Annotated in this window: 103 protein-coding genes and 2 riboswitches (2 of these 105 only partly in view); of the genes, 63 read left to right on the top strand and 40 right to left on the bottom strand. The window is 72.9% G+C overall.

The annotated features are described in order from the left end of the window. Nucleotides 1-1,381, bottom strand: the 5' portion of a protein-coding gene (locus ACZ56L_RS18685) for a leucyl aminopeptidase (protein WP_345223595.1). Its footprint begins 167 nt before the window's first position; the window shows 1,381 of its 1,548 coding nt (coding positions 1-1,381); it begins with the start codon at nt 1,379-1,381; its stop codon lies beyond the left edge, outside the window. A 291-nt stretch (nt 1,382-1,672) separates the two neighbouring features. Here ACZ56L_RS18685 and ACZ56L_RS18680 point away from each other — a divergent pair, with 291 nt between their 5' ends. The 5 genes from ACZ56L_RS18680 (at nt 1,673) to ACZ56L_RS18660 (ending at nt 9,051) form a co-directional block, all read left to right on the top strand. Beyond that, complete coding sequence (locus tag ACZ56L_RS18680; protein WP_471065050.1) at nt 1,673-3,904, top strand: hypothetical protein; 2,232 nt, start codon at nt 1,673-1,675, stop codon at nt 3,902-3,904. A 143-nt stretch (nt 3,905-4,047) separates the two neighbouring features. Further along, on the top strand, nt 4,048-5,586 hold the full coding sequence (pelF, locus tag ACZ56L_RS18675; RefSeq protein ID WP_471065048.1) for a GT4 family glycosyltransferase PelF: 1,539 nt from the start codon (nt 4,048-4,050) through the stop codon (nt 5,584-5,586). A 31-nt stretch (nt 5,587-5,617) separates the two neighbouring features. Continuing rightward, the gene (locus ACZ56L_RS18670; RefSeq protein WP_471065046.1) at nt 5,618-7,012 is read left to right on the top strand and encodes a hypothetical protein; all 1,395 of its coding nucleotides are present in this window, start codon (nt 5,618-5,620) and stop codon (nt 7,010-7,012) included. Between the two features lie 597 nt (nt 7,013-7,609). Further along, the gene (locus ACZ56L_RS18665; RefSeq protein ID WP_471065044.1) at nt 7,610-8,263 is read left to right on the top strand and encodes a spherulation-specific family 4 protein; all 654 of its coding nucleotides are present in this window, start codon (nt 7,610-7,612) and stop codon (nt 8,261-8,263) included. Beyond that, entirely contained in the window at nt 8,260-9,051 is a 792-nt protein-coding gene (locus ACZ56L_RS18660; RefSeq protein ID WP_401757475.1) for an endo alpha-1,4 polygalactosaminidase, read from the top strand. The genes ACZ56L_RS18665 and ACZ56L_RS18660 overlap by 4 nt, the downstream gene beginning before the upstream one ends. A 13-nt stretch (nt 9,052-9,064) precedes the next feature. Here ACZ56L_RS18660 and ACZ56L_RS18655 read toward each other — a convergent pair whose 3' ends face one another. Then, nucleotides 9,065-9,883: an adenosylcobinamide-GDP ribazoletransferase gene (locus ACZ56L_RS18655; protein ID WP_471065042.1), complete on the bottom strand. Its 819-nt coding sequence runs from the start codon at nt 9,881-9,883 to the stop codon at nt 9,065-9,067. A 76-nt stretch (nt 9,884-9,959) separates the two neighbouring features. Between ACZ56L_RS18655 and ACZ56L_RS18650 the strand changes: the two genes are divergently transcribed. Then, a complete protein-coding gene (locus ACZ56L_RS18650; protein WP_471065040.1) occupies nt 9,960-10,703 on the top strand; it encodes a hypothetical protein in 744 nt (247 codons plus the stop codon). Here the strand turns inward: ACZ56L_RS18650 and ACZ56L_RS18645 are convergent. From ACZ56L_RS18645 to ACZ56L_RS18630, 4 genes are all read right to left on the bottom strand, one after another. After that, nucleotides 10,664-11,458: a hypothetical protein gene (locus ACZ56L_RS18645; RefSeq protein ID WP_471065038.1), complete on the bottom strand. Its 795-nt coding sequence runs from the start codon at nt 11,456-11,458 to the stop codon at nt 10,664-10,666. The genes ACZ56L_RS18650 and ACZ56L_RS18645 overlap by 40 nt on opposite strands. Nucleotides 11,459-11,469: 11 nt before the next feature. Further along, nucleotides 11,470-13,281: a phosphatidylglycerol lysyltransferase domain-containing protein gene (locus tag ACZ56L_RS18640; protein WP_471065036.1), complete on the bottom strand. Its 1,812-nt coding sequence runs from the start codon at nt 13,279-13,281 to the stop codon at nt 11,470-11,472. Nucleotides 13,282-13,425: 144 nt separating this feature from the next. Beyond that, nucleotides 13,426-14,535, bottom strand: a complete 1,110-nt coding sequence (gene cobT, locus ACZ56L_RS18635) for a nicotinate-nucleotide--dimethylbenzimidazole phosphoribosyltransferase (protein ID WP_471065034.1) — start codon at nt 14,533-14,535, stop codon at nt 13,426-13,428. A gap of 55 nt (nt 14,536-14,590) precedes the next feature. Beyond that, nucleotides 14,591-15,784 (bottom strand): bifunctional adenosylcobinamide kinase/adenosylcobinamide-phosphate guanylyltransferase, encoded by a 1,194-nt coding sequence (locus ACZ56L_RS18630; protein WP_468683760.1) that lies wholly within the window; start codon nt 15,782-15,784, stop codon nt 14,591-14,593. A gap of 81 nt (nt 15,785-15,865) precedes the next feature. On the opposite strand from ACZ56L_RS18630, the gene ACZ56L_RS18625 reads away from it, so the two are divergent. Further along, entirely contained in the window at nt 15,866-16,072 is a 207-nt protein-coding gene (locus tag ACZ56L_RS18625; protein ID WP_345223623.1) for a hypothetical protein, read from the top strand. Nucleotides 16,073-16,241: 169 nt separating this feature from the next. Here ACZ56L_RS18625 and ACZ56L_RS18620 read toward each other — a convergent pair whose 3' ends face one another. The 4 genes from ACZ56L_RS18620 to ACZ56L_RS18605 form a co-directional block, all read right to left on the bottom strand. Beyond that, nucleotides 16,242-17,375: a S1C family serine protease gene (locus ACZ56L_RS18620; RefSeq protein ID WP_471065031.1), complete on the bottom strand. Its 1,134-nt coding sequence runs from the start codon at nt 17,373-17,375 to the stop codon at nt 16,242-16,244. Nucleotides 17,376-17,425: 50 nt separating this feature from the next. Then, a complete protein-coding gene (locus ACZ56L_RS18615; RefSeq protein WP_471065228.1) occupies nt 17,426-19,225 on the bottom strand; it encodes an ABC transporter ATP-binding protein in 1,800 nt (599 codons plus the stop codon). 112 nt (nt 19,226-19,337) lie between these two features. Beyond that, nucleotides 19,338-20,060, bottom strand: a complete 723-nt coding sequence (locus tag ACZ56L_RS18610; RefSeq protein ID WP_471065029.1) for a class I SAM-dependent methyltransferase — start codon at nt 20,058-20,060, stop codon at nt 19,338-19,340. A gap of 107 nt (nt 20,061-20,167) precedes the next feature. Continuing rightward, nucleotides 20,168-20,773 carry a DUF3043 domain-containing protein gene (locus ACZ56L_RS18605; protein ID WP_471065027.1) on the bottom strand — a complete coding sequence of 202 codons (606 nt, stop codon included), beginning with the start codon at nt 20,771-20,773 and terminating at the stop codon, nt 20,168-20,170. Nucleotides 20,774-21,047: 274 nt separating this feature from the next. Between ACZ56L_RS18605 and ACZ56L_RS18600 the strand changes: the two genes are divergently transcribed. The 5 genes from ACZ56L_RS18600 (at nt 21,048) to ACZ56L_RS18580 (ending at nt 28,031) form a co-directional block, all read left to right on the top strand. Then, a complete protein-coding gene (locus tag ACZ56L_RS18600) occupies nt 21,048-21,851 on the top strand; it encodes a PspA/IM30 family protein (RefSeq protein ID WP_345223629.1) in 804 nt (267 codons plus the stop codon). Nucleotides 21,852-21,885: 34 nt separating this feature from the next. After that, nucleotides 21,886-22,164: a PspA-associated protein PspAA gene (gene pspAA, locus ACZ56L_RS18595; protein WP_345223631.1), complete on the top strand. Its 279-nt coding sequence runs from the start codon at nt 21,886-21,888 to the stop codon at nt 22,162-22,164. A gap of 337 nt (nt 22,165-22,501) precedes the next feature. Next, nucleotides 22,502-23,815: a sensor histidine kinase gene (locus tag ACZ56L_RS18590; protein WP_471065024.1), complete on the top strand. Its 1,314-nt coding sequence runs from the start codon at nt 22,502-22,504 to the stop codon at nt 23,813-23,815. Further along, nucleotides 23,812-24,528: a response regulator transcription factor gene (locus ACZ56L_RS18585; protein ID WP_345223637.1), complete on the top strand. Its 717-nt coding sequence runs from the start codon at nt 23,812-23,814 to the stop codon at nt 24,526-24,528. The genes ACZ56L_RS18590 and ACZ56L_RS18585 overlap by 4 nt, the downstream gene beginning before the upstream one ends. Nucleotides 24,529-24,857: 329 nt before the next feature. Continuing rightward, nucleotides 24,858-28,031 carry an efflux RND transporter permease subunit gene (locus ACZ56L_RS18580; RefSeq protein WP_471065022.1) on the top strand — a complete coding sequence of 1,058 codons (3,174 nt, stop codon included), beginning with the start codon at nt 24,858-24,860 and terminating at the stop codon, nt 28,029-28,031. Nucleotides 28,032-28,106: 75 nt separating this feature from the next. Here ACZ56L_RS18580 and ACZ56L_RS18575 read toward each other — a convergent pair whose 3' ends face one another. Next, the gene (locus ACZ56L_RS18575; RefSeq protein WP_345223641.1) at nt 28,107-28,502 is read right to left on the bottom strand and encodes a YciI family protein; all 396 of its coding nucleotides are present in this window, start codon (nt 28,500-28,502) and stop codon (nt 28,107-28,109) included. A 138-nt stretch (nt 28,503-28,640) separates the two neighbouring features. Further along, a complete protein-coding gene (gene nadA / locus ACZ56L_RS18570) occupies nt 28,641-29,837 on the bottom strand; it encodes a quinolinate synthase NadA (RefSeq protein WP_471065019.1) in 1,197 nt (398 codons plus the stop codon). A gap of 310 nt (nt 29,838-30,147) precedes the next feature. Here nadA and ACZ56L_RS18565 point away from each other — a divergent pair, with 310 nt between their 5' ends. Continuing rightward, on the top strand, nt 30,148-30,504 hold the full coding sequence (locus tag ACZ56L_RS18565; protein ID WP_345223644.1) for a HesB/IscA family protein: 357 nt from the start codon (nt 30,148-30,150) through the stop codon (nt 30,502-30,504). 99 nt (nt 30,505-30,603) lie between these two features. Here ACZ56L_RS18565 and ACZ56L_RS18560 read toward each other — a convergent pair whose 3' ends face one another. Next, a complete protein-coding gene (locus ACZ56L_RS18560; RefSeq protein WP_471065017.1) occupies nt 30,604-32,064 on the bottom strand; it encodes a hypothetical protein in 1,461 nt (486 codons plus the stop codon). A gap of 98 nt (nt 32,065-32,162) precedes the next feature. Continuing rightward, complete coding sequence (locus ACZ56L_RS18555) at nt 32,163-32,381, bottom strand: hypothetical protein (RefSeq protein ID WP_345223648.1); 219 nt, start codon at nt 32,379-32,381, stop codon at nt 32,163-32,165. A 192-nt stretch (nt 32,382-32,573) separates the two neighbouring features. Between ACZ56L_RS18555 and ACZ56L_RS18550 the strand changes: the two genes are divergently transcribed. Next, nucleotides 32,574-33,548: a carbohydrate kinase family protein gene (locus tag ACZ56L_RS18550; protein ID WP_345223650.1), complete on the top strand. Its 975-nt coding sequence runs from the start codon at nt 32,574-32,576 to the stop codon at nt 33,546-33,548. A gap of 78 nt (nt 33,549-33,626) precedes the next feature. Here the strand turns inward: ACZ56L_RS18550 and ACZ56L_RS18545 are convergent, their stop codons facing one another. Next, the gene (locus tag ACZ56L_RS18545) at nt 33,627-35,006 is read right to left on the bottom strand and encodes an aminotransferase class V-fold PLP-dependent enzyme (protein ID WP_468683784.1); all 1,380 of its coding nucleotides are present in this window, start codon (nt 35,004-35,006) and stop codon (nt 33,627-33,629) included. Between the two features lie 287 nt (nt 35,007-35,293). Here ACZ56L_RS18545 and ctaC point away from each other — a divergent pair, with 287 nt between their 5' ends. The 4 genes from ctaC to ACZ56L_RS18525 all read left to right on the top strand — a co-directional run bounded on the left by ctaC (nt 35,294) and on the right by ACZ56L_RS18525 (nt 39,813). Continuing rightward, nucleotides 35,294-36,292, top strand: a complete 999-nt coding sequence (ctaC, locus tag ACZ56L_RS18540; protein ID WP_345223651.1) for an aa3-type cytochrome oxidase subunit II — start codon at nt 35,294-35,296, stop codon at nt 36,290-36,292. Continuing rightward, on the top strand, nt 36,289-38,031 hold the full coding sequence (ctaD, locus tag ACZ56L_RS18535) for an aa3-type cytochrome oxidase subunit I (RefSeq protein ID WP_345223654.1): 1,743 nt from the start codon (nt 36,289-36,291) through the stop codon (nt 38,029-38,031). Before ctaC ends, ctaD begins: the two co-directional genes overlap by 4 nt. Next, on the top strand, nt 38,028-38,426 hold the full coding sequence (locus ACZ56L_RS18530) for a cytochrome c oxidase subunit 4 (protein ID WP_345223656.1): 399 nt from the start codon (nt 38,028-38,030) through the stop codon (nt 38,424-38,426). Before ctaD ends, ACZ56L_RS18530 begins: the two co-directional genes overlap by 4 nt. 133 nt (nt 38,427-38,559) lie before the next feature. Further along, nucleotides 38,560-39,813 carry a L,D-transpeptidase gene (locus tag ACZ56L_RS18525; RefSeq protein WP_345223658.1) on the top strand — a complete coding sequence of 418 codons (1,254 nt, stop codon included), beginning with the start codon at nt 38,560-38,562 and terminating at the stop codon, nt 39,811-39,813. 52 nt (nt 39,814-39,865) lie between these two features. Here ACZ56L_RS18525 and ACZ56L_RS18520 read toward each other — a convergent pair whose 3' ends face one another. Further along, the gene (locus tag ACZ56L_RS18520; RefSeq protein ID WP_345223660.1) at nt 39,866-40,288 is read right to left on the bottom strand and encodes a DNA-binding transcriptional response regulator; all 423 of its coding nucleotides are present in this window, start codon (nt 40,286-40,288) and stop codon (nt 39,866-39,868) included. Between the two features lie 217 nt (nt 40,289-40,505). On the opposite strand from ACZ56L_RS18520, the gene ctaE reads away from it, so the two are divergent. The 6 genes from ctaE to ACZ56L_RS18490 all read left to right on the top strand — a co-directional run bounded on the left by ctaE (nt 40,506) and on the right by ACZ56L_RS18490 (nt 47,777). Beyond that, nucleotides 40,506-41,126, top strand: coding sequence for an aa3-type cytochrome oxidase subunit III (gene ctaE / locus ACZ56L_RS18515; RefSeq protein ID WP_189821776.1), 621 nt, complete (start codon nt 40,506-40,508; stop codon nt 41,124-41,126). Nucleotides 41,127-41,191: 65 nt separating this feature from the next. Further along, the gene (qcrC, locus tag ACZ56L_RS18510; protein WP_345223664.1) at nt 41,192-42,001 is read left to right on the top strand and encodes a cytochrome bc1 complex diheme cytochrome c subunit; all 810 of its coding nucleotides are present in this window, start codon (nt 41,192-41,194) and stop codon (nt 41,999-42,001) included. Continuing rightward, the gene (qcrA, locus tag ACZ56L_RS18505) at nt 41,998-43,050 is read left to right on the top strand and encodes a cytochrome bc1 complex Rieske iron-sulfur subunit (RefSeq protein ID WP_345223666.1); all 1,053 of its coding nucleotides are present in this window, start codon (nt 41,998-42,000) and stop codon (nt 43,048-43,050) included. The genes qcrC and qcrA overlap by 4 nt, the downstream gene beginning before the upstream one ends. Beyond that, on the top strand, nt 43,047-44,684 hold the full coding sequence (qcrB, locus tag ACZ56L_RS18500) for a cytochrome bc1 complex cytochrome b subunit (RefSeq protein ID WP_345223668.1): 1,638 nt from the start codon (nt 43,047-43,049) through the stop codon (nt 44,682-44,684). The genes qcrA and qcrB overlap by 4 nt, the downstream gene beginning before the upstream one ends. Before the next feature lie 160 nt (nt 44,685-44,844). Continuing rightward, nucleotides 44,845-45,909, top strand: a complete 1,065-nt coding sequence (gene trpD / locus ACZ56L_RS18495; RefSeq protein WP_345223670.1) for an anthranilate phosphoribosyltransferase — start codon at nt 44,845-44,847, stop codon at nt 45,907-45,909. A 96-nt stretch (nt 45,910-46,005) separates the two neighbouring features. Beyond that, a riboswitch (SAM riboswitch) is annotated at nt 46,006-46,123 on the top strand. A 241-nt stretch (nt 46,124-46,364) separates the two neighbouring features. Then, entirely contained in the window at nt 46,365-47,777 is a 1,413-nt protein-coding gene (locus tag ACZ56L_RS18490) for an aminotransferase class V-fold PLP-dependent enzyme (protein WP_468683797.1), read from the top strand. Between the two features lie 78 nt (nt 47,778-47,855). Here ACZ56L_RS18490 and ACZ56L_RS18485 read toward each other — a convergent pair whose 3' ends face one another. Both ACZ56L_RS18485 and ACZ56L_RS18480 read right to left on the bottom strand, forming a co-directional pair. After that, nucleotides 47,856-48,137: an Lrp/AsnC family transcriptional regulator gene (locus ACZ56L_RS18485; protein ID WP_189821770.1), complete on the bottom strand. Its 282-nt coding sequence runs from the start codon at nt 48,135-48,137 to the stop codon at nt 47,856-47,858. Further along, complete coding sequence (locus tag ACZ56L_RS18480) at nt 48,134-48,874, bottom strand: rhomboid family intramembrane serine protease (RefSeq protein WP_345223675.1); 741 nt, start codon at nt 48,872-48,874, stop codon at nt 48,134-48,136. Before ACZ56L_RS18480 ends, ACZ56L_RS18485 begins: the two co-directional genes overlap by 4 nt. A 245-nt stretch (nt 48,875-49,119) precedes the next feature. On the opposite strand from ACZ56L_RS18480, the gene ACZ56L_RS18475 reads away from it, so the two are divergent. The 5 genes from ACZ56L_RS18475 to ACZ56L_RS18455 all read left to right on the top strand — a co-directional run bounded on the left by ACZ56L_RS18475 (nt 49,120) and on the right by ACZ56L_RS18455 (nt 54,734). Beyond that, on the top strand, nt 49,120-49,374 hold the full coding sequence (locus ACZ56L_RS18475) for a hypothetical protein (RefSeq protein ID WP_345223677.1): 255 nt from the start codon (nt 49,120-49,122) through the stop codon (nt 49,372-49,374). Nucleotides 49,375-49,440: 66 nt separating this feature from the next. Beyond that, on the top strand, nt 49,441-50,802 hold the full coding sequence (locus tag ACZ56L_RS18470; protein ID WP_468683802.1) for an NYN domain-containing protein: 1,362 nt from the start codon (nt 49,441-49,443) through the stop codon (nt 50,800-50,802). A 306-nt stretch (nt 50,803-51,108) separates the two neighbouring features. Next, nucleotides 51,109-52,143, top strand: coding sequence for a C40 family peptidase (locus ACZ56L_RS18465; protein ID WP_468683804.1), 1,035 nt, complete (start codon nt 51,109-51,111; stop codon nt 52,141-52,143). A gap of 287 nt (nt 52,144-52,430) precedes the next feature. Next, a complete protein-coding gene (locus ACZ56L_RS18460) occupies nt 52,431-53,459 on the top strand; it encodes a C40 family peptidase (protein WP_345223684.1) in 1,029 nt (342 codons plus the stop codon). A 48-nt stretch (nt 53,460-53,507) separates the two neighbouring features. Continuing rightward, nucleotides 53,508-54,734, top strand: a complete 1,227-nt coding sequence (locus ACZ56L_RS18455) for a hypothetical protein (RefSeq protein WP_468683808.1) — start codon at nt 53,508-53,510, stop codon at nt 54,732-54,734. A 37-nt stretch (nt 54,735-54,771) separates the two neighbouring features. Here the strand turns inward: ACZ56L_RS18455 and ACZ56L_RS18450 are convergent, their stop codons facing one another. Beyond that, nucleotides 54,772-56,076: a glycosyltransferase 87 family protein gene (locus tag ACZ56L_RS18450; RefSeq protein ID WP_345223688.1), complete on the bottom strand. Its 1,305-nt coding sequence runs from the start codon at nt 56,074-56,076 to the stop codon at nt 54,772-54,774. Nucleotides 56,077-56,203: 127 nt separating this feature from the next. On the opposite strand from ACZ56L_RS18450, the gene ACZ56L_RS18445 reads away from it, so the two are divergent. Beyond that, nucleotides 56,204-57,346 carry a glycosyltransferase family 4 protein gene (locus ACZ56L_RS18445; protein ID WP_471065008.1) on the top strand — a complete coding sequence of 381 codons (1,143 nt, stop codon included), beginning with the start codon at nt 56,204-56,206 and terminating at the stop codon, nt 57,344-57,346. Nucleotides 57,347-57,404: 58 nt separating this feature from the next. On the opposite strand, the gene ACZ56L_RS18440 is transcribed toward ACZ56L_RS18445, so the two are convergent. After that, nucleotides 57,405-59,252, bottom strand: a complete 1,848-nt coding sequence (locus ACZ56L_RS18440; RefSeq protein WP_468683814.1) for an AMP-dependent synthetase/ligase — start codon at nt 59,250-59,252, stop codon at nt 57,405-57,407. 299 nt (nt 59,253-59,551) lie between these two features. Here ACZ56L_RS18440 and ACZ56L_RS18435 point away from each other — a divergent pair, with 299 nt between their 5' ends. The 6 genes from ACZ56L_RS18435 to ACZ56L_RS18410 all read left to right on the top strand — a co-directional run bounded on the left by ACZ56L_RS18435 (nt 59,552) and on the right by ACZ56L_RS18410 (nt 64,675). After that, nucleotides 59,552-60,328 carry a metallophosphoesterase family protein gene (locus ACZ56L_RS18435; protein ID WP_468683817.1) on the top strand — a complete coding sequence of 259 codons (777 nt, stop codon included), beginning with the start codon at nt 59,552-59,554 and terminating at the stop codon, nt 60,326-60,328. A gap of 77 nt (nt 60,329-60,405) precedes the next feature. Further along, on the top strand, nt 60,406-60,852 hold the full coding sequence (locus tag ACZ56L_RS18430; protein WP_345223696.1) for an SRPBCC family protein: 447 nt from the start codon (nt 60,406-60,408) through the stop codon (nt 60,850-60,852). Between the two features lie 172 nt (nt 60,853-61,024). Further along, nucleotides 61,025-62,221 (top strand): ArsA family ATPase, encoded by a 1,197-nt coding sequence (locus tag ACZ56L_RS18425; RefSeq protein ID WP_468684321.1) that lies wholly within the window; start codon nt 61,025-61,027, stop codon nt 62,219-62,221. Nucleotides 62,222-62,327: 106 nt separating this feature from the next. Beyond that, nucleotides 62,328-62,837: a DUF5304 domain-containing protein gene (locus tag ACZ56L_RS18420; RefSeq protein ID WP_345223697.1), complete on the top strand. Its 510-nt coding sequence runs from the start codon at nt 62,328-62,330 to the stop codon at nt 62,835-62,837. A 77-nt stretch (nt 62,838-62,914) separates the two neighbouring features. After that, entirely contained in the window at nt 62,915-63,856 is a 942-nt protein-coding gene (locus ACZ56L_RS18415) for an ROK family glucokinase (RefSeq protein ID WP_345223698.1), read from the top strand. A gap of 75 nt (nt 63,857-63,931) precedes the next feature. Continuing rightward, nucleotides 63,932-64,675 (top strand): endonuclease/exonuclease/phosphatase family protein, encoded by a 744-nt coding sequence (locus ACZ56L_RS18410; protein WP_401757517.1) that lies wholly within the window; start codon nt 63,932-63,934, stop codon nt 64,673-64,675. A 144-nt stretch (nt 64,676-64,819) separates the two neighbouring features. On the opposite strand, the gene ACZ56L_RS18405 is transcribed toward ACZ56L_RS18410, so the two are convergent. Both ACZ56L_RS18405 and ACZ56L_RS18400 read right to left on the bottom strand, forming a co-directional pair. Further along, nucleotides 64,820-65,440 (bottom strand): hypothetical protein, encoded by a 621-nt coding sequence (locus ACZ56L_RS18405; protein ID WP_380836955.1) that lies wholly within the window; start codon nt 65,438-65,440, stop codon nt 64,820-64,822. After that, nucleotides 65,433-66,212 carry an alpha/beta hydrolase gene (locus ACZ56L_RS18400; RefSeq protein WP_345223699.1) on the bottom strand — a complete coding sequence of 260 codons (780 nt, stop codon included), beginning with the start codon at nt 66,210-66,212 and terminating at the stop codon, nt 65,433-65,435. The genes ACZ56L_RS18405 and ACZ56L_RS18400 overlap by 8 nt, the downstream gene beginning before the upstream one ends. A 256-nt stretch (nt 66,213-66,468) precedes the next feature. Here ACZ56L_RS18400 and ACZ56L_RS18395 point away from each other — a divergent pair, with 256 nt between their 5' ends. From ACZ56L_RS18395 to ACZ56L_RS18375, 5 genes are all read left to right on the top strand, one after another. Beyond that, on the top strand, nt 66,469-67,254 hold the full coding sequence (locus tag ACZ56L_RS18395; RefSeq protein ID WP_345223701.1) for a lysophospholipid acyltransferase family protein: 786 nt from the start codon (nt 66,469-66,471) through the stop codon (nt 67,252-67,254). Nucleotides 67,255-67,335: 81 nt separating this feature from the next. Further along, nucleotides 67,336-68,559, top strand: coding sequence for a MacS family sensor histidine kinase (macS, locus tag ACZ56L_RS18390; RefSeq protein ID WP_471065003.1), 1,224 nt, complete (start codon nt 67,336-67,338; stop codon nt 68,557-68,559). A 17-nt stretch (nt 68,560-68,576) separates the two neighbouring features. After that, the gene (locus tag ACZ56L_RS18385; RefSeq protein WP_471065226.1) at nt 68,577-69,269 is read left to right on the top strand and encodes a response regulator; all 693 of its coding nucleotides are present in this window, start codon (nt 68,577-68,579) and stop codon (nt 69,267-69,269) included. A 97-nt stretch (nt 69,270-69,366) separates the two neighbouring features. Next, nucleotides 69,367-70,401 (top strand): 6-phosphofructokinase, encoded by a 1,035-nt coding sequence (locus ACZ56L_RS18380; RefSeq protein ID WP_468683823.1) that lies wholly within the window; start codon nt 69,367-69,369, stop codon nt 70,399-70,401. Nucleotides 70,402-70,484: 83 nt separating this feature from the next. Then, nucleotides 70,485-71,480: a 2-hydroxyacid dehydrogenase gene (locus ACZ56L_RS18375; protein WP_345223708.1), complete on the top strand. Its 996-nt coding sequence runs from the start codon at nt 70,485-70,487 to the stop codon at nt 71,478-71,480. Nucleotides 71,481-71,487: 7 nt separating this feature from the next. Here the strand turns inward: ACZ56L_RS18375 and ACZ56L_RS18370 are convergent, their stop codons facing one another. Then, nucleotides 71,488-73,380 carry an anthranilate synthase family protein gene (locus tag ACZ56L_RS18370; RefSeq protein WP_471065001.1) on the bottom strand — a complete coding sequence of 631 codons (1,893 nt, stop codon included), beginning with the start codon at nt 73,378-73,380 and terminating at the stop codon, nt 71,488-71,490. A 100-nt stretch (nt 73,381-73,480) separates the two neighbouring features. Then, nucleotides 73,481-73,543 (bottom strand): trp operon leader peptide, encoded by a 63-nt coding sequence (locus tag ACZ56L_RS18365; protein ID WP_380837077.1) that lies wholly within the window; start codon nt 73,541-73,543, stop codon nt 73,481-73,483. Nucleotides 73,544-73,635: 92 nt separating this feature from the next. Between ACZ56L_RS18365 and ACZ56L_RS18360 the strand changes: the two genes are divergently transcribed. Then, on the top strand, nt 73,636-74,988 hold the full coding sequence (locus ACZ56L_RS18360) for a class II 3-deoxy-7-phosphoheptulonate synthase (protein ID WP_468683827.1): 1,353 nt from the start codon (nt 73,636-73,638) through the stop codon (nt 74,986-74,988). A gap of 151 nt (nt 74,989-75,139) precedes the next feature. Further along, entirely contained in the window at nt 75,140-75,385 is a 246-nt protein-coding gene (locus ACZ56L_RS18355; RefSeq protein WP_345223714.1) for a (2Fe-2S)-binding protein, read from the top strand. A gap of 17 nt (nt 75,386-75,402) precedes the next feature. Here ACZ56L_RS18355 and bfr read toward each other — a convergent pair whose 3' ends face one another. After that, nucleotides 75,403-75,885 carry a bacterioferritin gene (gene bfr / locus ACZ56L_RS18350; protein ID WP_345223716.1) on the bottom strand — a complete coding sequence of 161 codons (483 nt, stop codon included), beginning with the start codon at nt 75,883-75,885 and terminating at the stop codon, nt 75,403-75,405. A gap of 155 nt (nt 75,886-76,040) precedes the next feature. On the opposite strand from bfr, the gene ACZ56L_RS18345 reads away from it, so the two are divergent. Then, the gene (locus ACZ56L_RS18345) at nt 76,041-76,673 is read left to right on the top strand and encodes a sulfite oxidase-like oxidoreductase (protein ID WP_401757530.1); all 633 of its coding nucleotides are present in this window, start codon (nt 76,041-76,043) and stop codon (nt 76,671-76,673) included. A 29-nt stretch (nt 76,674-76,702) separates the two neighbouring features. Here the strand turns inward: ACZ56L_RS18345 and ACZ56L_RS18340 are convergent, their stop codons facing one another. From ACZ56L_RS18340 to thiO, 6 genes are all read right to left on the bottom strand, one after another. Beyond that, a complete protein-coding gene (locus tag ACZ56L_RS18340; protein ID WP_471064998.1) occupies nt 76,703-77,236 on the bottom strand; it encodes a DUF4396 domain-containing protein in 534 nt (177 codons plus the stop codon). Nucleotides 77,237-77,324: 88 nt separating this feature from the next. Beyond that, nucleotides 77,325-78,227 (bottom strand): deoxyribonuclease IV, encoded by a 903-nt coding sequence (locus ACZ56L_RS18335; protein ID WP_401757534.1) that lies wholly within the window; start codon nt 78,225-78,227, stop codon nt 77,325-77,327. Nucleotides 78,228-78,295: 68 nt separating this feature from the next. Then, a complete protein-coding gene (pknB, locus tag ACZ56L_RS18330; protein ID WP_471064996.1) occupies nt 78,296-80,251 on the bottom strand; it encodes a Stk1 family PASTA domain-containing Ser/Thr kinase in 1,956 nt (651 codons plus the stop codon). 157 nt (nt 80,252-80,408) lie between these two features. After that, nucleotides 80,409-81,203 (bottom strand): thiazole synthase, encoded by a 795-nt coding sequence (locus tag ACZ56L_RS18325; protein ID WP_471064994.1) that lies wholly within the window; start codon nt 81,201-81,203, stop codon nt 80,409-80,411. 5 nt (nt 81,204-81,208) lie between these two features. Then, nucleotides 81,209-81,409: a sulfur carrier protein ThiS gene (gene thiS / locus ACZ56L_RS18320; RefSeq protein ID WP_401757944.1), complete on the bottom strand. Its 201-nt coding sequence runs from the start codon at nt 81,407-81,409 to the stop codon at nt 81,209-81,211. Nucleotides 81,410-81,417: 8 nt separating this feature from the next. Further along, nucleotides 81,418-82,602: a glycine oxidase ThiO gene (gene thiO / locus ACZ56L_RS18315; RefSeq protein ID WP_345223726.1), complete on the bottom strand. Its 1,185-nt coding sequence runs from the start codon at nt 82,600-82,602 to the stop codon at nt 81,418-81,420. Beyond that, nucleotides 82,600-82,712: riboswitch (TPP riboswitch) on the bottom strand. (Overlaps the previous gene by 3 nt.) A 48-nt stretch (nt 82,713-82,760) precedes the next feature. Here thiO and ACZ56L_RS18310 point away from each other — a divergent pair. From ACZ56L_RS18310 to ACZ56L_RS18285, 6 genes are all read left to right on the top strand, one after another. Next, nucleotides 82,761-83,153 (top strand): avidin-fold protein, encoded by a 393-nt coding sequence (locus ACZ56L_RS18310; protein WP_471064992.1) that lies wholly within the window; start codon nt 82,761-82,763, stop codon nt 83,151-83,153. A gap of 48 nt (nt 83,154-83,201) precedes the next feature. Next, nucleotides 83,202-84,371, top strand: a complete 1,170-nt coding sequence (locus ACZ56L_RS18305) for an NAD(P)/FAD-dependent oxidoreductase (protein ID WP_471065223.1) — start codon at nt 83,202-83,204, stop codon at nt 84,369-84,371. Between the two features lie 117 nt (nt 84,372-84,488). After that, on the top strand, nt 84,489-84,854 hold the full coding sequence (locus ACZ56L_RS18300; RefSeq protein WP_345223730.1) for an Rv2175c family DNA-binding protein: 366 nt from the start codon (nt 84,489-84,491) through the stop codon (nt 84,852-84,854). 151 nt (nt 84,855-85,005) lie between these two features. Then, on the top strand, nt 85,006-85,665 hold the full coding sequence (gene thiE / locus ACZ56L_RS18295) for a thiamine phosphate synthase (protein ID WP_345223732.1): 660 nt from the start codon (nt 85,006-85,008) through the stop codon (nt 85,663-85,665). 112 nt (nt 85,666-85,777) lie between these two features. Then, complete coding sequence (metF, locus tag ACZ56L_RS18290) at nt 85,778-86,713, top strand: methylenetetrahydrofolate reductase [NAD(P)H] (RefSeq protein WP_345223734.1); 936 nt, start codon at nt 85,778-85,780, stop codon at nt 86,711-86,713. 71 nt (nt 86,714-86,784) lie between these two features. Beyond that, on the top strand, nt 86,785-87,768 hold the full coding sequence (locus tag ACZ56L_RS18285) for a hypothetical protein (RefSeq protein ID WP_471064989.1): 984 nt from the start codon (nt 86,785-86,787) through the stop codon (nt 87,766-87,768). A gap of 87 nt (nt 87,769-87,855) precedes the next feature. Here the strand turns inward: ACZ56L_RS18285 and ACZ56L_RS18280 are convergent, their stop codons facing one another. The 5 genes from ACZ56L_RS18280 to ACZ56L_RS18260 all read right to left on the bottom strand — a co-directional run bounded on the left by ACZ56L_RS18280 (nt 87,856) and on the right by ACZ56L_RS18260 (nt 93,971). Next, the gene (locus ACZ56L_RS18280) at nt 87,856-89,388 is read right to left on the bottom strand and encodes a phytoene desaturase family protein (RefSeq protein WP_471064987.1); all 1,533 of its coding nucleotides are present in this window, start codon (nt 89,386-89,388) and stop codon (nt 87,856-87,858) included. A gap of 52 nt (nt 89,389-89,440) precedes the next feature. Continuing rightward, complete coding sequence (locus ACZ56L_RS18275) at nt 89,441-90,055, bottom strand: DUF4126 domain-containing protein (RefSeq protein WP_471064985.1); 615 nt, start codon at nt 90,053-90,055, stop codon at nt 89,441-89,443. 319 nt (nt 90,056-90,374) lie between these two features. Continuing rightward, entirely contained in the window at nt 90,375-90,989 is a 615-nt protein-coding gene (locus ACZ56L_RS18270; protein ID WP_401757544.1) for a TetR/AcrR family transcriptional regulator, read from the bottom strand. Between the two features lie 44 nt (nt 90,990-91,033). Beyond that, entirely contained in the window at nt 91,034-93,148 is a 2,115-nt protein-coding gene (locus tag ACZ56L_RS18265) for a YhgE/Pip family protein (protein ID WP_471064983.1), read from the bottom strand. Further along, complete coding sequence (locus ACZ56L_RS18260; protein ID WP_401757548.1) at nt 93,120-93,971, bottom strand: ATP-binding cassette domain-containing protein; 852 nt, start codon at nt 93,969-93,971, stop codon at nt 93,120-93,122. Before ACZ56L_RS18260 ends, ACZ56L_RS18265 begins: the two co-directional genes overlap by 29 nt. A 152-nt stretch (nt 93,972-94,123) precedes the next feature. Between ACZ56L_RS18260 and ACZ56L_RS18255 the strand changes: the two genes are divergently transcribed. The 3 genes from ACZ56L_RS18255 to ACZ56L_RS18245 all read left to right on the top strand — a co-directional run bounded on the left by ACZ56L_RS18255 (nt 94,124) and on the right by ACZ56L_RS18245 (nt 96,226). After that, nucleotides 94,124-94,594, top strand: coding sequence for an SAV_6107 family HEPN domain-containing protein (locus ACZ56L_RS18255; RefSeq protein ID WP_471064981.1), 471 nt, complete (start codon nt 94,124-94,126; stop codon nt 94,592-94,594). A 103-nt stretch (nt 94,595-94,697) separates the two neighbouring features. Beyond that, nucleotides 94,698-95,468 (top strand): class I SAM-dependent methyltransferase, encoded by a 771-nt coding sequence (locus tag ACZ56L_RS18250; RefSeq protein ID WP_401757552.1) that lies wholly within the window; start codon nt 94,698-94,700, stop codon nt 95,466-95,468. Nucleotides 95,469-95,830: 362 nt separating this feature from the next. Beyond that, the gene (locus ACZ56L_RS18245) at nt 95,831-96,226 is read left to right on the top strand and encodes a DUF3040 domain-containing protein (RefSeq protein ID WP_345223753.1); all 396 of its coding nucleotides are present in this window, start codon (nt 95,831-95,833) and stop codon (nt 96,224-96,226) included. Between the two features lie 303 nt (nt 96,227-96,529). Here the strand turns inward: ACZ56L_RS18245 and ACZ56L_RS18240 are convergent, their stop codons facing one another. The 4 genes from ACZ56L_RS18240 to ACZ56L_RS18225 all read right to left on the bottom strand — a co-directional run bounded on the left by ACZ56L_RS18240 (nt 96,530) and on the right by ACZ56L_RS18225 (nt 102,176). Next, the gene (locus tag ACZ56L_RS18240; RefSeq protein ID WP_471064979.1) at nt 96,530-98,953 is read right to left on the bottom strand and encodes a transglutaminase TgpA family protein; all 2,424 of its coding nucleotides are present in this window, start codon (nt 98,951-98,953) and stop codon (nt 96,530-96,532) included. A 34-nt stretch (nt 98,954-98,987) separates the two neighbouring features. Further along, nucleotides 98,988-100,400 (bottom strand): DUF58 domain-containing protein, encoded by a 1,413-nt coding sequence (locus ACZ56L_RS18235; RefSeq protein ID WP_471064977.1) that lies wholly within the window; start codon nt 100,398-100,400, stop codon nt 98,988-98,990. Then, nucleotides 100,400-101,413, bottom strand: a complete 1,014-nt coding sequence (locus ACZ56L_RS18230) for an AAA family ATPase (RefSeq protein ID WP_345223760.1) — start codon at nt 101,411-101,413, stop codon at nt 100,400-100,402. The genes ACZ56L_RS18235 and ACZ56L_RS18230 overlap by 1 nt, the downstream gene beginning before the upstream one ends. A 208-nt stretch (nt 101,414-101,621) precedes the next feature. Continuing rightward, the gene (locus ACZ56L_RS18225) at nt 101,622-102,176 is read right to left on the bottom strand and encodes a beta-class carbonic anhydrase (protein WP_345223762.1); all 555 of its coding nucleotides are present in this window, start codon (nt 102,174-102,176) and stop codon (nt 101,622-101,624) included. A 385-nt stretch (nt 102,177-102,561) separates the two neighbouring features. Between ACZ56L_RS18225 and rsmH the strand changes: the two genes are divergently transcribed. From rsmH to ACZ56L_RS18175, 10 genes are all read left to right on the top strand, one after another. Then, complete coding sequence (rsmH, locus tag ACZ56L_RS18220; RefSeq protein ID WP_345223764.1) at nt 102,562-103,521, top strand: 16S rRNA (cytosine(1402)-N(4))-methyltransferase RsmH; 960 nt, start codon at nt 102,562-102,564, stop codon at nt 103,519-103,521. Beyond that, nucleotides 103,518-104,024: a cell division protein FtsL gene (gene ftsL, locus ACZ56L_RS18215; protein WP_471064974.1), complete on the top strand. Its 507-nt coding sequence runs from the start codon at nt 103,518-103,520 to the stop codon at nt 104,022-104,024. Before rsmH ends, ftsL begins: the two co-directional genes overlap by 4 nt. A gap of 19 nt (nt 104,025-104,043) precedes the next feature. Further along, entirely contained in the window at nt 104,044-105,981 is a 1,938-nt protein-coding gene (locus tag ACZ56L_RS18210) for a peptidoglycan D,D-transpeptidase FtsI family protein (protein WP_345226542.1), read from the top strand. Between the two features lie 53 nt (nt 105,982-106,034). Further along, a complete protein-coding gene (locus ACZ56L_RS18205; protein WP_471064972.1) occupies nt 106,035-107,726 on the top strand; it encodes a UDP-N-acetylmuramoyl-L-alanyl-D-glutamate--2,6-diaminopimelate ligase in 1,692 nt (563 codons plus the stop codon). Nucleotides 107,727-107,732: 6 nt separating this feature from the next. Beyond that, nucleotides 107,733-109,154: a UDP-N-acetylmuramoyl-tripeptide--D-alanyl-D-alanine ligase gene (locus ACZ56L_RS18200; RefSeq protein WP_345223768.1), complete on the top strand. Its 1,422-nt coding sequence runs from the start codon at nt 107,733-107,735 to the stop codon at nt 109,152-109,154. Next, nucleotides 109,151-110,221 (top strand): phospho-N-acetylmuramoyl-pentapeptide-transferase, encoded by a 1,071-nt coding sequence (mraY, locus tag ACZ56L_RS18195; protein ID WP_345223770.1) that lies wholly within the window; start codon nt 109,151-109,153, stop codon nt 110,219-110,221. Before ACZ56L_RS18200 ends, mraY begins: the two co-directional genes overlap by 4 nt. Next, nucleotides 110,203-111,630 (top strand): UDP-N-acetylmuramoyl-L-alanine--D-glutamate ligase, encoded by a 1,428-nt coding sequence (gene murD, locus ACZ56L_RS18190; protein WP_471064970.1) that lies wholly within the window; start codon nt 110,203-110,205, stop codon nt 111,628-111,630. The genes mraY and murD overlap by 19 nt, the downstream gene beginning before the upstream one ends. Nucleotides 111,631-111,695: 65 nt before the next feature. Continuing rightward, the gene (gene ftsW, locus ACZ56L_RS18185; protein WP_345223777.1) at nt 111,696-113,012 is read left to right on the top strand and encodes a putative lipid II flippase FtsW; all 1,317 of its coding nucleotides are present in this window, start codon (nt 111,696-111,698) and stop codon (nt 113,010-113,012) included. A 6-nt stretch (nt 113,013-113,018) separates the two neighbouring features. Next, nucleotides 113,019-114,113: an undecaprenyldiphospho-muramoylpentapeptide beta-N-acetylglucosaminyltransferase gene (murG, locus tag ACZ56L_RS18180; protein ID WP_345223779.1), complete on the top strand. Its 1,095-nt coding sequence runs from the start codon at nt 113,019-113,021 to the stop codon at nt 114,111-114,113. Nucleotides 114,114-114,144: 31 nt separating this feature from the next. Beyond that, nucleotides 114,145-114,359, top strand: the 5' portion of a protein-coding gene (locus tag ACZ56L_RS18175; RefSeq protein ID WP_401757566.1) for a cell division protein FtsQ/DivIB. It continues 619 nt past the right edge of the window; 215 of the gene's 834 nt are visible here — the first part of the coding sequence; the start codon lies at nt 114,145-114,147; its stop codon lies off the right edge, out of view.

Genomic DNA, 114,359 nt, shown 5'->3' with positions numbered 1-114,359 from the left:
GGAACAGGCCGGCGACCAGGCCGCCGCCCATCCGCTCGCCCATGTTGGCGATGTCGGCGGTGTCGGAGTTCATGCCCTTGCGCAGCTCGGCGGGGAGCGGCATCGGCCAGGACTGCTCGCCGACCTCCTCGGCGATCTCGTGGATCGCGGTGCGGAAGGACTCGTCGTTGCCCATGATGCCGAAGGTGCGGCTGCCCAGCGCCATCATCATCGCGCCGGTCAGGGTGGCGACGTCGACGATCGCGTCCGGGTGCTCCTCCGAGGCGCGGGTCAGCGCGTCGGCCAGGACCAGTCGGCCCTCGGCGTCCGTGTTGAGGACCTCGACGGTCTTGCCGGAGTACATGCGCAGCACGTCGCCGGGGCGGGTGGCGGTGCCCGAGGGCATGTTCTCGGCGAGCGCCAGCCAGCCGGTGACGTTGACCTTCAGGCCCAGCCGGGCGACGGCGACGACGGCGGCGAACACGGCGGCGGCGCCGGCCATGTCGCACTTCATCGTCTCGTTGTGGCCGGCCGGCTTCAGCGAGATGCCGCCCGAGTCGTAGGTGATGCCCTTGCCGACGTACGCCAGGGACTTCTCGGCCTTGGCGTGGGTGTAGGAGATCCTCACCAGGCGGGGGCCGTGCGCGGAGCCCGCGCCGACGCCCAGGATGCCGCCGTAGTTGCCCTTGACCAGGGCCTTCTCGTCCAGGATCTGGATCTTGAGGCCGTGCTCCTTGGCCGCGGCCTGGGCGACGGCCGCGAAGGACTCGGGGTAGAGGTCGTTCGGCGGGGTGTTGACCAGGTCGCGGGCGCGGTTGATCTCCTCGGCCAGCGCGACCGCCCGCTCGGCCGCCGCCTTGAAGGCCTTGTCGCGCGGCTTGGCGCCGAGCAGGACCACCTCGGCGAGCGGCAGCTTGGCGTCCTTGCCGCCGGTCTTCTTCGCGTCCTTGCCGTCGGCCTGGTTCTGGTCCTGGTACGCCGTGAAGTTGTACGCGCCGAGCAGCGCGCCCTCGGCGACCGCCTCCGCGTCCTCGACCGACTCGACCGGCAGCGCGAAGCCGGCCTTCTTGACGCCGGTCAGCGCGCGGGCGGCGGTGCCCGCGGCGCGGCGCAGGGCCTCGGCCGCGAACGTCTCGTCCTTCTCCGGCACCGGGCCGAGGCCGACGGCCACGACCAGCGGGGTCTTCAGACCGGAGGGGGCGGGCAGCTTCGTCAGGTCACCCTCGCCGCCGGAAGCGCCCAGGGTCTCCAGGACGGAGGCCAGCTTTCCGTCGAACGCCTTGTCCACGGCCTCCGCGCCGGCGGCGACGACCGGGCCCCCGGGGCCCTTGGCGATGCCGACGACGAGCGCGTCGGCGCGCAGCGTCGCGGCGCCGGAGGTGCTGAGAGTGAGAGCAGTCACGGTGGTGAAATCTCGCTTCCTGGGTTCCTGGGGGCGGCGGGAATGTGCGCCTGTCGGACGAGCCTACGCGCGGTCGGGTCCTTCGATCACGGGGGCGACCCGTTCACTCGTCCGTGGTGTCTCTCCGAGGTTCCGGGAGCGCGGAGCGTAAACCGTGCGTCACACTCTTCGCAGGACTTGCAAAGGATCAGGGAATTGCTTTGCAGGTCGTTCACATGTCTCCCGTACGGCGTCCACTTTCGGCTTTCGGCGCTGTATACGGAGAGCCTTCTAGGGGGAGGGGAGTACGCCATGGCGTACGCGAAGAACACATGGGGCGCGACGCGCGCGGGCAGAGCGGGAGCGGCGATAGCCTCCGCGGGCCTGCTCGTCGCGGTGATGACCGCAGCGCCCACCGGAGCGGTCGCCGCAGAGGCGGCACCGGCTCCGCGCATCGATCTGAAGGTGCTCGTCGTGGACGACGGCGGCGAGGCCGTCGCGGCCGTCACCGACGAACTGCGCAGCACCGGAGTGCCGTTCACCACCGTGAAGCTCGGCCAGGCCGGGCGCCCCGTGATCAACGCGGCGTTCCTCAGTGACACCGTCAGCGGCCGGGCCCGCGCCAGGTTCCAGGGCGTGGTGCTGCCCAACGAGGCCCCGTTCGGGGCGGGTTCCGCCGAGTCGGCGGCCCTGACGGCGTACGAGAAGACCTTCGGGATCCGGCAGGTCGACGCCTACACCTGGTCCCACCCGGGCGTCGGCCTCGACTACACCGACCAGCAGGGGTACGCCGGACCGCTGGACGGCGTCGACGCGGCGGTCACCGCCGCGGGCCGGGCGGGCCCGTTCAAGTACCTGGACGGGCCGCTGAAGTTCGAGGACAACTCGCCGTCGGTGGTGGAGAGCTACGGCTACGCGGGCCGCCCGCGCGCCGGATACACCAGTTACCTGGACATCCCGGTCGCCGACGGGGCGAGCCGGGCCAGTCTGGTCGGCGAGTACACCGCCGACGGACGCAGCGAACTGGTCGTCACCTTCGCGTACAACAAGTACCAGAAGCAGTTCCGGGTGCTGGCGCGCGGTGTCGTGGACTGGCTGACCCAGGGCGTGCACCTGGGGCAGAGCCGCAACTACTTCTCCGTGCACGTCGACGACGTGTTCGCGCCGGACGCCCGCTGGAACAGCCGGCTGAACTGCACGCCCGGCGACTTCGACTGCGCAGGCGGTGAGAACGAGAGCGAGAACCCGATCCGGATGACCGCCGCCGACGCGCAGTACGCGGCGCAGTGGCAGAAGCGTTCCGGCTTCCTGCTGGACCTGGTCCACAACGCCGGCGCGGGCGAGGAGTGGAAGGCCGGGCACGGCGGCACGGACGCCCTGACCGGTCAACTGGTGGCCGACCGCGCCCAGTACCGCTGGATCAACCACACGTACACGCACCCCTTCCTCGGCTGCACGCAGGACAACACCGTCGTCCCGTGGAAGTGCGCGACGGACGCGGCCGGCACGACGCTCTGGATGAGCCGGGCGGAGATCTCCAAGCAGATCTCCGACAACCACAAGTGGGCCGTCGCCAAGGGCATCCCGGTCGACAGGTCCGAGCTGGTCACCGGTGAGCACTCCGGGCTCAGGACCCTGCCGCAGCAGCCGGCCGACAACCCGAACCTGGCGGGCGCGCTCGCCGACAACGGGGTGAAGTGGATCGCGAGCGACGCCTCGCGCGAACCGCAGCAGCGCGGCGCGGGCGCGGCCCTGACCGTGCCCCGGCACCCGATGAACGTGTACTACAACGTCGGGACCGCCGCCGAGATGGCCGACGAGTACAACTGGCTCTACACCTCCCGGGCCGACGGCGGCAGCGGCGCCTGCGAGGACAACCCGCTCTCCACCTGCCTGGACGAGCCGCTGGACGTGGAGACCGGCTACGCCGCGTACATCGTCCCGCAGGAGGCCCGCACGGCGCTGAACCACGTGGTCGCCAACGACCCGCGACCGCACTACGTGCACCAGTCCAACCTGGCGGAGGAGAAGCTGCTCTACCCGGTCCTCGACAAGACCCTCGCCGACTACCGGGCCCTGTTCGCCGACAACACCCCCGTGGTCAACCCGCGCCAGAAGGACGTGGGCGTCGAGTTCACCCGGCGCGCCGCCTGGGACAAGGCGCTCGCCGGCAACAAGGTGACCGCCCACCGCATCGGCGACACCGTCACCGTGCAGGCGCCGTCCGGGGTGGTCGCGCCGATCACCGCGCCGGCCGGCACCAGGAAGCAACTGCTGCTCGGCACGGGCGCCTTCGGCACCGCCTACGCGGGGGCGCTCTCCGGCTGGGACGCCCCGGCCGCCCTCCAGTCCGCCGTCACGCTGAAGCTCCCGGCGGCCCCGGCCCCGGCTCCCGCCGCCCCGGCCCCGGTTACGAAGACCCCGGCCACGAAGGCCCCGGCCACGCGGGTTCCGGCGCTGCGCGCGCCGGTCGCCAAGGTCACCCCGGCGGCCCCGCCCGCCCCGGTCCAGCCGCTCGTCCCGCAGGAGAGGGCCGGCCACTAGCGGCCTGCCGGGGCCGCTTCGGCCTCGGCCCGGAGGCCGCTTCGGCCCCGGCAGCACAGCACCGTCGCACCATCCGGCGGTCGCGCCGTGCCCTCACCGGCACGGCGCGACCGCCCGCACAACTGTTCTGGGGGAACACCACCATGAGCCGTGGGCGCCATGTCAGCATGCTCACCGAAGGCACTTATCCACACGTCCAGGGGGGTGTCAGTACCTGGTGCGACCAACTGGTGCGCGGCATGCCCGACGTCGACTTCCACCTCGTCTCCCTCACCGGCAGCGGCCGTGAACCCGTCACCTGGGAACTTCCGCGCAACATCCACGACCACACCGTCGTCCCGCTCTGGGGCGCACCGGACGGCGCCCGCACCCCGCGCCTGTCCCGCCACGAGAAGCGCGACTTCCTGGCGACGTACGAACGTTTCCTGCTCTCCTTCCTCGACCCCGCCCCGGGCTGCGACTTCGGCCAGGAGCTGTTCGCGCTCGCCGCGCTGGCCCGGCGCGGGCGACTGACCGCCGCCCTCTCCGGGGAGGCCGCGCTGCGCACCCTGCTGGCGGTGTGGACCCGCCCCCACCTGGACACCGCGCGCGCCCGCCCCACCCTGCACGACGCCCTCATAGCCACCGACCTCCTGGACCACCTGCTGCGCCCGCTGGCCGCCCGCCTGCCGGACGGCAGCATCGCGCACGCGGTCAGCAGCGGTCTGGCCACCCTCCCGGCGCTCGCCGCCCAGCACTTCGACGGCGCGCCCTTCCTGCTCACCGAGCACGGCATCTACCTGCGGGAGCGTTACCTCGGCTACCGCTCGGCCGCCCAGCGCTGGCCGGTGAAGGCCCTCCTGCTGGGCTTCTACCGGGAGCTCAACTCGCTCGGCTACCGCCAGGCCGACCTGATCACCCCGTGCAACCAGTACAACCGGCGCTGGGAGGAACGCGGCGGCGCCGACCCCGAGCGCATCCGCACCGTCTACAACGGCGTCGACCCCCAGCTCTTCCCGCACGCGGGCCCCGAACCCGAGGTCCCCACGCTCAGCTGGGCGGGCCGCATCGACCCGATCAAGGACCTGGAGACCCTGATCCGGGCGTACGCGATCTGCCGGGCGGAGCTGCCCGCCCTGCGCCTGCGCCTGTTCGGCGGAGTGCCCGAAGGCGGCGAGCCGTACCGTACGACCCTGGAGAAGCTCGCCGCCGAGCTGGGCGTCACCGACGGCATCAGCTACGAGGGCCGCATATCCGACGTCGCCCGGGCCTACGGCGCGGGCAGCGTCGTCATGCTCTCCAGCATCAGCGAGGGCTTCCCCTTCAGCATCATCGAGGCCATGTCCTGCGGCCGCACCACCGTCTCGACGGACGTCGGCGGGGTGCGCGAGGCCGTCGGCGACACGGGCCTCGTCGTCCCCCCGCGCGAACCGGAGGCCATGGCGAGGGCCACCCTCCAGCTCCTGCGCGACGACCGACGCCGTGCGGAACTCGGCGAGTCGGCACGGCAACGGGTCATCGACCAGTTCACCCTGCGCCGCTCCGTCGAGGGGTTCCGCCGCATATACGAGGAGCTGGACGGCGTTCCCGAGCAGGTCGGCCGGACGCTGCACGACGTGGCGGCACTGGCCGAGGACTGGACGATGCAACTGCGGCTGCCGGACCCGTGGCGGGCGATGGCGGCGGACGGGACGACGTGGTGAACACCCTGACGGGGCCGGAGGAGGAGACCTCATGAGCGGGCCGTTGTGGCTCACGCCGGACGACCGGCAGGACACCCTGCCGGTGATTCCCCGGCCGCGCCCCCGCTGGGCGGCAGCCGACGACCCGGTGGACGAACTCGCCGAGCGCCTGCGCGACATGATCGAGGCGGCGGTGCACCCGGACGAGATCGCCGCGATCCTGGAGTCCGACGGCATGACGGACGACCACATCCGTCTCACCTACGGCCGCCGGAACTCCTTCGAACTCGCCGAGGACCTGTACGACCGCGTGCCGCGCACCTATCCGGAGCCGGTCCACGCCCCCGGCGACCCGTGGCACGTCGCGCTGCTGCCGTGCCTGCTGCGCGGGCTCGTCTTCGCGCTGCCCGGCCTGGCGTACGTCCTGGGGGCGCCGTTCGCGACGGGCGCGGCCCCGGTCGCGGTGCTGCTCGCCGGGGCGCTCACCGGCTGGGCGTGGAACCAGGCGCTGGCCCACCGGGCGTACACCTGGCTCGGGCTCGGCGACCGCCCGGCGGCGTCCCGCGCCCTGCTGGTGGGGGCCCCGCTGGGCGCGCTCGCCGGCACGGGCGTGGCCTGCGCGGCGGCCGGCGCGGGGGAGGGGCCCGCCGTCGCGTTCGCCTCGGTGCAGGCGCTCTACCAGGCGGCGGCCACCGTGCTGCTGGTCCTGGGGCGGGAGCGGCTGCTGCTGGCGGCGCTCGCGCCGATGTCGGCGGGCGCGGTCGTGGCGCTCGCGTACGACGTCCCGGACGCGGCGCGGCTGGTGCTGCTCGCGGTGTCGCCGCTGGCGGTGCTGGTGCTCGCGGCGGGGGAGCTGCTGCGCGGGGCGGCCGGGTCGCGCCGCCCACGTCCGGGCGGTCCCCGGCTCCTCGCCTCGCTCCCGTACGGGGTCTTCGGCCTCGCCACCGGTGTCCTGGTGCTGTACGCGGCCCTGGACGGGGCGCCCTCCGGTGCGGCGGCGGCCCCGGGCGCGGTGGCGCTCACGCTGAGCATGGGGCCGGCGGAGTGGCTCCTGCACCGGTTCCGCAGCGGGAGCCTGGCGGGGCTGCGGGGGGCGGCGACCCCGGGGGAGTTCCGGTGGGCGACGCTGGGAACGCTGGCCCGGTGCCTGGGCCAGTACCTCGCGGTCCTGGTGGTGCTGGCGGCGCTCGGGACACTGGTGTGGCCCCGGGCGGGCGGCTTCGACGGGACGCGCTTCCTGGGCCTGCTGCTGATCGGCACCCTGATGTGGACCGGCCTGCTCCTCCAGGCCTTCGGGGCGGTGCTGGTGGCGGCGGGGGTGTGCGGGGTCGCGGCGCTGGCGGTGCTCTGCGGGGCGGGCTCCCTGCTGGCGCCGGGGGGTGCGGCGCTGCTGCTGGCCGCGCTGGCCTTCGCCCGGCTGGGCAGGGCGACGGCTCACCGGGGATGAGGGACGCTGTGGCACCGCTGTGCATCGGATACCCCTCCGCTTCCGGTTCCGCCGGGCGCGGCGCCCTCTGGTGCACCGGTGCCGCCCGCGTCGGGCTTCGCAATTCCCCTCCGCCCCCTGGTGCACTGGTGCTGCCCGGGTCCCCGAACCCCCTTGGCGCGACGGACCCTTCCCTTTACGCGTCGCAGCCCTCGCTCTGCCCCCGCCTCCTTGGGCGACGGGGCCGCCCCAAGGGGGCGGAACGGGCGGGCAAGGGGGCGGCCCCTCCCGCTCCCGGCCCACCCGGGTGCCGCCCCCTGCGTCAGCGCCTGCGCCGGACGCGCGAACCCGCCAAGGCCGAGAGCTCAGCCCCCGTACCGGATGCGTCAGCCCGTGCGGCTCGGGCAGGAGAGGCCCCGGACCCGCCCCTCCACCTAAAGCGCTCGCCGCGCAGCCGTGCACGGTTCCGTGCAGATCCGTCGTGGCCGGTCGCGCAGTTCCCCGCGCCCCTGACGGGGCGGTCCTGCGTGGCGGAGCCGCAGGTGCAGGACGGGGCCGCGTCCCGGGAGTACACCCAGGTATGTGCCCAGCAAGATCCCACCCCCCCCAAGGACCCCCGTGCGTCAGCTCCTCGTGCCGTACTACGAGCACCCCACCGCCCGCCCCACCGCCTGGCAGACCCTCCTCGCGTCGCCCCGCCTCTACGGCGTGATCCTCAATCCGGCCAGCGGCCCCGGCACCGCGGCCGACCCGGCCTTCGGTGACGTCGCCGACCGGCTCCGCGCCGCCGGCACCCGGGTCCTCGGGTACGTCGACACCGACTACGGACGCCGCCCCCACGCCGAGGTCGTGCGCGACCTCCTGCGCCACCGCGACTGGTACGGCGTCACCGGCGCCTTCCTCGACCAGGTCTCCGCCGGCCCCGAGGCCCTCGCCCACTACCGCCGTCTCGCCGTCGCCGCCCGGGCGGCCGGCGCGGGCTCCCTGGTGCTGAACCACGGCACGCACCCCGACCCCGGCTACCTCCGCCTCGCCGACGTCCTCGTCACGTTCGAGGGGACGTGGGAGACGTACCGCACCGCCGAGCAGCCCCCCGCCTGGACGCGGACCTGCCCGGCGGACCGCTTCTGCCACCTGGTGTACGCGGCCGACACCGACCTCACCGCCCTTGCCGCCGAACGCGGCGCCGCCCTGCACTGCGCCGTTCCCGGCGACGGCGCCCACCCCTGGGGCACCCTCCCGCACGGACTCGGGGCGGTGCGGCCCCGATGAGACGCCTCCTGGCCGTGGTCCTGCTGCTGGCCGCGGCCGTCGCCTGCACCGCGCCGCCCGGCCCCGCCCCCGGCCCCGCCCCGAGCGGATCCCGCTGGCAGCCCCGCCCCGGCACGCCCTGGCAGTGGCAGCTCAGCGGCGAGCTCGACCTGACCGTCGACGTCCCCGTCTACGACGTCGACGGCCACACCACCTCCGCCGACCAGGTCGCCGCCCTGCACGAGGAGGGGCGCAAGGTCATCTGCTACCTCTCCACCGGCGCCTGGGAGGACTTCCGGCCCGACGCCGCCCGCTTCCCCGCCGAGGTCCTCGGCGAGGGCAACGGCTGGGAGGGCGAACGCTGGCTGGACATCCGCCGCACCGACGTCCTGGAGCCCCTGATGGCGGCCCGCGTCGACATGTGCCGTGCCAAGGGCTTCGACGCCGTCGAGCCGGACAACATGGACGGCTACGACAACCGGACGGGCTTCCCGCTCACCGCCGACGACCAGCTCCGCTACAACCGGCTCATCGCCCGCCTCGCCCACGAGCGGGGCCTCTCGGTCGGCCTGAAGAACGACCTCGACCAGATCCCCGAGCTGCTGGGGGACTTCGACTTCGCCGTCAACGAGCAGTGCGCCGAGTTCGAGGAGTGCGCGCTGCTCACGCCGTTCATCGAGGCGGGGAAGGCCGTCTTCCACGTGGAGTACGAGCTGCCCACGGCTCGTTTCTGCCCCGAGGCCCGGAAGCTGGGCCTCAGCTCGATGCTGAAGGAGTACGAACTCGGGGCGTGGCGCCGCCCGTGCTGACCGCCGCCGGGCCTCACCCCAGCGCCAGCACCACCAGCGCCGCCGTGGCAGCCGCCTCCGCCAGCGCCCCGAACACATCCCCCGTCACCCCGCCGAACCTCCGCACACAGTGCCGCAGCAGCACCTCGGCGGCACCGAGAGCCACCGCCATCGCCACCGCGCAGTGCACCGCCCCGACGACCCCGCCCGGCACCAGCCCGGCGGCCGCGCACACCACCGTGACGGCGAGCCCCGCCCCCGCGGCCGCCCGCACCGGCACCACCCCGGCGACCGCCGCCCCCAGCCCCTCGGGCCGGGCGGCGGGCACCCCCGCGCGCGAGGCGAGCGTGAGCGCCAGCCGGGCGGCGACGGCCGCCACCAGCGCCGCCGCCATGCCGGCCGCCACCCCTCGCGCGTACAACTGAGCCAGTACCGCCACCTGGGCGAACAGCGTGAACAGCAGGACGACGACGCCGAACGGGCCGATGTCGGACCGCTTCATGATGTCGAGCGCGACCGGCGCGGGCTTGGCGCTGCCCAGCCCGTCGGCGGTGTCCGCGAGCCCGTCCAGGTGCAGCCCCCGGGTGAGCGCGGCCGGCACGGCGGCCGACGCCACGGCGGCGAGCAGCGGCCCGGCCCCCAGGAGCAGCAGCACACCGCCCAGCGCCGCCGCGCACAGCCCCACCACGGCCCCCGCGACCGGCGCGCACAGCATGCCCGTACGGGCGGCCTCCCGGTCCCAGCGCGCGACGCGCACGGGCAGGACGGTGAGGGTGCCGAAGGCGAACCGGAGGCCGTCCACGAGGGAGGACGTGGCGGAGGGCGCGGGGGTGGAGGGAGGAGGAGTGGTCACCGGCCGCAGGTTATCCCGCACCTCCGGCCGGTAAGTTGCCCGTAGCGCGTAAATCAGACAAAGCGGAGTGGGTTGCATGGGTCACTGGCTGTACCGGAACATCGTCGAGCCGGGCAAACTCCCGCTTTTCCTCGCGCTGGCCTCCTTCGTGCTGTCCTTCGTGGTCACCCGCACCATCACCCGGCTCATCCGGGCCGGCAAGGGGCCCTTCCGCAACGTCACGCCCGGCGGCATGCACATCCACCACGTCGTGCCCGGCGTCGTCCTCTCCACCGTCGGCGGCTTCGGCGCGGTCGCCAGCGGGCGGCATGGGGTGGGGTCCGCGATCTGCGCGGTGATCTTCGGCGTCGGCGCCGGTCTGGTGCTGGACGAGTTCGCGCTGATCCTGCACCTGGACGACGTGTACTGGTCGGAGCAGGGGCGCACCAGCGTGGAGATCGTCGTCCTGACGGCGGCGCTGGTGCTCCTGGTGCTCACCGGTTCGCTGCCGTTCGGGGTGAACGACCTGACGGAGGAGGAGGCGCAGAGCCGGGGGCTGCTGTTCCTGAACGTGGCCGTCAACGCCCTGTGGTCGGTGGTGGCCCTGCTCAAGGGCAAGGTGCGCACCGCCCTGTTCGGCATCGTCGTGCCGCTGGTCGGCCTCGTCGGCGCGGTCCGTCTCGCCCGCCCCAACTCGCTGTGGGCGCGCCGCTTCTACCGCAGGCGGCCCAAGGCGCGTGCCCGCGCCCTGCGTCGGGTCTACCGGCACGACCGCCGCTGGACCCGGCGCGTGCGCGCCGTTCAGGACTGGATCGGCGGAGCCCCCTCGCCCCGGTCGTGAGGCGGAGCCCCCTCGCCCCGGTCGCGAAGCGCAGCCCCTTCGACCCGACCGTCATGTGCAGCCCCTTCGCCCCGGTCCCGGAGCTGCCCCCGGTGCTTCCTCCGGCGTCGTACGGCCGCCTCGATCAGCATCAGCACGGCCACCCCCAGCAGCGCCGCGATGTGCTCCTTGCCCGCCAGGTTCGTCTTGACGATCACCTCGACGACCATCGCGACGACGACCGCCCCGCCCGTCCAGTACGCCCCGACCCGCCGGCACACGTACAGCGCCAGCCCCACCACCGCCGCCGAAGGGCCGGTGTCCATGACGTGCTTGTCGGCCTCCGGCAGGCCGATCGGGCTGCCGGGCCCCAGGGCGACGCCCAAGCGGGCGTACATCGTGCCGGACAGGGTGGCCACGTACGCCAGGAAGAGCGTCTTCCAGCGGCCGAGGCAGATCTCCGCGATGCCGAACACCAGCAGGATCTGGGCGAGGGCGCCCCACACCGGCAGGTCCAGCGCCGGTACGAACAGCGACAGCGGGGTGCGCACCAGCGACAGCAGCAGCGGGTCGCCGGAGCGCACCGAGCCGATGTCCTGCACGAACTGGTAGCCCCAGGACTGGTTCTGGACGGCCTGGAACGTCGCGCACAGGGCGACGGCCGCGAGGGTGAGCGGGATCGCCCGCCACCGGCGGGTGACGAGCGCCCCGCGCACGCGCGCGGCGAGCCCGCCCCACTCGCGACGGGCGAACCGGCGCAGGGGAGAGGCCGGCACGGCCGTGACGCTCACCCTCTCCGCCCCGTCCCCAGGTGCCGGCGGTGCATCCACTTGGGCAGGCCCGGGGCTTCCAGGAAGCCCTCGGCGCGGCCGGCGGCGACGCCGATGCGCAACAGGTCGGAACTCTTCTCGAAGAGCATGAAGCGGGGCTCCCAGATCGGTCGGTACTTGGCGTTGGCCCGGTACAACGACTCGATCTGCCACCAGCGCGAGAAGAAGCTCAGCAGCGACCGCCACAGCCTCAGCACCGGTCCGGCGCCGAGGCGTGAACCACGTTCGAAGACCGACCGGAACATCGCGAAGTTGAGCGAGACCTGAGTGATCCTGATCTCCGGGGCGTGCTGGAGGAGTTCGATGACCATGAACTCCACCAGTCCGTTCTCGGAGTCCCGGTCACGGCGCATCAGGTCCAGCGACAGTCCCCTGGGCCCCCACGGCACGAAGCTCAGCACGGCCCGCAGGGCGCCGTCGCCGTCGAAGCACTCCAGCATCACGCAGCGTCCGTCCGCCGGGTCGCCGAGGCGTCCCAGCGCCATCGAGAAGCCGCGCTCGGTGGCCCCGTCGCGCCAGTCGTCAGCCTTCTTCAGCAGTTCGGCCATCTCCGCCCCGGGGATCTCCTCGTGGCGGCGGATGCGGACGGTGTACCCGGCGCGCTTCACCCGGTTGTAGGCCTGGCGCACCGTGCGCATGGCGCGGCCCTCCAGGGTGAACTCGGCCGTGTCCACGATCGCCTCGTCGCCGAGTTCCAGGGCGTCCAGGCCGTGCCGGGCGTAGATCGTGCCCGCCTCCTCGCTCGCGCCCATCACCGCGGGCACCCAGCCGTGCTCGCGGGCCTCCGTCAGCCACGGCTCGATCGCGCCCGGCCAGGCCTCCGGGTCGCCGATCGGGTCGCCCGAGGCGAGCGAGACGCCGCCCACCACGCGGTAGGTGACGGCGGCCTTCCCGGTCGGCGACCAGATGGCGCTCTTCTCCCGGCGCAGCGAGAAGTACCCGAGGGAGTCGCGGTCGCCGTGCTTGTCCAGCAGCGCCCGCAGCTTCTCCTCGTCCTCCTCCGACAGCGGGTCCACGGCCCGCCGGGAGCGGAACGCGGCCAGCAGCACGCCGATCAGCAGGGCCGTGCTCATGATGTTGATGAGGACGTTCACCCAGCCCGGCGTCATGATCCCGGCGAACTGGTCCTCCGGCGCGGCGATCGAGATCAGCCGGGCCGCGCCGTAGCCCCAGCGCTCCAGGAAGGTCGAGGACCGCGCGCCGTGCGAGGCGGTGTTCGTGACCGTCACCAGCAGCGCCGCGAGCAGCGAGGTGACCAGCAGCCCGCCGACGGCGACGGCCGTCGCCAGCTTCGGATTGGACCGGTCGCCCTTGGCGTAGAACTCGCGGCGGCCCAGCAGCAGCGCCACGAAGAACGCCCCGGTCAGCCCCAGCGACACCCAGTTGCGCGCGTACTGCCGCACCTCGGGGAAGAACATCACCAGCGCGAACAGCAGGAACAGCAGCCCGCTGAGCACCGTGTTGAGGAGCCACGCCGCCCGCTTGCGCCGCCGCAGGGTCACCGCCATGACGAACGCGAAGAGCCCGGACGCGAAGCCCGCGGTGAGCAGGTACGGGGTGAAGTTGTCGCCGTCGTTGTGCCGGCGCAGGTCGTTGCCGAGGGAGACCCACACCGCGCTCAGGAAGCAGATGAAGGTGACGATCCGCAGGTACCAGACGGCGAACCCGGCACTGCGCCGCGACAGCGGAGTGCTCCGCCGCCCCAGGGGCGTCCTGGCGGTTCCGGACGCCGTGGATGCTTCTTCGGTGGCCAAGCGGACATCTCCCATGAAACGCGATGATATGGGTCATTGCGTGGTACGAGAGGACCGCCCGGCCGGTGCGGACGGGGGGTGTCGACGGGTGGGTCGACGCAGGCGCCGACAGGTGTGACGGCGGGGGTCCGGGCGGACCCTCCCGCCCGGACCGCCCGCTCAGTCGGCGGCGACCCCGTCGCCGGGGCCGTCGCTGTCGGCAGCCATGTCCTTCTCGTCGGCCTTCTCCCGCACCGGCAGCTCCGCGGCGAGCGCGGCGGCGGCCTGAACGAGGGGGAGTGCCAGCAATGCCCCGGTTCCTTCCCCCACAGTGACGCCCTGGTCGAGGAGAGGGTTGAGCGCCATCCGGTCCAGTGCCTTCGCCTGCGCCGGCTCACCGCTGACGTGCCCCGCCAGCCACCAGTCCGGGGCCCGGAACGCGGCCCGCTGCGCCACCAGCGCGCACGCCGCCGACACCACGCCGTCCAGGATCACCGGGGTGCGCCGCACCGCGCACTGCAACAGGAACCCGGTCGCCGCCGCGAGGTCCGCCCCGCCCACGGCGGCCAGCAGCTCCAACTGGTCGCCGAGCACCGGCCGGGCGCGCCGCAGCGCGTCGCGCACCGCCGCGCACTTGCGCATCCACGCCAGGTCGTCGATGTGCGCCCCGCCGCGCCCGGTGACCACGGAGGCGTCCGTGCCGCACAGCGCCGCCACCAGCACGGCGGCGGCGGTGGTGCCGCCCACGCTGAGGTCGCCGAGCACCACCAGGTCGGTGCCGGCGTCGGCCTCCTCGTCGGCGATCGCCATGCCCAGCCGCACGGCCCGCTCCGCCTCCTCGACGGTCAGGGCGTCCTCGACGTCGATGCGTCCCGAGCCGCGCCGCACCCGGTGCCGTACGACCTCGTCGGGCAGCAGCTCCGGGTCGCAGTCCAGCCCGGCGTCGACGACGCGCACCGGCACGCCGAGGCGCCGTGCCAGCACCGCCACCGGGCTCTCCCCGTCCAGGGCCGCCCGCACCAGCCGGTGCGCGGATGACGCCTCGCGCGCCGACACGTTCAGGGCCGCGACGCCGTGGTCGCCGGCGAACAGCACCACCTTGGCCCGCTCGACGGGCCGCACGGGCACGGCCCCCTGCGCGGCGGCCAGCCACTCGCCCAGTTCGTCCAGGCGGCCCAGGCTGCCGGGCGCCACGGCGAGGTGCTCACGGCGGTCTTCGGCGTCACGCCGTACGCCGCTGTCGGGGCGTTCGATCAGGTCGGAGAAGTCGTCGAGATTCAGCGCGCTCATTCGCCGAACAGTACCGGCCGAACGGCGTGGACCCCCGGGCCCCGTGCCCCCCGCCTCAGCGCAGCACCAGGGCCTGCCCCGCCACCACCAGCAGGACGTGCTCGCACTCGCCCGCGAACGCGGCGTTCAGCCGCCCCAGTTCGTCCCGGAAGCGCCGCCCCGCCGCCGTCGCGGGCACCACCCCCGAGCCCACCTCGTTGCTCACCGCGACGACCGTGCGCCGTGTGGAGCGCACCGCGCCCACCAGCTCCGCCACCCGCTCCCGCAGTGCCCGCCGCCCGTCCGCCGCCCATCTGGCGTCGTCCCAGGCCCCCGCCCGGTCCATGGCGTCGGTCAGCCACAGCGACAGACAGTCGATCAGCAGCGGCGGCCCGTCCCCGCCCAGCAGTTCCGCCACCTCGCAGGTCTCCTCGGTACGCCAGGACGACGGCCGCCGGTCCCGGTGCAGGGAGATCCGCTCGGCCCACTCCCGGTCGCCGGCCCGGCGTCCGCCGGTCGCGACGTACACGACGTCCGGGAAGCCCTCCAGCCGCCGCTCGGCCTCCACCGACTTGCCCGACCTGGCCCCGCCCAGCACCAGCGTCCGGCGCGGCACGTCCGGCACCTCCTGGTACTCGCCCAGGGTGAGCGTCGTTCCGTCCGGCACCGTCCGCGCCCCGAGCGCGGCCAGCCGGCGGGCGGTCTCGCCGCCCGCCGGAACGTCATGGTCCAGATGCACGGCGACGACGTCGGTCGCCCCGGTGACCGCCCCCCAGGCCCGCAGCCGGGCGAGCGCGTCGGGCCGCCCCAGCACGTCCATCACCACCAGGTCGTACGGCCGCACCCCGCCCTCCCCGGCGGGCGACCCGCCCCGGGGCAGGTACAGCAGCCGGTCCCCCTCCTGGGAGGTGACCTCGTACCCCGTGCCGGGGGAGTCCATCGGGACCGCCCGCACCCGGTGCCCGCTGATCAGCGTCAACTCCTGTCCGTCCGGCACCCGTCCGGCCCGGGGGAGCCCCGGGGGCAGCTCCACGGGCGGCCCGTCGTGCGGATGCGTCAGCAGCACCTGCCGCACACCCCCCAGCGACTGCCCGGCGCGGGCCGCGGCGAGCGCCGCCCCCGGCGTCAGGTCCAGCAGCAGCGCACCGTCCACCAGCAGGGCGGTGGCGGCCCGCACCCGGTCACCCCGGGCGGCGGCGCAGGTGGCGCAGGGGCAGTCGGGCCGGGGGAGACCGGCGGGGGCGGCAGTGCCGAGCAGAGTCGTTTCCACGCCCCGATCCTCCCGTGTCCTTGTGCGGGCTGCGCGCCCGGCTACGCTGCGAGCAGCATCGAGACGACCCGGGAGGCGTACATGGCGTGGACGTGGCGGTTCGAGACGGCCGACGGAACGGAAGTGCAACCGGCGGTCGAGCCGGAGGAGTTCACCACGCAGGGCGACGCGGAGTCCTGGCTCGGCGAGGTCTGGAAGGACCTCCTGGAGGGCGGCGCGGCCCAGGTGGTCCTCTCGGAGGACGGCAAGAAGATCTACGGCCCGATGAGCCTGAACGCGGAGGGCTGAGGCCCTCCAGGGGCGGGGCCGGGGCGGAAACCGGGGCCCGGGGGCGGAGCCCCGGCGGTGGCCCGGGTCCGCCCCGCCCCCTCACCCGGCGGTGACCCCGCCCCGCTCCCGCGCCCGCCCCCTCACCCGGCGGTGACCCCGGCCCGCCCCGCTCCCGCACCCGCACCCCTCACATCTCCCCGAGCGTCACCTCCGCCGTCTTCTCCGCCCCGTCCCGCTCGAAGGCGACCTTCACCTTCGCCCCCGGCCGCAACGAAGCCAGCGCCTCGCTCAGCGACGTCATCGTCGTGACCGGCTTCCCGGCCACCCCCACCAGCACGTCCCCCGCCTCGATCCCGGCCTTCGCGGCCGCCCCGTCCCGCTGGACGGCCACCACGGCCACCCCCGCGGGTCGGAGGTCCCCGCCCAGCACGGTCCGCGCGGAGATCCCCAGTGCGGCCCGCCCCGAGTCGGTGACCCGCCCGGACGTGATGATCTGGTCCGCCACCGTCCTCACCATCGACGCCGGGATCGCGAACCCGATGCCGGGCGCCGCCGATCCGCCCAGCCCCGGGTCGGTCGCCGCCAGCGTCGGAATGCCGATCACCCGGCCGTCCAGGTCGACCAGAGCGCCCCCGCTGTTGCCGGGGTTGATGGCGGCGGAGGTCTGCACCATGTTCCCGATGGTCGCGCCGGGGCCGCCGCCCCGGCCCGGCTCGGTGACCGTGCGCCCCACCGCCGAGACGATGCCCTGCGTGACGCTGCTGGACAGCCCCAGCGGACTGCCCATGGCCAGCACGATCTGCCCGACCCCCACCTTCGCGGAGTCCCCGAGCCGGGCCGCCCTGAGCCCGGCCGGGACCTTGTCCAGCTTGACGACGGCCAGGTCCTGCTCGGGGTAGGCGGCCACCAGCTTCGCGGGCATCGGGTCGCCGCCCTTCGTCGCGACGGTGACCTCGAACGTCTTCTCCTCGCCCACCACATGGGCGTTGGTGACGATGTGCCCCTTGTCGTCGTACACGACCCCGGACCCGAGGCCGCTGCGCGCGTTGATCTGCACGACCGACGGCAGGACGTCCTCGATCACCCGCCGGTAGTCCGCCTCCAGCTGCCGGACCCCGGAGGTCGGGGCGGCCCCGGTGGCGGCGTCGGACGCGGTGGGCGCGGCGGGTGCGGCGGGCGCGGCCGCCCTCGGCGCCGGGTCCGAGCACCCGGCGGCGCCGGTCAGCAGTGCGGCGCAGGCGGCGAGGGGCAGCAGGGCCCGCCGGCGCGCGGCGGTCCGGCGCGGGGCGGCGGGGGCTCGGTTGCGGAAGCTGTCGTCCATGACGGGAGTCTCCCTTCGGTACGGGGACACGGCCCGCCGGAAGGGTCCGATCAGGGGGCCGCGGAAGCCGCCGGCCCGGCGTCGGCAACGGTCAGGAACTGCGTCGCGGCCAGCTCTCCGTAGAGCGCGTCCCCCGCCACCAGCTCGCCATGCGTGCCCACCGCCCGTACCTTCCCGGCGTCCATCACCACGATCCGGTCCGCCATCGTCACCGTCGACAGCCGGTGCGCCACCACCAGCACCGTCGTCTCCCGCGCCGCCACCGCCACCGCGTCCCGCAGCGCCAGCTCGTTCACCGCGTCCAGTTGCGACGTCGCCTCGTCGAGCAGCAGCAGCCGGGGCCTGCGCAGCAGGGCCCGCGCGATCGCCACCCGCTGCCGCTCGCCGCCCGACAGCTTCGACCCCCGGTGCCCGACCACCGTCTCCAGGCCGTCCGGCAGCCGCTCCACCAGCCCGTCCAGCCGCGCCTTGACCAGGACCTCCTGGATGTCTGCCGCCGTCGCGTCCGGCGCGGCGAACACCAGGTTCTCGCGCAGCGTCCCCGCCAGCACCGGCGCGTCCTGCTCGACGTACCCGATGGACGCCCGCAGCTCGCCGAGCGGCCAGTCGCGCACGTCCCGGCCGTCGACCAGCACCCGGCCGCCGGTCACTTCGTAGAACCGCTCGATCAGCCCGAACACGGTGGTCTTGCCCGCCCCCGAAGGCCCGACGAAGGCCGTCATGCCGCCGCCCGGCACCTCGAAGTCCACCCCGTGGTGGACGTACGGCAGCTCCTCCCGGTACCGGAAGACGACGCCCTCGAAGGCCACCCGCGCGGGCCCGCCCGGCACCGCGGCCGAGCCGGTCCCCGTCTCCTCCGTCGCCAGGCGTTCCGCCTCCACGATCCGCGCGACCGCCGCCGAGCCCACCTGGTACTGGGTGGCGGCGTCCACCAGCTCGGAGATCGGGTCGATCAGGTAGAAGAGGAACAGCAGGAAGGCGATCAGCGAGGCCACCGAGATGTCGCCCGACGCGACGCGCGCCCCGCCGATCCCCAGCACCGCCAGGAACGACACCTGGACCGCGAGCCCGATCGAACTCTGCGCCAGCGACTGCCACTTGGCCGAGCGCACCCCGTGCCGCCAGGCCTCCTGCGCGGCGGCCTCCACGACTGCGGCCTCGCGTGCCTCGGCGCCCGAGGCCTTGACCGTGCGGAAGGCGCCGAAGGCCCGCTCCAGGACCGTCGAGATCGCCCCGACGGCCTCCTGCGAGCGCTTGGTGGCCTTCGAGATCTTCGGCATGACGAACCCGACGGACCCGCCGATCAGCACGATCACCCCGAGCGTGACCCCGAGCAGCACCGGGTCCATCAGGCCCATCATCGCGATCGTCGCCAGGAAGGTGAGGCTGCCGTTGGCCGCCGAGACGATGGAACGGGTGGTGACCGTGCGCAGCAGCGTGGTGTCGGAGGTGATCCGCGACATCAGGTCGCCCGGCTGGGTGCGCTCCACCTCCGGCACCCGCAGCCGCAGCAGCCGGCCGATCAGGCTGCGCCGGGCGGCCAGCACCACGGACTCGGCGGTGCGCTCCAGCACGTACGAGCCCACCGCGTGCACGGCGGTGCCGAGCACCACCAGCACCGTCAGCAGGAGCAGGATGCCGGTGATCGACTGGTCCCCGCCGAGCCGTTCGACGAGCGCCTTGGTGGCGAGCGGCTGGCTGAGCGCGGTCGCGGAGCCGACCAGGGTGAGCAGCGCGCCGAGCAGGACCGTCCAGCGGTGCGGCCGGAAGTGCCGGTACAGCTCCCGCCAGGTCTCCCGGGCGGGCAGCTTGGGCGTACCGGGCGTGCCGGACGCACCGTGGGCGTTCACCTGCTCGCCGGACGCCGGGACGGGCTGCTGCGGGTTCTGGGTCACGCTGAAGCGGACGCGGTGCGGGCCGTTCCACCTGACGGGGACGGCGAGGTTCTTCCGCCGCCCGGCCTCAGCCCCGTACGCCGCACAGGTGCAGCAGCGCCGCGACCCGCCGGTACGGGTCGGTGCGCCCGGCCCGGTCCTCCAGCTCCAGCACCCGCGCCAGCTCCTCCGCCGCGAGCGGCCCAGCACCGTCCGGCTCGTTGTCGGTGAAGACCCGCACCCCGTACCAGGCGTGCAGCGGGGCCGCGATCCCGGCGAGCGTCGCGGTCAGCGCGTCCAGCCGGTCGGCCCGCACGCGCAGCCCGAGCCGGTTCGTGTACGCCGGCGTGTCCAGCGCGCCGAGGGCCCCCGCCCAGTCCCCGGCGAGCCCGGGGCGCATCGCGAGGGCGTCCGCGTTGCGTACGAGCAGGGACAGCAGCCCGCCGGGGGCCAGCATCCGGGCCAGCCCCGCCACGAAGGCGTCCGGCTCGGCGACGTGCATCAGGACCCCGTGGCAGAGCACGACGTCGAAGCTGCCGGGCAGGAAGTGCACTCCGGTGTCGCGGCCGTCGCCGTGCATCAGCCGTACGCGCTCGCGGATTCCGGCGGGTTCGTCGGCGAGCGCCCGGCGGGCCGCGGCCAGCAGGTCGCCGTCGGACTCCAGGCCCGTCACCTGATGGCCCGCGCGGGCCAGGCGCAGGGCCTGGGTGCCCGGGCCCGTGCCGACGTCGAGCACCCGCAGCCGCCGGCCGACCGGGAAGCGCGCCGATATCTGCTCGTCGAGCTGCCGGGCGACCAGCTCCTGCCGCACCGTGGTGCGCAGGCCCCCCGGCCCCGCGACGGATGCGGAGGAAGCCCCGCCGAAATCCGCCGGAGCGGCGGTCGACGGGGCTCCCGAAACCTGGGGGGTGTCCGTGCTCAGGGCCGTTCCCCGCGCTTGACCTGCGGCTTCGGCAGGCGCAGCCGGCGCATCTGGAGCGAGCGCATCAGGCCGTACGCGATGACGCCGGGCTTGGGCTCGTCCGGGAAGCGGGCGTTGACCTGCTTCTTCAGCCGGATCGCCAGCCCGATCGAGTCGATCACGATGAGGACGATGACGACCATCCACAGCAGCAGCGAGACCGTTTGGAGGTTGCCGACCTGGATCATGCTCAGCACCAGGATGATCACCGCCATCGGCAGGAAGAACTCCGCGACGAAGAAGCGCGAGTCGACGAAGTCGCGGGTGAACCTGCGCACCGGGCCCTTGTCACGGACGGGCAGGTACCGCTCGTCACCGCTGGCGAGGGCCTCGCGCTGCTTGGCGAGGTCGGCGCGGCGGGCCTCCCGCTGGCGCTTCATCGCTTCCTTGCGGTTCGCCGGGGGCGTCGCAGCGGTACGCCGCTGCGACTGCGCCACGGCGCGCTTCGGGGTGGGACGCCCCTTGGGCGCCTGCGGGTCACGGGGCTGCTTGGAGAGGTCGGCCGTCACCTTGTCGGTGACGGCGGTCTTCTCAGCGCTGGAGTTGGCACGGCTACGGAACACAAAACCCAAGGGTACGGGTTGCGGCGCATGCACCCCAGCGTCAGGGGGAACGATCCGGCAACACCTGCGTCCATCCGGCCCTCCCCGCCGCCCCGACGGCGGCCTTGCCAGGGTCGCCTCTACTCCCTACGCCTGAGCCCGGCCGGCCACAGTCGTCCCTAAGGACGAGCGCATCGGCGCCGGAACAGTGCGGTAATGGAGACAGGGCCCGTAGTGTTGGGTCCGTTGGAGTGGCCAGGAGCCGGAGTCCGTCAGAAGGGGGCGCGCGAAGCCCATGAGCGGTGTCATGAAGCGTATGGGGATGATCTTCCGCGCGAAGGCGAACAAGGCCCTTGACCGGGCCGAAGACCCGCGGGAGACGCTGGACTACTCGTACCAGAAGCAGCTCGAACTGCTGCAGAAGGTACGACGCGGGGTCGCCGACGTAGCCACGTCGCGCAAGCGGCTCGAACTGCAGCTCAACGGGTTGCAGAGCCAGTCCTCCAAGCTGGAGGACCAGGGGCGCAAGGCGCTCGCGCTCGGCCGGGAGGACCTCGCCCGCGAGGCGCTGTCCCGCCGTGCCGCGCTGCAGCAGCAGGTGTCCGACCTGGAGGTGCAGCACCAGACCCTCCAGGGCGAGGAGGAGAAGCTGACGCTGGCGGCCCAGCGCCTCCAGGCCAAGGTGGACGCCTTCCGCACGAAGAAGGAGACCATCAAGGCCACCTACACCGCCGCCCAGGCGCAGACCCGGATCGCGGAGTCCTTCTCCGGCATCTCCGAGGAGATGAGCGACGTCGGCGTCGCGATCCAGCGCGCCGAGGACAAGACCGCGCAGCTCCAGGCCCGGGCGGGCGCGATCGACGAACTGCTCGCCTCGGGCGCGCTGGACGACTCCTCCGGGCTCGCCAAGGACGACATCCAGGCCGAGCTGGACCGCCTCTCCGGCGGTACGGACGTCGAGCTGGAGCTCCAGCGGATGAAGCAGGAGCTGGCCGGCGGGCCGTCGCAGCAGGCGATCGAGGGCGGGCAGGGACAGAGCACCGGCCAGCAGGGCCACCAGGTCCAGGACCAGTCCCGCCCCCGCTTCGACAAGCAGTAGCAGTCCGTCCCCGAGTCCCGACAGGAGGAGCGCCGTGATCGTACGGATCATGGGCGAGGGCCAGCTCGACCTGGCCGACAGCCACTTCGCCGAGCTGAACGCGCTCGACGACGAACTGCTGGCGGAGATGGAGGTCGGGGACGGTCCCGGCTTCCGGCGCACGCTGGGCGCCCTCCTGGACGCGGTCCGGGCCCTGGGGACGCCCCTGCCGGACGACTCGCTGGCGCCCTCGGAGCTGATCCTGCCGGCGCCGGACTCGACGCTGGAGGAAGTCCGCTCCCTCCTCTCCGACGACGGCCTCATCCCGGGCTGACCCCGCCCCTCCCTCCCACTCCTCACTGAGCCCCGGCGCCCCCCCGGCCCCGGGGCTCAGCCCTTCTCACCGAGAACGGTTCCCGTGCGGGCGCGCCGTGGCTGGTCGCGCAGTTCCCCGCGCCCCTGTCGGGGCGCATCCCGGGTCGGAGTCGTGCGGGTGCGTCATGGTTGCTCGCGCGGTTCCTCGCGCCCCTGAAGGGGCGTCGCCCCGGGTGGGGAGTGTGCGGGTGCGTCATGGTTGCTCGGGCGGTTCCCCGTGCCCTTGAAGGGGCCCGGCCGTGCGGGGGAGCCGGGGGTCGGCGCGGAGGCGTGCTCCGGGCCCGTACCGTGAAGGCATGAGCCGCAGTCGCCGCCCCGAGAGCGGTCTCGCCCGCCCCCGCGGCTGGCTGCGCAGCCACCCCCTCGCCTTCGACGCCGGTCTCGCCGCCCTCGTCCTCGTCTGCATGATCGGCGCCTCGTTCGCCGACCCGCACGACGGCGTGCACGGCCCCTCCTTCGGCGCCCGCACCCCCGACCCCCGCGGCGTCGTCCTCATGGTGTGCGCGGCCGTCGCCCTCGTGTACCGCCGCCGCAGCCCCCTGCCCGTCCTGGCCGTCACCGGCTCCCTCGCCGTCGCCGCGCTCGCCTTCACGTCCAGCGACCCGCCCGCCCCCGTCGCCATGAGTGCGGTCGTCGCCCTGTACACCGTCGCGGCCCGCACCGACCGCCCCACCACCTGGCGCATCGGGCTGCTCACGATGGTCGTCCTGACCGGCGCGGCCATGCTCTTCAGCGAGGGCCCCTGGTACGCCCAGGACAACGTGGGGCTGTTCGCCTGGACCGGGATCGGGGCGAGCGCCGGGGACGCGGTCCGTTCCCGCCGCGCCTTCGTCGACGCCATGCGCGAGCGCGCCGAACGCGCCGAGCGCACCCGCGAGGAGGAGGCCCGCCGGCGCGTCGCCGAGGAGCGGCTGCGCATCGCCCGCGAGCTGCACGACGTCGTCGCCCACCACATCGCGCTCGTCAACGTGCAGGCGGGGGTGGCGGCCCACGTCATGGACAGGCGGCCCGACCAGGCCAAGGAGGCCCTCGCCCACGTCCGTGCGGCCAGCCGCTCCGCACTGGGCGAACTCCGCGCCACCGTCGGCCTGCTCCGCCAGTCCGGCGACCCCTCCGCCCCCACCGAACCCGCCCCCGGCCTCGCCGTCCTGGACGCCCTCCTGGACACCTTCCGCAACGCCGGGCTGCCCGTCGCCCTCACCCGTACCGACGACGACCGGGCCCTCCCCGCCTCCGTCGACCTGACCGCGTACCGGATCGTCCAGGAAGCCCTCACCAACGTCCGCAAGCACGCGGGACCCGGCGCCGAGGCCGAGGTCGGCGTCGTGCGCGGCGGGGACGTGCTGGAGGTGACCGTCCTCGACGACGGCACCGAGACCCCGCCCCCGGCCACCGAGGGCGGCCACGGTCTCCTCGGCATGCGCGAACGCGTCAGCGCCCTCGGCGGCGCCCTCACCGCGGGACCCCGCTCCGGCGGCGGCTTCCGCGTGCATGCGATCCTGCCCGTCACAGCCGGTACCCGGGCGTCCGCCGCCCGGCCCGCCGGCGCCGGGGACACCGCAGCCGCGCCCCGCCCACAGCAGCCCGGCCCGGGGGAGAAGCACGCATGAGTACGACGCCCGAGGCAGCCCTGCCGCCCATCAAGGTGCTCCTCGCCGACGACCAGGCCCTCCTGCGCAGCGCCTTCCGGGTACTCGTCGACTCCGAGCCCGACATGGAGGTCGTGGCGGAGGCCGCCGACGGCGCGCAGGCCCTGGAGCTGACCCGCCGCCACCGGCCCGACGTCGTCCTGATGGACATCCGGATGCCCGGCACCGACGGCCTCGCCGCCACCCGCGAGATCGGCGCGGACCCCGGGCTGGCGGCCGTGCACGTCGTGATGCTCACGACCTTCGAGGTCGACGAGTACGTCGTCGAGTCGATCCGCGCGGGAGCCTCCGGCTTCCTCGGCAAGGGCGCCGAGCCCGACGAACTCCTCAACGCCATCCGGATCGCCGCCGGCGGGGAGGCCCTCCTGTCGCCGGCGGCCACCAAGGGGCTGATCGCCACCTTCCTCGCCCAGGGCGAGGGACACGCCCCGCGGCCCGCCCCCGACGGCATGCACGCCGCCCGCCTGGCCGCCCTCACCGTCCGGGAGCGCGAGGTCCTCGTCCACGTCGGCGGCGGCAACTCCAACGACGAGATCGCCGAACTCCTCGCCGTCAGCCCCCTCACCGTGAAGACCCACGTCAACCGGGCCATGGCCAAGCTCGGCGCCCGCGACCGCGCGCAACTCGTCGTCTTCGCCTACGAGTCCGGCCTGGTCCGCCCCCGCACGGACTGACCTCCCGGGCCCGCCCGGGTCCGGTGCGGGCCGGCGGCGGTCCCGGTCCCGCGCGGACGCGCCCCGGCCGTCGCGCGGCCCGGCGCCCCGGACGGCTCCCGAAGAGGTCCGCCCCGCCCCGTACGCCCAAGGGTGGAGCGCCACCGCGCCCCCGCGTACTCCACCTGCGGTACACCCCCGCCCAGAAAGGCACCTGGGGCCGACAAGGACCGGCCCGCCGATGCCGGATCGTATGGAACGGACCACCCGTGCCCCCGCCCCGCACCCCGCGGAGGGGCCCGTCCGCCTGCATCCTCGCCGCCGAGCGCCACGGAAGAGAGACCCCACCCATGTCCTGGCTGTCCAGGTTCAGCCTCGCCCAACGGGCCTTGATAGGGCTGATGTCGATCGTCGCGATCGTGTTCGGTGCGATCGCGATTCCGCAGCTCAAGCAGCAACTGCTGCCGACCATCGAACTCCCGATGGTGTCCGTGGTCGCCCCCTACCAGGGCGCCGCCCCCGACGTGGTCGAGAAGCAGGTCGTCGAGCCCCTCGAGAACTCCCTCAAGGCCGTCGACGGCATCGAGTCCATCACCTCCACGGCGAGCGAGGGCTCCGCCGTGATCATGGCCCAGTTCGACTACGGGGACGAGGGCTCCAAGCAGCTCGTCGCCGACGTCCAGCAGGCCGTCAACCGCTCCCGCGCGCTGCTCCCCAAGGACGTCGACCCGCAGGTCGTGGCCGGTTCCACCGACGACCTGCCGACCGTCACCCTGGCCGTGACCTCCGACCTGGACCAGCAGGCGCTCGCCGCCCGGCTGGACCGCACGGTCGTCCCGGTGCTGAAGAACATCGAGGGCGTCAGCCAGGTCACCGTCGCCGGCGTCCAGGAGCTCCGGGTCACCGTCACCCCCGACGACGCGAAGCTGGCCGCCGCCGGACTCAACGCGATGACGCTCGGCCAGGCGCTCCAGCAGGCGGGGGCCGCCGTCCCGGCCGGCGCGTTCACCGAGGACGGCAGGAGCCGCACCGTCCAGGTCGGCGGCGCCCTCACCTCGCTCCGGCAGATCCAGGACCTGCGGATCAGCGGTCAGGCCAAGCCCGGTGACACCACGCCCCCCGCTCCCGTGCGCCTCGGCGACGTGGCCGCGGTCCAGGAGAAGCCCGCCCCGGCCACCTCCCTGACCCGCACCAACGGCAGGCCCAGCCTGTCCGTCTCGATCACCATGGACCAGGACGGCAGCGCCGTCGCCATCTCGAAGGCCGTCAAGGACAAGCTGCCCGAGCTGCGCGACGGCCTCGGCTCCGGCGCCACCCTGACCACCGTCTTCGACCAGGGCCCCTCCGTCTCCAAGTCGATCTCCGGCCTGACCACCGAGGGCGCGCTCGGTCTCGCCTTCGCGGTCGTCGTCATCCTGGTCTTCCTGGCGTCGATCCGTTCGACGCTGGTCACCGCGATCTCGATCCCGCTGTCGGTCGTCCTCGCGCTGATCGTGCTGTGGACGCGGGACCTGTCCCTCAACGTCCTGACCCTCGGCGCGCTGACCATCGCCATCGGCCGCGTCGTCGACGACTCGATCGTCGTCCTGGAGAACATCAAGCGCCACCTCTCCTACGGCGAGGAGCGCCACCAGGCCATCACCACCGCCGTGAAGGAGGTCGCGGGCGCGGTCACCGCCTCCACCCTCACCACGGTCGCCGTCTTCCTGCCCATCGGCCTGGTCGGCGGCATGGTCGGCCAGCTCTTCGGCTCGTTCTCGATCACCGTCACCGCCGCCCTGCTGGCCTCGCTGCTGGTCTCCCTCACCGTCGTACCGGTCTTCTCGTACTGGTTCCTGCGCGCCCCCGAGGGCTCCGGAGGCGACGCCGCCCCGGCGACGGCAGCCGAACTGCGCCGGGCCGCCGAGGAGAAGGAGAACAAGAGCCGCCTCCAGCGGATGTACGTCCCCGTGCTGCGCTTCGCCACCAAGCGCCGCCTGGTCAGCGTGGGAATCGCGGTCGTCGTGCTCGCGGTCACCGTGCCGATGGCCGGGATGCTCAAGACCAACTTCTTCGACGAGGGCGAGCAGGACACCCTCTCGCTCACCCAGAAGCTGGCGCCCGGCACCGGCCTGGAGGCCTCCGACGAGGCCGCGCGCAAGGTCGAGAAGGTCATCGAGTCCGTCGACCGGGTGAAGGACTACCAGGTCACCGTGGGCTCGTCCGGCATGATGGCGGCCTTCGGCGGCGGCTCAGGCGCCAACCAGGCCTCGTACCAGCTGACCCTGAAGAGCGCCGAGGACACCGAGGCGGTCACCGAGGAGCTGGAGGACAAGCTGGCCGGCCTCAAGGGCGCCGGGCAGACCAAGGTCGGCGGGGGCGGCGGCTTCGGCGGCCAGGACCTGAGCGTCGTCGTCAAGGCGTCCGACGCCGACACCCTGGCCAGGGCCTCCGAGCAGGTCCGCAAGGCCGTGGCCGGGCTGGATGACGTCACCGACGTGCAGAGCGACCTGGCCCAGTCGGTGCCGCGCATCTCGGTCAAGGGCACCGAGAGGTCCGCCCGGGCGGGCCTCAGCGACGCGGCGCTCGGCGCGGTCGTCGCCCAGGCCGTCCGGGGCACCCCGGCGGGCAAGGCCGTGCTGGACAGCACCGAGCGCGACATCGTCGTCACCTCGGCGAAGCCCGCGACGACGCTGGACGAGCTGAAGAACCTGCCGCTCGGCCCGGGCGCGACCCTCGGCCGGCTCGCCGACGTCAAGCTGGTCGACGGCCCGGTCTCCATGACCCGCATCGACGGCGCCCGCTCGGCGACCGTCACCGCCAAGCCGGTCGGCGACAACACGGGCGCCGTCTCCGCCGCCCTCACCAAGAAGATCGACGAGGTGGAGAAGGAACTGCCGCAGGGCGCTTCCGTCTCCGTCGGCGGTGTCTCCTCCGACATGGACGACACCTTCGGCAAGCTCTTCCTGGCCATGCTGGCGGCCGTCGCGATCGTCTTCATGCTGCTGGTGGCGACCTTCAAGTCGCTGATCCAGCCGCTGATCCTGCTGGTGTCCATCCCGTTCGCCGCCACCGGCGCGATCGGCCTGCTGCTCGCCACCGGCACCCCGATGGGCGTCCCGGCGATGATCGGCATGCTGATGCTCATCGGCATCGTGGTCACCAACGCGATCGTGCTGATCGACCTGATCAACCAGTACCGGGCCGAGGGCCTGGGCGTCGTCGAAGCGGTCGTCGAGGGCGGCCGGCACCGACTGCGCCCGATCCTCATGACGGCCCTCGCGACCATCTTCGCGCTGCTGCCGATGGCGCTGGGCATCACCGGTGAGGGCGGCTTCATCTCCAAGCCGCTGGCCATCGTGGTGATCGGCGGTCTGATCACCTCGACGCTGCTCACCCTCCTCCTGGTGCCGACGCTGTACGCCGTGGTGGAGCTCCGCAAGGAGCGCCGGGCGGCGAAGAAGGCGGCCAGGAAGGGCGGACCGGACGGTCCCGACGCGGCCGCCGGGGCGAAGGACGGCGACCGGGAGCCGGTGACCGTCTGACCCCCGCCGGCACGGCATGAGTAAGGGGCGCCCTCCCTGGAGGGCGCCCCTTACTCATGTGCTCATGCCGTGGCCTCAGGCCGTCGTGGGCTCGTACTCCGGAAGCGGGTGCACCTCGACCGGGTCGTTGCCCGGCGCGCCGCCGGGGCCGGGACAGGCGGAGGCGCGCGCCGCGATCTCGTACGCACGCTCCTCGCTCTTCACGTCCACCACCCAGTACCCGGCCAGGATCGGGCCCTTGACCGCCTGGCCGTCGGTGACGCGGGGCTTTCCGTCGGAGTCCGCCCGTACGGTCTTCGCCAGCGAGGGCCCGCCGAGCCCCCGCGCCTCGACCATCTCGCCCGCCGAGGTCAGCTCGTTGTTCAGGTCTTCCATGTGGGCGAACATCGCCTGCATGTCGTCCTGCGAGTAGCTCGACATGACGCTGTCCCACTCGGCGGCGTCGACGTTCATCTGGATCATGTACAGCATGGCGTGCGCTCCTCGGACCGATGTGTTTCTTCCGGCGTGCTGCCGTTCTGGAGGGTTGACCGCTCCTTCCAGCGAAACTCATCGGTCCCCGGGCCGCCATCACAGCGGCGGGACCCGTTGCGGGAGCGCCGCGGCCGGCTACGGCAGCGCCAGCATCCGCTCCAGCGCCAGCTTGGCGAAGCTCTCCGTCTCCCGGTCCACCTCGATCCGGTTGACCAGCGTGCCCTCCGCCAGCGACTCCAGCGTCCACACCAGGTGCGGCAGGTCGATGCGGTTCATGGTCGAGCAGAAGCAGACCGTCTTGTCGAGGAAGACGACCTCCTTGTCCGGGTGCGCGTTGGCCAGCCGGCGCACCAGGTTCAGCTCGGTGCCGATCGCCCACTTCGAACCGGCCTCGGCCGCCTCCAGGGCCTTGATGATGTACTCCGTCGAGCCGACCTCGTCCGCCGCCGCGACGACCTCGTGCCTGCACTCGGGGTGCACCATGACCCGTACCCCCGGAATCCGGGCCCGTACGTCCTCCACGGACTCCAGCGAGAAGCGCCCGTGCACCGAGCAGTGCCCGCGCCACAGGATCATCTTCGCGTCGCGGAGCTGCTCGGCGGTCAGCCCGCCGTTGGGCTTGTGCGGGTTGTACAGGACGCAGTCGTCCAGCAACATCCCCATGTCCCGCACGGCGGTGTTGCGCCCCAGGTGCTGGTCCGGCAGGAAGAGCACCTTCTCGCCCTGCTCGAAGGCCCAGTCCAGGGCCCGCTTCGCGTTGGAGGAGGTGCAGATGGTGCCGCCGTGCTTGCCGGTGAAGGCCTTGATGTCGGCGGAGGAGTTCATGTACGACACGGGCACCACGGCATCGGCGACGCCGGCGTCCGTGAGCACGTCCCAGCACTCCGCGACCTGCTCGGCGGTGGCCATGTCGGCCATCGAGCAGCCCGCCGCCAGGTCCGGCAGCACGACCTTCTGGTCGTCGGAGGTGAGGATGTCCGCGGACTCGGCCATGAAGTGCACGCCGCAGAAGACGATGTACTCGGCCTCCGGCCTGGCGGCCGCGTCCCTGGCCAGCTTGAAGGAGTCGCCGGTCACGTCGGCGAACTGGATGACCTCGTCGCGCTGGTAGTGGTGGCCGAGCACGAAGACCTTGTCCCCGAGCTTCTCCTTGGCCGCGCGGGCGCGCTCCACCAGGTCCGGGTCGGACGGGGACGGCAGGTCGCCGGGGCACTCGACGCCGCGCTCGCTGCGCGGGTCGGCCTCGCGGCCGAGCAGCAGCAGGGCGAGGGGGGAGGGCTGGACGTCGAGCTCGACGGCCTGGCGGGGCTGGGCGGTGGTCACGACACGCACCCTTTCTGTTCTGCGAGATGCGAGAGCGGCCCCGGAGGATGGAACGAAGGGCCTTTTCGTCAAAACGACGTTATCTATGATAAACGCTTCACGTCAGTTTGACGATGCCGCTCTCGTCGATGTGACGAATTCCCGGCGGGCGGCAAGGGGCCCTCCCGGGGCGGGTTTCCGCCCCACTGCCCCCGTTCCGGACGGATGCGGGTGTGCGAGCATGAAAGGAGCACCATCCACGCTCAGGCCCGGAATGAATCCGCGGCCCCGTCGGTTGCAACCGTCGGCAAGCAGTCCGTACAACCCGGGAGAGATGTAGATGTCCGTTCAGGACGACAAGACCACCGTGAGCGACGGCATTCTCCTGTCCGACGCCGCCGCGGCCAAGGTGAAGGCCCTGCTCGACCAGGAGGGCCGCGACGACCTGGCGCTCCGCGTCGCCGTGCAGCCCGGCGGCTGCTCGGGTCTGCGGTACCAGCTCTTCTTCGACGAGCGCTCGCTCGACGGCGACGTCGTCAAGGACTTCGACGGTGTGAAGGTCGTCACCGACCGGATGAGCGCCCCCTACCTGGGCGGCGCCTCCATCGACTTCGTCGACACCATCGAGAAGCAGGGCTTCACGATCGACAACCCCAACGCCACGGGCTCCTGCGCCTGCGGCGACTCGTTCAACTGACGAACGGGACCTCGGCGCGAGCGAAGGCGGTGGGCACGGACCCGAGGGTCCGTGCCCACCGCCTTCGTCGTTCTCCGCGTTCTCCGCCCCCGGCCCGCCTCACCCCCGGGGGACGGGCTTCCCGTCCTCGCCGACCACCCGCCGCCCGTCGAGCGGCCCGCTCAGCTCCACCGAAGCCGTCAGCTTCTTCGCGATCGCGACGCACATCCGCTCGGGATCGGGGTCCGTCTCCACGACCCGCACCCGCACCACGCCGCCGTCCTCGACCGCCTTCGCGGCGTACGTGCTGCACGCCCCGCCCCAGAAGCCGAGCGTGAGCCTCCTGCCGTCCGTCGCGTACGACTCGGCCTTCCGGTCCGGAACCGTCCCCGGCGTGGGCGTCGCCGGGTCCTCCGCCGGGGGCGCGGGCGCCTTCAGGAACGCCGGGTCCACCGCCGGGTAGGTCACCGTCTCCCGCGCCGCGCCGCCCCCCGGCGCCACCCGCAGCAGCCAGGACGGCACGAGCATCTGCTGCCCGTCCGCGTACTGGACCGCGAGACCGAAGGCCGCGGACGCGATGTCCACGGTGCGCGGCGCGGTCGTGCGCGGCGCGCACGGCGGGAGCCCGCCCACCGGAGGCCCCACCTCCACCGTCTCCCGCGGCGTCTCCTTCTCCCGCACGGGCACCGGGTCGGCGCAGCCCGCGATGTCGGGCCGCACCCCGCGCGCCGCCCGGTTCAGCAGCTCGATCGCCTTCTGCGCCCCGATCGTCGGGTACGCGGCGCCCCGGGTCAGCGGCGTCAACTGCCCGCTGCCGCCCACCACGTCGCCCCCCGGCCCGACCGGCAGGCCGGTCGTCCAGCCGTACGTGGGCAGCCCGCCGACCACCGGGTCCGCGTTCACCACCCGCGACCCGCCCAGCACCTGCGACGCGTCCAGCTTCGCGCCCGCGAGCCCCAGGGCCCTGAGCACCGGGGCGGCGGCCCTCTTCGCGGTCTCCTCGTCCACCGGCGTCCCCGAGGCGCACTGCTTGCCCCGCACACAGTCGACGCTGCCGCCGCCGTCCGCCCGGGAGTACCGGGTGAAGGTCCACGTGCCGGGAGCCCGCTGCGTCACCCGCAGCCGCGCCCCCGTGCCGTCCGGCCCGGCTCCGACCTGCCAGGAGTCGCCGCTGAGCCTCGGGGCGCCCTCGACGCCCAGCGCCTTCGCGAGCCGGGCCACCTCGGCCGCGCCGACCGTGCCCTGCGCCCGGTGCACCGGGGCCGTCGCGGGCGCCTTCGGCAGCGCGCCGTCGGCCCGGTAGACCACCGGGCCGTGCCCGTACGGGTCCGGCTCGCCCGGCGCGATGCCGGCCGGGCCCGTGCCCGTACCGCCGGAGGTGGCGTCCGTGCCGCTGCCGAGGGAGAGCGGGGGAGGGGCGCCGCCGGGGGCGCGCGGGCTGCTCGGCGCGCCGCCGCCGCCCGCGGTGGACGCCCAGTACGCGCCGCCGCCGCCCACCAGCAGCACGGCGGCCGCCACCGAGGCCGCGACCAGCGGAATCCGTCGCCGGGGGCCTTCTTGCGCCTGCTGCTCGCTGCTCACCGGATCGCTCCCTCGCCCGCACCACCGCCGGATGCCTCCCGTACAGGAGACACCGGTGTGACGGAGCGCGCCCGCGCGCGGTTCCCCGTGGGCGCGGGTCAGGCCCCGTACTCGGGCATCGCGCCCACCAGCCGCGCCGAGGCGGAGGGCACCACGACGCCGTGGATCAGCGACGCGGGGACGTGCACGACGTCCGCGGCCGGGACCGCCCAGTGCGGCACCATGCGCGCGCAGTCCCCGTGCAGTTGTGCCCAGCCCCCGTCGGCGTCGGCACGGAGGGGCCGGCCGGAAGGGGCGGTGACGCTGTGCTCGTGCATGCGAAGGGCTCCCGTGCTCAAGGGGCCGCCTTGACGCGGAACCCCGGTCTCCTCGCACCGTACGCACCTGCCGTCGCGACGAAAAAGCCCTACTATCGGGTAGTTTTGCCTCGTCGGCCGAACGGGTCCCAACCGGTAGCGTGAAGCGTCGTTCTCTTCCGTCCCGTCGTCCCCCCAGGGAGCACCCCCGCCGTGCGTATCGCAGTCACCGGCTCCATCGCCACCGACCACCTCATGACCTTCCCCGGCCGTTTCGCCGACCAATTGGTCGCGGACCAGCTGCACACGGTCTCCCTCTCCTTCCTCGTCGACACCCTCGACGTACGGCGCGGCGGTGTCGGCGCCAACATCTGCTTCGGCATGGGCCAGCTCGGCGCCCGGCCGATCCTGGTCGGCGCGGCCGGCGCCGACTTCGACGAGTACCGCGCCTGGCTGGACCGGCACGGCGTGGACACCGCCTCCGTCCGCATCTCCGAGGTGCTGCACACGGCGCGCTTCGTGTGCACCACGGACGCCGACCACAACCAGATCGGCTCCTTCTACACGGGCGCGATGAGCGAGGCCCGCCAGATCGAACTGAAGTCCGTCGCCGACCGCGTGGGCGGCCTGGACCTGGTCCTGATCGGCGCCGACGACCCCGAGGCGATGCTCCGGCACACCGAGGAGTGCCGCTCGCGCACCATCCCCTTCGCCGCGGACTTCTCGCAGCAGATCGCGCGCATGTCGGGCGACGACATCCGCACCCTGCTCGAAGGCGCGACGTACCTCTTCTCCAACGAGTACGAGAAGGGCCTGATCGAGTCGAAGACCGGCTGGACGGACGCCGAGATCCTCGCCAAGGTCGGCCACCGCGTCACCACGCTGGGCTCGCGCGGCGTGCGCATCGAGAAGCTCGGCCTGGAGCCCATCGAGGTGGGCTGCCCGGAGGAGGACGCGAAGGTCGACCCGACCGGCGTGGGCGACGCCCTCCGCGCGGGCTTCCTCTCGGGCCTGTCCTGGGGCGTGAGCCACGAGCGCGCGGCGCAGGTCGGCTGCATGCTCGCCACCCTGGTCATCGAGACCCTGGGCACCCAGGAGTACACCCTGAGCCGGGCCCGCTTCCTGGAGCGCTTCACCAAGGCGTACGGCGAAGAGGCCGCCGCCGACGTCCAGAAGCACCTGGCCTGACGGCCCGCGCCGGTCCCGCGCCCCGTCCGGGGCCCGGGGCCGGCGCTCCTCCCGGTACGGCGGGGCCGGGGCCCGGCGCTACTGGGTCCGCCGGACCACGTAGCGCCCCCGCGCCGTCTCCCCGACGTACTCCTGCCCCCGCATCCCGCACCACGCCGGGATGTCCAGCCGGGCCGCCGCGTCGTCGGCGAGCACGGTCACCGTGCCCCCGACCGGCACGTCGCCGATGACCTTCGCCAGCTCGATCACCGGAATCGGGCAGCGCCTGCCCAGCGCGTCCACGACGAGGGACCCGGGGCCCGCCGCGGCGCCGCCGGACGCCTCGCCGGGCGCGCCGAGCGCCCCCCGCACCCCCGCCACCGCCTCGGGCAGCACCCGCAGGAACCGCTCCACGTCCTCCGCCGCCGCCCCCCTCGGCAGCGAGACCCGTACGTTCCCCTCCGACAGCACCCCCATCGCCCGCAGCACGTGACTGGGCGTGAGCGTGCTGCTGGTGCACGACGACCCCGACGACACCGAGAAGCCCTCCGCGTCCAGCGCATGCAACAGGCTCTCCCCGTCGACGTACAGGCACGAGAACGTCACCACGTGCGGCAGCCGGCGCACCGGGTCGCCGACCACCTCCACGTCCGGCACGCCCTCCCGCACCCCCGTCCGGATCCGCTCCACCAGGGCCCGCAGCCGCGCCGCCTCCGCGTCGGCCTCCGCCCGCACCGCCCGCAGCGACGCGGCCGCCGCCACGACGGCGGGCAGATTCACGAACCCGGGGGAGCGCCCCGCCTCCCGCTCGTCCGCCGCCCCCGGCGCCGCGAACCGCACGCCCTTGCGGACCGCCAGCAGCCCCACCCCCGCCGGGCCGCCCCACTTGTGCGCGCTCGCGGTCAGCACCGACCACGGCCCGCGCACCTCCCCCCACCCCAGCGACTGCGCCGCGTCCACCAGCAGCGGCACACCTGCCTCCCGGCACGCGTGTGCGACCTCCTCGACCGGCTGGAGGGTGCCGACCTCGTGGTTGGCGGACTGCAGGCAGGCCAGGGCGGTCCCCTCCGTCTCCACCGCCCGTACGAAATCAGCCACGTCCACGGCCCCGTACGACGACACCGGCACCTCCTGCGCCGACCCGCCGCCCGCCACATGGGCGTCGGCCGAATGGAGCACGGAGGAGTGCTCGACCGCGGAGCGGACCAGACGGCGGCCGACACGCCGACGCGCGGCGAGCACTCCGGCAATCGCGGTGTGCACCGCGTGCGTTCCCGAAGGGGTGAAAACCAGCTCGTCCGCGCGGCAGCCCACGGCCTCCGCCGCGGCCTCCCGGGCGGCGTCCAGCAGCAGCCTCGCCCGCCGTCCCTCCCGGTACAGCCGGGCCGGATCGGCCCACCCCTCGTCCAGGGAGGCAAGCAGCGCCTGGTGGGCGACGGGGTGCAGGGGGGCGGCGGAGGCGGCGTCGAAGTAGGGCACGCGGCCACGCTAGCCGCCGGGTGCGCCCGGCCCCGTACCGCCGTCGGGGAAGGGTCCGTCAGTTCCCGGGCGGAGGCGGTGCTTCCGCCCGGGAGCTACGGCGGAGCCATCCCTTCGGGGCGCGGTGCGGCGCGTTGGGCACCCTCCCCGCGCGACCCCAAATAGCGTCCAGTAGGGTTTGGTCCGCATAAACATCCAAACCCCTGCCCGCGTCAGGGCCGGCGACCGACCTAGACAGACGGCCGCAGCCACTACACGCGCGGGCGAGACTCTCGGGAAGGCGCTACGTGAGTCCCAACGGCTCCGACCGCTCGTCGCGGCGCCCGATGCGGCGGAAGCTGCTCCAGGTGCTGACCGCGGGCGTGGTCCTGGCGACCGCCTCTGGTTGCTCGTACACATGGGAGGACTTCCCCCGACTGGGGATGCCCACCCCGGTAACGGAAGAGGCGCCGCGAATCCTCTCCCTCTGGCAGGGCTCGTGGGCGGCTGCGCTCGTCACGGGCGTGCTGGTGTGGGGCCTGATCCTGTGGAGCGTCATCTTCCACCGGCGCAGCCGCACCAAGGTCGAGGTACCTCCGCAGACCCGGTACAACCTGCCCATCGAGGCGCTGTACACGGTCGCACCCATCATCATCGTCTCGGTGCTGTTCTACTTCACCGCCCGCGACGAGTCGAAGCTCCTGCATCTCGACGAGAAGCCGACGCACACGGTCAACGTGGTCGGCTACCAGTGGAGCTGGGGCTTCAACTACGTCGAGGACGTGGACGGCAACACCGCCACGGGTCCGCAGACGGACCCCAAGACCAAGCTGAAGACCGGCGTTCCCAAGGAACTGAACGCCATCCCGGACCGCTACTCCAAGCAGTTCCCGGACGGCGCCGAGGGCGTCTACGACTACGGCATCCCGGGCACCCGGAACCCCGAGAACGGCAACCCGGGCCCGACCCTGGTGCTGCCCAAGGGCGAGCGGGTCCGGTTCGTGCTGACGTCCCGTGACGTCATCCACTCCTTCTGGGTGGTGCCGTTCCTGATGAAGCAGGACGTCATCCCGGGCCACACCAACGCCTTCGAGGTGACCCCCAACAAGGAGGGCATCTTCATGGGCAAGTGCGCCGAGCTCTGCGGCGTGGACCACTCCCGGATGCTCTTCAACGTCAAGGTCGTCTCCCCGGAGGAGTACCGGCAGCACCTCAAGGACCTGGCGAAGAAGGGGCAGACCGGATACATCCCGTCCGGCATCGCCCAGACCGACCCGGCCCGGAATGCGGAGACGAACAAACTGTGAGCATCCTCAACGAACCCAAGGGTGCCGCGGCAGCAGTCGACTCGTACGAGAACGAGCTGCCGGTGCGGCGCAAGGAGCCGGGCAACATCGTGATCAAGTGGCTCACCACCACTGACCACAAGACGATCGGCTCGATGTACCTCATCACGTCGTTCGTGTTCTTCATCATCGGCGGCGTCATGGCGCTCTTCATGCGCGCCGAACTCGCTCGTCCCGGCACGCAGCTCATGTCGAACGAGCAGTTCAACCAGGCGTTCACGATGCACGGCACGATCATGCTGCTGATGTTCGCGACGCCGCTGTTCGCCGGATTCGCGAACTGGATCATGCCGCTGCAGATCGGCGCGCCCGACGTGGCGTTCCCGCGGCTGAACATGTTCGCGTACTGGCTGTACCTCTTCGGCTCGATCATCGCGGTGGCCGGCTTCCTCACCCCGCAGGGCGCCGCCGACTTCGGCTGGTTCGCCTACTCCCCGCTGTCGGACGCGGTCCGCTCGCCGGGCGTCGGCGCCGACATGTGGATCATGGGTCTGGCCTTCTCCGGCTTCGGCACGATCCTCGGCTCGGTCAACTTCATCACCACGATCATCTGCATGCGCGCGCCCGGCATGACGATGTTCCGGATGCCGATCTTCACCTGGAACGTGCTGCTGACCGGTGTGCTGGTCCTGCTCGCCTTCCCGGTGCTGGCGGCCGCGCTGTTCGCCCTGGAGGCGGACCGCAAGTTCGGCGCCCACATCTTCGACGCCGCCAACGGCGGCGCGATTCTGTGGCAACACCTCTTCTGGTTCTTCGGACACCCAGAGGTGTACATCATCGCCCTGCCGTTCTTCGGCATCATCTCCGAGGTCATTCCGGTCTTCAGCCGCAAGCCGATGTTCGGCTACATCGGTCTGATCGCCGCGACCATCGCGATCGCCGGCCTCTCGGTGACCGTCTGGGCCCACCACATGTACGTGACGGGCGGCGTGCTGTTGCCGTTCTTCTCGTTCATGACGTTCCTCATCGCGGTGCCGACCGGTGTGAAGTTCTTCAACTGGATCGGCACGATGTGGAAGGGCTCACTGTCCTTCGAGACCCCGATGCTCTGGGCCGTCGGCTTCCTGATCACCTTCACCTTCGGTGGTCTGACCGGCGTCATCCTGGCCTCGCCCCCGATGGACTTCCACGTCTCCGACTCGTACTTCGTCGTCGCGCACTTCCACTACGTCATCTTCGGCACCGTGGTCTTCGCGATGTTCTCCGGCTTCCACTTCTGGTGGCCGAAGTTCACCGGCAAGATGCTGGACGAGCGGCTCGGCAAGATCACCTTCTGGACGCTGTTCGTGGGCTTCCACGGCACGTTCCTGGTGCAGCACTGGCTGGGCGCCGAGGGCATGCCGCGTCGTTACGCGGACTACCTGGCGGCCGACGGCTTCACCGCGCTGAACACGATCTCCACCATCAGCTCCTTCCTGCTGGGCCTGTCGATGCTGCCGTTCTTCTACAACGTGTGGAAGACCGCGAAGTACGGCAAGAAGATCGAGGTCGACGACCCCTGGGGCTACGGCCGTTCGCTCGAATGGGCGACGTCCTGCCCGCCGCCGCGGCACAACTTCCTCACGCTGCCGCGCATCCGGTCCGAATCCCCGGCCTTCGACCTGCACCACCCGGAGATCTCCGCGATCGACCAGCTGGAGAACCACCGGGACAACGGCATCGAGCCGCTCGCTCTCAGCTCGAAGGAGTCCGGCAAGTGAAGATTCAAGGCTGGCTCTTCATCTGGCTGAGCGTGTTCGTCGGGATCATGGCCGTCGTGTACGGCGTGTGGTCCAAGGAGCCCGCGGGCACCACGGCGCTCGTCCTGGCCTTCGGCCTGAGCCTCATGATCGGCTTCTACCTGGCCTTCACGGCCAAGCGGGTCGACGCCATGGCCCAGGACAACAAGCAGGCCGACGTCGCGGACGAGGCCGGCGAGCTGGGCTTCTTCGCCCCGCACAGCTGGCAGCCGCTCTCGCTGGCGATCGGCGGCGGTTTCGCCTTCCTCGCCATCGCGATCGGCTGGTGGCTGCTGTTCTTCTCGCTGCCGCTGATCATGGTCGGCCTGTTCGGCTGGGTCTTCGAGTTCTACCGCGGTGAGAACCGCACCCAGTAGCACTCGCCACCAGGCGCCTCGCACGAGGGGCCCGCGCACCGGAACCACTCCGGGGCGCGGGCCCCTCATTCGTTTGCAGTCACTTCACGGTGCCCAACGCGCCCGATCTGACGCCCCTTCATATCGTGTGTTTATGAGCCACGCACCCCGCGCCCGGACGGTCCTGAGCTGCACCCTGCTGATCGCCTCCCTCGGAGCGGGGCTGGCCGCCTGCGACACCTCCGAGGGCAGCCCGCTCGCCTCGGCCCCGTACGACGCGGCGCGGCAGATCTCCTTCAACGGGCTCCCCGAAGGCAGGGACGCCGACCCGGCGAAGCCCCTGGAGGTGACCGCGACCGGCCAGGAGGGCCGGATCACCGACGTGGTTGCCGCGGACGCCCAGGGCCGCCGGGTGGCCGGCGAACTCTCCGCCGACGGCTCCCGCTGGCACTCCACCTCCCCGCTGGCCGCGGGCGCGCAGTACACCGTCAGGGTCAGCACCGAGGACCAGGAGGGCGCGCCCGGCGTGCGCAGGCTCGGGTTCCGGACGGCCGCGGGCAAGAAGGCGCTGAAGGTGCAGTTCGGGCCGGACGCGGGCACGTACGGCGTCGGACAGCCCGTCACCGCGGAGCTCAGCGCCCCGGTCAAGGACCCGCGCGCCCGCGCGGTGGTGGAGCGCGCCCTGAAGGTCGAATCCGAGCCCGCCGTCGAGGGCTCCTGGTACTGGGTGGAGGACGACCTCCTGCACTACCGCCCGCGCACCTACTGGCCCGCGGGAGCCACGGTGCGGGCGCGCAGCAGCCTGGAGGGCATCAAGGTCGCCAAGGACCTCTACGGGGCCGCCACGGCGCCCCTGAAGCTCACCATCGGCGACAAGGTCGAGGCCGTCACCGACGCCTCGTCGCACTACATGACGGTCAAGCGCAACGACGAAGTGATCAACACCATTCCGGTGACCACCGGAAAGCCCGGCTACGCCACCCGCAACGGCGTCAAGGTCGTACTGGGCAAGGAGTACTTCGTACGGATGCGCGGCACCAGCATCGGGATCCCCCGCGGCACCAACGACTCGTACGACCTGCCGGTGTACTACGCGACCCGGGTCACCTGGAGCGGCGAGTACCTGCACGCGGCGCCCTGGTCCGTCGACTCCCAGGGGTACGCGAACGTCAGCCACGGCTGCACCGGCATGTCCACCGGCAACGCCGCGTGGTTCTACGAGAACGTCCGCGAGGGCGACATCGTCAAGGTCGTCGGCAGTTGGGGCGGCGCCATGGACCCGTTCGGCAACGGCTTCGGTGACTGGAACGTCCCCTGGGAGAAGTGGCGCAAGGGCAGCGCGCTGTTCGACGTCACCGAGCAGCAGCGCGACCGCGTCCGGGCCCCGCGCCTGCGCCCCCGGGTCTGAGGGCCCGGGGGTGTGGGGGAGCGGCGTGCGGCGGTGTCCGTGCGGATCGCTGTCAGGCCCGTGCGGACACCGCCGCGGACCCGGCGCGCCGAGAACGCAGCAGGGCAGCCAGCGAGGCGGCGAACTCCACCGGCTCGACGGGCAGCGTCACCGCGGCCTCCGCACGGCTCCAGGTGGCCAGCCAGGCGTCCTGCGGGCGGCCCATGAGGAGCAGCACGGGAGGGCAGTCGAAGATCTCGTCCTTGATCTGCCGGCAGACGCCCATGCCGCCCGCCGGGGCGGTCTCGCCGTCGAGCACGCACACGTCGACGCCGCCGGCGTCCAGCGCCGCGAGGACGGCGGGCAGCGTGGCGCACTCCAGGAACTCGACCGGCGGTACGTCGGCGGCCGGCCTGCGACCGGCCGCGAGCCGCACCTGTTGGCGGGTGTTGGCGTCGTCGCTGTAGACCAGCACCGTGGCGGTCGGCTGCTGCATTGTTCCTCCGTGACGTCCGGTTACGCGGTGATCTCGGGCTTTTCGGGGCTCTACAGGCGGCTGCTGGGGCCGGTTCCGATGCGCGGATGCTACTCCGTCGCACCCCCCGTCCACACCGCTTCGGACCGCTCTTCGATGGGCCGTTCGGGCAGGACACACCCTCTTGACACTCCGAACGGCACCCCCCGGGGTGAGGGCGGGATAAGCGACCGACATAATGTCGGTCGTGGCGACAGCAACGACAGTAGATACCGGGCACGCGCACCCGTCGGTCAATCGACCGAACCTCACCAGCGTCGGAACCATCATCTGGTTGAGTTCCGAGCTGATGTTCTTCGCGGCCCTCTTCGCGATGTACTTCACCCTTCGATCGGTGACCGGTCCCGAGTTCTGGGCGGAAAAGGCCTCGGCCTTGAACTTCCCGTTCTCGCTGACCAATACCTCGATCCTGGTGCTCTCCTCCCTCACCTGCCAGCTCGGCGTCTTCGCCGCGGAGCGGGGCGATGTGAAGAAGCTCAGGACCTGGTTCATCATCACGTTCGTGATGGGTGCGATCTTCATTGGCGGCCAGGTGTACGAGTACACCGAGCTGGTCAAGCACGAGGGCCTGTCGCTCTCGTCGGACCCGTACGGCTCGGTGTTCTACCTGACGACCGGCTTCCACGGACTGCACGTGACAGGCGGCCTCATCGCCTTCCTGCTGGTCCTCGGCCGGACGTACGCGGCCAAGAGGTTCACCCACGAGCAGGCGACAGCCGCCATCGTCGTGTCCTACTACTGGCACTTCGTCGATGTCGTCTGGATCGGCCTGTTCGCCACGATCTACATGATCAAGTAACCAGGGGCCAAGGCCCGCACACACTTCCCGCATCGACGCAGAAGATCCTGACACCGGGGTAATCCGTGAAAAAGCTCTCCGCACGACGACGCCATCCGCTGGCGGCGGTCGTCGTCCTACTCTTCGCGCTGGCGGCCACTGGGGGGCTGTACGCCGCGTTTGCGCCTGCGGGCAAGGCGCAGGCCGACGAGACCGCCCAGTCCCTCGCCATCGAGGAGGGCAAGAAGCTCTACGCCGTCGGCTGCGCAAGCTGCCACGGTACCGGCGGTCAGGGCACCACTGACGGCCCGTCCCTCGTGGGCGTGGGCTCCGCCGCAGTGGACTTCCAGGTCGGCACCGGCCGCATGCCGGCGCAGCAGCCCGGCGCCCAGGTGCCGAAGAAGAAGGTCATCTACACGCAGGCGCAGATCGACCAGCTCGCCGCGTACGTGGCCTCTCTCGGCGCCGGCCCGATCACGCCGACCGAAAGCCAGACCAACCCTGAAGGCGCCGACATCGGCAAGGGTGGCGAACTGTTCCGCACGAACTGCGCGCAGTGCCACAACTTCACCGGTGAGGGTGGCGCCCTGACCCACGGCAAGTTCGCTCCGTCCCTGGAGGGCGTCTCGCCGAAGCACATCTACGAGGCCATGCAGACCGGCCCGCAGAACATGCCCTCCTTCCCGGACAGCACCATGCCGGAGAAGGAGAAGAAGGACATCATCGCGTACGTCAAGGCCGTGAACGGCGAAGAGACCCCGAGCCCCGGCGGCTTCGGACTGGGCAATCTCGGCCCGGTCAGTGAGGGTCTGTTCGCCTGGATCTTCGGTCTGGGTGCGCTCATCGCAGTCGCCGTCTGGGTCGCGGCCCACACCGCTAAGGCCAAGAAGTCATGAGTAGCCAAGAGAATCCAGAAGAGGCCCTGCCTGCTGAGCAGGGCAACGCGCACGGCGAAGTAGCGACGAAGGACGATCCGTTCGCGGACCCGGGCCTGCCGCCGCACAAGCCGCGCATCCAGGACCTCGACGAGCGGGCCGCCAAGCGGTCCGAGCGCGTCGTCGCCTTCCTGTTCACGCTGTCGATGCTCGCGACGATCGGCTTCATCGCCTCGTTCGTGGCCTTCCCGATCGAGAAGATCGTGTACGTGTGGCCGCTCGGCCACGTGAGCGCGCTCAACCTCTCGCTGGGACTGACGCTCGGCATCGCCCTCTTCTGCATCGGCGCGGGCGCGGTCCACTGGGCCCGCACCCTGATGTCCGACGTGGAGGTCGCCGACGAGCGCCACCCGATCTCGGCCTCGCCCGAGGTCCGGGCGAAGGTCATGGCGGACTTCAAGGCCGGCGCCGAGGAGTCCGTGATCGGCCGTCGCAAGCTGATCCGCACCACGATGTTCGGCGCGCTGGCCCTGGTGCCGCTGTCCGGCGTCGTGCTGCTGCGCGACCTCGGTCCGCTGCCGGAGAAGAAGCTGCGCACGACGTCCTGGGCCAAGGGCAAGCGGCTGATCAACCAGAACACGATGGAGCCCCTGCGGGCCGAGGACGTCGTGGTGGGCTCGCTCACCTTCGCCGTGCCGGAAGGCCTGAAGGAGGACGACCACGAGTTCAACTCGAAGATCGCCAAGGACGCCCTGATGATCGTCCGGATCCAGCCGGACGAGATCAAGGACAAGCAGCAGCGCGAGTGGGCGGTCGACGGCATCGTCGCGTACTCCAAGATCTGCACCCACGTGGGTTGCCCGATCAGCCTGTACGAGCAGCAGACGCACCACGTGCTGTGCCCGTGCCACCAGTCCACCTTCGACCTGTCCGACGGCGCCCGCGTCATCTTCGGCCCGGCCGGTCACCCGCTGCCGCAGCTGCACATCACGGTGAACGCCCAGGGTTACCTCGAAGCCATGGGCGACTTCGCTGAGCCCGTCGGTCCTGCATTCTGGGAGCGCGGATGAGTACTGCGACGACTACCGAATCCAAGCCGCAGCAGAAGGCGCCCGCCGGTGAGCGGGTCGCGGACTGGGCGGACGGCCGGCTGGGGATCTACTCCCTCGCCAAGGCCAACATGCGCAAGATCTTCCCGGACCACTGGTCCTTCATGCTCGGCGAGATCTGCATGTACAGCTTCATCATCATCATCCTCACGGGTGTGTACCTGACGCTGTTCTTCCACCCGTCGATGAACGAGATCGTGTACCACGGCTCGTACGCGCCGATGCACGGCATCCGCATGACGGAGGCCTACGCGTCGACGCTGGACATCAGCTTCGACGTGCGCGGCGGTCTGCTGATCCGGCAGATCCACCACTGGGCGGCGCTGATCTTCCTCGCGGCGATGTTCGTGCACATGATGCGCGTCTTCTTCACGGGCGCCTTCCGCAAGCCGCGCGAGGTCAACTGGCTGTTCGGCTTCCTGCTGTTCGTCCTCGGCATGTTCACCGGTTTCACCGGTTACTCGCTCCCGGACGACCTGCTGTCGGGCACCGGTGTCCGCTTCACGCAGGGCGCGATCCTGTCCGTGCCGGTCGTCGGCACGTACATCTCGATGTTCCTGTTCGGCGGGGAGTTCCCCGGCCACGACATGGTCGCCAGGTTCTACTCGATCCACATCCTGCTGCTGCCGGGCATCATGCTCGGCCTGATGGTGGCTCACCTGATCCTGGTCTTCTACCACAAGCACACCCAGTTCGCGGGTCCGGGACGCACGAACAACAACGTCGTCGGCATGCCGCTGCTGCCGGTATACATGGCCAAGGCCGGAGGCTTCTTCTTCCTGGTCTTCGGCATCATCGCGGTCATCGCGGCGGCGTTCACCATCAACCCGGTGTGGGCGCTCGGCCCCTACCGGCCCGACCAGGTGTCCACGGGCGCCCAGCCGGACTGGTACATGGGCTTCGCCGAGGGCCTGGTGCGTGTCATGCCGGGCTGGGAGATCAACCTCTGGGGCCACACGCTGGTCCTGGGCGTGTTCATCCCGCTGGTGCTCTTCGGTCTGATCCTCGCCGTCATCGCGGTGTGGCCGTTCCTGGAGTCCTGGGTCACCGGGGACAAGCGCGAGCACCACATCGCGCAGCGTCCGCGCAACCACCCGACCCGCACCGCGTTCGGCGTCGCCTGGGTCACGGTCTACTTCATCGGCCTCATCGGCGGTGGAAACGACCTGTGGGCCACGCACTTCCACCTGTCGATCAACTCGATCACCTGGTTCGTGCGCATCGGCTTCTTCGTCGGCCCGGTCCTGGCGTTCATCATCACCAAGCGGATCTGCCTGGGCCTCCAGCGCAGGGACGCCGAGAAGGTGCTGCACGGACGCGAGTCCGGCATCATCAAGCGCCTCCCGCACGGTGAGTTCGTCGAGGTGCACGAGCCGCTGCCCGCGGACAAGCTGCACACGCTCACGGCGCACGAGCAGTACGCGCCGGCCGCGATCGGTCCCGCCGAGGACGAGAACGGCGTCACGCGCAAGGTCGGCCCCGCCGAGAAGCTGCGCGTCAAGCTGAGCAAGGGCATGTACGGCGAGGGCGCCCAGATCGCCAAGCCCACCGCCGAGGAGTACAAGGAGATCACCAGCGGCCACGGCCACCACTGATCCCCGCCCCGGCCCAGTGAGCTGAGCCGGAACTGTTCGCCACAGCGAGAGCCCCGTCCGGACCCCGGACGGGGCTCTTCGCGTGTTCCCGGGCTGGATAGGGTGACCCCATCCCTTATCGGCAAGCCCTTCGCCGGGCGCGTGGACCCTGGAGCGGACCATGGACGTTGTGACCCCAGTCGGCGGCGACAGCGTGGCGGCCCGCGGCTGGCCGGGCATCCTCACCGCTCTGCTGCGCGGCCAGGACCTCGGGGCGGACGACACCGCCTGGGCGATGGACCGCATCATGTCCGGCGAGGCCACCGACGCGCAGATCGCGGGCTTCTCCGTCGCCCTGCGCGCCAAGGGCGAGACCGTGCAGGAGGTCTCCGGCCTGGTACGGGCGATGTACGCGCACGCCAACACCATCGAGGTGCCGGGCCCCAGCGTCGACATCGTCGGCACCGGCGGCGACATGGCCAAGACGGTGAACATCTCCACCATGTCCGCGATCGTCGTCGCGGGCACCGGCGCCAAGGTCGTCAAGCACGGCAACCGGGCCTCCTCGTCGGCCAGCGGCTCCTCCGACGTCCTGGAGAAGCTGGGCGTCAACCTGGACCTGACGCCGCGCCGGGTCGCGGAGGTCGCCGGCGAGGCGGGCATCACCTTCTGCTTCGCTGTGAAGTTCCACCCGGCGCTGCGGTACGCGGCCAAGGCCCGCAAGGAGCTGGGCGCGCAGACCACGTTCAACATCCTGGGCCCGCTCACCAACCCGGCCCAGGTGCGCGCCCAGGCCGTCGGCGTCGCCGACGCGCGGATGGCCCCGATCGTCGCGGGCGTCCTGGCCGAGCGCGGCAACTCCGCCCTCGTCTTCCGCGGCGACGACGGCCTGGACGAGCTGACCACCACCGCGACCTCCCGGGTCTGGGTGGTACGGGACGGCGGCGTGCGCGAGGAGGCCTTCGACCCCCGCGCGGTCGGCCTGGAGATCGTCCCGGTGGAGGCCCTGCGCGGGGCGGACGCCTCGTACAACGCGGAGGTCGCGCGCAGGCTCCTCGCCGGGGAGGAGGGGCCGGTGCGGGACGCGGTGCTGCTCAACACGGCGGCCGCGCTGGTCGCCCTGAACCCGGGCGGCGGATCGCTGGAGGAGGAGATCGCCGCGGGCCTGGAGAAGGCGCGCGAGTCCCTGGACTCCGGGAGCGCGCAGGCGGCGCTGGAGCGCTGGGTGCGGGCCAGCAACGCCTGAAACCGGCGCGCGGTGTGACGCAGAGCGCAGTGCGGACGTCTCAGGAACCGGACTGCGCTCTTGCGTGTGGTCGTGGCTGTGGCAGGATGCTCACCAGGTCATGAGTGACAGCGACTACGGCCCCGGCCCGCTGTCCGGCAACCCTCCGTCCGTGGCGGGGTGCCCCGGGTGAAGACCAGGTCGTAGGCAGCGAGGTCTACGGCAAGCGCGGACCCCTGCGCACTCCTTTCCGGAGTGGCGCGCCCCTGGGGTCCTGGTCCTCAAGGGAGCAGTCTCGTGAGCAAGCGAATGCGATAGGGCCGCTCGGCCCCGTTTCACCTTCACCTCCGCCCCGGGCACACCTGTATCCGGAGCGTCGAGGCAACTCCCGTACGGGACAGGGCGGTTGTGCCCTCGTCGGATGCCGTGCGGGTTCCGCTGAAGCCATTCCGCCTTGTCCTGCCAGGAGTTTCGCCATGTCCGCATCGCCCGTCGCCACCGCCACCGCCACCGCCACCTCCTCCTCCGCCGCCGTCTGCGCCGCCGGGTGCGCGGAGCCCTGCTGTGCGCCGCTGCCCGTGCTGGGCCGGGACGTCGCCGTGCCGCTGGTCACCGGGGGCGAGGTGACGTACGCGGCCCTCGACTACGCGGCCAGCGCCCCGGCGCTCCAGCGGGTCTGGGACGACGTCGCCGCGTACGCCCCGTACTACGGCAGCGTGCACCGGGGCGCCGGGTACCTCTCGCAGCTCTCCACCGACCTCTTCGAGAACAGCCGGGTGACGGTCCACGAGTTCCTGGACTGCCGGGAGGGCGACCAGGTCGTCTTCACCCGCTCCACCACCGACTCGCTGAACCTCCTGGCGGCCGTACTGCCCGCCGACTGCCAGGTGTTCGTCTTCGAGACCGAGCACCACGCCTCGCTGCTGCCGTGGCGGGACGCCGAGGTCACCTACCTCAACGCCCCGCGCACCCCCGCCCAGGCCGTCGAGACGCTGGAGCGGGCGCTCGCCGACCGCGACCCGTACGGGCCGGCGCTGGTGTGCGTGACGGGCGCCTCCAACGTCACCGGAGAGATCTGGCCGGTCGCCGAGCTGGCCGCCGCGGCGCACGCCCACGGCGCGCGGATCGTGCTGGACGCGGCGCAGCTCGCCCCCCACCACCCGGTCTCCGTACGGGAGTTGGACGTCGACTGGGTCGCCTTCTCCGGGCACAAGCTGTACGCGCCCTTCGGGTCGGGCGTGCTGGCCGGGCGGGCCGACTGGCTCCAGGAGGCCGAGCCGTACCTCGCGGGCGGCGGCGCGTCGAAGAAGGTCGCGCGGCGTGCGGACGGCGGGGTGGACGTCGAGTGGCACACCACGGCCGCCCGCCACGAGGCCGGCTCGCCCAACGTCATCGGCGTGTACTCCATCGCCGCCGCCTGCAAGGCGCTCACCGAGGCCGGGTTCGACTCGCTGGTGCGGCGCGAGCAGGCGCTGGTGCGCACGGTGCGGGAGGGGCTCGCGGAGGTGCCGGCCGTCAAGGTGCTCTCGCTGTTCGGCGACGACGCCCCGCGCGTGGGGGTCATCTCCTTCGTCGTGGAGGGCTGGAACAGCTCGCACTTCGCCGCCGCGCTCTCGGCGGAGTACGGGATCGGCGTGCGGGACGGACTGTTCTGCGCCCACCCGCTGGTCCGCACGCTGCTGGGCAGCGACCCGGAAGAGGTCGGCGAGTGCGGCGCGCCCGAGGCCGAGCCGGGCGAGCGGTCCCTGAACGCCATCCGGGTCAGCTTCGGCGCGGGCACGCCCGACGAGCACGTGGAGCGCTTCGTGGGCGCGGTCAGGGAGCTCGTCGCCAACGGCGCGCAGTGGAACTACCGCACCGAGGGCGGGCGGTGCGTCCCCGCGGTCTGAGGGACCCGTCGAGCGGTCCGCGCCGCCGCCGTCGCGATGCCCGGGGGGCGTCGCGACGGCGGCGGCCGTCGGACGGTCTCAGCCGTCGAGACCGATCGCGAACGCGGCCTCCAGGTCGTGCTGCGAGTACGTGCGGAACGCGACGTGCGTGTCCGTGCCCTCCACTCCCGGGATCTTGCTGATGGAGCCGGGGATGATGTCCGCCAGGTCGTCGTGCCGCCCGACGCGCACCATGGCGATCAGGTCGTACGTACCGGTGACGGAGAAGACCTCGCTGACGCTGTCCAGGGCGGCGATCGACTCGGCGATCTCGGGGATGCGGTCCACGCTGGTCTTGATGAGCACGATCGCGGTGATCACGGCTGGCTTTCTCCCTCGGTGGCCGGTGACGCTGCTGCGCCCGCCACTGTAGTCGTACGCCGATGACGCGCCCACGCGTACAGGAAGCCCCCGCTGAAGCCCACCACGTGCGCCAGGTACGCCACTCCCGAGCCCTCGCCCAGGCCCTGGGCGGCCAGCCACTGGAGCACGAACCAGAAGACCAGCACGATCCACGCCGGGAAGCGCAGCGGCAGGAAGAGCAGGAAGGGGAAGAGGCTGGTGACGCGGGCGTGCGGGAACAGCCGCAGGAACGCGCCCAGCACCGCCGAGATCGCCCCCGAGGCGCCGACCAGCGTCTCGTCGGACCCGGCGTGCACCAGCGCGTACCCGACCAGGGCGAGGTAGCCGCAGACCAGGTAGAAGAGGGCGTAGGCGAGGCGGCCCATGCGTTCCTCGGTCATCGCCCCGAAGACGTACAGGAAGAGCATGTTGCCCAGCAGGTGCAGCCAGTTGCCGTGCACGAACAGCGCGGTGAACGGGGTCAGTAGGGCGTGGCCCGCGCCGGTGACCAGCTCCGCGGGGATGACGCCCCAGCGTTCGAAGTAGGCGCTCTGCGCACCGAGGAGCGCCTCGCCGGTGCCGTACGCGGGACGGAAGCCGGAGGCGGGGCCGAGCAGGAAGACCACGCAGCAGACACCGATCACGGTGTACGTCACGACCGGCCCCCGGCTGATCTCCCGCCACCGGGCCCGCCGCCGGGCCGTGACGTCGCTCATGGGGATCACGGTGTCGAGCATGACGCACCGGGCGGCCCCCCGGGGGCCCGGCTCGCCGGGGCCGGCGCGGCCGCTCGCGGCCGGGTCCCAGCCGGATCTCAGCCGGGTCTCAAGGGTCGGCCGCCCTCCGCGCGGGGTAGCGGTGAGGCCGTAGGGTTGCGTGCAGGGCATCCGCAGTTCGACGGCGCACCGCGGCAACGACGTAGACACACGCGTGACGTGTGCGAAGGAAGAGGACGGTACGCATGACGACGACGGTTCCCCTGCCCACCGCCGGAACCCGGTGGCGCTGCACCCTGTGCGGAAACCTCACGCGTTTCGACGTGACCCGCTCGTCCAAGGTGGTCGAGTACGTGCACCTCGACCTGGCCGGGGAGTCGAAGGTCGAGGAACGCGAGGTGGTCAGTGAGACCATCGAGTCCGTGCGGTGCCGCTGGTGCAACGCGGTGGACCAGATCGAATTGGTGGACAGGCCGGACGCCGCCCCCCGGAACTCCTAGCGGGTTCTCGTGGGCGGCCCCGGCGGAGCGTGCCCGTGAGGGTGGGAAGGCAGTGGGGTGACGGCGATGGTGGAGCCTGCGAGCGGCGCGGACCCGGCCGGTTCGGCCGACGGCGTCGCAGAGGTGCTCGACCGCCCGTTGCCCGAAGGGGTGCGGCGGCGCGTCGTGACGCTGGTGTCGGACGCGTTCGGCGGCCTCACGGTGGCGGAACTGCCCGCGCCGTTGCGGCAGTACGCCCGGTTCACCCCCAGCAGGCGCGCCAAGTTCGCGGGCAACGCGATGGCGGCGGCGCTGGAGAGCGACCCGGTCTTCCGCCAGCGCATCGGTGAGCGGCTGCGCGAGGCGCAGCCCGAGCTGACGGGTGCGCTGGAGGCCGGGTCGCCGCCCGCCGCCGCCGACCCGGTGGACGTGGCGGCGGCCGCCTACGTGCTGCGCCCGGCGGGCTGGGTGAAGCTGGTGGCCGCCGCGGGCGAGGAGGCCCAGCGCGCGGACGCCGAGCGCGCCGACGAGGCCGCCCAGCGCGAACTGGAGCAGGCGCGCGCGGAGCTGGCCGAGGCCCGGGAGCGGACGAGGACCGAGACGGAACGGCTGCGCGCCGAACTGGAAGCGGCCCGCAAGGAGGCCGAGTCCGCCCAGCGCAAGCTGCGCGGCGCACTCAGCGACGTCAAGCGGGGCGAGGCCGCCCTGCGCAAGACGCAGGCCGGGATCGACGCGGTCAGGGCCGAGGCGGCCGCCCAGGTGGCCGCCGCCGAGGCGGAGACCCGGCGGCTGCGGGGCAGGCTCGGCGAGGCGGAGGCGTCCGTCGAGGCGGGGCGCCGGGCCGTACGGGAGGGGCGCAGCGTCGAGGACATGCGGCTGCGGCTGCTGCTGGACACGGTCCTGGAGGCGGCGCAGGGACTGCGCAGGGAGCTGGCGCTGCCGCCGTCGGCGGGGCGGCCCGCGGACACCGTGGACGCGGTGGAACCGGGGCGGATGTCGCCCAAGGACATCGCCGCGCGCGCCCTGTCGGACACCGACCCGGCGGTCCTGGACCAACTGCTGGCGCTGCCGCAGGCGCATCTGGTGGTCGACGGCTACAACGTCACCAAGACCGGGTATCCGACGATGCCGCTGGAGAAGCAGCGGCTGCGGCTGCTGGGCGGCCTGTCCATGCTGGCGGCGGCCACCGGCGCCGAGGTGACCTGCGTGTTCGACGGCGCGGAGCTGGCGGCCCCGGTGCTGCTGGCGCCGCCGCGCGGGGTGCGGGTGCTGTTCAGCAAGGCGGGGGTGACCGCCGACGAGCTGATCCGGCAGCTGGTGCGGGCGGAGCCGGACGGGCGTCCGGTCGTGGTGGTCTCCACCGACCGCGAGGTGGCCGACGGGGTCGCCAAGTCCGGTGCGCGGCCGGTGGCTTCCGCGATGCTCCTCAAGCGGCTCTCGCGGGCCTGAGCCCGGTACCGGGGCACTCGGCACCGTTGCGGGCGGTCCGGCGGAGTTGCCCAACTTGCGTGGCGTATGCCCGTATTGATGGCTTGTGGGGCTGGCGTTGCGTCAACTGCTCATGACGCAGTGTGTGACGCAAGAAAATTATGCGTTGCGTGGGCGAGATTTTTCCTATGAGGATTTGAACTGATCACAAGAAGGTCACTAAGGTCTGGGCTCGAACCTTCGCGCGGTTGATCACTCATCCGGAGTATCAGCGAAGGGCCCGCCAACCTCGCTGGTCGGCGGCTGAGGAAGAAGGAGCTCGCCTTCGTGGCGTCCCACCGTCGTCCCAAGCAGCCGAGCCGCACCCGTGTGACCGTGCTCTCCCTCGCGGCCACCGCGGCCGTCGCGCTCACCTCCCAGTCGGCCAACGCCGCGCCCAAGCCTGACAAGAAGGAAGTCAAGGCGAAGGTGGACAACCTGCACGAGGAGGCGGAGGCCGCGACCGAGCGGTTCAACGCCGCCAAGGAGAAGCAGGGCACGCTGGAGAAGCAGGTCAAGAACCTGCAGGAGAAGGTGGCCCGCGGCCAGGCCGAGCTGAACGACCTGCGCAAGGGCCTCGGTTCGATGGCGACCGCGCAGTACCGCACCGGCGCCGTGGACCCCTCGCTCCAGCTCTTCCTGTCCTCCGAGCCGGACCAGTTCCTGGACCGCGCCGCGGCGATGAACCAGCTCACCGCCAAGCAGGCCGAGTCGCTCCGCAAGATCCAGGGCAAGCAGCGCACCCTCACCCAGGAGCGCGAGGAGGCGTCCGGCAAGCTCGCCGACCTCGCCTCCGTCCGCAAGGAGCTCGGCGAGAAGCGCAGCTTCATCCAGGGCAAGCTCGCCGACGCGCAGAAGCTGCTCAACACCCTCACCAAGGCCGAGGTCGCCGCCATGGCCCAGCAGGAGGACCGCGCCAGCCGGGACGCCACCGACCGCTCCCAGCTCGGCGAGGTCGCGGCCGGTTCCGGAATCGGCGCGCAGGCCATGGCCGCCGCCCGGACGAAGATCGGCGCTCCGTACGACTGGGGCAACAAGGGCCCGAACGCCTTCGACTGCTCCGGGCTCGTCTACTGGGCGTTCAAGCAGGTCAACCGCACCGTGGGCAGCAGCACCTTCACCCAGGTCAACGACGGCCCGAAGATCTACAACAAGGCCGACCTGCGCCCCGGCGACCTGGTCTTCTTCAGCAACCTCGCGCACGTCGGCTTCTACGCCGGCAACGGCATGTCGCTGCACGCGCCCAAGCCCGGCACCAACGTGCGCGTCGAGGACATGCGCTACCTCGGTTCCTTCATGTACGGAGTGCGCGTCGGCGGCTGAGTCCGCCCGGCGCCCCGCTCCGGGACACGCCCGCACTACCCGGCGGGCGCCGCCGAACAACCCGCCCGTTCGGGCGAATTGCGGCTCCCCGTGCTGACCGCCCGCCCCGCCGATGACCTGGTCATCAGGCGGGGCGCCGTGCTGTTCGGGCGCTTTCGCGCCGCACGGGGTCGTTGGCCGCCCGTGAGCGTCCCGCTACTGTCTGCTCGCGCAGCTCCCGTCGAGCAGTCCGCCCGCCCCGGGCGGCGGGGTGCTGCCTCCCAGCAGTGGAAGGAGTGCGGCTTCCCGTGGCGTCACACCGTCGTCCCTCGCAGTCCGGGCTCACGCAGAGCACCCGGGTCACCGTCCTGTCCGCCGCCGCGGCCACCGCGGCGGCGGCCCTCGGGGCCACCCCCGCCGGCGCCGACCCGGCGGGCACGCCCACGGCCGCCCAGGCCACCGTCGACCGGCTCTTCGAACAGGCCGAGAAGGCGACCGAGCAGTACAACCGGGCCAACGAACGCGCCACCGCCCTGCGCAAGGAGGTCGCGCAGGCCCGCGACCGCACCGCCCGCGGCCAGGAGCGCGTCAACCGCATGCGCGGCGTCATCGGCCAGCTCGCCGGCGCCCAGTACCGGTCGGGCGGGCTCGACCCCACGGTGTCGCTGCTGCTGTCGGAGAACCCGGACGGCTACCTCGACAAGGCGGCCGCCCTGGACCGGATCAGCGCCCTCAACGCGGGCAAGCTGCACGAACTCACCGAGGCGCAGCGCAAGCTGGGCCAGGAGCGCGCCGAGGCCTCCCGCAAGCTGGCCGAACTGGAACGCAGCCGCACCGTCGTCACGCGCCACAAGCGCGCCGTCGAGCGCAAGCTGGCCGAGGCCCGCCGCACCCTGAACGCACTGCCCGCCCCCGAGCGCGCCGAGTTCGACCGGGCCAACCGCAGCGGGCGCGCGGAGCTGCCCGAGATGTCCGGAGCGATGCCCGCCTCCGCGCGGGCCGCGGCCGCCGTGCTCGCCGCCCGGAACGCCGTCGGCAAGCCGTACGTCTGGGGCGCCAACGGCCCCACCGGGTTCGACTGTTCGGGCCTGATGCAGTGGAGCTACGGGCAGGCCGGCGTCTCCCTGCCGCGCACCTCGCAGGCCCAGCGGTACGCGGGCCGCCAGGTCTCCCTGGCCCAGGCGCAGCCCGGCGACCTGGTGGCCTACCGCGACGACGCCAGCCACATCGGGATGTACATGGGCAACGGCCAGGTCGTGCACGCCCCCTATCCCGGGGCCCCGGTCCGCTACGACCCCGTCGGCATGATGCCCGTCTCCTCGGTGACCCGGGTCTGACCGGTTCCCCTCCCGGGGGCCCGGCTCCTCCGCGTACGATTCCCCGACATGGCGGCGCACGGGAGCGGCACACGGCACGGGCGGCGGGCGGTGCTCGCCCTGGGCGGGCTGCTGGCGGCCTCCTGCGCCCTGCCCGCCGCCCCCGCCGACACCGCGGCCCGCGACGTGCGCCGGCTCCTCGACCGGCGGGCCGCCGCCCTGCTGGCCCGCGACCGGGCCGCCTTCCTCGCCGTCCTGGCGCCCGAGGCGCCCGGCCTGCGCTCCGCCCAGGGCGAGGAGTTCGACCACCTCGCCGGGGTGCCGCTGACGGAGTGGCACTACCGGCTCACCGGTCTCGACCGCACCGGCGACGGCACCGTCACCGCCCGCGTGGAACTGCGCCACCGCGTCGCGGGGTACGACGCGACGCCCGCCGTCTCCGCCCGCCGCGTCGACCTCAGGCGCCGGGGCGGCCAGTGGCACGTCACCGGAGACCGGCCCGCGCACGGCGGCACGCGGGAACTCTGGCAGCAGGGCCCGGTGGCCGTCGCCCGCGGGCGGCGCTGCGTCGTCCTCGGCACCGGGCACGGGGCCGAACGCCTGCGCCGGATCGCGGAGACCGCCGACGCCGCGGTCGACGCCGTCGCCCGGGCCTGGACCCGGGAGAGCGACCTCAGGACGGTGCTCCTGGTGCCTTCCTCGCTGAGCGCGATGGGGGCCCTGCTCGGGGAGCCGGCCGCCGGGTACCGGGGGATCGCCGCCGTCACGACCGGGGCGAGCGAGGGCGGACGGCGGACCTCGGCCGACCGCGTCATCGTCAACCCCGAGGCGTACGAGGTGCTGGGGGCCGTCGGCAGACAGGTCGTCCTCACCCACGAGACGACGCACGTGGCCACCCGCACCGCCACCACGGCCGCCACCCCGATGTGGCTGTCGGAGGGCTTCGCGGACTGGGTGGCCTACCGCGACAGCGACCGCACCCCGGCCCAGATCGCCCCCGAACTCCGGCGCACCGTACGGCGCGAGGGCCTGCCCGACGCCCTCCCGGCCGACGGCGACTTCCGCTTCGCGGGGGACGCGGACCGGCTGGCGGGGGCGTACGAGGGCGGCTGGCTGGCCTGCCGGATGATCGTGGAGCGCACGGACGAGGCGACGCTCCTGGCCCTCTACGAGAGCGTCGGCGCACATCCGCGGCGGGAGGGCGCGGTGACGGCGGCGCTGCGGCGCCACCTGGACACCACGCCCGAGGAGTTCACCGCCCGCTGGCGCGCCTACGTGCGCGACGCGCTCGCCTGACCCCGGCCGCCCGCGCGACGTCCGGCCACGGCGGCGGCTACTTCCCGGCCGGGCTCGCCTGCGGCTGGTGCGGCGCGGACTCCGGCGCCGTCGCGGCGGGCACGTGGCGCTGCGTCGGGAGCGGGCGCGGCGCGTGCGCGGCCCCGGTCACCGTGTGCCGCCACAGCGTGCGGCACGCCAGCACCGTCGCGGCGACCAGCAGTCCGTTGCGTACGAACAGCAGCGTCAGCCCCAGCGGGTCGCTGTCGACCACGTGCGAGAACCAGACGGGGAACTCCAGACACGTCACGAAGGTCGCCACCAGCACCAGACGGGCGGGCCGGTCCATCCGGCTGCCCCGGAACACCAGGCAGGCCGCCGCGAGTCCGACCAGCCACAGCATGTACTGCGGGCTGATCACCCGGCTCGTCGTGGTGAACAGCAGCACCGCCACGAATGCCGCGTCGCACGCCGTCGACGCGGTGAACAGCCGCGCCTTCAGCCGCCACACCAGCAGCCACCCGAAGGCGAGCACCGTGAGCACCATCGCGGCGGTGCTCACCACGGAGACGTACGGGCCCAGGAACTCCACCGAGCCGTAGTTCAGCAGCACTTCGCCCTCCCAGCCGAAGTGCCGCGCCACGTGGAAGACCAGCGCCCCCAGCGACTCCACCTCGGTGCCCCGGTCGCGCTGGAAGGTCAGGAACGCCAGCGCCCCCGGCATCGACGCGGTGAACAGCAGCACCAGTGCCAGCGCCGTGGCCGCGAACGCCGACCACGCCGCCCGTGTCGTACGGCCGCGTGCCGTGCCCGCGAGCAGCAGCGCGGGCCAGACCTTCAGCAGCGCCCCCACGGCGGCCAGCGCTCCCGCCAGACGCGGCCTGCGGGCCCCCGCGAGGAGCGCCGCCACCGCGACGCCGGTCACCATCACGTCGTAACGGGCGTACGAGGTGGGGCCGAGCAGCGCGAGTCCCGCGATCCACACCCACGCGCCCGCCGTCCGCTTGCCGGGGCGGCGGCCCGCGTACAGCAGCAGCCCCGTCACCACGGCGTCGGCGACGAGGGCCAGCACGAAGAAGGCCGGGGCGTAGTCCAGGAACGGCAGCAGACCGGGGGAGAGCACCGCGAGGGCGGCGGCCGGCGGGTACTGCCAGGTGATGTCGTCCAGCGGGAAGGTGCCGCCGCGCAGGACCTCGTACCAGCCCTGGTAGATGACCGAGATGTCGCTCGTCACGTCGGGGCCCGGGAAGACCAGCACCTTGAACACGCACAGCAGCAGCAGGACGCGGGTCACGGCCCACACCGCGAGGGGCGCTACGGGCAGGGCGGGAGAGCTGGGGGTTCCGGTGCCGCTCGCTGGCATGACCATCCTTGTCCGGTGGCGGGCGTCTGCGGGGTCGTCCCGTCCGCAGGGGTGTCTACAGGCTCATGATGCAGGGCGCGCACGTCCCCGGGCGATGACGCGGAGCCGCCCGGTACTGTCGGTCACGATGGACAAGACCTTGATCGTGACCAACGACTTCCCGCCCCGCCCCGGCGGCATCCAGGCGTTCCTGCACAACATGGCGCTGCGCCTGGACCCCGAGCGGGTCGTCGTCTACGCCTCCACCTGGAAGCGCGGACGCGAGGGCGAGGAGGCCACCGCCGCCTTCGACGCCGAACAGCCCTTCCCCGTGGTGCGCGACCGCACCACGATGCTGCTCCCCACGCCCCGGGTCGCCCGGCGCGCCGCCGGGCTGCTGCGCGAGCACGGCTGCACCTCCGTGTGGTTCGGGGCGGCGGCCCCGCTCGCCCTGATGGCGCCCGCCCTGCGCGCGGCGGGCGCCCGCCGGCTCGTCGCCACCACGCACGGGCACGAGGCGGGCTGGGCGCAGCTCCCCGCCGCCCGGCAGCTCCTGCGGCGCATCGGCGAGGGCACCGACACGATCACCTACCTGGGCGAGTACACGCGCTCCCGGATCGCCGCCGCGCTCACCCCCGAGGCCGCCGCGCGGATGGTGCAGCTCCCGCCGGGCGTGGACGAGAAGACCTTCCACCCGGGCTCGGGCGGCGACGCGGTGCGCGCCGGACTCGGGCTCAGCGGGCGTCCGGTGGTGGTGTGCGTGTCCCGGCTGGTGCCGCGCAAGGGGCAGGACACCCTCATCGAGGCGATGCCCCGGGTGCTGCGCTCGGTGCCGGACGCCGTCCTGCTGGTGGTCGGCGGGGGACCGTACGAGAAGGACCTGCGCGAGCTGGCGCGGCGGACCGGGGTCGCGGACTCCGTGCGGTTCACCGGCGCGGTGCCCTGGGCGGAGCTGCCCGCGCACTACGGGGCCGGTGACGTCTTCGCCATGCCGTGCCGCACCCGCCGGGGCGGCCTCGACGTCGAGGGGCTCGGCATCGTCTACCTGGAGGCCTCCGCGACCGGGCTGCCGGTGGTGGCGGGCGACTCGGGCGGCGCGCCCGACGCCGTACTGGACGGGGAGACCGGGTGGGTGGTGCGCGGCGGCGAGCCCGCCGAGGCCGCCGAGCGCGTCGTGACCCTGCTCCAGGACGCGGACCTGCGGCGGCGGATGGGGGAGCGGGGACGCGCGTGGGTCGAGGAGAAGTGGCGCTGGGACCTGCTCGCGGAGAAGCTGAAGACGCTGCTGTAGCACGGGAACGACGCGAGGGGCGGCCTCCGGGAGGCCGCCCCTCGCGTCACGCGCTCGCCTACGCGCCGTAGATCGCCTCGATCTCGTCCGCGAAGTCCTTCGCCACCACGTTGCGCTTCAGCTTCAGCGACGGCGTGATGTGGCCCGCCTCCTCGGTGAACTGGGCCGGCAGGATGCGGAACTTGCGCACCGACTCCGCCTTGGAGACCGCCGCGTTCCCGTCGTCCACCGCGCGCTGCACGGTGGCCAGCAGGTCCGCGTCGTCGCGCAGCGAGACGGCGGTGGAGTCCGCGGGCTTGCCGTGCTCGACGGCCCACCGGCCGAGGAACTCCTCGTCGATGGTGACCAGCGCGCCCACGAACGGGCGGCCGTCGCCGACCACCATGCACTCCGCGATCAGCGCGTGCGCCCGGATGCGGTCCTCGATGACGGCGGGGGCGACGTTCTTGCCGCCGGCCGTCACGATGATCTCCTTCTTGCGGCCGGTGATCGCGAGGTAGCCGTCCTCGTCGAGGGTGCCGATGTCACCGGTGTGGAACCAGCCGTCGGTCAGCGCCTCGGCGGTCGCGGCGGGGTTGTTCCAGTACCCCTGGAAGACGTGCTCGCCGTGCAGCAGCACCTCGCCGTCGTCGGCGATCCGTACCACCGAGCCCGGCAGCGGCTGGCCGACGGTGCCGATCTTCGGCCGGTCGTACGGGTTGAACGCCGTCGCCGCGCAGGACTCGGTGAGCCCGTAGCCCTCCAGGACCTTGAACCCGATGCCGCTGAAGAAGTGGCCCAGGCGCTCACCGAGCGGGGCGCCGCCGGAGATCGCGAACTCGCACCGCCCGCCGAGCACCGCGCGCAGCTTGCCGTAGACCAGCTTGTCGAAGACCTTGTGCTTGAGCCGCAGGCCGAGCGAGGGACCCTGGGGGGTGCCGAGCGCCCGGCTGTACGCGATCGCGGTGTCGGCGGCCCTGTCGAAGATCTTGCCCTTGCCGTCGGCCTGCGCCTTGGCGCGCGCCGAGTTGTAGACCTTCTCGAAGACCCGCGGCACCCCGAGGATCAGCGTCGGCCGGAAGGCCGCGAGCTCGTCGGTGAGGTTCTTGATGTCCGGTACGCAGCCGAGCTTGATCGGCGCCATCACCGACGCGACCTCCACCAGCCGGCCGAAGACGTGCGCGGCGGGCAGGAACAGCAGCACCGAGCACTCGCCCGTGCGGAACAGCGGCTTGAGGCGCTCCACCACGTTGCCGCACTCCGCGAAGAAGCTGCGGTGGGTCAGCACACAGCCCTTGGGGCGGCCGGTGGTGCCCGAGGTGTAGACGATGGTGGCCGGGTCGTCGGCGCCCGCGACGGCGCTGCGCTCGTCGACCGTCTCGTCCGGAACGTCCGAGCCGAGCGCGGTCAACTGCTCGATCGCGCCCGCGGCGCCCGCCCCCGCCTCGATCTGCCAGACCTGCTTGAGGGCGGGCAGCCGCTCGCGCACGGACTCCACGGCCGCCGCGTGCGCCTCGCCCTCCACCAGCACGGCGACGGCCCCGGAGTCGCCCAGGATCCACTGCACCTGCTCGGCGGAGCTGGTCTCGTAGACCGGCACGGTGACCGCGCCCGCGCTCCAGATCGCGAAGTCCAACTGCACCCACTCGTAACGGGTGCGCGACATCAGGCCGACCCGGTCGCCCGGCTGCACGCCCGCGGCGATCAGACCCTTCGCGGCGGCCCGCACCTCGGCCAGGAACTGGGTGGCGGTCACGTCCGTCCATGTTCCTGGAGTTCCCGGGGTTCCCGGGGCTTCCGGGGTTCCCGCGACCTTGCGGCCCATGACCGCGGTGTGGGGGTGCTGAGCGGCGTTGCGGCGGATGAGATCCGTCAGATTGCCGTCCGAGGGGACCTCGTACAGGGCCGGAAGGCTGAACTCGCGCAAGACTGCTGCTCCTCATCAGGCACCGGTCGCCACGTCAGCGTGTCGCCGGCTGCGGTCCAAGGTCGGGCAGGTGCTCAGTGGGGGATGAGCACGACTGGACTGCCCGGACGTTACCCACCAGTACTCGGTTCCCGATAGGGGTTCCCGGCCAGATGTACGGTGCGTCACACTCTTCGGCCGGTCCTTCGCGCACAGTAGTCCACCCTTCGGGCGACTCGGAAGTAACCGCAGGTCCGGCCCGTGCGACCGGGCGGGACCGGCCCTACTCAGCGGCCGGACCGGGTTCTAGGCTGACCGGCATGCGAGTTCATGTGGTCAGCGACGTGCACGGGAACGCCCAGGCCCTGGCCCGGGCGGGCGACGGCGCGGACGCCCTGGTCTGCCTCGGCGACCTCGTGCTCTTCCTCGACTACGCCGACCACTCGCGCGGCATCTTCCCCGACCTCTTCGGCACCGCGAACGCCGACCGCATCGTCGAGCTGCGCACCGCCCGCCGCTTCGAGGAGGCCCGCGAGTTCAGCCGGGGCCTGTGGGCGGGCATCGACCGCGAGGCCGCCACCCTGGCCGCGGTGCGCAGGCAGTACGCCGAGCTCTTCGCCGCCTTCCCCGCGCCCACCTACGCCACGTACGGGAACGTCGACATCCCGTCGCTGTGGCCGGAGTACGCGGGCGAGGGCACCGTCAGTCCCGGCACCACCGTCCTGGACGGCGAGCGCGTGGAGCTCGGCGGCCTGGTCTTCGGCTTCGTCGGCGGCGGGCTGCGGACCCCCATGAACACGCCGTTCGAGATCAGCGACGAGGAGTACGCGGCCAAGGTCGAGGCGCTCGGCGAGGTCGACGTGCTGTGCTCGCACATCCCGCCCGAGGTCCCGGACCTGGTGTACGACACGGTGGCGCGGCGTTTCGAGCGCGGCAGCCGCGCCCTGCTGGACGCCATCCGCAGGACCCGCCCCCGGTACTCCCTCTTCGGCCACGTGCACCAGCCGCTGTCCGCCCGGATGCGGATCGGGGCCACCGAGTGCGTGAACGTCGGGCACTTCGCGTCCACGGGGCGGCCCTGGGTGCTGGAGTGGTGAAGGAGCGGGCCGCGATAGCCTTCACACCGCACGCACCAGTCAGCCAGCCCCAGTCCGGACCGTGAGGAGCCATCGCGATGGCGGAACACACCAGCTCTAGCATCACCATCGAGGCGGCGCCGGCCGACGTCATGGGCGTGATCGCGGACTTCGGCCGCTACCCCGACTGGACGGGCGAGGTGAAGGAGGCCGAGGTGCTGGCCACCGACGACCGCGGCCGCGCCGAGAAGGTCCGCCTGGTGCTCGACGCCGGCGCCATCAAGGACGACCACACCCTCGCCTACACCTGGACGGGCGACAACGAGGTGAGCTGGACCCTGGTCAAGTCGCAGATGCTGCGCTCGCTCGACGGCTCCTATCACCTCGCGCCCGCCGCGAACGGCGCCACCGAGGTCACCTACCGGCTCACCGTCGACGTCAAGATCCCCATGCTCGGCATGATCAAGCGCAAGGCCGAGAAGGTCATCATCGACCGCGCCCTGGCCGGCCTGAAGAAGCGCGTGGAGTCCGGCCCCCGGGCCTGACGCGCGGAACACGGGGGGCACGAGGGTGAGCACGGCGGGCAGGGACGACGCGGACGCGGACGCAGACACGGACGTGGACGCGGTACGCGAGGTACCGGTGGGTGCCGGTGCCGGTGCCGGTGCCGGTGCGGGTGCGGACGCGGACGAGGTGCGTCCGGCGGGGGCCGGTGCGGTGCGCCTGGTCCTGGTCACCGGGGCCGGCGGTGCGGGCCGCACCACCGTCGCCGCCGCGACCGCCCTCGCGGCCGCCGGCGCCGGTGCGCGCGTGCTGCTGCTGGGCACCGACCGGGACGACACCCTCGGCGCGGCCCTGGGACTGGACGCCGGGGCGATACCCGCCGGTCCGCACGCGCCCCTGGAGGCCGCGCCGGGACTGCTGGTCGCCCGCGTCGACGCCGCCGACGACTTCCGCCGGGAACTGGTCGCCCTCCAAGAGCGCGCGGCCACCGCCCTGGACCTGCTCGGCGCCTCCCCGCTGGACGCCGACGAACTCACCGAACTCCCCGGCAGCGAACCCTTCGCCCTGCTGCGGGCCCTGCGCGCCGCGGCGGCCGAGTCCGCCTCGTACGACCTGGTCGTCGTCGACATGCCCCCCACGCACAGCGCCCTGGCCGCGCTCGCGCTCCCCGCCCGGCTGCGCCGTTACCTGCGGCGGCTGCTGCCGCCCGAGCGGCAGGCGGCGCGCTCCCTGCGGCCGATGCTGGCGCAGCTCGCCGGGGTGCCGATGCCCGCGCAGTGGCTGTACGAGGCCACCGCCCGCTGGGATGCCGAACTCGCCGCCGTCCAGGCCCTGCTGGAGAGCCCCGCCCTGTCGGTGCGCCTGGTCGTGGAGCCCGGGCCGGGGGCCGCCGAGGGACTGCGCACCGCACGCCTCGGGCTCGCGCTGCACGCGCTGCCCCTGGACGCGGTCGTCGCCAACCGGGTGCTGCCCACCGCCTCTCCGGACCCCTGGCTGGCCGCCCTTTCGGCACAGCAGCAGACGCACCTCAAGGAGGTGCACGAGAACGCCCACCCCTTCGAGGTGCACGAGCTGCCGCACCTGGGACGCGCGCCGCGGGGCGCACCGGACCTGGCGCTCCTCGCGCACGCTCCGGTCCCGGCGGTCGCCGTCCCCGCGCACGTGGTGGAGGACCGGCTGGCCGAGGACGGCGTGCTGGTGTGGCACCTGCCGCTGCCGGGCGCCACGAAACGGGAGCTGGGACTCCTGCGCCGGGGGGACGAACTGGTGCTCACCGTCGGCCCGTTCCGGCGGCTGCTGCCGCTGCCGTCCGCGCTGCGCCGGTGCACCGTGTCCGGTGCCGCGCTCGCCGACGGGGTGCTGCGGGTGCGCTTCGCCCCGGACCCGGGGCTGTGGCCGCGGGGGCGCTGAAACACCGCCCGGCGGGGGGTGACGGGGCCCTGAACGGCGTACCGCTGTTCGGGTAACGTCGATGGCGTACCGAGCCGTTTCCCGCCCCGCCTCGCAGGAGTGCGCCATGAGCGAAGCCACCGACCGCCCCGACGAGTCCCGTGCGTCCGCTGCTTCGGCCTCCTACGACGACGACGCCTGGGCGGCTGCGTGCGAGGAGGACCTCGCCGCCGAGCGGGCCCGCCGTCGCGCGCAGTACGGACCGCAGGCGGGGTCCGCCGCCGAGGAGCTGCGCAGGCTGATGGGCGCGGTCGCGGAGAAGGTCTCCTCGCTCCAGTCGCCGCTGCTGGGGGCGGCCGCCCAGCAGGTGGCGAGCCAGTTCGTTCAGCAGGCGAAGGCAGTGGTCGAGCCGGTCGTGGAGCGCAATCCGCAGGTCTTCGACCATCTGGCTGCGGCAGGCAACGAACTTCTCGCCGCCTACCGGTCCGCCGTCGCCGGGCACGAGCAGCGCTGGACCCAAAACGCAGCGGACACTGCGAAGACCCCCAACAGTACGGACAAATCGCCCACATCCCCGCAGTCCGGGCCGGACGATCCCGACGAGCGTTCAACAGGTGAACGCATCGACCTCGACTGAGACCCCTCCTCGGGTACGGTGGCCACAGGGGCCTGTCTCCGGCTCCGCGCAGGGTTCGACCTAGACCTGAGGGACTCATGGGACTCACCATCGGCGTCGACATCGGCGGCACGAAGATCGCGGCCGGAGTGGTCGACGAAGAGGGAACGATCCTCGAGACGTACAAGGTGAAGACGCCGCAGACGCCCGAGGACATGGTCGACGCGATCTCCGCCGCGGTCTCCGAGGTCAGCAAGAACCACCAGATCGAGGCCGTCGGCATCGGCGCGGCCGGATACGTGGACGACAAGCGCGCCACCGTGCTCTTCGCCCCGAACATCAACTGGCGCCACGAGCCGCTCAAGGACAAGGTCGAGCAGCGCGTCGGCCTGCCGGTCGTCGTCGAGAACGACGCCAACGCGGCCGCCTGGGGCGAGTACCGCTTCGGCGCGGGCAAGGGCCACGACGACGTCATCTGCATCACGCTGGGCACCGGCCTCGGCGGCGGCATCATCATCGGCAACAAGCTCCGGCGCGGCCGCTTCGGCGTGGCCGCCGAGTTCGGCCACATCCGGGTCGTGCCGGACGGCCTGCTGTGCGGCTGCGGCAGCCAGGGCTGCTGGGAGCAGTACGCCTCCGGGCGCGCCCTGGTGCGCTACGCCCGGCAGCGCGCCAACGCCACCCCCGAGAACGCCGAGATCCTGCTCGCCCTCGGCGACGGCACGATCGACGGCATCGAGGGCAAGCACGTCAGCGCCGCCGCCCGGCAGGGCGACCCGGTCGCGGTGGACTCCTTCCGCGAGCTGGCCCGCTGGGCGGGCGCGGGCCTGGCCGACCTGGCCTCCCTCTTCGACCCCTCCGCGTTCATCGTCGGCGGCGGCGTCTCCGACGAGGGCGAACTGGTCCTGGACCCCATCCGCAAGTCCTTCCGCCGCTGGCTGATCGGCGGCCAGTGGCGGCCGCACGCCCAGGTGCTGGCGGCCCAGCTCGGCAACAAGGCCGGTCTGGTCGGCGCGGCGGACCTGGCCCGGCAGGGCTGAGCCCCGCCGATCGTGCGTCCGGTGCCCGCCGCGTCCTCTTCAGGACACGGCGGGCACCGGTCTATGTTGGCCCGCATGGCGACCGACCCCCTGCCCCCGTCCCGTACGGAGCCCGACGGCTCGGCCGTCGTCCGCGTGCTGAGCTACAACATCCGCTCCATGCGCGACGACCGCCGGGCGCTGGCCCGGGTGATCCGGGCCTGTGCACCGGACCTGGTGCTGATCCAGGAGGCCCCGCGCTTCTTCCGCTGGCGCAAGAAGGCCGCCTGGCTGGCCGCCCACAGCGACCTGGTGGTCCTGGGCGGCGGTGCCACGGCGGCGGGCCCGCTGCTGCTGTGCTCCCTGCGGGCGACGGTCGAACGCACCGAGGACGTCCTCCTCCCGCGCACTCCGGGTCTGCACCAGCGGGGCTTCGCGACGGCGGTGGTACGCATCGGGGGCGCGCGGCTCGGCGTGCTGAGCTGCCACCTCAGCCTCCAGGGCGACGAACGCCTCACCCAGGCGGGCCTGCTGCTGGAGCAGCTCGCCGGGATGGGCGTCACCCACGCGGTGGCCGGCGGCGACCTGAACGACCGCCCGGACGGCAGGTCCTTCCGGCTCCTCGCGGGCGAGCTCCAGGACGGCTGGGCGGTGGCGCCGTGGGGCGGCGAGTACACCTCCGAACCGGCCACCCCGCACCAGCGCATCGACGCGATCTTCGCGACGCCGGGCGTGGAGGTCCTGGGCTGCGGAGTCCCCCCGCTTCCGGCGGCGGACGTCCGCGCGGCGACGGACCACCTGCCGGTCCTGGCGGCCCTGCGCGTCCCGGCGGAGGCGTGACCGCCGCAGGGGCGTGACCCCGCGTCCCGGCGGCGGCTCGACCCCCGCATCCCCGCGGAGACCTGAGCGCGCGGCCCCGGCGGCCCCGTCCCCGGCCCCCGCTCCGGATCGGACCGCCGCGCCCCGCCCGCGGCCCCTGCCCGGTCAGACCACCGCGCCCCGCCCCGGGTCCTCGTCCTCCTCGTCCGTGTCCCGGGTCATCCGCCCCACCAGCGTCGCGAACCCGCCCAGGAAGCCGCCGATCCCCAGGACCTGGAGCCACCAGGTCATGTCCCACCCCAGCAGCACCGCCAGCAGCATCAGCACCGGCCCGCCGATCACCGCGAGCCAGGCGAACTTCGACGTGACGTCGGCCTCCGGGAGCTCCGGGTCCGGCGGCACGAAGTGCCCCTCGTCGGACGCGTCGAGGTCGTCGTCCCCGGCCTCGGCCGGGGCGAAGTCCCGCGGCCCGGCCGTGCCGACCCCGGGCGCGAAGGTGATCGAGCCGCCCAGCGGCCGTACGTCCGCCGGATCGGAGCCCCCCGCGTCGTCGGAGGAGGTCCGGTCGCCGTTCACCCCCTCCTCCAGCCGCGCCAGGTCGTCCACCGACTTGAACGGCTTCGCCCCCGGCGGGTCCGGCGGCTCGTCCCCGTAACCGGCCACGATCGCCTCCCAGACGGCGGACTCGTCCAGCGGGGTGGCGGCGTCGTCCTTGCGGCCCCCGGTGACGGCCTCCGGCTCCCGCTCCTCCTCGCGGTCCGCGCGCTCCGCGTTGTGTTCAGCCACCTGCAGTGCTCCCCTTCTTGCCGACGCTCGGAGCGAGGCGGCCGATGAACGCGTGACTCTCGTCGAAGATCCGCTCCGCGTCATGGTCCAACGTCGCCACGTGGTAGCTCTGTTCCAGCAGGATCTCGGTGACGTCGGTGGACGACACCCGGCTGAGGATCCGGGCGGAGTCCGCGGGCGGCACCACGTGGTCCTGCGGGCTGTGCAGCAGCAACAACGGCTGCGTGACCTGCGGCAGTTCGCCGTCGACCAGCCGGAAGAAGGCCCGCAGGGAGTGCGCGGCGTGCAGCGGCACCCTGGTGTAGCCCACCTCGTGCGAGCCCTCCAGGGCGATGTCGTCGTACACGCCCCTGGTCGTCCGGACGAAGTGGCGCACCACCGGCAGGGCGTGCGCGGCCAGGCCGTGCACCTTGTTGCCCGGGTTCACCAGGACGATGCCGCTGATCGCGTCGCCGTGCTTCGCGGCCAGCCGCAGCGTGAGCGCGCCGCCCATGGACAGGCCGAAGACGAAGACCTGCGCGCACCGCTCCAGCAGCGCGTTCAGCTCGCGGTCGACCTCGGCGTACCAGTCCTGCCAGCCGGTGACCTGCATGTCCTCCCAGCGGGTGCCGTGTCCCGGCAGCAGCGGCAACGAGACCGTCAGCCCCCGCTCGGCCAGGTGGTCGGCCCAGGGGCGCAGCGACTGGGGGGAACCGGTGAAGCCGTGGCAGAGGAGGACGCCCACCTCTCCGCCTTCGTGGTGGAACGGCTCGGCTCCAGGGAGGACCGGCACCGGGGTCTCCTGTTCGTGAGGAAGGACGGGACGGCGAAACGGGTACTGAGGGTGACTTCACCGTACGCGACCGGACTGACACCGACCAGATCCGCCGGCCCTCCGGCCGGGCGGCGGAATCAGCCGTACGGGGCACCCGCGGGCCACGCGCGGGCCACCGGGCAGAGCCGTCCGGGCGGCCCACGAGAGCGCAGGCCAAAGGCGGGTTATGGTCTTTTCGACAGACAAGGGAAGGCACACGTTGATCTACGGCGCAATGAAGTTCTCCATCGGAGGGTCCCTGAAGCTCGCCTTCAGGCCCTGGGTGGAGGGCCTGGAGAACGTTCCCGCGGACGGGCCGGCGATCCTCGCGAGCAACCACCTGTCGTTCTCCGACTCCTTCTTCCTGCCCGCCGTGCTGGACCGCAAGGTCACCTTCATCGCCAAGGCGGAGTACTTCACCACCCCCGGCGTCAAGGGCAAGCTCACCGCCGCCTTCTTCAAGGGCGTCGGCCAGCTCCCGGTGGACCGCTCCGGTGTGCGCGGCGCGGGCGACGCGGCGATCAGGGCCGGCATCGAGGTCGTCGAGAAGGGCGGCCTGTTCGGCATCTACCCGGAGGGCACCCGCTCCCCGGACGGACGCCTCTACCGCGGCAAGCCCGGCGGCCTCGCGCGCGTGGCGCTGGCGACCGGCGCCCCGGTGATCCCCGTCGCGATGATCGACACGGAGAAGATCCAGCCGCCCGGCAAGGTGGTGCCGAAGCTGATGCGCCCCGGCATCCGCATCGGCAGGCCGCTCGACTTCAGCCGCTACCACGGCATGGAAGGCGACCGCTTCATCCTGCGCTCGGTGACCGACGAGGTCATGTACGAGATCATGAAGCTCTCCGGCCAGGAGTACGTCGACATCTACGCGACCGCCGCCAAGCGCCGGATCGCGGACGCCGAGAAGGCGGCCAAGGCGGAGAGGGCGGAACTGGAGAAGGCCCAGAAGGCCGCCCAGGCCGAGCTGGAGAAGGCCCAGAAGGCCGAGAAGAGCGCGCAGGAGGAACGTTCCGCGTAAGCGGTGGAACGTTCCGGGACCGGACGGCGTCGTCCGTGCGAGAGTCCTCGCAGAGGTCGTCCGTCCGGGGGGTGGGGGAACATGGCCGAGGCCCAGCGCTCGCGGGTCGTGCGGATGTCGGTCGAGCAGCCGCTGTGGCGCGCGCTCACCGGCTACCGCGTGCTCACGGCGGTCTACGCGGTGCTGCTGTTCGTGTTCACGCGCGAGGAGTTCGAGCGTCCCTGGGTGGCGGTCGCCTACCTCTCGGTGATGGCGGTGTGGACGCTCGCCACGCTCCCCAGGGTGGCCAACGCCGCCGGCTGCACCGGGGGCTTCCTCGGCGTCGACCTCGCCGTCGCCCTCGTCGGCATCCTGATCACCCCGCTCGCCAACGTCGAGGCGCGGCTGGTCGACGGGCCCACCCTGCCGACGATATGGACCGCCGGTTCGGTCCTCGCGTACGCCATCAAGGGCGGCTGGCGCTGGGCCGCCTCCGCCTCCTCGCTGGTGGCCGCCGCCAACCTGGTCGAGCGCGGCACGCCCAGCCGGGACACCCTGCACAACGTGCTGCTGGTGTGGGTGGCCTCCATCGCCATCGGCTACGTCGTGGAGGTCGCCCGCGCCTCGGAGGCCACCCTCGCGCGCGCCCTGGAGATCGAGGCCGCCACCCGGGAGCGCGAGCGCCTCGCCCGCGACATCCACGACAGCGTCCTGCAGGTGCTCGCCATGGTGCAGCGCCGGGGCACCGCGCTCGGCGGCGAGGCGGCCGAGCTGGGCCGGCTGGCCGGTGAGCAGGAGATCGCCCTGCGCACCCTCGTCTCCAGCGGCCTGGTGCCCACCGCGCGGGCCTCGCACGAGGCCTCCCGGGGGGCGCTGGTGCGCGTCGTGGAGACGGACGCCGCCGACGGCGTACGGGAGGACGGCGGACTGGTGGACCTGCGCGCGCTGCTCGCCCCGCACGCCGGGGCCACGGTCTCCTTCGCCGAGCCCGGCACGCCGGTGCTGCTGGCGCCCGCCGCCGCACTGGAGCTCGCGGCGGCCGCCGGCGCCGCCCTGGACAATGTGCGCAGGCACGCGGGCGAGGGCGCCCGGGCCTGGATCCTGGTCGAGGACGAGCCGGACGAAGTGATCGTGACGGTACGGGACGACGGCCCCGGCATCCCCGAGGGCAGGCTCGCGCAGGCCGAGGAGGAGGGGCGCCTCGGCGTCGCCCTGTCGATCCGCGGCCGGCTGCGGGACCTGGGCGGCAGCGCCGAGCTGGTCTCCGTGCCCGGACAGGGCACGGAAGTAGAACTGAAGGTCCCACGGGGGAAGGCGGAACGATGAACGAACAGGTCAGGCACATGGCGGTGGCGGAGGTGACGGAGGAACAGCGGCCGTCCGTCCGGGTGATGGTGGTCGACGACCACCCCATGTGGCGCGACGCCGTCGCCCGCGACCTGGCCGCCGCCGGGTTCGACGTGGTCGCCACCGCCGGTGACGGCCCGCAGGCCGTGCGCCGCGCGCAGGCCGTCTCGCCGCAGGTGCTGGTGCTCGACCTGAACCTGCCGGGCATGCCGGGCGTCCAGGTGTGCCGCGAGCTGGTCGGCGCCGACCCCCAGTTGCGCGTCCTGGTGCTCTCCGCGAGCGGCGAGCACGCCGACGTGCTGGAGGCGGTGAAGTCCGGTGCGACCGGCTACCTGCTGAAGTCGGCGTCCGCCGAGGAGCTGACGGACGCCGTCGCGCGCACCGCCGCCGGCGACCCGGTGTTCACGCCGGGGCTCGCCGGGCTGGTGCTCGGCGAGTACCGCCGGCTGGCCGCCGACCCGGCGCCGGCCGCCCCGGACGAGCCGCGTGCCCCGCAGCTCACCGACCGGGAGACCGAGGTGCTGCGGCTGGTCGCCAAGGGGCTGTCGTACAAGCAGATCGCGGAGCGCCTGGTCATCTCGCACCGCACCGTGCAGAACCACGTGCAGAACACCCTCGGCAAGCTCCAGCTGCACAACCGGGTGGAACTGGTGCGCTACGCCATCGAGCGCGGCCTCGACGGCTCCTGAGGCGCACCGGGCGGCCCGCCCCCGCACTCTCGACGCCCTCGGCGGGCCGCTCTAGCGTGGTGGGTTCCAGGGCCACGCGGCGGCGGGGGGACACGTCATGCGAGTGGGACTTCTGACCGGGGGCGGCGACTGCCCCGGGCTCAACGCGGTCATCCGGGCCGCCGTCCGCAAAGGCGTGCGGGACTACGGGTACGCATTCGTGGGCTTCCGCGACGGCTGGCGCGGGCTGCTCGACGACCACCGCACGACGGCCCTGGACATCGCCGCCGTGCGCGGCATCCTGCCGCGCGGCGGCACCATCCTCGGCTCCTCGCGCACCAACCCGCTCGCCGAGGGCGAGGAGGGCGTGCGCCTGATCGAGGCGACGCTGGCCCGGCACGGCGTGGAGGCGCTCGTCGTCATCGGCGGCGAGGACACCCTCGGGGTCGCCGCCCGGCTGTCCGGCGAGTACGGCATCCCGTGCGTCGGGGTGCCCAAGACCATCGACAACGACCTCTCCGCCACCGACTACACCTTCGGCTTCGACACCGCCGTCTCCATCGCCACCGAGGCCATCGACCGCCTGCACACCACCGCCGAGTCCCACATGCGGGTGCTGGTGGTGGAGGTGATGGGCCGCCACTCCGGGTGGATCGCCCTGCACGCGGGGCTGGCGGGCGGCGCCAACGTCATCCTGGTGCCCGAGCGGCGCTTCGACGTCGACGAGGTGTGCGGCTGGATCACCTCGCGCTTCCGCTCCTCGTACGCCCCCATCGTGGTCGTCGCGGAGGGGGCGATGCCGCGCGACGGCGACCTGGTGCTCAAGGACGGCACCCTGGACTCCTTCGGGCACGTGCGCCTCTCCGGGGTGGGGGAGTGGCTGGCCGCGGAGATCGAGAGGCGCACCGGCAAGGAGGCCCGCACGACGGTGCTGGGACACGTCCAGCGCGGCGGCACCCCGAGCGCCTTCGACCGGTGGCTGGCCACCCGCTTCGGGCTGCACGCCGTGGACGCGGTGCGCGACGGGGACTTCGGGACGATGGTGGCGCTGCGGGGCACGGACATCGTGCGCGTGCCGATCGGGGAGGCCACGGCGAGGTTGAAGACGGTGCCGCCCGAGATGTACGCGGAGGCGGAGGTCTTCTTCGGCTAGCGCCCGGCGGCGAGTGGCTCGGCCCGCCCGGATCGGAGATATTGGCTGAATCCGCGCAAAGCCTCTCGTGACTGGGGAATTCCGTGAAAATTCTGGCATTCGGCGTGCAGGCCGACGAGCAGCCGCTGATCGAGAAGGCCTTCACGGACGCCGGACTCGGCGAGGCGCACTGCCTCAAGGTCTTCCTCACCGAGGACACCGCCCCCATCGCCGCCGGGCACGAGATCATCAGCACCAGCGTCAACGCCGACCTGAGCGCCGCCGTCCTGCGCACCCTCGCCGCCGGCGGCACCCGGATGATCGCCCAGCGCTCCACCGGCTTCAACAACATCGACCTCGACGTCGCCCGCGGACTCGGCCTCACCGTCGCCCGTGTGTCGTACTACTCGCCCCACTCCGTCGCCGAGTTCGCCTGGACCCTCGCGATGGCCGTCAACCGCCGCGTGGTGCGTGCCGCCGCCCGCACCCGCGACTTCGACTTCCGCCTCGACGGGCTGCTCGGCCGCGACATGCGCGGCCGCACCGCGGGCGTGCTCGGCACCGGCAAGATCGGCGAGGCGTTCACCCGGATCGCCCACGGCTTCGGCATGCGCCTGCTCGGCTGGGACGTGGCGCCGAACCCGGAGTGCGTGGCGCTGGGCATGGAGTACGTCGACAAGGACGAGCTCCTCGCCTCCGCCGACCTGATCAGCCTGCACGTGCCGCTGCTGCCCGGCACCCGCCACCTCATCGACGCCGGCGCCCTGCGCGCCATGAAGGACGACGCGATCCTGGTCAACTCCAGCCGCGGCGGCCTCGTCGACACCGAGGCCCTCGTGGACGAGCTGCGCGCCGGGCGCTTCGCCGGGGTGGGCCTGGACGTGTACGAGGCGGAGGCGGGCCTGTTCTTCCTCGACAAGTCCCTGGAGGTGGTCGCCGACGACACCCTGGCCCGCCTGGTCACCTTCCCCAACGTGCTGGTCACCTCGCACCAGGCGTACTACACGGTGGACGCCCTGGAGCAGATCATCGAGGCGACCGTGCGGAACGTCGGCGACTTCCTGGCGGGCCGTCGCGGCGACAACGTGCTGGCCGGCTGAGCGGGTCTCACACCCCGGTCGGCACGAACGCCGCCAGCAGCCGTGTCACCACCGCCGCCCCGCGCAGGCTGAGCACCGACTCCGGGTGGAACTGCACGGAGGCGAACCCGGGTCCGCGCAGCGCGTGCAGCTCCCCGGTGGCGTGGTTGCGGGCGGCCTCCACCCCGTGCGCGGCCAGTTCCGCCGCCTCCGCCGCGTCGCACACCGCGGTGAAGCTGTTGTAGAACCCGACCGTCTCCGGCACCCCGAACAGCACCACCCGCTCCTGCGCCCCCTGGTGCGGCACCTCCTTGCGCGCGATCCGCAGCCCCAGCTCCGCCGCGATCAGCTCGTGGCCCAGGCACACCCCGAGCACCCCGTGCGGGTGCCCGCCCAGCAGGTCGGCGGTGAGCGCCCGCAGGAACCGCATCTTCGGGTCCGCCGCGTCCTGCGGGTTCCCGGGCCCGGGGCCCAGCACCACCGGCCCCGGATGGGCGAGCGCCGCCTCCCGCAGCCCCGGCGCGTCGAAGCGCCGCACGGTCACCTCCAGGCCCGAGGAGCGCAGCACGTGCGCGAGCATCGCCGTGAAGGTGTCCTCCGCGTCCACCACCAGGGCGTGCCCCGCGAGCGTCCGCTCCCGCTCCTGCATCCGCAGCCAGAACGGCGAGAGCCCGGCCCGCCGCCCGTCCAGCGCCGCCCGCACCCGGGCGTCGTCCGCGAGCGGGGGCCGCGCCGACTCGTCCCGGGGGCGTCCGGGACGCACCCCCAGGGCCGCCAGCACGCCCGCCGCCTTGGCGTGCGTCTCGGCCACCTCCGACGCCGGGTCCGAGTGCCGTACGAGCGTGGCGCCGACCGGCACCCGCAGGCGGCCGTCGAGGGCGATGTCGGCGGTACGGATCAGGATCGGCGAGTCCAGGGTCTGCGCCCCGGACGCGTCGACGCCCAGCAGCGCCAGGGCGCCCGCGTAGTACCCGCGCCCGCCGACCTCGTGGCGCTCGATCACCCGGCACGCGTTCTGCACGGGCGAGCCGGTCACCGTCGCGGCGAACATCGTCTCGCGCAGGACGTCCCGCACGTCCAGCGAACTGCGCCCGCGCAGCTCGTACTCGGTGTGCGCGAGGTGGGCCATCTCCTTGAGCCGGGGGCCCACCACCACGCCGCCCATGTCGCCGACCGTGCACATCATCTTGAGCTCTTCGTCGACGACCATCGACAGCTCCTCGGTCTCCTTCGGGTCGGCGAGGAAGTCCAGCAGGCCGTCGGGGGCGGGGCCGTCGGCCGGGTAGCGGTAGGTGCCGCTGATCGGGTTCATCACGACCGTCCCGCCGGACATCCGCACGTGCACCTCGGGGCTCGCGCCCACCAGCACCCGGTCGCCCGTGTGCACGACGTACGTCCAGTACGCGCCCCGCTCCCCGTCCAGCAGCCGCCGGAACAGCGCCAGCGCATCGGCCCTGCCGAAGCCGGGGACCACACCGGTGTAGGTGCGCCGGATGACGAAGTTCGCCCCCTCGCCGCTCCCGATCTCGGCGTCGACGACACGCTGGACGATCCTCGCGTACTCCGCGTCCGCGACGTCGAAGGCGCCGTCCTCCACCCGTACCCGGTGCGAGGGAAGCGCCGCCGACACGTCCTCCAGCGGGAGTTCGTACGTCTCGTCCGCGACCAGCACGCTCAGCGGCGTCCCGTCGTCGCGCACGTCGAAGCCGCGCTCCCTGATCTGCCGGAACGGCACGAGCGCCAGCACCGGCCGTCCGTCCTCGCCGGCCGGCAGGTCCGCGAGCCGCTCGGCCTCGTGCACCGCGCCGATCAGCACCTCGACGGTGTCCCGGTCGCGCCCCGGGGTGCGGCGGCGCAGCAGTGCGAAGGGCGGGCAGTCGTCGCCGAGGAGACGGGACAGTACGGCGTCGGAGAGAGACATCGGGGGTTCCTTCCGGGTACGGAGCCGGAGGAACGGCCGGGAAACGAGAAGGGCCGCCCTCCTGGGGCGGCCTCTGCGTCAGTGGATGTACGCGCGAATTTCAGTGGGCCGCCGGATGAGCGGTCCACCACCAGTCCTGGTTCCGGGTCGGTTGCGCGAACATGTGCCGCACCTTACCCCACGCATCGGTGAACGCGACGTCTCAGCCTGTGAGCGCGGCGCTGAGCACCCGGTCGCACCCCGTAGGCTGGCCGCGTGACCGTGAACGCGAAGACCACCCTCAAGGGTGGCAACACCTGGCGCGACCTTCCTGCGGCGCAGCAGCCCGAGTACCCCGATGCCGAGGCGCTGCGCGATGTTGTCGCGGACCTCGAATCGTATCCGCCGCTCGTCTTCGCGGGCGAGTGCGACCAGCTGCGCGCCCGGATGGGAGCCGTCGCCAAGGGCGAGGCGTTCCTGCTCCAGGGCGGCGACTGCGCGGAGGCGTTCGACGCCGTGTCCGCCGACCACATCCGCAACAAGCTCAAGACCCTGCTCCAGATGGGCGCGGTGCTGACGTACGCCGCGTCCGTGCCCGTCGTCAAGGTGGGCCGGATCGCCGGTCAGTACTCCAAGCCGCGCTCCAAGGGCACGGAGACCCGCGACGGCATCACCCTGCCGACGTACCGTGGCGACTCGGTGAACGGTTTCGCCTTCACCGAGGAGGCCCGGGTCCCCGACCCCGAGCGCCTCAAGCGGATGTACAACGCCTCGGCGTCCACCCTCAACCTCGTGCGCGCCTTCACCACCGGCGGTTACGCGGACCTGCGCCAGGTGCACGCCTGGAACCAGGACTTCGTGAAGAACTCGCCGTCCGGCCAGCGCTACGAGCAGCTCGCCCGCGAGATCGACAACGCGCTGAACTTCATGAAGGCCGCCGGCACCGACCCGGCCGAGTTCCGCACGGTGGAGTTCTACGCCTCCCACGAGGCGCTGCTGCTGGACTACGAGTCGGCGCTGACCCGCGTGGACTCCCGCACCGGCAACCTCTACGACGTGTCCGGCCACATGGTCTGGATCGGCGAGCGCACCCGGCAGATGGACGGCGCGCACATCGAGTTCGCCTCCCGCATCCGCAACCCGATCGGCATCAAGCTCGGCCCGACGACCACGGTCGACGAGGCGCTCGGCTACGTCGACAAGCTGGACCCGGACCGCGAGCCCGGCCGGCTGACCTTCATCGTGCGCATGGGCGCCGACAAGGTCCGCGACAAGCTGCCCGAGCTGGTCGAGAAGGTCACCGCGTCCGGTGCCACCGTGGCGTGGGTGACCGACCCGATGCACGGCAACACCTTCGAGGCCGCCTCCGGCCACAAGACGCGCCGCTTCGACGACGTCCTGGACGAGGTCAAGGGCTTCTTCGAGGTGCACAAGGGCCTGGGCACCCACCCGGGCGGCATCCACGTCGAACTCACCGGTGACGACGTCACCGAGTGCGTGGGCGGCGGCGACGAGATCTTCGTCGACGACCTGCACCAGCGCTACGAGACGGCCTGCGACCCGCGGCTGAACCGCAGCCAGTCGCTCGACCTGGCGTTCCTGGTGGCGGAGATGTACCGCTCGCAGTAAGTGCTGCGCGCGTCCCGACGGCACGGTGGGGCCCGGATCCTTGTGATCCGGGCCCCACTGGCGTACCGGGGGTTTCCCCCGCGCCACGCGATGGGTAAGGTTAGGTTTACCTGACCAAGGAATCGCCTGGCTGTGGGATCGAGGTGTCCGCGTGTTCGTCTGCTCCTGCTTCGGCGTGACCGATCAGCAGATCAAGGCGCACGCCGCCGCCGGAGCCTGCACCCCGCGCCAGATCGCCTCCGTCACCAAGGCGGGCACGGACTGCGGCAACTGCGTCCGGACGATCCAGGGCCTGCTGGGCCGGGGAGCCTGCCCGCGCCGCGAGCTGATCGCCCGGCACGACCTGTCGGCCGTCGCCGACCAGCCGGAGACGATCGCCCTGGACGAGGCCGCCTAGGCCCGCTCGGGCGTGGCTCACGCCTCGCTGGGCTGCTCGATCAGTTGGGCGATGTAGAGCGGCTCGCCGAGCTTCTCCACCAGCGCGAGCTGCGTGTCCAGGTAGTCGATGTGGTGCTCCTCGTCCGCGAGGATGTCCTCGAAGAGTTTGGCCGAGGTGATGTCGCCCTTGGCCCGCATGACCTCAGCACCGCGCTTCAGCCGGTCGATCGCCTCGACCTCGATCTGCCGGTCCGCCTGGAACATCTCGGTGACCGTCTGGCCGATCCGGACGTGGAAGAGGCGCTGGTAATTGGGCAGGCCGTCCAGGAAGAGAATGCGGTCGGTCAGGATCTCCGCGTGCTTCATCTCGTCGAAGGACTCGGCGCGCGTGTACTTCGCCAGCTTGGTCCAGCCGAAGTTGTCCTGCATCTTCGCGTGGAGGAAGTACTGGTTGATCGCCGTCAGTTCGGCGGTCAACTGCTCGTTGAGAAATTCGATGACCTCGGGGTCGCCCTGCATCGCTGGGCTCCTTCCAGGGGGGTGACCGGGCAGATTGCGCGCATCCTCGCACCGCATCTCGGAAGCCGTCCAGTAAGTGCCTCCTTAGTAGGAGTTGCCCGAATCGGGCCAGACCCGGTCATGACCACCCCGCGCCGTCTGTCACCATGGAAGACATGGGTCAGCCGGAAAGCCGGGAATACCGCGACATCGAGCACTCCGAGCTTCCGCCGGGACAGCGGCTGCAGCGCGGCTGGCCGGTCACCCACTACGGGCCCGTCCCCAAGTTCAAGCCCGACCGCTGGGAATTCCGCGTCTTCGGCGCGACGGCGGACGGCGGGAAACACTGCTGGAACCACGAGGAGTTCTCGGCCCTGCCCTTCGACACCGTGGTCGCCGATCTCCACTGCGTGACGAAATTCAGCATGCTGGGGGCCGAATGGGGTGGTGTCGCCGCCCGAACGGTCCTGGACCTCGCGCCGCCGGCCCCCGGTGTCACGCACGTCATGGTGTGGGCCGAGTACGGCTACAGCGCCAACATCCGCATCAAGGACTTCACGGACGAGCGCACCATCTTCGCCACGCACAAGGGCGACGACCTGCTCACCGCCGAACACGGCTTCCCGCTGCGCCTGGTGGTGCCGCACCTGTACGCCTGGAAGGGCCCCAAGTGGGTCCGCGGCATCGAGTACATGACCGCCGACCGCCGCGGCTTCTGGGAGGAGCGCGGCTACCACAACATCGGCGACCCCTGGCGCGAGCAGCGCTACTCCTACCAGGAGGAACCGGGGGACGGCCCCGAGCTGTAGCCCGGGGCCGCCGTGTGCCGCGCGGTGTCTCAGCGGTGGTGGCGGTGCACCACCGCGTGCCCCTTGCCGCGCCCGATCAGCCACTTGTTCACCGGGGTGGTGACCGCGAAGGCCGCCGCGAAGGCGATCGCCAGCACTCCCCAGAACAGCCCGTCCGTCAGGTGGGCGTCCATCGCGCCCGGCCACAGGGCGAGCACCCCGTTGTCGACCAGCTCCATCACCGTGATCGACAGGGTGTCCGCGGCGAGGGCGACCTTGAGGGCCGCGCCGAAGCCGACGCCCGCCTTGAGGACGCCGCGCAGGGTCAGCGCGTAACCGAAGAAGAAGGCCAGCGCGACGGCCAGGACCATCGTCGCCGCGTTGCCCCAGCCGAGGGCGGTGCCGATCACCATTCCGAGTGCTTCGCCGATGGCGCACCCGGTGAGGCAGTGCAGGGTGGCCTGCGCGGCGGCGCGCCAGGTGACCGTGCCGCCGGCGGCGCTGTGGTGGGCGTGCGGGGGCTTCGGCGGGTGCCCCTCGTGCTGCGCGTGCTCCCCGTGAACGTGTGCCTCGTGGTGCTGCACGGTGTGCCCCCAACTCAGGTGGCGGTCCCTGTCGACGACAGGAACCGTATACCCCCCTGGGGTATTCCTCAAGGCTCTCGGAACTCCCTCAGAACGCGCGCAGCTCCTTCAGCCGCGCCACGTCCGCCGCGTGCCCCTCCTTGCCGCCCGGCGTCTCGATGACCAGCGGCACGCCCTCCGTCGCCGGGTGCGAGAACAGCTCCCGGAACGGCTCCTCGCCGATGTGACCGGCGCCGATGTTCTCGTGCCGGTCCTTGTGCGCGCCCGTGACGTCCTTGGAGTCGTTGGCGTGGATCAGCTTCAGACGGCCCTCGCCGACGGTGTCCACCAGCAGGTCCAGCGTCTGCTTCATGCCGCCGGGGCCGGCCAGGTCGTGGCCGGCCGCGAAGATGTGGCAGGTGTCCAGGCAGACGCCCAGCTTCGGATGGCGGTCCAGGGCGTCGAAGTACGGGCCGAAGTCCCAGGTCCGCGAGCACAGCGAGAAACCCTGCCCGGCCGTCGACTCCAGCAGGAGGCACGGGTCGTCGTCGTGGGTCAGCTCCTCCAGCAGCGGCAGCAGGCGCGCGCGCACCTGCGCGAGGGCGACCTCGCGGGGGCGGCCGCCGGTCGCCGAGCCGGTGTGCACGACGACGCCCAGCGCGCCGATCGCCCGGGCCCGGCGCAGCGAGTGCCGCAGCGACTCCACGGACCTCTCGACGGTGGCCTCGGTGTGCGAGCCGAAGTTGATCAGGTACGGGGCGTGGACGTACGCCGGTATGCGCTCGGCGGCGCAGGCCGCCCGGAACAACTCGTCCTGCGCCGGATTCCCGGCCGGGGTCGCCCAGCCGCGCGGGTTGGCCACGAAGACCTGCACGGCCTCCGCGCCCATCGCGCGGGCGTACGGCAGGCCGGTGGAGGCGAGTCCGCCGGCGACCGGGACGTGGCCGCCGACCGGGTTGCGGGAGGCCGGGGGGCCGGCGGGGAACGGGGAGGGGGTGTCTGCGGTGCTCATCGCCGTCCAGGATGCCGCACCCCGGGGACGCCCCCTCCCGGGGCGTCCCGCCGCAGGCGGCGCCGGCGCTAGAGGATCTTCGTCGTGATGGTGATCGTGCTGCCCTCGGGGGCCTCCTGGCCGCCCTGCACGGACTGCTTCTCGATCACCTTGCTGAAGGAGAGGATCGGCCGGTCCACCTCGACCTGGAAGCCCGCACCCGTCAGGACGCGGGTCGCCTCGTCGGCGTGCTTGCCGGTCACGTCCGGCACCTGGATCATCCGCGGCCCCTTGGAGACCGTCAGGGTGACCTTCTCGCCCTGGCCCAGCCGGGTCCCGGCGGGCACCGACTGGCGGGCCACCCGGCCCGCCGGAGCGGGGGAGTTGATCTGCTCGGCGGCGACCTCGACCCTCAGGCCGAGCCCTTCGAGGGTGCTGGTGGCCTCCTCGACGCCGCGTCCGGTCACGGTCGGCATGTCCACCGGCGCGCCCTTGCTGACCACCAGGGCGACCGCGGAGTCGGGGGAGCGTCCGGTGCCCGCCTGCGGGTCCGTGCCGATCACCGCGCCCAGCGGGACGTCCTCGCTGAACGCCCTGGTCACCACGCCCGGCGCGAGCCCCGCCTCCTTGAGCTCCTGCCTGGCCTTCGCCAGCGGCACCCTCCTGAGGTCGGGCACCTTCACGATCTCCGGACCGCGCGAGACCACCAGCGTCACCGCGTTGCCGCTGCGGATGCGCTCGCCGGGCGCCGGGTCGCTGTCCATGACGGAGCCCCGCGCGACGGTGTCGCTGAACTTCCGCTCCACGTCCTTCACGTCGAGCCCGGCGGCGTCCAGCCTCGTACGGGCGTCCTGCTCGGTCTTGCTGAGCAGCGGCGGGACCTCGGTGAACTGTCCGGAGTTGATGTACCAGACCCCCGCGCCCACCCCCAGCGCCAGCAGTACGGCCGTGACCAGCGAGATCAGCGTGCGGCGCGACGGTGCGGAGCGCCGCCGGCCCTGCCGGGCGGGCGGCTCGGGCTCCTGCGGCAGCGGCCGCACCAGCCGACTGGTGTGCTGCCGCTCGTCCGGCAGGGCCTGCGGCAGGACGTTCGTGTGCTCCGGGGCCTGGGCGGGGGTGCGCGGAATGACGCTGGTGCGCTCCTCGGGCCCGGTGGGCACGCTCTCCCTGGCCTGCGGCGGTACGGCGTCGAGCTGTGCGTCGGTGAGGGAGCCGCGGGCGGCGTGCGCCTGCCCCAGCAGCGCCACCGCGTCGTACGGGCGGGCCTGCGGGTCGCGGGCGGTGGCGCTCGCCACCAGCTCGTCCAGCTCCGGCGCCAGCCCCGGCACGGCGGCCGACGGCGGCGGCACGTCCTCGTTGAGGTGCTGGTAGAGCACCTGCGCGGGGGTGCCGCCGGCGTGCGGCTTGGCGCCGGTGAGCATCTCGTACAGGACGACGCCGCACGCGTACACGTCCGCGCGGGTGTCGGCGGTGCCGTGCTCGATCTGCTCGGGCGCCAGGTAGGAGACCGTGCCGAGGACGGACCCGGTGGTGCTGGTGACCGTGTCCACGGCGCGCACCAGACCGAAGTCGGCGACCTTCACCCGGCCGTCGTCCCCTATCAGGACGTTCTCCGGCTTCATGTCGCGGTGCACGAACCCGGCCCGGTGCGCCGCGCCCAGAGCCGCCAGCACCGGCTCCAGGATGTCGAGCGCCGCCCGGGGCTGGAGCGCGCCGCGCTCGCGCAGCACGTCGCGCAGGGTGCAGCCCGCGACGTACTCCATCGCCAGGTAGACGTAGTCGCCGTCGGTGCCCTGGTCGAAGACGCCGACCACGTTGGGGTGCGCGAGGCGGGCCACCGACTTGGCCTCGCGGATGAACCGTTCGACGAAGGCGGCGTCGGAGGCCAGCGCGAGGTGCATCACCTTGAGGGCGAGCTCGCGGTCGAGGCGGGTGTCCACGGCCCGGTAGACCGTGGCCATCCCGCCGACGGCGATGCGTGCCTCGACGAGGTAGCGGCCGTCGAGCAGCTGCCCGACGAGGGGGTCCTGGAGGGTCGTGTCCACGCAGGGAGTCTACGAGCCGGTAGGGGCGGGGCGGACGGGAGCGTACGGGGTGCGGCCGTACTGAGGCCGACCTGTGACAGGGGCGGACCCGCCCCCGCCGCCGTCACGGGCCGCCTCCTGCCACGGACCACGGAACGCCCCCGCCACGGGCCGGCCCTCAGAACGCCGGCCGCTCCGGGTCCAGCCGGGCCAGGCCCGACTTCGGGGACGACGCCTGCGCGAAGTGCCGGCGCGGGATGCGGCCCGCGCGGTGGGCCAGCCGTCCCGCCGCCACCCCGTGCCGCATCGCCTCCGCCATCAGCACCGGCTCCTGCGCCCGCGTCACCGCCGAGGCGAGCATCACCCCGGCGCACCCCAGCTCCATCGCCAGCACGGCGTCCGAGGCCGTTCCCGCGCCCGCGTCGAGGATCACCGGCACCCGGGCCCGGTCCACGATCAGCTCGAAGTTGTGCGGGTTGCGGATGCCGAGTCCGGAGCCGATGGGGGAGCCCAGCGGCATCACCGCCGCGCAGCCCACGTCCTCCAGCTTGCGCGCCAGCACCGGGTCGTCGTTGGTGTACGGCAGGACGGTGAAGCCGTCGTCGACGAGGGTCTCCGCCGCGTCCAGCAGCTCGACCGGGTCGGGCAGCAGGGTGCGCTCGTCCGCGATGACCTCCAGCTTCACCCAGTCGGTCCCCAGCGCCTCCCGCGCCAGGCGCGCGGTGAGCACCGCCTCACCGGCCGTGTAGCAGCCCGCCGTGTTCGGCAGCACCCGGATGTTCAGCCTGTCGAGCACGGACAGCACCGAGCCCTGCACGGACGCGTCCAGGCGGCGCATCGCCACCGTCGTCAGCTCGGTCCCCGACGCGATCAGCGAGCGCTCCAGGACGTCGAGGCTGGGCGCCCCGCCCGTGCCCATGATCAGGCGGGACGAGAAGGAGACGCCGCCCAGCGTGAAGAGGTCGTCGGCCATGGCGGTCAGCCCCCCTGGACCGCGGTGAGGACCTCGACCCGGTCGCCGTCGCCGAGGGCGGTGTCGGCCCACCGGGTGCGCGGCACCACGGTCTCGTTGAGGGCCGCGGCCACGCCGGCGGGCGCACGCGTGAGGGCGGCGACCAGGTCGTCGAGGGTGGTGCCGGGCGGGACCGCGCGCCCCTCGCCGTTCACGGACACGTTCACCGTGGTGCTCATGCGGGCTGCTCCTGTCGTACGGGAAGGGATGCGGCGGGGGCGAACCGGCGCGGGCTGAAGGCGCGTGCCTCGTCGGGCAGTTTCCCGGTGGTCAGCACGGTGGCCAGCACGTCGCCCGTCACCGGTGTCAGCAGCACCCCGTTGCGGTGGTGCCCGGTGGCGAGCACCAGGCCCGGCAGCAGGGTGGGCCCCAGCAGCGGTGCGTTGTCGGGGGAGCCGGGGCGCAGTCCGGCCCTGGTCTCGGTGAGGGGGAGTTCGGTGATGCCGGGGACGAGTTCGTGGGCGTCGCGCAGCAGCTCGTACACCCCGCCCGCCGTCACCGTGGTGTCCCAGCCGAGTTCCTCGCTGGTGGCGCCGACGACGAGTTCGCCGTTCGCGCGGGGCACCAGGTAGACCTGGCTGCCGCGCACCACCGCGCGCACGGTGCGGCTCAGGAACGGGGCGTACGCAGGCGGCACGGTGAGCCGCAGCACCTGTCCCTTGACCGGGCGCACCGGCGGCAGCGCCTCCTCGGGCACCCCGGCGAGCCGCCCGCTGAACGAGCCCGCGGCCAGCACCACCTGGTCGGCGGCGATCCGCGTGCCGTCGGCGAGGAGCGCGCCCGCGGCCCGTTCCCGTACCACCGTCAGCCGTTCGGCGCGGGTGCGGTGCAGGACCACTCCGGCGCGCCCGCAGGCCGTCAGGAGGGCCGCGGCGAGGCGTCGCGGGTCGATCTGGTGGTCGCCGTCCACCCGCAGCCCCCCGCGCACGCCGGGCGCCAGCATCGGTTCCAGGCGGCGGCACTCGCGTCCGGTCAGCCACTCCGACTCCAGCCCCGACTGCCGTTGCAGGGCGTGCAGTTCGCGCAGGTGGGCGCGGTCGTCGGCGTCCAGGGCGACGGCCAGGGTGCCGCACGCGCGGTAACCGGTGTCCTGCCCGCTCGCCTCCTGGAGCTCCGCGACGAAGTCCGGATAGCGGCGCGCGGAGGCGAGGTTGAGGCCGAGCAGGGTCTGTTCGCCGTAGTGCAGTTCGGTGACGGCGGCCAGCATCCCGGCGGCCACCTGGGCCGCGCCGCCGCCCGGTTCGGGGTCGGCCAGGGCGGTCCGCAGGCCCCGCTGGGCGGCCCGCCAGGCCGTCACCAGGCCGATGATCCCGCCCCCGACCACCAGGACGTCGTACGGCTTTTCCGCAGAGGTGCGCATGGGCGTCCAGCCCCTCCCTTCGCCGGCATGACCCGGATCAGGTTCGTACGGTCGGAGGCCTGGTCAGCCTCCCTCTCAGCCCGGTCCGCCGGGCTCCCGTGAGTGCTTGTACGGTGACCAGACTAACCCCGGGTTCAACGGACTGTGAGGTGCCTCCCGTGCCCCGCTCGCTCGACGGACTGCTGCTGGCCCCGGTCGCCGACCAGGCGCCCGGACAGGTCGGCGCCCGCACCCGGTTCGCCTACCACGAGCGGGACGGCCGGATCTGGGCCGAGTACGCGGGCGGCGACGTCGTGCGCGGGCATCTCGTGGGCACGCGCGAGGGCGACCGGCTCGACTTCCGTTACGTACAGCTGGGGCACGACGGGACGACCTCGTCCGGACGGTGCCGCTCGCAGGTCGTGCTCCTGGCCGACGGCCGCGTTCGGCTGGAGGAGAGCTGGGCATGGGAATCCCAGGACGGCAGCGGCACGAGCGTCGTCGAGGAGATTCCGGGCGGCGGGGAGGCCTGCGCGCGGGCCAACATTCCTGACGGCTCGTCAGAAACTTAAGGTGGACGCGTGAGCGAGCAGAAGCACATCGTCGTCGTCGGCGCGGGCATGGCCGGAGTGCAGACCGCCGTCGCCCTGCGCGAGCAGGGTTTCGCCGGTCCGCTCACCGTGCTCGGAGCCGAACCCCATCCGCCGTACGACCGGCCGCCGCTGTCCAAGGCGGTGCTGCTCGGCAAGGCCGACGGCTCCGCCTTCGAGGTCGACTTCGAGGCGCTCGGCGTCGAACTGCGCCTGGGCTGCGAGGCGGTCGCCCTGCGCCCGGACGACCACGAGGTCGACACCCTGACGGGACCGGTTCCCTACGACCTGCTGGTGATCGCCACGGGGGCCGACCCGGTCACGCTGCCCGGCTCCCTCGGCGTCCCCGGAGTGCACCTGCTGAGGACGCTCGACGACGCCCGGCGGCTGCGTCCGGTGCTGGACGCGCAGAGCGACGTGGTGGTCGTCGGCGCCGGCTGGATCGGCGCGGAGTTCACCACCGCCGCCCGCGAGGCCGGCTGTCCGGTCACCGTCGTGGAGGCCGCCGACCGGCCGCTCGCCGGCACGATGCCCGCCGAGATCGCCGTCCCGATGGCCGCCTGGTACGCCGAGGGCGGCGCCGAACTGATCACCGGCGCACAGGTGGCCTCGGTGGAGCCGGGCGCGGTGCTGCTGGCCGACGGCCGCCTCCTCCCCGCCGACGCCGTGGTCGTCGGCATCGGGGCCAGACCCACGACGGGCTGGCTGGCCGGCTCCGGCGTGCGGCTCGGCGACGACGGATCGATCACCGCGGACGAGCACCTGCGCACCTCCGTGCCCGACGTGTACGCCGTCGGCGACTGCGCCTCCTTCCCCTCGCGCCGCTACGCTGCGCGCCTGCTCGTGCACCACTGGGACAACGCCCTCCAAGGCCCGCGCACCGTCGCGGCGCACATCACGGGCGGCACGCCGGCGCCCTACGACCCGGTGCCCTACTTCTGGTCCGAGCAGTTCGGCCGCTTCGTGCAGTACGTCGGCCACCACGCGGACGCCGACGAGATGATCTGGCGCGGCGACCCCGCCACCCCCTCCTGGTCGGTGTGCTGGCTGCGCGGCGGGGCCCTGGTCGCGCTCCTCGCGGTCGGCCGCCCGCGCGACCTCGCCCAGGGGCGCAAGCTGGTCGAGACGGGCGCGGCACTGGACCCGGTGCGGGCCGCCGACCCGGCCGTACCCCTGAAGTCGGCGGTCCGGACGCCGTAGCCGGGCGCCCGGCTACGGCCGTGCGGATGCCGTGGCCGGGTGCCCGGGCCGTACGGAGTCCGTCGCGCGGACCGGCCCCGGGTGCCGGTTGCCGGTCCCGGATGGCACGCTTGTCCTGTGACCGAGATTGACGCAAAGATCGACGCCCTCGTCCCCGCCTGGCTCTACCTCCCCGACATCGCGGAGATGCTCGACCTGGAGGTGACGAAGGTGCGGCAGCTGGTGAAGGACGGCCAGCTCATCGCCGTACGACGCGGTGAGAACCGTTCGCTCCAGGTGCCCGCCCCCTTCATCGACGGCGACAAGATTGTCAAGGGCCTGCCCGGGCTGCTGACGGTCCTGAAGGACGACGGCTTCTCCGACGAGGAGATGCTGGAGTGGCTCTTCACCGCCGACCCGACCCTGCCCGGCACCCCCGCGCAGGCGCTGAGCGAGAATCGCGGCACGGAGGTGAAGCGCCGCGCCCAGGCGCTCGCCCTCTGACCCGCCGGAGGTGGAGCGGCGCACCCGAGCGCCGCTCGCCCCCGGCACGCCGCACCACACCACGGCGGTGCGCGGCCCGCCCCGGCGGACCGCGCACCCGCCGCCGACGACCGGGGCCCGCCCCCGGCACCACCACGGGGGGAACCGCACCATGCCCACGCCCAGCGAGCAGCTCGCCGACGCCCGGCTCTACCTGTGCACGGACGCCCGCAAGGAGCGCGGCGACCTGCCCGCCTTCCTCGACGCCGTGCTCTCCTCCGGTGTCGACATCGTCCAGCTCCGCGACAAGGGCATGGAGGCCGGCGAGGAGCTGGAGCACCTCGCCGTCCTCGCCGACGCCTGCCGCAGGCACGGCAAGCTCCTCGCCGTGAACGACCGCGCCGACGTGGCGCACGCCATCGGCAGCGACGTCCTCCACCTGGGCCAGGGCGACCTCCCGGTGCCCGCCGCCCGCGCCGTCCTCGGCTCCCGTAGCGAGGACGTCCTGATCGGCCGCTCCACGCACGCCGTCTCCGAGGTCGACGCGGCCGTCGCGGAGAGCGGCGTCGACTACTTCTGCACGGGTCCCTGCTGGCCCACCCCCACCAAGCCCGGCCGCCACGCCCCCGGCCTCGACCTGGTGCGTTACGCGGCCTCCCTCGGCCAGGCGCGCCCCTGGTTCGCCATCGGCGGCATCGACGCCCACAACCTGGACGAGGTGCTGGCCGCCGGGGCCCGCCGGGTCGTGGTCGTCCGTGCGTTGACCGAGGCGACGGACCCGGCCGCCGCGGCCGCCGGGCTGGCCAAGAGGATCAGGTCATACGACCAGTGAGCGCATAGGTCACGCCGGACAACTGTCCGAAGGGTGGACAAGAAACCGGCATAACGGACCTTTGCCTCCTGGGTGGTTGGGTCTGCGCCGCCCTGCTGGCTAATCTCTCGGCATGGCCCTTGGCACAGCTTCCACCAGATCGGATCGCGCGCTTACGGTGCGTGAACTGCTGGAGACCGGAAAGACGTCGTTTTCCTTCGAATTCTCGGCCCGCAGAACCGAGAAGGGCGAGCAGAACCTCTGGAACGCCCTGCGCCGGGTCGAGGCAGTGCGCCCCAGTTTCGTCTCCGTGACCTACGGGGCGGGCGGCTCCACCCGCGAGGGCACCGTCAAGGCCACCCAGAAGATCGCCTCCGACTCCACGCTCACGCCCGTCGCGCACCTCACCGCGGTCGACCACTCGGTCGCCGAGCTGCGCAACATGGTGGGCCAGTTCGCCGACGCGGGCATCCGCAACATCCTCGCGGTGCGCGGCGACCCGCCGGGCGACCCGATGGGGGAGTGGATCAAGCACCCGGAAGGCGTCACGTACGCGTCCGAACTCGTGGAGCTCATCAAGGAGTCCGGCGACTTCTGCGTCGGCGTCGCCGCATTCCCGGAGATGCACCCGCGCTCGGAGAACTGGGACTCCGACATCCGCCACTTCGTGGAGAAGTGCCGGGCGGGCGCCGATTACGCGATCACGCAGATGTTCTTCGACCCGGAGAGCTATCTGCGGATGCGTGACCGGGTGGAAGCAGCCGGTTGCCGCACCCCGATCATCCCGGAAGTGATGCCTGTCACGCTGGTCAGGCAACTGGACAGACTTCCGCAGCTCAGCAACGCGCAATTTCCGGACGCCGTGAAAGAACGGATGCTCGCGGTCAAGGACGATCCCGCCGCTGTACGCTCCATTGGCATCGAGTTCGCCACGGAGTTCTGCGCGACGCTGCTCGCCGAAGGTGTGCCGGGAATGCACTTCATCACGCTGAACAACTCGACGGCGACGCTCGAAATCTACGAGAATCTCGGACTGCACGACCAGACGTCACTGCCGACGCGGTCGTAAGCGGTCACCACAGCTGTACTCGCGCCGCCGCGTCCACCAGGGGACGCAGCGGCCGCAGGAGAGGGGCGTACATGGGCTGGACGGTCCTCTACATCGCATTCGGCGTGGTCGCGCTGTGGCTGCTCGGCGAGGTGCTGTTGCAGTACAAGGCGCGGCTGCGCTGGCGGGTGCTCGCCTTCGCGGGCTTCGCCGTCGTGGTGGTCGGCGTGCTGCTGCCGTCCGTCCCGGTGATCGGCGCGGGCGCCATCGCCTTCGCGGTCGGCCAGACGTACGTCACCCTGTCCTTCCGGCGGGGCTTCGCCACCGGCTGGGCGATCGGCGGCAAGCCGGGTGCCAGCAAGCGCCGCCGCGGCAACGCCGACGCGCCCCCGCAGCAGCCGACGCTCCAGGTCTCCGGACTGGAGTACGGCGAGCAGGACAGCGGCGGCCCGAGCACCGGCTTCGAGGGCGTGCCCGGATACGACCGGGGCCACGGCGCCCCGCAGCAGGGACAGGCCGCCCCGCACCAGGGACACGGCGCACCGCCCCAGGGGCAGCCCGCCCCGCACCAGGGACACGGCGCGCCCCAGCACGACGACCCGCAGCCCCCCGTCTTCGAGCCGCAGCCGATGCCCGACGAGACCGGCCGGTACGGGATCTACGACACCTCTGCGTCCTTCTCCGCCCCCGCGCCGCAGCCGCAGGGCCACGACGGCTTCGGCGGCGGCTCCTACCCCGCCTACGACCCGCAGGGCGCCGGCGCCGCCCACGCCGCCGCGGACACCGGGAGCGCCGGGGTGTACGCCTACGACACCGGGCAGCAGCAGTACGCCGCCTACTCCGACCCGTACATCGGCCCCCAGTCCTACGGCGGCGCCGACTACGACTCCTACGGCGGCCAGCAGCAGCTCTACCCCGGCCCCTACGAGGGCTACCCGGGCGAGACCCCGCCCGGCGGGGTGTGGGTCCCGCAGCAGCGCGACGGCGAGCAGCCGTTCGCCCCCGAGGCCCCGCAGCAGCCCGCCGGACACCCCAACGGCCACGACACGGGCGCGAACGGCCAGTACCGCTACTGAAGCACGCGTACGCGGCGGCACCGGGCCCCGTACGCGCGGGGGCCCGGACTTCCGTGAGAAGTCCGGGCCCCCGCGCGTGCTCCGCTGCTACTGCGAGCCCCGGAAGCCGTCCCCCTCGACGATCAGCCCGGCGACCAGCGCGCCCGACATCCCGGCGTGCGCGAGCCCGCCGCCGGGGTGGGCCCAGCCGCCCGCCGCGTACAGGCCCGGCAGCCGGGGGGAGTTGGACCGCACGAGGTGCGTCCCCGAGGCGCCCGCCAGCGCGGGCGCGGGCAGGTCGCCCGCGGGCGCGCCGGTCCGCGCGGCGATGTCCCGGGGGGTGTGGACCTCGCGCCACAGCACGCGGCCGGCCAGCCCCGTGACCGCCCGGGACGCCTGCGCCACCATGGCGTCCGCCCAGGCCTCGGCCGACGCACGGGTCCAGTCCGCACGGTCCAGGGACGGGGCCGCGGCCGTCAGGACGACGGTCTCGTGCGCGTCGTCGGGGCGCAGGGCGGGATCGTCGGGGCGCATGACCCACACGGTGGGCGACTCCGGGGCTCCCGCGCCCTCGAAGACGGTGCGCAGCTCGGCCGCCCGGTCGGCGGAGTGCACCACCGTGCGGTGGGCCGCCCGCAGGTCGCGCGCGCCGGACAGGGCCAGGCAGACCGTCACCCGGCCCGCGCCCGCCGCCTCCGGACCGGGCTGGAAGTCGCCCTCGCCGTACAGCTCGTGCCCCTCCCGGGCGCCGTCGGGGCGGCCGTGCACCAGTGCGTCGAGGGTCCGCGGGTGGACGGCCGCGACCACGTGGTCGGCCGCCGCCCGGGTGCCGTCCGCCAGCTCCACGCCCGCGGCCCGCCCGTCCCGCACGGTGACCGCGACGACCTCCGCGCCGAAGACGAACTCGACCCGGCGGGCCAGGCAGCGCGCGTGCACGGCGTCCGCCAGCGCCCGCATGCCGCCCCGTACGTACCAGGTGCCGAAGGTCTGCTCCATGTACGGCAGCACGGCGGCGGAGGCGGGAGCCCTGCGCGGGTCGAGGCCGAACGCGAGGGCGTAGCTCTCCAGCAGGGCCGTCAGCCGGGGGTCGCGCAGTTCCCAGGCGCCGATCTCGGCGAGCGTGGCGGCGCGGCGCTCGCGCAGCAGCCGGCGGGTGGCGACCGACGGGTACGGGTCCTTGCCCAGCACCTGCCAGTCCGGCCACAGGGGCTCCTCCAGGAGGGGCCTGCGGACCCGGTCCCAGGCGGCCCCGGCGCGGCTCATGAACGCGTCCCAGCGGTCGCCCGCGTCCGCGCCGAGCGCACCGCCCAGCGCCGCCACGGCCCCGCGCGAGGCGTTGGGCAGCGAGACGTCCGTACCGTCCGCGAACAGGTGGCGGCCCGCCGGGTCGACCGGGGCCAGGTCCACGGAGTCCTCCAGGGACTCCCGGCCGGTCTTGACGAACAGGTCCCGGTACACGGCGGGGAGATGCAGCAGCCCCGGCCCCGTGTCGAAGGCGAACCCGTCCCGCTCGAAGCGGCCCACCGCACCGCCGTGCGTGCCCCCGCGTTCGTACACCGTCACCCGGTGGCCCGCGACGGCCAGCCGGGCGGCGGTCGCCATCGCGCCGAGCCCGGCGCCGATCACCGCAATCCGTGCCATGCCAGTGACTGTAACGGGGGCCACCGACAGCTCCGCGGGGACCACCGAGAACTCAGCGGGGAGCCGGTCCGCCCGTGCCCATCAGGCGTTTCTCCTCCCGGCGCCGCGCCCGGCGGCGGCGGAAGCGCCGGATGCGGGCGGCCAGGAGGACCAGCAGCACCAGCCCGGCCAGGAGCAGCGCCCCGGCGATCGAGGCCGCCGCGACGGGATGGAACATGGCGAAGCTGACGATGCCCGCGACGCCCAGGTCCTCGGCCGTACTGAGCAGGATGTTGCTGAACGGCTCGGGCGAGGTGTTCACCGCCATCCGCGTCCCGGCCTTCACCAGATGGCTCAGCAGCGCCGTCGAACCGCCCACCGCGCCCGCCGCCAGCTCCGGCAGCGAACCGCTCTGCCCGGCCAGCAGGGCCCCCACCACCGCTCCGGCGACCGGCCGGACCACCGTGTGGACGCTGTCCCACAGCGAGTCCACGTACGGGATCTTGTCGCTGACCGCCTCGATCAGGAAGAGGACCCCGGCGACCACCATGACGTCGGTGCGCTGCAAGGAGGCCGGCACCTCGTCGCTGATCCCGGTCGCGCCGAAGACGCCGAGCAGGAGCACCACCGCGTAGGCGTTGATGCCGCTGGCCCAGCCGCTGGTGAACACGAGGGGAAGAATCGACACGAAGCGATCGTAACCAGTCGCCGCCGGCGCGGGCCGGACAGGAAAACGCCGGCCCGGCGGCGCTCGATCCCCCCGAGCGCCACCGGACCGGTGCGTCTTCCCCCGTGTCCCCGTTCCGTCCGGGGTCTCGCGCCGCTTCCGCCGCCCCGTGTCGGCGGTCTCGGCGCGAGCGCCCCTTCCGTGGTTCCCACTCTGTCGTCCGCGCAGGTGGGAGCCCATCCGCGCAGCTACTCATCTCCGGCACTAGGTACGGGTACTCAGAGCTGAGCGCGCCGGCTCGGACGAGCACCGGCACCGGTGGCGGAGAGCGGCGTCCGCGTCAGGGACGCCCGCCGCCCACCCGCCCGTGCAGCAGCCGCGACAGCGCCGCGTGCACGTCGTCCAGCGAGCGCTCGCTCTGGAAGGCCTGCCAGTCCAGCGCGGCCACCAGCACCATGCCCACCAGCGCCGCCGCCGTCAGCGGGATGTCGATCTCCTCGCTCAGCTCGCCGTTCGCCACGCCCTCGGTGAGCACCCGCTCCACGACGGCCACCGCCTGCTGGCGCACCACCAGGAGCGTCGACTGCCACGCCCGGTTGGTGCGCCACAGCTCGGCGACGTAGAGCTGGGTGAAGGCGGGATAGCGGTGGATGAAGAGCAGCCCGGCCCGGATCATCGCGTCCAGGGACTCGACCTTGCCGCCGCCGCGCGCGGCGGTCTCGTCGGCCGCCTCCTGGAGGGAGGCCGTGAGCAGCCCCACCCCGTAGCGCAGCAGCTCCTCGAAGAGCTCGCTCTTGCTCTTGAAGTTGTAGTACACCGTGCCCTTGGCGACACCGGCACGCTCGGCGATCTCCTCCACGCTGGTCGAGGAGAAGCCCTTCTCGGCGATCAGGGTCACGGCCGCCTCGTAGAGCTTCTGCCGGGTGTTGCGGCGGCGCGTGCTGGTGCTGTCCATGGGGCCGATTCTCACAGGTTCCCCGGGGGCCGCAGGCGGGGCGCTCACAGGCTCAGCTCCGGGTGGAGGCGGTCCAGCGTCCACACCTGCTTGCGGCGGGCCGACAGGGCGGTCAGCGCGAGCGCGCCCGCCGTGAAGGCGGCCAGCACGACGCTGCCCGTCCAGACCGGCTCCAGACCGCCGCCCGAGATCAGCCTGCGCAGCCCCTCGACGACGTACGTCATGGGCAGGAACGGGTGCATCACGTTGAAGAAGCCCGGCGAGGTCTGCACCGGATACGTGCCGCCCGCCGACGTGAGCTGGAGCATCAGCACGGCGAGCACCAGGATGCGTCCCGCCGCCCCGAACCGGGCGTTCAGCCACTGGATGATCGCCGCGAAACAGGCCGTCACCAGCACCAGGAAGCCCAGCGTCCCGGCCGTGCGCGTCATCTCCAGGCCCAGCCCGTAGTGCAGCACCGCCATCAGCGCGGCGACCTGGGCCACCCCGAGCGCCACCACCGGCAGCCAGCCCGCGAAGGCGATCCGCCAGGCGGAGGCCCCGGCGGCCAGGGCGCGCCGGTTCATCGGCTGGATGAGCATGTACGCCACCATCGCGCCGACCCACAGGGACAGCGGGATGAAGTACGGGGCGAACCCGGTGCCGTAGTTGGGCGCCTTGTGCAGGGCGGAGGAGGCCAGCTTCACCGGGTCGGCCATGACCTCGGTGCGCTGGTCGCGGGAGCCCTTGTCGTAGTCGGGGATCTTGCCGACGCCGTCGTTCAGGCCGCCGGCCAGCTTGCCGCTGCCGTCGGCCAGCTTGAACAGGCCGCCGTCCAGGTTGTTCGCCCCGGTCTTCAGCTTGCCGACGCCCTGGTCGAGGTCGGTGGCTCCGCTGCGGGCCGTTCCGAGGCCGGTGTGCAGTTTGGCCGCCCCCTGGGAGACCTTCTGCGCGCCGGAGTTGAGCGCGTTGACCTTCGCGACGGCCGACTTGAGGTCGTCGTCCAGGTGCGGGGCCTGGCGGACGAGGGCCTGGGACTTGTTGCGGACGTCCGTCAGCCGGGTGTCGAGCAGGGCCAGGTCGCTGTTGCCGTCCTTGACCATGGCGTTGACGTCCTCGGCCACCGTGGCGGCCTCCTGGGCCGCGGTGACGCCCTTCTGGAGGATCGGACAGGCCTTCGCCGCAGCGGCGGCCTTCGGGTCGTCCTCGGCGCCCTGGGTGGCGTCCGCGCAGAACTCCCGGTGCACGGCGGCCAGCTCGTTGGCGACCCTGCGCGAGTCCTTCGCGGCCTCGGGGGCCCGCTTGACGAGCGTCGACAGGTGGTTCTGGGTGATCTTCGCGGAGTCGGCGACCAGTTGCGCCGCGTGCGCGATCGAGGTGCCGTCGTCCTTCAGGTACGGCCGGACCTTCGTCGAGATCCCGTTGACCTTGTCGGAGAGGGTCTTGGTGCCGTCGGCGACCTGCCGGGCCCCGGACGCCAGGTCGGCCGCGCCCTTGTCGAGCTTCTTGATGCCGCCGGAGAGGTCGCCGCTGCCCTTCTTGGCGTCGGTGAGCCCGTTGGCGAGGTCCTTGGAGCCCTTCTTCGCCTTCCCGATGCCGCCGTCGAGGTCCTTGGCGCCCTTGGCGGCCTTCTCGGTCGCGTCGTGGATGTCGGAGAAGGAGATGAAGATCTTGTCGAGGAAACCGCGGGAGGCGTTCGTGGAGGCGGCGGTGCGCACCTCGGAGAAGACCGACCGGGAGATCTGCCCGACGATGTAGTTGTTGGAGTCGTTGGTGTGCACCTGGAGCGCACCCGTCTCCGGGGTGTCGCCGGAGCTGGAGGCGATCCGCTCGCTGAAGTCCGCGGGCATGGTCAGCGACAGGTAGTACGCGCCGTTCTCGACGCCGTCCTTGGCGTCCTTCGCGTTCACCTCCTGCCAGTCGAAGACCTTGCTGTCGAGGAGCTTCTCGGTGATCTCGTCACCGGCGGTGATCTTCTTGCCCGCGGCGGTCGCGCCCTTGTCCTCGTTGACGAGCGCCACGGGGATCTTGTCGAGCCGCCCGTACGGGTCCCAGAAGGACCACAGGTACAGGGCGCCGTACAGCAGCGGCAGCAGCAGGAGCGCGACGAGCGCGGCACGGGGGAGCTTCCCCCTGCCGAAGCGCCTGAGCTCAAGAGCGGCCAGTTTCGGCGAGCGCATCGGCCGCCCCCTCCTCGGTCGTGTCTTCCTCGGTGGCGGCCGTGGCGGCCGCGTTCTTCCCGGCGTGCTCGGGCGCCTCGTCGCGCACGTTGCGCAGCGACACCAGCAGGGCGTCCTTGGGCGGCGCGCTGCACACGGCGAGCACGGTGGTGCCGGACGCGGCGAGGGACCGGAACAGTTCCCAGGCCTCCTCGCGCCCGGCGTCCGACAGCTTCAGGTCCGCGTCGTCGACGGCGAGCAGCCGCGGCGAGCCCATCAGCGCCAGCCCCACCGACAGCCGCAGCACCTCCAGCCGCTCCAGGTCCCGTACGGACGTCCGCTCGCCCTTCGGCAGCGCGTCGAGGTCCAGCCCCACGGCGGCCATGGCGGCGTCGATCCGGGCGCGGGCCTGCGCCCTGCGCACCGAGGGCCTGCGCAGCAGCGAGCGCAGCGAACCGTCGAACCGGCGCTGCAGCAGGGCGCGTTCGCGCAGGTGCTCGGCAACGGTGAAGGCGGCGTCCAGGTCGCTGACGCCCGCGACCGGGCCGAGCGCGCTGATCCGCCGCACGGCCGCCATCTTCTTCGGCAGCCGCAGCCCGGCCACCTCGGCGTGGCCCTCGGTGGCGCGCATCCGGCCGGTGAGCGCGAGCAGCAGGCAGGTGCGCCCCGATCCGGACGGGCCCTCGATCGCGACGAACGAACCGGCGGGCGCGGTCATGTCGACGCCGCGAAAGGCCCAGCCGCGCGGTCCCTTGAGCCCGAAGCCCACCGCGCTGATCGCGGCCCCTTCGGCGTCCTGTGCGGCCCCGGGGGCCTCTGCCGTCCCGGTGTGCGGGCTGTCCACGCACCCTCCCCATATTTGAACTGACCGGTCAGTCCAAAAGTATGCCTTCCACCGATGCGGGCAAAAGCCCAGCTCAGGCCGGATTGTCAGTGGCGTCCCTCACAGTGGGCTCAGACGGCATCCGTGCCGTCGTCCGAGACAGGAGGTTCGTCATGGCACAGGCCGACGTTCACCCCGTGCAGCGCCGCACCCCGGCGCCGCCCGCGGCCCTCGATCTGCTCGCCCAGGCCCACAAGGGGCTGGAGGAGGCCACCGCCGCCGAGACCGCCAACGAGCGGTACGCGGCCGCCCACTTGGCCGCCCTGCGCACGGCCGCCGCCGTGCTGGCCGCCCGGGGCCGCCCCGAATCCACCCCGCGCCGCCGCCGGCGGATACGCAGCGCCTGGGAGGTGCTGCCCGAGATCGCCCCCGAACTGGCCGAGTGGAGCGCCCTGTTCGCCGCCGGGGCCGAGAAGCGGGCCCGCGCCGAGGCGGGCATACACGGCGCGGCCGGCGCCCGCGACGCCGACGACCTGATCCGCGACACCGCGGTGTTCCTGCGCCTGGTCGAGCGGATGCTCGCGCTCCGGCCGACGCCGCCCCGCGGCCGGGAGGCGAAGGAGCGGGGCCCGCAGGCGCGGTGACCTGGGCGGGACCGGCGGCCGGGCCCATTAGGCTGGGCGCAGCCGTGTCCGCGGGGGCTGGCCGCACCGTTCGCCCCGCACCGTTCACCGAGGAGTCAATGCCGTGTCGGAATCGATGCGCCCCCGCGCCTCCCTGCGCACCGCCGTGGTCTGGGAGGTCCTCAAGGACGCCCTCGACCGGCGTGCCAAGGAGTCCGGCCGCGACACCCTGGACGTCCTGGACACCGGGGGCGGCACCGGGAACTTCGCGGTGCCCGTCGCCCGGCTCGGCCACCGCGTCACCGTGGTCGACCCCAGCCCCAACGCCCTGTTCGCGCTGGAGCGCCGGGCCGCCGAGGCGGGCGTCGCCGACCGGGTCCGCGGCGTACAGGGCGACGCGCTCGGCCTGTTCGACGTCGTGGAGCGCGACGGCTACGACGCCGTCCTGTGCCACGGGGTCCTGGAGTACGTGGACGACCCCGCCGAGGGCCTGCGAAACGCCGTCGAGGCGCTCCGCCCGTCCGGCACGCTCAGCCTGCTCGCCGCGGGCAGCGGCGGCGCCGTCCTGGCCCGCGCCCTGGCCGGACACTTCAACGAGGCCCGCCAGGCGCTCACCGACCCGGCGGGCCGCTGGGGCGAGGGCGACCCGGTGCCCCGCCGCTTCACCGCCGGGCAGCTCCGCGAGCTGGCCGGCGGCGCGGGCGTCGAGGTCGCCGCCATACACGGCGTACGGGTCTTCGCCGACCTGGTCCCCGGGGTCCTGGTCGACACCGAACCCGGCGCGACGGAGGCCCTGCTGAAGCTGGAGGCCGCGGCGGCCGAGCTCGACGCCTTCCACGCCGTCGCCACCCAACTGCACGTCCTGGGCGCCAAGGCCGCCCCGCGGGACGCCTGACCAGCACGTCCGCCGGGGGGCCGCGCGGACCGCGCGCACGGCCCGGGCGCCCGTCCGGAGCAACGGGGCCCGTCCTTGCGCACATCCCCGCCACGGGGGCTGATCAGGGACGAGTCGGGGTACCAGGGAAGTACGGAGTCCGCCGCGGGCCCCCCGATCAGCGCCCGGGCCCCGTATGATCGGGGGACACCGTCGGCATGACGGGTCGGCCGTTGGGGAATGCACGCTTCAACAGCCAAGCCGGCACGGCGGCCCGGATTGGCGAATTGGCGTAGAGGGCGGGTTTCACGGGGGCGATTCCCTGCCTATTCTGAAAGGGCCGCATCCGGTCGCCCCCCGCGACCGACGAGTAGGAGGACTCCGTGCCGCTCTCGGAGCACGAGCAGCGAATGCTCGAGCAGATGGAGCGAGCGCTGTACGCCGAAGATCCCAAATTCGCGACAGCGCTTGAGGGAAGCGGGCTGCGTACGTACACCCGGCGACGGGTCTACCAGGCGGTCGCAGGCTTTCTGGTGGGTATCGCGCTCCTCATGGCCGGCATGGTCGCCCAGATGATCTGGGTGAGCGTGGTCGGTTTCCTTGTCATGCTCGGTTGTGCCGTACTCGCGGTCACCGGATGGCGCAAGGCGCCCAAACCGGGTGAACAGCCCGTTCCGGGAATGGCGCCCGCGGGCCGTCAGTCCCGGCAGCGCCGCTCGGTCATGAACCGCATAGAACAACGCTGGCAGCGCCGCCGCGACGAGCAGCAGGGCAGCTAGCGGGACCCCGCGCCGCGCGGGACCGACGACATGTACGGGTGAGGGGCGGACACCTTCGGGTGCCCGCCCCTCACCCGTCCGCACCCACGGGCCACGCCTTCACCCGTTCACCGCATACACCGCCCGGGCCGCCCGCCACCCCAGCCGTTCACGGCATGCGCCGCCCGGGCCGCCCGCCGCCCCACCCGTCCACGGCATGCGCCGCCCGGGCCGCGTACACCTGCCTCAGTCGCGCCCCGGCCGTGCCCCGCCCCCGCCCGGCGGGGTCCGTGCCGGAATCCGGCCCCGCCGGCCGCCCCGCGCTCAGCCCCGCAGGCGGGCCGTCCGCCGCACCGCCGCCGACCACCGGTCCAGGCGCCCGTCGCCCCGCCACCGGGCCGCCAGGGCGTTCCAGCGCGCGGACAGCGCCCACACCACCCGCACGGTCGAACGCGGCAGCAGCAGCGCCCGCAGCCGGGCCCGCCGGCCCGCCCGCTCCCGCAGCCCCTCCCGCACCCGGTGCACGTCGTCCACCAGACCGCTGCTCGCCCGCGGCACGGGCGCGTACAGCACCTGCTCCACCGCACCTGCCGCCCGGTGCACCGCCTCCGCCGCCGGGCCCTCCAGCGACCCCAGCCGGACGATCCGGGCCGCCGTCCTGCGCGGCGTCTGCGACTCGTCCGGGGCCGTTCCGAAGTCCCAGGCCGAGTCGACGATCTCCCGCCAGGCGGCGAGCGTGCGCGCCGCCGCGTCCGCCGGGGTGCGGCCGCCCGAGCGCAGCCGTCCGGCCCGCACCCGGGTCCGCCACAGCAACGGCAGCAGCAGGAGGAACACCAGGGCCAGTACGCCCAGCGCGACCCCTACGACGGTGCCGACCGGCACGCCCGGGTCGGTCGGCGGAGCCGCGCCCGCCTGCGCGCCGCCGCCGCAGTCGCCCAGCCGCCGCTCGGCCGCCGGACAGCTGTCGGACGGCCTGGGGGCCGCGCTCTGCGAGGTGCCGGCGCCGGCCGACGGCTGCGCGGGGCTGCTCGTGTCGTCGGACGGGGTGTCCCGCACCGTGTACTGCGGGGCGGTGCCGCGGGTGGGCGTCGGCTCGAACCGGGTCCAGCCCGGCCCCTCGAAGTACAGCTCGGGCCACGCGTGCGCGTCCTGCAGCCCCACCGACACCTCGCCGCCCGACTTCGCCGTGCCGGGAGTGAAGCCCACCGCGACCCGGGCCGGGATGCCCAGCGTGCGCGCCATCGCCGCCATCGAGAAGGCGAAGTGGATGCAGAAGCCCTCCTTCTGCTTCAGGAAGCGCGTGATGGCCTCCGCCCCGCTGCCCGACTGCACCTGCGTGTCGTACGTGAAGCCGCCCTCGGAGGCGAACCAGTTCTGCAGCGCGACCGCGCGCTCGTAGTCGTTCGCCGCGCCCCGGGTGACCTGGAGGGCGGTCTGCCCGACCGAGGCGGGCAGCGCCCCGGGGACCCGCGTGTACTCCTTGCGCAGGGCGGCCGGGGCCGCGGGCGCGTTGGCGAGCTGCTCTTTGGTCGGCTGCACGGCCAGGCTCCGTACCTTGTACGACACCCCGCCCGTGGTCTGCCCCCGGTCGCCCACCAGGGTCCGGCCCTCCGGCTCGTACCGCCAGCGTCCGCCGATCTCGACCTTCGTCGCCACCAGCGGCAGCGGCAGCCAGTTCTGGGTGTAGGACTGCGAGGCCGAGATGTTGGTGTTGATCTCCGCCGTGGGCACGTCGGCGCCCAGGCCCTGGGGCCTGGGCAGCGGGTCCGGCACGTCCTGGATCTTGCGCTCGGACGACCTCCACTGCGTGCCGTCGAACTGGTCGAGGGCGACGATCCGCAGGTACATGTCCTGCGTCTGCTGCGCCGTCGTGCGGTAGCGCAGCACCTCCCGGTCGGTCGGCTGGTTCAGGCTCTCCTGGAGGGAGACCAGCGGGTTCACCGCGGAGATGGTGCCACCGCCGCCCGCCCCGCCGCCGCCCGGGCCCCGCCCGCCGAGCAGGCCGCCGTCGAGGGCCGGCAGCAGCGCGGGGATCACCAGCGCGATGCCGAGGGTGAGCGCGCCGATCCGGCGGCCGGTGCGCACCGGGGCCAGCGGCGTACCGCTGCCCGACTCCAGCCCGCCCGCGCTCCTGCGCCGCTCGCCGCCTCCCGCGCCGCCGAACACTCGGCCCCACTGCGCCAGCCGGTCCCGGCTCTCCGCCAGCAGAAGCAGCAGATAGCCCGACGCGGCCAGCAGGAACCACAGCCAGCTCGCCCCGCCGCCGGTCAGCCCGGCGGCCACCGAGTACAGCGCGAGCAGCGGCAGCCCCGCCGGGGCCGCGCTGCGGAACGTCACCGCGAGGGCGTCGACGGCCAGCCCTATCAGCAGCACCCCGCCGACCAGCATCAGCCGGATGCCCTCGTTGGTCGGCGCCGGAATGGCGTACCGGTTGACGTCGGCGAGGCCCGTGTTCAGCAGCCGCCCGAACTCCGCGACCGCGTCGGGGCCCGGCAGGACCCCGAGCACCGCCTTGTCGGCCACGAAGAACAGCGTCACCAGCAGCATCGACGCCACCAGTTGCACCGCCACCGTCAGCGTCCTGGCCAGCGGCACCCGCCGGGCCAGCGCGCCCACGCCCGCCTGCACGGCCACCAGCAGCGCCGCTTCCAGGAACCAGCCCGCGTCCGTGACCAGCGGAATCAACGCACCGGACGCCATCAGCGTGGCGGCCAGCGCGCACAGCGTCATCCGCCCGCGCCCGCTCACCGCCGCCCCCCGCGGGCTCTCGCCCGGTCCCCGTTCATGACCAGCCCCCCGAGATCCCCGACATCCCCGATGTTCCCGTCTTCATGCTCTTGCTCTGCGCCGCGCCCGCGCGCTGCGCGTCGGCCTGCTGCCACAGCGTCTCCAAGGGCGTGCCCGGCGCGACCGCGACCGCCGTCCACCCCGCCTCGCGCAGCAGCCGCAGCCGGTCCTCCGCCTGCTCCCGCAGCGCCGCCGCCCGGTCCGGCTCGGCGGTCCACACCGCGGAGTCCGTGACGAAGGCGACCGCCCCGCCGGCGCGCCGGCGCATCTGGGCGGCGATCGCCGCCTGTTCGTCGTCCAGATCGCCGAAGAAGGCGATCAGCAGCCCGTCGCTGCCGCCGCGCAGCACTTCGTACGAAGGCGACAGGCCGCCGCCCCCGTCGAGGCCGGAGTGCCCCACGACCGCGAGGGTGTCCATCATCAGCCCGGCCGAGTCCGCCGACTCCTGCGTGGAACCGGCGAATCCGCCCGACCCCTCGCCCGGCACACACGTGCCGGTGTCGGTCAACAGCCTCACCGAGAAGCCCCGTTCAAGCATGTGCACCAGTACCGAGGCGGCCCCCGACACCGCCCACTCGAAGGCCGAGTCGGGCCCCGCCCCGGCGTACGCGCCGCGCCGGGTGTCGAGCAGCACCGTGCAGCGGGCCCGCTGCGGCTGCTCCTCGCGGCGCACCATCAGCTCGCCGTGGCGCGCGGTGGAGCGCCAGTGCACCCGGCGCAGGTCGTCGCCGTGCCGGTAGCCGCGCGGAATGATGTCGTCCTCGCCGGCCAGCGCGAGCGACCGCAGCCGCCCGTCGCCGTACCCGTTGGCTTCGCCCGTCAGCCGCACCGCGGGCAGCGCCTCCACGCGCGGGACCACCGTCAGGGTGTCGTGCGCGCTGAACGACCGGCTCAGCTCGCACATCCCGAACGGATCGGTCAGCCGGAGCTGGAGCGGCCCCAGCGGATACCGTCCGCGCAGGTCGGAGCGCACCCGGTAGGACACCTCGCGCCGGCCGCCCGCCTCCACCTTGTCCAGGACGAAACGGGGCCGGGGCCCGAGCACGTACGGCACCCGGTCCTGGAGCATGAGCAGCCCGGTCGGCAGCCGCGAGACGTTCTCCATCCGCAGGTGCACCCGCGCCTCGGTCCCGGCGGGCACTCGGGCGGGCGTCAGCCGGCGGCTGCCCGCGACCCGGTAGCGGGTGCGGTACAGCACGACCACGCACAGCAGCGGCAGCACGGCCAGCAGCACGCCCACCCGCAGCAGGTCGCCCTGCCCGAGCACGAAAGCGCAGACGGCGGCGGCCACCCCGGCGGCCAGGAACGACCGGCCGCGCGTGGTCAGCCCGGACAGCGCCGCCCGGCCGCCGCTCCTCTCCAGGGCGCCCTGCTCCCCGGGCTCGGCCTCCGGGACCCGGCCGGACATCACAGCGACCGGAGGCCGGGCGCGCCGTACGGCGGTGCGGGGGCGCCGGAACCGGTCGGCACGGGGACGCGCTGGAGGATGTCCAGCACGACCTGTTCGGCGGTGCGCCGGTTCAGCTGGGCCTGCGCGGTCGGCAGCAGCCGGTGCGCGAGCACGGCGGCGGCCAGCGCCTGCACGTCGTCGGGCAGCGCGTAGTCCCGGCCGCTGAGCGCGGCGGAGGCCTTGGCGGCCCGCAGCAGGTGCAGGGTGGCCCGCGGGGAGGCGCCCAGGCGCAGGTCGGGATGGGTGCGGGTGGCGCCGACCAGGTCGACCGCGTAGCGCCGTACCGCCTCCGCGACGTGCACCGTGCGCACCGCGTCGATCAGCTTGACCACGTCGTGGGCGTGCGCCACCGGCTGGAGGTCGTCCAGCGGCGAGACGCCGCCGTGCACGTCCAGCATCTGCAGCTCCGCCTCGGGGGAGGGGTAGCCGATGGAGACCCGGGCCATGAAGCGGTCGCGCTGGGCCTCGGGGAGGGGGTAGGTGCCCTCCATCTCGACCGGGTTCTGCGTCGCCACCACCATGAACGGGTTCGGCAGCTCGTACGTCTGCCCGTCGATGGTGACCTGCCGCTCCTCCATGGACTCCAGGAGCGCTGACTGCGTCTTGGGCGAGGCGCGGTTGATCTCGTCGCCGATGACGATCTGCGCGAAGATCGCACCCGGCTTGAACTCGAAGTCGCGCCGCTGCTGGTCGTAGATCGACACGCCCGTGATGTCCGAGGGCAGCAGGTCCGGCGTGAACTGGATCCGGCGCACCGAGCAGTCGATGGATCTCGCCAGCGCCTTGGCGAGCATGGTCTTTCCCACGCCCGGCACGTCCTCGATGAGCAGGTGCCCCTCGGCGAGGAGCACGGTCAGCGAGAGCCGTACGACCTCCGGCTTGCCCTCGATCACAGCCTCCACCGACCTGCGCACCTGCTCCGCTGTGGTGGTCAGATCTGTGAGGCTCGCTCGATCGTCATAGGTCGTCACCCGGCCCTCCTCGGCCCTTACGGGCCGGCGTCACGACGACGCGAACGGCCCACCCCGAAAACACGGACACCGCGGTCGCGCCGGAAGGGGCCCGACCGGGTGTCTCGTACGCATTCTTGTTGCCGTTACCGCTTCGTGTCACTCGCCTGTGGACAAGTGTGTGCGAAATGCCGGAGTCGGGGCTTTTCTGCACGGGTTCCGGGCAGGCTCAGGCGGGATCGATCTCCCGCAGCAGGCCCGTGGTCACGTCGAAGACGAAACCGCGCACACTGCCCGTGTGCAGCAGGAACGGCGAGGTCCGCACGCGCTGCATCGACTGCCGTACGTCCTGGTCCACGTCGCGGAAGGCCTCGACCGCCCAGGACGGGCGCTGGCCGACCTCGTCCTCGATCTCGTGCCGGAAGTCCTCGGTGAGGGACTCCAGACCGCAGTTCGTGTGGTGGATCAGGATGACGCTCCGGGTGCCCAGCGCCCGCTGGCTGATGGTCAGCGAGCGGATCACGTCGTCGGTGACCACGCCGCCCGCGTTGCGGATGGTGTGGCAGTCGCCGAGCGAGAGGCCGAGCGCGTCGTGCAGGTCGAGCCGGGCGTCCATGCAGGCGACCACGGCGACCTTCAGGACGGGGCGGGCGTCCATGCCCGGGTCGCTGAAACCGGAGGCGTATTCCTGGTTGGCCTTGACGAGGCGGTCGATGACCGTCGGGTCGGTGTCCGGGCCCTGGGCGGCCGCGGAACCCTCGGGAAGAGATGCGGAAGTCGACATGGCTATGACGGTAATGGCCGACGCGGGCCGGGACCCGCCGGGGGAGGGGAAAAGAAGGTCAACGCGTCCCGTTGTGAGCTAACCCACAAGGCCCCCGGGGGGCGGTCCGTCCTTCCCTCGTACGAGTGAAACGGTGGCCGGAGGGACTGTCGCGGGCACGTCGCACGGTCCGTCGCCCGTTGATTGACCGTGCGGGCCGGTGGACTAAAGTGACGCGTTGTACGAAATCCAGTGAGTTCCCCGCGCGCGGCAGTTACGTACGGCCCGGCCTCCGCCCGCTCGTCGGCCGGACGCCCTCCACCGGGCCCGGCTCCCCTTCCCGAGCGGGTGGGGACCGGGCCGTACGTACACCTGCACGCCGCGCGCTGTTGTTCTGAGAGGGCGCATGAGCCAGACCCGACACGTCCCGGTGATGCTCCAGCGGTGCCTGGACATGTTGGCCCCGGCCATCTCCGAGCCCGGCGCGGTCGTCGTCGACTGCACCCTGGGGCTCGGCGGCCACAGCGAAGCCCTCCTCACCCAGTTCCCGGGCGTGCGCCTGATCGGCCTCGACCGGGACAAGGAGGCCCTGCGCCTCTCCGGCGAGCGCCTGGCCCCCTTCGGCGAGCGCGCCACCCTGGTGCACGCCGTCTACGACGAGCTGCCCGAGGTCCTGGCGGGGCTCGGCGTCCCGCGCGTCCAGGGCGTCCTGTTCGACCTGGGCGTCTCCTCCATGCAGCTCGACGAGGCCGACCGGGGCTTCGCGTACGCCCAGGACGCGCCGCTCGACATGCGCATGGACCAGTCGGCCGGGGTCAGCGCCGCCGAGGTCCTCAACACCTACGCGCCCGGCGAGCTGGTCCGCATCCTGCGCCAGTACGGCGAGGAGAAGCAGGCCAAGCGGATCGTCTCGGCGATCGTGCGCGAGCGCGCGAAGGAGCCCTTCAGCAACAGCGCCCGCCTGGTCGAGCTGATCCGCGACGCCCTTCCGCAGGCCGCCAAGCGCACCGGCGGCAACCCCGCCAAGCGCACCTTCCAGGCGCTGCGCATCGAGGTCAACGGCGAGCTGGACAGCGTGGAGGCCGCCATCCCGGCCGCCGTGCGGGCCGTCTCGGTCGGCGGCCGCGTCGTCGTCATGTCGTACCAGTCGCTGGAGGACCGCATCGTCAAGCAGGTCTTCGCGGCGGGCGCGGCCAACACCGCCCCGCCGGGCCTGCCCGTGGTCCCCGAGCGCTACCAGCCGCGCCTGAAGCTGCTCACCCGCGGCGCGGAGCTGCCCACCGAGGAAGAGGTCGCCGAGAACCGCAGGGCGGCCCCCGCCCGGCTGCGCGGCGCCCAGCGCATCCGGGAGGAAGAAGCCGAGTGACCAAAGCGGCCAAGCAGGTACGGGGGAGAGCGGCGCGGCTCTCCGAACTGATGCCGTCGGGCCCCGCCCAGGCGGCCCGCACTCCCTTCGTGCTGCTGGTCGTGGTGCTGCTCGGCGGCGGACTGATCTGCCTGCTGATGCTGAACTCGGCGCTGAACGAGGGCTCGTTCCGGCTGAACGACCTCAAGAAGCAGACCACCGAGCTCACCGACGAGGAGCAGGCCCTCCAGCACGACGTCGACGACCGCTCCGCCCCCGGCGCCCTGGAGCGCCGGGCCCGCGAGCTCGGCATGGTCCCGGGCGGCTCCCCGGTCTTCCTCGACCCCGACGGCACGGTCCGCGGCACTCCGAGCCGGGCCCCCGAGCCCGAACCCGCCCTGGAGCCGGTGCGCCCGCAGCACGCTCCCGCAGTCCCTCCCGGGAGCGCGGACCGGACCCCGCCCCCGGCCCCGCCCGCCTCCGGGCAGCAGACGCAGCCGCCCCCGACGACCCCCGGCAGGTGACGCAGTGCCCCCGAAGGCCGTGCCCCCGAACGACGGACCGCGCCGCCGGGTCCCGGCCCCCGGCCGGCCGCCCGCGCGCAGGCCCGCCCCCGCCCGCCGCCCCGCCGCGAAGGCCAAGACCCTCCGGCTGGGCAGTCCCAAGCCCCGGCTGCGGCTGGTCGGCCTGGGTCTGACGCTGGTGATGCTGGCCTTCGTCGTACGCCTGTTCCAGGTGCAGGCCGTCGACGCGGCGACGTACACCGACAAGGCGGAACGCCAGCGGCAGGCGCGGCACACCCTCACCGCCGAGCGCGGCGAGATCACCGACCGCAGCGGCATCGCGCTCGCCGCCAGCGTCGACGCGCACGACATCACCGCCGACCCGCACCTCTTCACCCCCGGGGAGGCCAAGGTCCCCGACGCGCCGCAGCAGGCCGCCGCGATCCTCGCGCCGATCCTCGGCAAGGCCCCCGCCGACCTGGCGAAGAAACTCGCCACCCCCAAGTCGCGCTACGTCGTGCTGGCCCGCCGGCAGACCCCGCAGGTCTGGAAGCAGATCAAGGACCTCAAGAGCGTGTACGGCGACAAGGCCGCCGCCGCCAACCTGCGCAGGCCGAACTCCGCCGCCAACCTCCTCGGCGGCATCCTCCAGGAGCCCAGCAGCACCCGCGTCTACCCCAACGGCGACCTCGCCGCCGGAATACTGGGTTACGTCAACGCCGCCGGCCGCGGCGCGGGCGGCCTGGAGGTCAAGCTCGACAAGGAGCTCGCCGGCCAGGACGGCGAGGTCACCTTCGCCCAGGCGGGCGGGCGCCGGGTGCCCACCGCCGGAGCCAACGAGACCCCCGCGGTGCCCGGCTCCGACATGGAACTCACCATCGACCGCGACATCCAGTGGGCCGCGCAGAACGCCATCGAACAACAGGTCAGGAAGTCCAAGGCGGACCGCGGTTACGTCATCGTCCAGGACACCCGCACCGGCGAGGTCCTCGCCATGGCCAACGCCCCCGGCTTCGACCCCAACGACCTCTCCCAGGCGAACGCCGCCGCCATGGGCAACGCCGCCCTCCAGGACGCGTACGAGCCCGGCTCCACCTCGAAGATCATGTCCCTGGCGGCCGTGCTGGAGGAGAAGGTGGCCCACCCGGGCACCCATGTCGTCGTCCCCAACCGGCTCAAGCGCGGCGACCGCCTCTTCAAGGACGACATCGACCACCCCACCTGGTACCTCACCCTCAACGGGGTCCTCGCCAAGTCCTCCAACATCGGCACCATCCTCGCCACCGGCGAACTCGGCGACACCCAGGCCGAGGCCAACAAGGTGCTGCACTCCTACCTGACCAAGTTCGGCATCGGCCGGCGCAGCGGCCTCGACTTCCCCGGCGAGACCCCCGGCATCCTGGCCCCGCCGGAGAAGTGGTCCACCTCGCAGCAGTACACGATCCCCTTCGGCCAGGGCCTGTCGGTCAACGCCCTCCAGGCCGCCTCCGTCTACTCCACCATCGCCAACGGCGGGGTGCGGATCGAGCCCACCCTCGTACGGGGGAGCAAGGGCCCGGACGGACGCTTCACGCCCGCTCCCGCCCCGCCGAAGACCCGGGTCGTCAGCGAGCGGACCGCCACCACCCTGGCCAAGATGCTGGAGTCCGTCGTCGACGACGAGGAGGGCACCGGCACCAAGGCGCGCATCCCCGGCTACCGGGTCGGCGGCAAGACCGGCACGTCCAACCGGGTGGACCCGGAGACCGGCCGGTACAAGGGCTACACGGCCTCCTTCGCCGGGTTCGCGCCCGCCGACGCACCCCGCATCACCGTCTACTGCGCCATCCAGAACCCCACCACCGGCAGTTACTTCGGCGGCCAGATCTGCGGACCCGTCTACAAGCAGGTCATGGAGTTCGCCCTGAAGACCCGCCAGGTCGCCCCCACCGGCGGCAAGCCGGCCCGGCTCCCGGTCTCCTTCGAACCCGGCCGGTGACACCCCGGGCGGGCGGCGGAGCGGCATCCCGAGTACCGAAGTGGAAACCCTCAGTGACAACGCTCACCAACGACCACCGAAAACGGGTTGCGGAACCCCCCTGCTTTCGCCCGCAGCCCGGTCCGGCGGGTACGCTCACCGCCGTGCCACACGCTGATCAGTCCCAAACCACCCAGAAGGACGCCCCGGTGAACTACCCCGGAGCGCCCAGGCCGGACCGGGTCCGCCCGACGACCCTCGGGGAGCTGGCCGAACGGCTGGGCATCGAGTCCCCAGGACCTGGAGAGACCACAGGAATCACGCACGACTCCCGCGCGGTGCGCCCCGGCGACGTCTACGCCGCCCTCCCCGGAGCCCGCCTGCACGGCGCGGACTTCGTCGCCCAGGCCGCCGAACTGGGCGCCGCCGCCGTCCTCACCGACCCGACGGGCGCCGAACGCGCCGCCGCGACCGGGCTGCCCGTCCTCGCCGTGGAGAACCCGCGCGCCCACATGGGCCAGCTCGCCGCCGACATCTACGGAAACCCCGGCCGCGACCTGCTCCAGATCGGCATCACCGGGACCTCCGGCAAGACCACCACCGCCTACCTCGTGGAGGGCGGCCTCAAGCAGGCCGGCGACCTCCCCGGGCTCATCGGCACGGTCGAGATGCGCATCGGCGACGAGCGCGTCAAGTCGGAGCGGACCACCCCCGAGGCCACCGACCTCCAGGCCCTGTTCGCGGTGATGCGCGAACGCGGCGTGCGGTCGGTCGCCATGGAGGTCTCCAGCCACGCCCTGGTGCTCGGCCGGGTCGACGCCTGCGTCTTCGACGTGGCCGTCTTCAACAACCTGAGCCCGGAGCACATGGAGTTCCACTCCGACATGGAGGACTACTTCCAGGCGAAGGCGCAGCTCTTCACCCCGAAACGGTCCAGGCTGGGCGTCCTCAACTTCGACGACGAGTACGGCCGCCGCCTGGTCACCGAGGCCACCGTCCCGGTGATCACGTTCTCCGCCGAGGGCCACCCGGACGCCGACTGGCGCGCCGAGAAGGTGGACGTGGGCCCGCAGTCCAGCACCTTCACGGTGGTGGGCCCGAACGGCGAGCACGTGCACGCCACCGCGCCGCTGCCCGGCCCCTTCAACGTCGCCAACACCCTCGCCGCGATCGTCACCCTGGCCGCCGCCGGGTACGACCCGCAGACCGCCGCCGACGGCATCGCCGCCGTCCCCGGCGTCCCGGGCCGCCTGGAACGCGTCGACGCCGGACAGGACTTCCTCGCCGTCGTCGACTACGCGCACAAGACGGACGCCGTCGAGTCGGTCCTGCGCGCCCTGCGCAAGGTCACCGAGGGGCAGTTGCACATCGTGCTCGGCTGCGGCGGCGACCGCGACACGCACAAGCGCGGCCCGATGGGCGCCGCCGCCGCACGGCTCGCCGACACCGCCGTGCTGACCAGCGACAACCCCCGCTCCGAGGACCCCCTCGCGATCCTGGCGACCATGCTCGCCGGCGCCGCCGAGGTGCCCGCCCACGAGCGCGGCGACGTCGCCGTGTTCGAGGACCGGGCCGCCGCCATCGCCGAGGCCGTCGCCCGCGCGCGGAGCGGCGACACCGTCCTCGTCGCGGGCAAGGGCCACGAACAGGGCCAGGACATCAACGGCGTGGTCCGTCCCTTCGACGACCGCACCGTGCTGCGCGCGGCGGTCGAGCGCCGCCTGAAGGACACGCGCCCGCAGGACACGGAAGACAAGAGGGGCTGACCGGAAATGATCCCCCTTACCCTCGCCGAGATCGCCGCGCTCGTGGGCGGACAGACCCACGACATACCGGACACCGGCGTCACGGTCACCGGCCCGGTCGTCATCGACTCCCGCAAGGTCGGCCCCGGCAGCCTGTTCGCCGCGTACGCCGGCGCGCGCGTCGACGGCCACGACTTCGCGGCGCGCGCGCACGAGGCGGGCGCGGCGGCCGTGCTGGCCACCCGGCCCGTCGGCGTGCCCGCCATCGTCGTGCCGGACGTGACCGAGGCGCTCAGCGCGCTCGCCCGCAGCGTCGTCTCCCGGCTGGGCGCCGACGTCGTCGCGCTCACCGGGTCCGCGGGCAAGACGTCCACCAAGGACCTCATCGCCCAGCTCCTGGAGCGCAAGGCGCCCACGGTCTACACCGAGGGCAGCCTCAACAACGAGATCGGCCTGCCGCTCACCGCGCTGCGCACCGTCGAGGACACCCGGCACCTGGTCCTGGAGATGGGCGCCCGGGGCATCGGCCACATCCGCCACCTCACCGAACTGGTCCCGCCGCGCATCGGCCTCGTCCTGAACGTCGGCAGCGCGCACGTCGGCGAGTTCGGCAGCCGCGAGAACATCGCGCTGGCCAAGGGCGAGATGGTCGAGTCCCTCCCGGCCGACGGTGTCGCCGTGCTCAACGCGGACGACCAGTTCGTACGGGAGATGGCATCGCGCACCAGGGCCCGCGTCCTGTACTTCGGCGAGGCCGAGAACGCCGACGTACGCGCCACCGACGTGCACCTCACCGAGGACGGCCGGCCCGTCTTCACGCTCCACACACCCTCCGGGTGCAGTGACGTGACCATGCGGCTGTACGGTGAGCACCACGTGTCGAACGCGCTCGCCGCGGCCGCCGTCGCCCATGAGCTGGGTCTGTCCGTCGACGAGATCGCCGTGGCGCTCTCCGAGGCGGGTACCCTCTCCCGCTGGCGCATGGAGGTCACCGAGCGGCCCGACGGCGTGACGGTTGTCAACGACGCCTACAACGCGAACCCCGAATCCATGCGAGCCGCCCTGCGCGCGCTCGCGTCCATGGGCAAGGCCTCACAGGCACGGGGGGGACGCACGTGGGCGGTGCTCGGACACATGGCCGAGCTCGGTGACACCTCACTCGTCGAGCACGACGCGGTCGGACGGCTGGCCGTCCGGCTCAACGTCAGCAGGCTGGTGGCAGTCGGGGGCCGGGAAGCGTCCTGGCTGCAACTGGGCGCCTATAACGAGGGTTCGTGGGGTGAGGAGTCGGTGCACGTGTCCGACACGCAGGCGGCGATCGACCTGTTGCGCAAGGAACTGCGCCCGGGGGACGTCGTGCTGGTGAAGGCATCCAGGTCGGTCGGCCTCGAAGCGGTCGCCCAGGCACTGCTGACGCCCGCCACCGAGGGTGAGGTCGCCGGCGCATGAGCCAGATCCTCTTCGCGGGGGCCATCGGCCTCTTCCTGACGCTCATCGGCACCCCGCTGCTGATCAAGCTGCTCGCCCGCAAGGGCTACGGCCAGTTCATCCGTGACGACGGCCCCCGCGGCCACCACGGCAAGCGCGGTACCCCGACCATGGGCGGCATCGCCTTCATCCTGGCCACGCTCGTCGCGTACGCCCTGACGAAGGTGCTCACCTCCAGCTCGCCCTCGATCTCCGGCGTGCTGGTGCTGTTCCTGATGGCCGGCATGGGCCTCGTCGGCTTCCTCGACGACTACATCAAGATCGTGAAGCAGCGCTCGCTGGGTCTGCGGGCCAAGGCGAAGATGCTCGGGCAGTTGATCGTCGGCATCGCCTTCGCGGTGCTCTCGCTCAACTTCTCCGACAGCCGCGGCCAGACCCCGGCCTCCGACAAGCTGTCGTTCGTCACCGACTTCGGCTGGTCCATCACCCCGGTGCTGTTCGTGGTGTGGGCGCTGTTCATGATCCTCGCGATGTCGAACGGCGTGAACCTCACCGACGGCCTCGACGGACTCGCCACCGGCGCCTCCGTGATGGTCTTCGGCGCGTACACCTTCATCGGCCTGTGGCAGTTCCAAGAGGCCTGCGCCAACGCCACCAGCCTCACCAACCCCAACGCCTGCTTCGAGGTCCGCGACCCGCTCGACCTCGCGGTCGTCGCCTCCGCCCTGATGGGCTCCTGCTTCGGCTTCCTGTGGTGGAACACCTCGCCCGCCAAGATCTTCATGGGCGACACCGGCTCGCTGGCCCTCGGCGGCGCGCTCGCGGGCCTCGCCATCTGCTCGCGCACCGAGCTGCTGCTCGCCATCCTCGGCGGCCTCTTCGTACTGATCACCATGTCGGTGGTCATCCAGGTCGGCTCGTTCAAGATGACCGGCAAGCGGGTCTTCCGGATGGCACCGCTCCAGCACCACTTCGAACTCAAGGGGTGGTCCGAAGTCCTCGTCGTGGTCCGCTTCTGGATCATCCAGGGCATGTGCGTGATCGTCGGACTCGGTCTCTTCTACGCAGGATGGGCAGCCGGAAAGTGACCAGCTGGCAGGACAAGAACATCACCGTGGCCGGTCTCGGCGTGAGCGGCCTCAGCGCCGCCCGCGCCCTGGCCGGCCTCGGCGCCCGCATCACCGTCGTGGACGGCGGCGACAGCGCCACGCACCGGGCCCGCGCAGCGGAGCTCGAAAGCGAAGGCATCGCCGTACGGCTCGGGGACGCGGACACCCTCCCGGACCGCACCGAACTGGTCGTCACCTCGCCCGGCTGGAAGCCCTCCAGCCCCCTGTTCGAGGCGGCGGCCGAGGCGGGCGTCGACGTCGTCGGCGACGTCGAGATCGCCTGGCGGCTGCGCGGCCCGGACGCTCCCCCCTGGCTCGCGATCACCGGCACCAACGGCAAGACCACCACCACCCGGATGCTCGCGTCGATCCTGACCGCGGCGGGCAGGCGCACCGCCGCCGTGGGCAACATCGGCACCCCGATCGTCGACGTGGTCCTCCAGGGCGACGCCTACGACGTCCTCGCCGTCGAGCTCTCCTCGTACCAGCTCCACTGGGCCCCTTCCCTGCGCGCCCACTCCGCCGCCGTCCTCAACCTGGCCCCCGACCACCTCGACTGGCACGGCTCCATGGACGCCTACGCCGCCGACAAGGGCCGCGTCTACGAGGGCAACACCGTCGCCTGCGTCTACAACGCCGCCGACCCCGCCACCGAGGACCTGGTCCGCGCGGCCGACGTCGAGGAGGGCTGCCGCGCCATCGGCTTCACCCTCGGCACCCCGGGGCCCTCCCAGCTCGGCATCGTCGACGGCATCCTGGTCGACCGCGCCTTCGTGGCCAACCGGCAGAAGAACGCCCAGGAGCTGGCCGAGGTCTCCGACGTGACCCCCGCCGCCCCGCACAACCTCGCCAACGCCCTCGCGGCCGCCGCGCTGGCCCGTGCGTACGGCGTGGAGCCCGCGGCGGTACGGGACGGCCTGCGCGCCTTCCGCCCCGACGCACACCGCATCGAGCACGTCGCGGAGGCCGGGGGCGTCACGTACGTCGACGACTCCAAGGCCACCAACACGCACGCCGCCGAGGCCTCGCTGGCGGCCTACGAGTCCGTCGTGTGGATCGCGGGCGGCCTCGCCAAGGGCGCCACCTTCGACGACCTGGTGAAGAAGTCCGCGCAGCACCTGCGTGGCGTCGTGCTGATCGGCGCCGACCGTGCTCTCATCCGCGAAGCCCTCGCGCGACACGCGCCCGAGGTGCCGGTGGTCGACCTCGACCGCACCGACACTGGGGCGATGGAGGCGGCGGTCCGCGAGGCGGCTGCGCTCGCCTCGGCGGGGGACACGGTGCTCATGGCCCCGGCCTGCGCGTCGATGGACATGTTCGCCGACTACACCCGGCGCGGCGAGGCCTTCGCCGCCGCCGTGCGCGAACTGGCCGACGGCCGGGCCTGACACCGCCCGCGGCCACCGCACCCCCGGCTTCATCGGCGCACGAGTTGTTGGAGGGGACCACCGAGATGCCGGTCACGGCCAGAAGAACACCCGGAGCCCGCTCCGCCGCCCCGCGCGGCGCGGCGGCCCCGGGGCGCCCGCGCGGCCTCGACGGGCCCCGCAGGCTGTACGAGCAGCTCCGCCGGGCCTGGGACCGGCCGCTGACGGCCTATTACGTCATCCTCGGCAGTGCCCTGCTGATCACCGGCCTCGGCCTGGTGATGGTCTACTCCGCGTCGATGATCCAGGCCCTCCGCTTCGACCTGCCCGGCTCGTACTTCTTCCGCAAGCAGCTCCTCGCGGCGGCCATCGGCGGCGTCCTGCTCCTCGTCGCCACCCGGATGCCCGTCAAGCTGCACCGGGCGCTCTCCTACCCGCTGCTCGCCGGCACGGTCTTCCTGATGGCCCTGGTCCAGGTCCCCGGGATAGGGCACGCGGTCAACGGCAACCAGAACTGGATCTCCGTCGGCGGCCCCTTCCAGCTCCAGCCCAGCGAGTTCGGCAAGCTGGCGCTGATCCTGTGGGGCGCGGACCTGCTGGCCCGCAAGCAGGACAAGCACCTGCTCGCCCAGTGGAAGCACATGCTGGTGCCGCTGGTCCCGGTCGCCTTCATGCTGCTCGGGCTGATCATGCTCGGCGGCGACATGGGCACCGCGATCATCCTCACCGCGATCCTCTTCGGCCTGCTCTGGCTGGCCGGGGCCCCGACCCGGCTGTTCGCGGGCGTGCTCGCCTTCGCCGGGTTCCTCGGCTTCGTCCTCGTCAAGACCAGCTCCAACCGGATGGCCCGGCTGGACTGCGTACTGAGCACCGAGATGGGCCCGCAGGGGGAGTGCCAGCAGGCGGTGCACGGAATCTACGCGCTCGCGTCCGGTGGCTGGTTCGGATCGGGACTCGGTGCGAGCGTGGAAAAATGGGGCCAACTCCCGGAACCCCACAACGACTTCATCTTCGCCATCACAGGTGAGGAACTCGGTCTGGCGGGCACGCTGTCGGTACTCGCCCTGTTCGCGGCCCTAGGCTATGCGGGTATCCGCGTGGCCGGACGCACGGAGGACCCCTTCGTGAGGTACGCCGCGGGAGGCGTGACGACCTGGATCATGGCGCAGGCCACGATCAACATCGGTGCGGTGCTCGGCCTGTTGCCGATCGCCGGTGTCCCGCTCCCGCTGTTCTCGTACGGGGGCTCGGCGCTGCTGCCGACCATGTTCGCCGTAGGGTTGCTGATCGCCTTCGCGCGTCAGGACCCGGCGGCACGGGCCGCACTGGCCATGAGGCGGCCCGGGACGAGATGGAAAACGATGAGACGGCGCGTCACCAGGCGTCCGTCCGGAGAGCGGTGAATTTCGGTGCATGTCGTACTCGCCGGTGGGGGGACCGCCGGCCACATCGAGCCCGCGCTCGCCCTCGCGGACGCCCTGCGCAGGCAGGACCCCACCGTGGGGATCACGGCCCTCGGCACGGAACGCGGCCTGGAGACCAGACTCGTTCCGGAACGCGGTTACGAACTCGGGCTGATCCCCGCGGTTCCGCTGCCCCGCAAGCCCACCCCCGAACTGATCACCGTCCCCGGACGGCTGCGCGGCACCATCAAGGCCGCCGAGCAGATCCTGGAGCGCACCAAGGCCGACTGCGTGGTCGGCTTCGGCGGTTACGTGGCGCTGCCCGGCTACCTCGCGGCCAAGCGCCTCGGGGTGCCGATCATCGTGCACGAGGCCAATGCCCGGCCGGGCCTGGCCAACAAGATCGGCTCCCGGTACGCGGCCGCCGTCGCGGTCTCCACGCCCGACAGCAAGCTGCGCGGCGCCCGCTACATCGGCATCCCGCTGCGCCGCACCATCGCGACCCTCGACCGCGGGGCCGTGCGCCCCGAGGCGCGGGCCGCGTTCGGGCTCGACCCGAACCTGCCGACGCTGCTGGTCTCCGGCGGCTCGCAGGGCGCCCGCCGGCTCAACGAGGTGGTCCAGCAGGCCGCTCCGTACCTCCAGCGGGCCGGAATCCAGATCCTGCACGCGGTCGGCCCGAAGAACGAACTGCCGCGCGTGGACAACATGCCCGGAATGCCGCCCTACATCCCGGTACCGTACGTGGACCGGATGGACCTGGCGTACGCCGCGGCCGACATGATGCTCTGCCGCGCCGGCGCCATGACGGTGGCCGAACTCTCCGCCGTCGGGCTTCCGGCCGCCTACGTCCCGCTGCCCATCGGCAACGGCGAACAGCGGCTCAACGCCCAGCCGGTGGTCAACGCGGGCGGCGGCCTGCTGGTCGACGACGCGGCGCTCACCCCCGAGTGGGTGCAGGGCAACGTCCTGCCGGTGCTCGCCGATCCGCACCGGCTGTACGAGATGTCCCGCGCGGCCGCCGAGTTCGGCCGCCGGGACGCCGACGAGCTGCTCGTCGGCATGGTCTACCAGGCGATCGCCGCACGCAGGGCCGGCTGACCGGCCCCCGGACGAGGAGGACGACGGGCACGTGGCCGGACCCAGCACCCGCGAACGCGGCGGCAGAGCGCAGACGGATCCGGTCACGCCCCGGGCGCCCCGCGAGGGACGCCCGGGCGGGCGGCTGAAGCTGCTGCGGCGGCTGCGGATTCCGGTGAGCCGGCCGGTCGTCCTCCTCCTCGCCGCCGCCGTCCTGCTCTCCGGCGGCATCGTCTGGGCGCTGTACGGCTCCACCTGGCTGCGCGT

This window comes from Streptomyces sp. NPDC039736, assembly GCF_055596485.1.
Note: the sequence above shows the minus strand (reverse complement) of the source record. Positions and strands in the feature narration are given on the sequence as shown.

Coding starts and splice junctions, on each gene's coding strand:
- ACZ56L_RS18660 (WP_401757475.1), top strand. CDS start 8,260: ATGAGACGCCTCCTGGCCGTGGTCCTGCTGCTGGCCGCGGCCGTCGCC.
- ACZ56L_RS18385 (WP_471065226.1), top strand. CDS start 68,577: ATGGCGGTGGCGGAGGTGACGGAGGAACAGCGGCCGTCCGTCCGGGTG.
- ACZ56L_RS18640 (WP_471065036.1), bottom strand. CDS start 13,281: ATGGGAGATGTCCGCTTGGCCACCGAAGAAGCATCCACGGCGTCCGGA.
- ACZ56L_RS18430 (WP_345223696.1), top strand. CDS start 60,406: ATGGCGGAACACACCAGCTCTAGCATCACCATCGAGGCGGCGCCGGCC.
- ctaE (WP_189821776.1), top strand. CDS start 40,506: ATGTCGGTCGTGGCGACAGCAACGACAGTAGATACCGGGCACGCGCAC.
- ACZ56L_RS18600 (WP_345223629.1), top strand. CDS start 21,048: ATGAGCGGTGTCATGAAGCGTATGGGGATGATCTTCCGCGCGAAGGCG.
- cobT (WP_471065034.1), bottom strand. CDS start 14,535: ATGAGCGCGCTGAATCTCGACGACTTCTCCGACCTGATCGAACGCCCC.
- thiO (WP_345223726.1), bottom strand. CDS start 82,602: ATGCGCACCTCTGCGGAAAAGCCGTACGACGTCCTGGTGGTCGGGGGC.
- ACZ56L_RS18450 (WP_345223688.1), bottom strand. CDS start 56,076: ATGCCAGCGAGCGGCACCGGAACCCCCAGCTCTCCCGCCCTGCCCGTA.
- ACZ56L_RS18235 (WP_471064977.1), bottom strand. CDS start 100,400: ATGTCCGGCCGGGTCCCGGAGGCCGAGCCCGGGGAGCAGGGCGCCCTG.
- ACZ56L_RS18580 (WP_471065022.1), top strand. CDS start 24,858: ATGTCCTGGCTGTCCAGGTTCAGCCTCGCCCAACGGGCCTTGATAGGG.
- trpD (WP_345223670.1), top strand. CDS start 44,845: ATGGACGTTGTGACCCCAGTCGGCGGCGACAGCGTGGCGGCCCGCGGC.
- ACZ56L_RS18650 (WP_471065040.1), top strand. CDS start 9,960: ATGGGTCACTGGCTGTACCGGAACATCGTCGAGCCGGGCAAACTCCCG.
- ACZ56L_RS18285 (WP_471064989.1), top strand. CDS start 86,785: ATGGGCTGGACGGTCCTCTACATCGCATTCGGCGTGGTCGCGCTGTGG.
- rsmH (WP_345223764.1), top strand. CDS start 102,562: ATGAGCCAGACCCGACACGTCCCGGTGATGCTCCAGCGGTGCCTGGAC.
- mraY (WP_345223770.1), top strand. CDS start 109,151: ATGAGCCAGATCCTCTTCGCGGGGGCCATCGGCCTCTTCCTGACGCTC.
- ACZ56L_RS18255 (WP_471064981.1), top strand. CDS start 94,124: ATGGCACAGGCCGACGTTCACCCCGTGCAGCGCCGCACCCCGGCGCCG.
- ACZ56L_RS18225 (WP_345223762.1), bottom strand. CDS start 102,176: ATGTCGACTTCCGCATCTCTTCCCGAGGGTTCCGCGGCCGCCCAGGGC.
- pelF (WP_471065048.1), top strand. CDS start 4,048: ATGAGCCGTGGGCGCCATGTCAGCATGCTCACCGAAGGCACTTATCCA.
- ACZ56L_RS18435 (WP_468683817.1), top strand. CDS start 59,552: ATGCGAGTTCATGTGGTCAGCGACGTGCACGGGAACGCCCAGGCCCTG.
- ACZ56L_RS18200 (WP_345223768.1), top strand. CDS start 107,733: ATGATCCCCCTTACCCTCGCCGAGATCGCCGCGCTCGTGGGCGGACAG.
- ACZ56L_RS18590 (WP_471065024.1), top strand. CDS start 22,502: ATGAGCCGCAGTCGCCGCCCCGAGAGCGGTCTCGCCCGCCCCCGCGGC.
- ACZ56L_RS18525 (WP_345223658.1), top strand. CDS start 38,560: ATGAGCCACGCACCCCGCGCCCGGACGGTCCTGAGCTGCACCCTGCTG.
- ACZ56L_RS18305 (WP_471065223.1), top strand. CDS start 83,202: ATGGCCGGAGTGCAGACCGCCGTCGCCCTGCGCGAGCAGGGTTTCGCC.
- ACZ56L_RS18520 (WP_345223660.1), bottom strand. CDS start 40,288: ATGCAGCAGCCGACCGCCACGGTGCTGGTCTACAGCGACGACGCCAAC.
- ACZ56L_RS18325 (WP_471064994.1), bottom strand. CDS start 81,203: ATGGCCGACGACCTCTTCACGCTGGGCGGCGTCTCCTTCTCGTCCCGC.
- ACZ56L_RS18490 (WP_468683797.1), top strand. CDS start 46,365: ATGTCCGCATCGCCCGTCGCCACCGCCACCGCCACCGCCACCTCCTCC.
- ACZ56L_RS18470 (WP_468683802.1), top strand. CDS start 49,441: ATGGTGGAGCCTGCGAGCGGCGCGGACCCGGCCGGTTCGGCCGACGGC.
- ACZ56L_RS18565 (WP_345223644.1), top strand. CDS start 30,148: ATGTCCGTTCAGGACGACAAGACCACCGTGAGCGACGGCATTCTCCTG.
- ACZ56L_RS18265 (WP_471064983.1), bottom strand. CDS start 93,148: ATGCGCTCGCCGAAACTGGCCGCTCTTGAGCTCAGGCGCTTCGGCAGG.
- bfr (WP_345223716.1), bottom strand. CDS start 75,885: ATGCAGGGCGACCCCGAGGTCATCGAATTTCTCAACGAGCAGTTGACC.
- ACZ56L_RS18270 (WP_401757544.1), bottom strand. CDS start 90,989: ATGGACAGCACCAGCACGCGCCGCCGCAACACCCGGCAGAAGCTCTAC.
- ACZ56L_RS18585 (WP_345223637.1), top strand. CDS start 23,812: ATGAGTACGACGCCCGAGGCAGCCCTGCCGCCCATCAAGGTGCTCCTC.
- metF (WP_345223734.1), top strand. CDS start 85,778: ATGGCCCTTGGCACAGCTTCCACCAGATCGGATCGCGCGCTTACGGTG.
- ACZ56L_RS18620 (WP_471065031.1), bottom strand. CDS start 17,375: ATGGACGACAGCTTCCGCAACCGAGCCCCCGCCGCCCCGCGCCGGACC.
- ACZ56L_RS18445 (WP_471065008.1), top strand. CDS start 56,204: ATGGACAAGACCTTGATCGTGACCAACGACTTCCCGCCCCGCCCCGGC.
- qcrB (WP_345223668.1), top strand. CDS start 43,047: ATGAGTACTGCGACGACTACCGAATCCAAGCCGCAGCAGAAGGCGCCC.
- thiE (WP_345223732.1), top strand. CDS start 85,006: ATGCCCACGCCCAGCGAGCAGCTCGCCGACGCCCGGCTCTACCTGTGC.
- qcrA (WP_345223666.1), top strand. CDS start 41,998: ATGAGTAGCCAAGAGAATCCAGAAGAGGCCCTGCCTGCTGAGCAGGGC.
- ACZ56L_RS18280 (WP_471064987.1), bottom strand. CDS start 89,388: ATGGCACGGATTGCGGTGATCGGCGCCGGGCTCGGCGCGATGGCGACC.
- ACZ56L_RS18555 (WP_345223648.1), bottom strand. CDS start 32,381: ATGCACGAGCACAGCGTCACCGCCCCTTCCGGCCGGCCCCTCCGTGCC.
- ACZ56L_RS18680 (WP_471065050.1), top strand. CDS start 1,673: ATGGCGTACGCGAAGAACACATGGGGCGCGACGCGCGCGGGCAGAGCG.
- ACZ56L_RS18670 (WP_471065046.1), top strand. CDS start 5,618: ATGAGCGGGCCGTTGTGGCTCACGCCGGACGACCGGCAGGACACCCTG.
- ACZ56L_RS18455 (WP_468683808.1), top strand. CDS start 53,508: ATGGCGGCGCACGGGAGCGGCACACGGCACGGGCGGCGGGCGGTGCTC.
- ACZ56L_RS18625 (WP_345223623.1), top strand. CDS start 15,866: ATGGCGTGGACGTGGCGGTTCGAGACGGCCGACGGAACGGAAGTGCAA.
- ACZ56L_RS18415 (WP_345223698.1), top strand. CDS start 62,915: ATGGGACTCACCATCGGCGTCGACATCGGCGGCACGAAGATCGCGGCC.
- ACZ56L_RS18420 (WP_345223697.1), top strand. CDS start 62,328: ATGAGCGAAGCCACCGACCGCCCCGACGAGTCCCGTGCGTCCGCTGCT.
- murD (WP_471064970.1), top strand. CDS start 110,203: ATGGGCAGCCGGAAAGTGACCAGCTGGCAGGACAAGAACATCACCGTG.
- ACZ56L_RS18345 (WP_401757530.1), top strand. CDS start 76,041: ATGGGTCAGCCGGAAAGCCGGGAATACCGCGACATCGAGCACTCCGAG.
- ACZ56L_RS18480 (WP_345223675.1), bottom strand. CDS start 48,874: ATGAGCGACGTCACGGCCCGGCGGCGGGCCCGGTGGCGGGAGATCAGC.
- ACZ56L_RS18575 (WP_345223641.1), bottom strand. CDS start 28,502: ATGCTGTACATGATCCAGATGAACGTCGACGCCGCCGAGTGGGACAGC.
- ACZ56L_RS18335 (WP_401757534.1), bottom strand. CDS start 78,227: ATGAGCACCGCAGACACCCCCTCCCCGTTCCCCGCCGGCCCCCCGGCC.
- ACZ56L_RS18380 (WP_468683823.1), top strand. CDS start 69,367: ATGCGAGTGGGACTTCTGACCGGGGGCGGCGACTGCCCCGGGCTCAAC.
- macS (WP_471065003.1), top strand. CDS start 67,336: ATGGCCGAGGCCCAGCGCTCGCGGGTCGTGCGGATGTCGGTCGAGCAG.
- ACZ56L_RS18410 (WP_401757517.1), top strand. CDS start 63,932: ATGGCGACCGACCCCCTGCCCCCGTCCCGTACGGAGCCCGACGGCTCG.
- ACZ56L_RS18475 (WP_345223677.1), top strand. CDS start 49,120: ATGACGACGACGGTTCCCCTGCCCACCGCCGGAACCCGGTGGCGCTGC.
- ACZ56L_RS18395 (WP_345223701.1), top strand. CDS start 66,469: ATGAAGTTCTCCATCGGAGGGTCCCTGAAGCTCGCCTTCAGGCCCTGG.
- ACZ56L_RS18370 (WP_471065001.1), bottom strand. CDS start 73,380: ATGTCTCTCTCCGACGCCGTACTGTCCCGTCTCCTCGGCGACGACTGC.
- ftsW (WP_345223777.1), top strand. CDS start 111,696: ATGCCGGTCACGGCCAGAAGAACACCCGGAGCCCGCTCCGCCGCCCCG.